The organism is Mesorhizobium huakuii (genome assembly GCF_030160235.1).
Lineage (GTDB): Bacteria > Pseudomonadota > Alphaproteobacteria > Rhizobiales > Rhizobiaceae > Mesorhizobium > Mesorhizobium huakuii.
Genome location: NZ_BSNY01000019.1, coordinates 1 through 101,505 on the forward strand (window position 1 = coordinate 1; position 101,505 = coordinate 101,505).

Annotated in this window: 99 protein-coding genes; 41 read left to right on the plus strand and 58 right to left on the minus strand. The window is 63.0% G+C overall.

Annotated elements, in window-relative coordinates:
- The 7 genes from QQK95_RS09685 to QQK95_RS09715 form a co-directional block, all read right to left on the minus strand.
- Positions 1–635, minus strand: a 635-nt coding sequence (locus tag QQK95_RS09685; protein WP_284271481.1) for a biotin/lipoyl-containing protein, incomplete at its 3' end; no start/stop codon positions are given.
- A gap of 3 nt (positions 636–638) precedes the next feature.
- Positions 639–1,637: an alpha-ketoacid dehydrogenase subunit beta gene (locus tag QQK95_RS09690; RefSeq protein WP_284271482.1), complete on the minus strand. Its 999-nt coding sequence runs from the start codon at positions 1,635–1,637 to the stop codon at positions 639–641.
- Positions 1,637–2,665, minus strand: a complete 1,029-nt coding sequence (locus tag QQK95_RS09695) for a thiamine pyrophosphate-dependent dehydrogenase E1 component subunit alpha (RefSeq protein ID WP_284271483.1) — start codon at positions 2,663–2,665, stop codon at positions 1,637–1,639. The genes QQK95_RS09690 and QQK95_RS09695 overlap by 1 nt, the downstream gene beginning before the upstream one ends.
- A 2-nt stretch (positions 2,666–2,667) precedes the next feature.
- Positions 2,668–3,996 (minus strand): NAD(P)H-dependent oxidoreductase, encoded by a 1,329-nt coding sequence (locus QQK95_RS09700; protein WP_284271484.1) that lies wholly within the window; start codon positions 3,994–3,996, stop codon positions 2,668–2,670.
- A gap of 329 nt (positions 3,997–4,325) precedes the next feature.
- Positions 4,326–6,857, minus strand: a complete 2,532-nt coding sequence (locus tag QQK95_RS09705) for a patatin-like phospholipase family protein (RefSeq protein WP_284271486.1) — start codon at positions 6,855–6,857, stop codon at positions 4,326–4,328.
- Positions 6,858–6,970: 113 nt separating this feature from the next.
- Positions 6,971–7,729 carry a phosphodiesterase gene (locus QQK95_RS09710; protein ID WP_284271488.1) on the minus strand — a complete coding sequence of 253 codons (759 nt, stop codon included), beginning with the start codon at positions 7,727–7,729 and terminating at the stop codon, positions 6,971–6,973.
- Positions 7,730–7,799: 70 nt separating this feature from the next.
- Complete coding sequence (locus QQK95_RS09715) at positions 7,800–8,588, minus strand: 3-hydroxybutyrate dehydrogenase (protein WP_284271490.1); 789 nt, start codon at positions 8,586–8,588, stop codon at positions 7,800–7,802.
- 246 nt (positions 8,589–8,834) lie between these two features.
- Between QQK95_RS09715 and QQK95_RS09720 the strand changes: the two genes are divergently transcribed.
- Together QQK95_RS09720 and QQK95_RS09725 are read left to right on the plus strand one after the other, a co-directional pair.
- Positions 8,835–9,623, plus strand: a complete 789-nt coding sequence (locus QQK95_RS09720) for an acetoacetate decarboxylase (RefSeq protein ID WP_284271492.1) — start codon at positions 8,835–8,837, stop codon at positions 9,621–9,623.
- On the plus strand, positions 9,616–10,776 hold the full coding sequence (locus QQK95_RS09725) for a patatin-like phospholipase family protein (RefSeq protein ID WP_284271493.1): 1,161 nt from the start codon (positions 9,616–9,618) through the stop codon (positions 10,774–10,776). The genes QQK95_RS09720 and QQK95_RS09725 overlap by 8 nt, the downstream gene beginning before the upstream one ends.
- 104 nt (positions 10,777–10,880) lie before the next feature.
- Here the strand turns inward: QQK95_RS09725 and QQK95_RS09730 are convergent, their stop codons facing one another.
- Together QQK95_RS09730 and QQK95_RS09735 are read right to left on the minus strand one after the other, a co-directional pair.
- On the minus strand, positions 10,881–12,491 hold the full coding sequence (locus QQK95_RS09730) for an inorganic phosphate transporter (protein WP_284271495.1): 1,611 nt from the start codon (positions 12,489–12,491) through the stop codon (positions 10,881–10,883).
- A gap of 101 nt (positions 12,492–12,592) precedes the next feature.
- Positions 12,593–13,807 (minus strand): ROK family transcriptional regulator, encoded by a 1,215-nt coding sequence (locus tag QQK95_RS09735; RefSeq protein ID WP_284271497.1) that lies wholly within the window; start codon positions 13,805–13,807, stop codon positions 12,593–12,595.
- Positions 13,808–14,028: 221 nt separating this feature from the next.
- Here QQK95_RS09735 and QQK95_RS09740 point away from each other — a divergent pair, with 221 nt between their 5' ends.
- The 6 genes from QQK95_RS09740 to QQK95_RS09765 all read left to right on the plus strand — a co-directional run bounded on the left by QQK95_RS09740 (position 14,029) and on the right by QQK95_RS09765 (position 20,094).
- Positions 14,029–15,267: an extracellular solute-binding protein gene (locus tag QQK95_RS09740; RefSeq protein WP_284271500.1), complete on the plus strand. Its 1,239-nt coding sequence runs from the start codon at positions 14,029–14,031 to the stop codon at positions 15,265–15,267.
- An 80-nt stretch (positions 15,268–15,347) separates the two neighbouring features.
- Entirely contained in the window at positions 15,348–16,232 is an 885-nt protein-coding gene (locus QQK95_RS09745; protein WP_010911840.1) for a carbohydrate ABC transporter permease, read from the plus strand.
- Complete coding sequence (locus tag QQK95_RS09750; protein ID WP_284271504.1) at positions 16,232–17,077, plus strand: carbohydrate ABC transporter permease; 846 nt, start codon at positions 16,232–16,234, stop codon at positions 17,075–17,077. The genes QQK95_RS09745 and QQK95_RS09750 overlap by 1 nt, the downstream gene beginning before the upstream one ends.
- 2 nt (positions 17,078–17,079) lie before the next feature.
- On the plus strand, positions 17,080–18,096 hold the full coding sequence (locus tag QQK95_RS09755) for an SIS domain-containing protein (protein WP_284271506.1): 1,017 nt from the start codon (positions 17,080–17,082) through the stop codon (positions 18,094–18,096).
- Positions 18,096–19,034: a PfkB family carbohydrate kinase gene (locus QQK95_RS09760; RefSeq protein ID WP_284271508.1), complete on the plus strand. Its 939-nt coding sequence runs from the start codon at positions 18,096–18,098 to the stop codon at positions 19,032–19,034. The genes QQK95_RS09755 and QQK95_RS09760 overlap by 1 nt, the downstream gene beginning before the upstream one ends.
- Positions 19,021–20,094 (plus strand): ABC transporter ATP-binding protein, encoded by a 1,074-nt coding sequence (locus QQK95_RS09765; protein ID WP_284271510.1) that lies wholly within the window; start codon positions 19,021–19,023, stop codon positions 20,092–20,094. Before QQK95_RS09760 ends, QQK95_RS09765 begins: the two co-directional genes overlap by 14 nt.
- A gap of 38 nt (positions 20,095–20,132) precedes the next feature.
- Here QQK95_RS09765 and QQK95_RS09770 read toward each other — a convergent pair whose 3' ends face one another.
- Positions 20,133–20,702 (minus strand): TetR/AcrR family transcriptional regulator, encoded by a 570-nt coding sequence (locus QQK95_RS09770; RefSeq protein WP_284271513.1) that lies wholly within the window; start codon positions 20,700–20,702, stop codon positions 20,133–20,135.
- A 145-nt stretch (positions 20,703–20,847) separates the two neighbouring features.
- On the opposite strand from QQK95_RS09770, the gene QQK95_RS09775 reads away from it, so the two are divergent.
- Both QQK95_RS09775 and QQK95_RS09780 read left to right on the plus strand, forming a co-directional pair.
- Complete coding sequence (locus tag QQK95_RS09775; protein WP_284271515.1) at positions 20,848–22,176, plus strand: efflux RND transporter periplasmic adaptor subunit; 1,329 nt, start codon at positions 20,848–20,850, stop codon at positions 22,174–22,176.
- Positions 22,173–25,256, plus strand: coding sequence for an efflux RND transporter permease subunit (locus tag QQK95_RS09780; protein WP_284271517.1), 3,084 nt, complete (start codon positions 22,173–22,175; stop codon positions 25,254–25,256). Before QQK95_RS09775 ends, QQK95_RS09780 begins: the two co-directional genes overlap by 4 nt.
- A gap of 129 nt (positions 25,257–25,385) precedes the next feature.
- Here the strand turns inward: QQK95_RS09780 and QQK95_RS09785 are convergent, their stop codons facing one another.
- Both QQK95_RS09785 and QQK95_RS09790 read right to left on the minus strand, forming a co-directional pair.
- Positions 25,386–25,841, minus strand: coding sequence for a L,D-transpeptidase (locus tag QQK95_RS09785; protein ID WP_284271519.1), 456 nt, complete (start codon positions 25,839–25,841; stop codon positions 25,386–25,388).
- Positions 25,842–25,864: 23 nt separating this feature from the next.
- Positions 25,865–26,371 carry a hypothetical protein gene (locus QQK95_RS09790; RefSeq protein WP_284271520.1) on the minus strand — a complete coding sequence of 169 codons (507 nt, stop codon included), beginning with the start codon at positions 26,369–26,371 and terminating at the stop codon, positions 25,865–25,867.
- A 201-nt stretch (positions 26,372–26,572) separates the two neighbouring features.
- On the opposite strand from QQK95_RS09790, the gene QQK95_RS09795 reads away from it, so the two are divergent.
- Positions 26,573–26,740: a hypothetical protein gene (locus QQK95_RS09795; RefSeq protein ID WP_010911851.1), complete on the plus strand. Its 168-nt coding sequence runs from the start codon at positions 26,573–26,575 to the stop codon at positions 26,738–26,740.
- A gap of 67 nt (positions 26,741–26,807) precedes the next feature.
- Here QQK95_RS09795 and QQK95_RS09800 read toward each other — a convergent pair whose 3' ends face one another.
- Complete coding sequence (locus QQK95_RS09800; protein ID WP_284271524.1) at positions 26,808–27,509, minus strand: response regulator transcription factor; 702 nt, start codon at positions 27,507–27,509, stop codon at positions 26,808–26,810.
- A 45-nt stretch (positions 27,510–27,554) separates the two neighbouring features.
- On the opposite strand from QQK95_RS09800, the gene QQK95_RS09805 reads away from it, so the two are divergent.
- Together QQK95_RS09805 and QQK95_RS09810 are read left to right on the plus strand one after the other, a co-directional pair.
- The gene (locus tag QQK95_RS09805; RefSeq protein ID WP_284271823.1) at positions 27,555–28,328 is read left to right on the plus strand and encodes a response regulator; all 774 of its coding nucleotides are present in this window, start codon (positions 27,555–27,557) and stop codon (positions 28,326–28,328) included.
- Positions 28,329–28,473: 145 nt separating this feature from the next.
- Positions 28,474–30,507 carry a PAS domain S-box protein gene (locus QQK95_RS09810; protein WP_409371671.1) on the plus strand — a complete coding sequence of 678 codons (2,034 nt, stop codon included), beginning with the start codon at positions 28,474–28,476 and terminating at the stop codon, positions 30,505–30,507.
- 242 nt (positions 30,508–30,749) lie between these two features.
- On the opposite strand, the gene QQK95_RS09815 is transcribed toward QQK95_RS09810, so the two are convergent.
- Positions 30,750–31,160, minus strand: coding sequence for a hypothetical protein (locus QQK95_RS09815; RefSeq protein WP_284271527.1), 411 nt, complete (start codon positions 31,158–31,160; stop codon positions 30,750–30,752).
- A gap of 496 nt (positions 31,161–31,656) precedes the next feature.
- Here QQK95_RS09815 and QQK95_RS09820 point away from each other — a divergent pair, with 496 nt between their 5' ends.
- Complete coding sequence (locus QQK95_RS09820) at positions 31,657–32,859, plus strand: aromatic ring-hydroxylating oxygenase subunit alpha (RefSeq protein WP_284271529.1); 1,203 nt, start codon at positions 31,657–31,659, stop codon at positions 32,857–32,859.
- 75 nt (positions 32,860–32,934) lie between these two features.
- Here the strand turns inward: QQK95_RS09820 and QQK95_RS09825 are convergent, their stop codons facing one another.
- Positions 32,935–34,353 carry an aminotransferase gene (locus QQK95_RS09825; RefSeq protein ID WP_284271531.1) on the minus strand — a complete coding sequence of 473 codons (1,419 nt, stop codon included), beginning with the start codon at positions 34,351–34,353 and terminating at the stop codon, positions 32,935–32,937.
- A 349-nt stretch (positions 34,354–34,702) separates the two neighbouring features.
- On the opposite strand from QQK95_RS09825, the gene QQK95_RS09830 reads away from it, so the two are divergent.
- From QQK95_RS09830 to QQK95_RS09840, 3 genes are all read left to right on the plus strand, one after another.
- Positions 34,703–35,620, plus strand: a complete 918-nt coding sequence (locus tag QQK95_RS09830) for an ABC transporter permease (protein ID WP_284271534.1) — start codon at positions 34,703–34,705, stop codon at positions 35,618–35,620.
- The gene (locus tag QQK95_RS09835) at positions 35,617–36,438 is read left to right on the plus strand and encodes an ABC transporter permease (RefSeq protein ID WP_284271536.1); all 822 of its coding nucleotides are present in this window, start codon (positions 35,617–35,619) and stop codon (positions 36,436–36,438) included. The genes QQK95_RS09830 and QQK95_RS09835 overlap by 4 nt, the downstream gene beginning before the upstream one ends.
- 67 nt (positions 36,439–36,505) lie before the next feature.
- Complete coding sequence (locus QQK95_RS09840; RefSeq protein ID WP_019861565.1) at positions 36,506–37,579, plus strand: ABC transporter ATP-binding protein; 1,074 nt, start codon at positions 36,506–36,508, stop codon at positions 37,577–37,579.
- Here the strand turns inward: QQK95_RS09840 and QQK95_RS09845 are convergent.
- From QQK95_RS09845 to QQK95_RS09865, 5 genes are all read right to left on the minus strand, one after another.
- A complete protein-coding gene (locus QQK95_RS09845) occupies positions 37,543–38,853 on the minus strand; it encodes a flavin monoamine oxidase family protein (RefSeq protein ID WP_284271543.1) in 1,311 nt (436 codons plus the stop codon). The genes QQK95_RS09840 and QQK95_RS09845 overlap by 37 nt on opposite strands.
- Complete coding sequence (locus tag QQK95_RS09850) at positions 38,850–39,926, minus strand: extracellular solute-binding protein (RefSeq protein ID WP_284271545.1); 1,077 nt, start codon at positions 39,924–39,926, stop codon at positions 38,850–38,852. The genes QQK95_RS09845 and QQK95_RS09850 overlap by 4 nt, the downstream gene beginning before the upstream one ends.
- A gap of 111 nt (positions 39,927–40,037) precedes the next feature.
- Positions 40,038–41,120, minus strand: coding sequence for an ABC transporter substrate-binding protein (locus tag QQK95_RS09855; RefSeq protein ID WP_284271546.1), 1,083 nt, complete (start codon positions 41,118–41,120; stop codon positions 40,038–40,040).
- A 48-nt stretch (positions 41,121–41,168) separates the two neighbouring features.
- Complete coding sequence (betI, locus tag QQK95_RS09860; protein WP_409371672.1) at positions 41,169–41,855, minus strand: transcriptional regulator BetI; 687 nt, start codon at positions 41,853–41,855, stop codon at positions 41,169–41,171.
- Positions 41,856–41,861: 6 nt separating this feature from the next.
- Positions 41,862–42,656 (minus strand): methyltransferase domain-containing protein, encoded by a 795-nt coding sequence (locus QQK95_RS09865; protein WP_284271550.1) that lies wholly within the window; start codon positions 42,654–42,656, stop codon positions 41,862–41,864.
- A 254-nt stretch (positions 42,657–42,910) separates the two neighbouring features.
- On the opposite strand from QQK95_RS09865, the gene QQK95_RS09870 reads away from it, so the two are divergent.
- Genes QQK95_RS09870 through QQK95_RS09885 form a run of 4 tightly spaced genes read left to right on the plus strand, consistent with a single transcriptional unit; the run spans position 42,911 to position 47,593 of the window.
- Positions 42,911–44,530 (plus strand): phytoene desaturase family protein, encoded by a 1,620-nt coding sequence (locus tag QQK95_RS09870; RefSeq protein WP_284271552.1) that lies wholly within the window; start codon positions 42,911–42,913, stop codon positions 44,528–44,530.
- Positions 44,517–46,082, plus strand: coding sequence for a phytoene desaturase family protein (locus tag QQK95_RS09875; RefSeq protein ID WP_284271555.1), 1,566 nt, complete (start codon positions 44,517–44,519; stop codon positions 46,080–46,082). Before QQK95_RS09870 ends, QQK95_RS09875 begins: the two co-directional genes overlap by 14 nt.
- 3 nt (positions 46,083–46,085) lie before the next feature.
- The gene (locus QQK95_RS09880; protein ID WP_284271558.1) at positions 46,086–47,345 is read left to right on the plus strand and encodes an aminomethyltransferase family protein; all 1,260 of its coding nucleotides are present in this window, start codon (positions 46,086–46,088) and stop codon (positions 47,343–47,345) included.
- A gap of 2 nt (positions 47,346–47,347) precedes the next feature.
- A complete protein-coding gene (locus tag QQK95_RS09885) occupies positions 47,348–47,593 on the plus strand; it encodes a hypothetical protein (protein WP_284271559.1) in 246 nt (81 codons plus the stop codon).
- 10 nt (positions 47,594–47,603) lie between these two features.
- Here the strand turns inward: QQK95_RS09885 and QQK95_RS09890 are convergent, their stop codons facing one another.
- The 4 genes from QQK95_RS09890 to QQK95_RS09905 all read right to left on the minus strand — a co-directional run bounded on the left by QQK95_RS09890 (position 47,604) and on the right by QQK95_RS09905 (position 50,791).
- Positions 47,604–48,662: a dipeptidase gene (locus tag QQK95_RS09890; protein WP_284271561.1), complete on the minus strand. Its 1,059-nt coding sequence runs from the start codon at positions 48,660–48,662 to the stop codon at positions 47,604–47,606.
- Positions 48,663–48,931: 269 nt separating this feature from the next.
- The gene (locus QQK95_RS09895) at positions 48,932–49,231 is read right to left on the minus strand and encodes a GNAT family N-acetyltransferase (RefSeq protein ID WP_010911871.1); all 300 of its coding nucleotides are present in this window, start codon (positions 49,229–49,231) and stop codon (positions 48,932–48,934) included.
- Between the two features lie 2 nt (positions 49,232–49,233).
- On the minus strand, positions 49,234–49,854 hold the full coding sequence (locus QQK95_RS09900; protein ID WP_284271566.1) for an alpha/beta hydrolase: 621 nt from the start codon (positions 49,852–49,854) through the stop codon (positions 49,234–49,236).
- A gap of 4 nt (positions 49,855–49,858) precedes the next feature.
- On the minus strand, positions 49,859–50,791 hold the full coding sequence (locus QQK95_RS09905; protein ID WP_284271569.1) for a VOC family protein: 933 nt from the start codon (positions 50,789–50,791) through the stop codon (positions 49,859–49,861).
- 226 nt (positions 50,792–51,017) lie between these two features.
- On the opposite strand from QQK95_RS09905, the gene QQK95_RS09910 reads away from it, so the two are divergent.
- A complete protein-coding gene (locus QQK95_RS09910) occupies positions 51,018–52,586 on the plus strand; it encodes an alkaline phosphatase family protein (protein WP_284271572.1) in 1,569 nt (522 codons plus the stop codon).
- A gap of 36 nt (positions 52,587–52,622) precedes the next feature.
- Here QQK95_RS09910 and QQK95_RS09915 read toward each other — a convergent pair whose 3' ends face one another.
- Positions 52,623–53,933, minus strand: a complete 1,311-nt coding sequence (locus QQK95_RS09915) for a PRC-barrel domain-containing protein (protein WP_284271574.1) — start codon at positions 53,931–53,933, stop codon at positions 52,623–52,625.
- A gap of 287 nt (positions 53,934–54,220) precedes the next feature.
- Between QQK95_RS09915 and QQK95_RS09920 the strand changes: the two genes are divergently transcribed.
- Positions 54,221–55,141 carry a diacylglycerol/lipid kinase family protein gene (locus tag QQK95_RS09920; RefSeq protein ID WP_284271576.1) on the plus strand — a complete coding sequence of 307 codons (921 nt, stop codon included), beginning with the start codon at positions 54,221–54,223 and terminating at the stop codon, positions 55,139–55,141.
- Positions 55,142–55,170: 29 nt separating this feature from the next.
- On the opposite strand, the gene QQK95_RS09925 is transcribed toward QQK95_RS09920, so the two are convergent.
- The gene (locus QQK95_RS09925) at positions 55,171–55,344 is read right to left on the minus strand and encodes a hypothetical protein (protein WP_284271578.1); all 174 of its coding nucleotides are present in this window, start codon (positions 55,342–55,344) and stop codon (positions 55,171–55,173) included.
- 154 nt (positions 55,345–55,498) lie between these two features.
- Here QQK95_RS09925 and QQK95_RS09930 point away from each other — a divergent pair, with 154 nt between their 5' ends.
- Positions 55,499–57,031, plus strand: a complete 1,533-nt coding sequence (locus QQK95_RS09930; protein ID WP_284271580.1) for a sensor histidine kinase — start codon at positions 55,499–55,501, stop codon at positions 57,029–57,031.
- 33 nt (positions 57,032–57,064) lie between these two features.
- Here QQK95_RS09930 and QQK95_RS09935 read toward each other — a convergent pair whose 3' ends face one another.
- From QQK95_RS09935 to QQK95_RS09945, 3 genes are all read right to left on the minus strand, one after another.
- Positions 57,065–57,523, minus strand: coding sequence for a hypothetical protein (locus QQK95_RS09935; RefSeq protein WP_284271582.1), 459 nt, complete (start codon positions 57,521–57,523; stop codon positions 57,065–57,067).
- A gap of 8 nt (positions 57,524–57,531) precedes the next feature.
- Entirely contained in the window at positions 57,532–57,858 is a 327-nt protein-coding gene (locus tag QQK95_RS09940; protein ID WP_284271584.1) for a DUF883 family protein, read from the minus strand.
- Positions 57,859–57,983: 125 nt separating this feature from the next.
- Positions 57,984–58,745, minus strand: a complete 762-nt coding sequence (locus QQK95_RS09945; protein WP_284271586.1) for a Crp/Fnr family transcriptional regulator — start codon at positions 58,743–58,745, stop codon at positions 57,984–57,986.
- A gap of 80 nt (positions 58,746–58,825) precedes the next feature.
- On the opposite strand from QQK95_RS09945, the gene QQK95_RS09950 reads away from it, so the two are divergent.
- Positions 58,826–59,275 carry a response regulator gene (locus QQK95_RS09950; RefSeq protein ID WP_407660567.1) on the plus strand — a complete coding sequence of 150 codons (450 nt, stop codon included), beginning with the start codon at positions 58,826–58,828 and terminating at the stop codon, positions 59,273–59,275.
- 32 nt (positions 59,276–59,307) lie between these two features.
- Here QQK95_RS09950 and QQK95_RS09955 read toward each other — a convergent pair whose 3' ends face one another.
- The gene (locus tag QQK95_RS09955; protein ID WP_010911883.1) at positions 59,308–59,859 is read right to left on the minus strand and encodes an RNA polymerase sigma factor; all 552 of its coding nucleotides are present in this window, start codon (positions 59,857–59,859) and stop codon (positions 59,308–59,310) included.
- A gap of 3 nt (positions 59,860–59,862) precedes the next feature.
- Positions 59,863–60,066: a NepR family anti-sigma factor gene (locus QQK95_RS09960; RefSeq protein WP_010911884.1), complete on the minus strand. Its 204-nt coding sequence runs from the start codon at positions 60,064–60,066 to the stop codon at positions 59,863–59,865.
- 223 nt (positions 60,067–60,289) lie between these two features.
- Here QQK95_RS09960 and QQK95_RS09965 point away from each other — a divergent pair, with 223 nt between their 5' ends.
- From QQK95_RS09965 to QQK95_RS09990, 6 genes are all read left to right on the plus strand, one after another.
- Positions 60,290–61,084: a response regulator gene (locus QQK95_RS09965; protein ID WP_284271610.1), complete on the plus strand. Its 795-nt coding sequence runs from the start codon at positions 60,290–60,292 to the stop codon at positions 61,082–61,084.
- 205 nt (positions 61,085–61,289) lie between these two features.
- Entirely contained in the window at positions 61,290–61,454 is a 165-nt protein-coding gene (locus QQK95_RS09970; RefSeq protein ID WP_010911886.1) for a DUF1328 domain-containing protein, read from the plus strand.
- Between the two features lie 188 nt (positions 61,455–61,642).
- On the plus strand, positions 61,643–62,677 hold the full coding sequence (locus QQK95_RS09975; RefSeq protein WP_284271614.1) for a sensor histidine kinase: 1,035 nt from the start codon (positions 61,643–61,645) through the stop codon (positions 62,675–62,677).
- A 130-nt stretch (positions 62,678–62,807) separates the two neighbouring features.
- Entirely contained in the window at positions 62,808–62,984 is a 177-nt protein-coding gene (locus QQK95_RS09980) for a hypothetical protein (RefSeq protein ID WP_284271616.1), read from the plus strand.
- Between the two features lie 96 nt (positions 62,985–63,080).
- Entirely contained in the window at positions 63,081–63,407 is a 327-nt protein-coding gene (locus tag QQK95_RS09985; RefSeq protein WP_284271618.1) for a hypothetical protein, read from the plus strand.
- An 83-nt stretch (positions 63,408–63,490) separates the two neighbouring features.
- Positions 63,491–63,736, plus strand: coding sequence for a YMGG-like glycine zipper-containing protein (locus QQK95_RS09990; protein WP_019861598.1), 246 nt, complete (start codon positions 63,491–63,493; stop codon positions 63,734–63,736).
- Between the two features lie 99 nt (positions 63,737–63,835).
- On the opposite strand, the gene QQK95_RS09995 is transcribed toward QQK95_RS09990, so the two are convergent.
- The 4 genes from QQK95_RS09995 to xylF form a co-directional block, all read right to left on the minus strand.
- Positions 63,836–65,476: a CHASE domain-containing protein gene (locus QQK95_RS09995; RefSeq protein WP_284271622.1), complete on the minus strand. Its 1,641-nt coding sequence runs from the start codon at positions 65,474–65,476 to the stop codon at positions 63,836–63,838.
- Between the two features lie 152 nt (positions 65,477–65,628).
- Positions 65,629–66,441 carry an ATP-binding cassette domain-containing protein gene (locus QQK95_RS10000; RefSeq protein ID WP_284271624.1) on the minus strand — a complete coding sequence of 271 codons (813 nt, stop codon included), beginning with the start codon at positions 66,439–66,441 and terminating at the stop codon, positions 65,629–65,631.
- 13 nt (positions 66,442–66,454) lie between these two features.
- Complete coding sequence (locus QQK95_RS10005; protein WP_284271625.1) at positions 66,455–67,786, minus strand: sugar ABC transporter permease; 1,332 nt, start codon at positions 67,784–67,786, stop codon at positions 66,455–66,457.
- A 143-nt stretch (positions 67,787–67,929) separates the two neighbouring features.
- Positions 67,930–68,970, minus strand: coding sequence for a D-xylose ABC transporter substrate-binding protein (gene xylF, locus QQK95_RS10010; protein ID WP_199651710.1), 1,041 nt, complete (start codon positions 68,968–68,970; stop codon positions 67,930–67,932).
- Positions 68,971–69,245: 275 nt separating this feature from the next.
- Between xylF and QQK95_RS10015 the strand changes: the two genes are divergently transcribed.
- The gene (locus QQK95_RS10015; RefSeq protein WP_284271629.1) at positions 69,246–70,496 is read left to right on the plus strand and encodes an ROK family protein; all 1,251 of its coding nucleotides are present in this window, start codon (positions 69,246–69,248) and stop codon (positions 70,494–70,496) included.
- Between the two features lie 12 nt (positions 70,497–70,508).
- On the opposite strand, the gene phoB is transcribed toward QQK95_RS10015, so the two are convergent.
- The 7 genes from phoB to QQK95_RS10050 form a co-directional block, all read right to left on the minus strand.
- A complete protein-coding gene (gene phoB / locus QQK95_RS10020) occupies positions 70,509–71,198 on the minus strand; it encodes a phosphate regulon transcriptional regulator PhoB (protein ID WP_010911896.1) in 690 nt (229 codons plus the stop codon).
- Between the two features lie 19 nt (positions 71,199–71,217).
- On the minus strand, positions 71,218–71,925 hold the full coding sequence (gene phoU, locus QQK95_RS10025) for a phosphate signaling complex protein PhoU (protein WP_010911897.1): 708 nt from the start codon (positions 71,923–71,925) through the stop codon (positions 71,218–71,220).
- Positions 71,926–71,950: 25 nt separating this feature from the next.
- Entirely contained in the window at positions 71,951–72,754 is an 804-nt protein-coding gene (gene pstB, locus QQK95_RS10030) for a phosphate ABC transporter ATP-binding protein PstB (protein WP_020629059.1), read from the minus strand.
- Positions 72,751–73,602, minus strand: a complete 852-nt coding sequence (gene pstA / locus QQK95_RS10035) for a phosphate ABC transporter permease PstA (RefSeq protein WP_284271763.1) — start codon at positions 73,600–73,602, stop codon at positions 72,751–72,753. The genes pstB and pstA overlap by 4 nt, the downstream gene beginning before the upstream one ends.
- A 3-nt stretch (positions 73,603–73,605) precedes the next feature.
- Entirely contained in the window at positions 73,606–74,589 is a 984-nt protein-coding gene (pstC, locus tag QQK95_RS10040; RefSeq protein WP_202357558.1) for a phosphate ABC transporter permease subunit PstC, read from the minus strand.
- Positions 74,590–74,657: 68 nt separating this feature from the next.
- Entirely contained in the window at positions 74,658–75,713 is a 1,056-nt protein-coding gene (gene pstS / locus QQK95_RS10045; protein ID WP_083246445.1) for a phosphate ABC transporter substrate-binding protein PstS, read from the minus strand.
- A 523-nt stretch (positions 75,714–76,236) separates the two neighbouring features.
- Entirely contained in the window at positions 76,237–80,409 is a 4,173-nt protein-coding gene (locus tag QQK95_RS10050) for a PAS domain-containing protein (protein WP_284271772.1), read from the minus strand.
- 216 nt (positions 80,410–80,625) lie between these two features.
- Between QQK95_RS10050 and QQK95_RS10055 the strand changes: the two genes are divergently transcribed.
- Positions 80,626–80,943, plus strand: coding sequence for a hypothetical protein (locus QQK95_RS10055; RefSeq protein WP_284271825.1), 318 nt, complete (start codon positions 80,626–80,628; stop codon positions 80,941–80,943).
- 29 nt (positions 80,944–80,972) lie between these two features.
- Here the strand turns inward: QQK95_RS10055 and QQK95_RS10060 are convergent, their stop codons facing one another.
- Both QQK95_RS10060 and QQK95_RS10065 read right to left on the minus strand, forming a co-directional pair.
- Positions 80,973–81,209, minus strand: a complete 237-nt coding sequence (locus tag QQK95_RS10060; RefSeq protein WP_010911904.1) for a hypothetical protein — start codon at positions 81,207–81,209, stop codon at positions 80,973–80,975.
- 129 nt (positions 81,210–81,338) lie between these two features.
- The gene (locus QQK95_RS10065) at positions 81,339–82,259 is read right to left on the minus strand and encodes a DUF2865 domain-containing protein (protein ID WP_284271776.1); all 921 of its coding nucleotides are present in this window, start codon (positions 82,257–82,259) and stop codon (positions 81,339–81,341) included.
- Between the two features lie 325 nt (positions 82,260–82,584).
- Here QQK95_RS10065 and QQK95_RS10070 point away from each other — a divergent pair, with 325 nt between their 5' ends.
- A complete protein-coding gene (locus QQK95_RS10070; RefSeq protein ID WP_284271779.1) occupies positions 82,585–82,800 on the plus strand; it encodes a hypothetical protein in 216 nt (71 codons plus the stop codon).
- Between the two features lie 57 nt (positions 82,801–82,857).
- Here the strand turns inward: QQK95_RS10070 and QQK95_RS10075 are convergent, their stop codons facing one another.
- The 4 genes from QQK95_RS10075 to QQK95_RS10090 all read right to left on the minus strand — a co-directional run bounded on the left by QQK95_RS10075 (position 82,858) and on the right by QQK95_RS10090 (position 86,272).
- On the minus strand, positions 82,858–83,223 hold the full coding sequence (locus tag QQK95_RS10075; protein ID WP_284271782.1) for a hypothetical protein: 366 nt from the start codon (positions 83,221–83,223) through the stop codon (positions 82,858–82,860).
- Between the two features lie 268 nt (positions 83,224–83,491).
- The gene (locus tag QQK95_RS10080) at positions 83,492–84,364 is read right to left on the minus strand and encodes a glutathione S-transferase family protein (protein WP_284271785.1); all 873 of its coding nucleotides are present in this window, start codon (positions 84,362–84,364) and stop codon (positions 83,492–83,494) included.
- A 28-nt stretch (positions 84,365–84,392) separates the two neighbouring features.
- Entirely contained in the window at positions 84,393–84,974 is a 582-nt protein-coding gene (locus tag QQK95_RS10085; RefSeq protein ID WP_284271787.1) for a VOC family protein, read from the minus strand.
- Positions 84,975–85,876: 902 nt separating this feature from the next.
- Positions 85,877–86,272 carry a hypothetical protein gene (locus QQK95_RS10090; protein ID WP_284271791.1) on the minus strand — a complete coding sequence of 132 codons (396 nt, stop codon included), beginning with the start codon at positions 86,270–86,272 and terminating at the stop codon, positions 85,877–85,879.
- A 400-nt stretch (positions 86,273–86,672) separates the two neighbouring features.
- Between QQK95_RS10090 and QQK95_RS10095 the strand changes: the two genes are divergently transcribed.
- Positions 86,673–87,914: a tyrosine-type recombinase/integrase gene (locus QQK95_RS10095; protein WP_284271794.1), complete on the plus strand. Its 1,242-nt coding sequence runs from the start codon at positions 86,673–86,675 to the stop codon at positions 87,912–87,914.
- Between the two features lie 993 nt (positions 87,915–88,907).
- On the opposite strand, the gene QQK95_RS10100 is transcribed toward QQK95_RS10095, so the two are convergent.
- The 5 genes from QQK95_RS10100 to QQK95_RS10120 form a co-directional block, all read right to left on the minus strand.
- The gene (locus QQK95_RS10100; RefSeq protein WP_284271797.1) at positions 88,908–89,570 is read right to left on the minus strand and encodes a thermonuclease family protein; all 663 of its coding nucleotides are present in this window, start codon (positions 89,568–89,570) and stop codon (positions 88,908–88,910) included.
- A 172-nt stretch (positions 89,571–89,742) separates the two neighbouring features.
- Positions 89,743–90,033: a hypothetical protein gene (locus QQK95_RS10105; protein ID WP_284271799.1), complete on the minus strand. Its 291-nt coding sequence runs from the start codon at positions 90,031–90,033 to the stop codon at positions 89,743–89,745.
- 119 nt (positions 90,034–90,152) lie between these two features.
- Positions 90,153–90,455, minus strand: coding sequence for a hypothetical protein (locus QQK95_RS10110; RefSeq protein ID WP_284271800.1), 303 nt, complete (start codon positions 90,453–90,455; stop codon positions 90,153–90,155).
- Positions 90,452–90,787: a hypothetical protein gene (locus tag QQK95_RS10115; RefSeq protein WP_284271803.1), complete on the minus strand. Its 336-nt coding sequence runs from the start codon at positions 90,785–90,787 to the stop codon at positions 90,452–90,454. Before QQK95_RS10115 ends, QQK95_RS10110 begins: the two co-directional genes overlap by 4 nt.
- Before the next feature lie 231 nt (positions 90,788–91,018).
- Positions 91,019–91,276: a hypothetical protein gene (locus QQK95_RS10120; RefSeq protein WP_284271806.1), complete on the minus strand. Its 258-nt coding sequence runs from the start codon at positions 91,274–91,276 to the stop codon at positions 91,019–91,021.
- A 42-nt stretch (positions 91,277–91,318) separates the two neighbouring features.
- Between QQK95_RS10120 and QQK95_RS10125 the strand changes: the two genes are divergently transcribed.
- Entirely contained in the window at positions 91,319–92,191 is an 873-nt protein-coding gene (locus QQK95_RS10125; RefSeq protein ID WP_284271808.1) for an ATP-dependent DNA ligase, read from the plus strand.
- A 54-nt stretch (positions 92,192–92,245) separates the two neighbouring features.
- Here the strand turns inward: QQK95_RS10125 and QQK95_RS10130 are convergent, their stop codons facing one another.
- Positions 92,246–92,896, minus strand: coding sequence for an outer membrane protein (locus QQK95_RS10130; protein ID WP_284271810.1), 651 nt, complete (start codon positions 92,894–92,896; stop codon positions 92,246–92,248).
- Between the two features lie 298 nt (positions 92,897–93,194).
- Here QQK95_RS10130 and QQK95_RS10135 point away from each other — a divergent pair, with 298 nt between their 5' ends.
- The 3 genes from QQK95_RS10135 to QQK95_RS10145 all read left to right on the plus strand — a co-directional run bounded on the left by QQK95_RS10135 (position 93,195) and on the right by QQK95_RS10145 (position 94,339).
- The gene (locus QQK95_RS10135) at positions 93,195–93,383 is read left to right on the plus strand and encodes a DUF768 domain-containing protein (protein WP_284271812.1); all 189 of its coding nucleotides are present in this window, start codon (positions 93,195–93,197) and stop codon (positions 93,381–93,383) included.
- Between the two features lie 101 nt (positions 93,384–93,484).
- Complete coding sequence (locus tag QQK95_RS10140; RefSeq protein ID WP_284271813.1) at positions 93,485–93,799, plus strand: hypothetical protein; 315 nt, start codon at positions 93,485–93,487, stop codon at positions 93,797–93,799.
- Between the two features lie 375 nt (positions 93,800–94,174).
- Complete coding sequence (locus QQK95_RS10145; protein ID WP_284271814.1) at positions 94,175–94,339, plus strand: hypothetical protein; 165 nt, start codon at positions 94,175–94,177, stop codon at positions 94,337–94,339.
- A gap of 154 nt (positions 94,340–94,493) precedes the next feature.
- Here QQK95_RS10145 and QQK95_RS10150 read toward each other — a convergent pair whose 3' ends face one another.
- Complete coding sequence (locus QQK95_RS10150) at positions 94,494–94,754, minus strand: hypothetical protein (RefSeq protein WP_284271815.1); 261 nt, start codon at positions 94,752–94,754, stop codon at positions 94,494–94,496.
- 146 nt (positions 94,755–94,900) lie between these two features.
- Positions 94,901–96,919 (minus strand): hypothetical protein, encoded by a 2,019-nt coding sequence (locus QQK95_RS10155; RefSeq protein WP_284271816.1) that lies wholly within the window; start codon positions 96,917–96,919, stop codon positions 94,901–94,903.
- A gap of 260 nt (positions 96,920–97,179) precedes the next feature.
- Between QQK95_RS10155 and darT the strand changes: the two genes are divergently transcribed.
- Both darT and darG read left to right on the plus strand, forming a co-directional pair.
- Positions 97,180–97,911, plus strand: coding sequence for a type II toxin-antitoxin system toxin DNA ADP-ribosyl transferase DarT (gene darT / locus QQK95_RS10160; RefSeq protein WP_284271817.1), 732 nt, complete (start codon positions 97,180–97,182; stop codon positions 97,909–97,911).
- 9 nt (positions 97,912–97,920) lie between these two features.
- Complete coding sequence (gene darG / locus QQK95_RS10165) at positions 97,921–99,006, plus strand: type II toxin-antitoxin system antitoxin DNA ADP-ribosyl glycohydrolase DarG (RefSeq protein WP_284271818.1); 1,086 nt, start codon at positions 97,921–97,923, stop codon at positions 99,004–99,006.
- A 50-nt stretch (positions 99,007–99,056) separates the two neighbouring features.
- Here the strand turns inward: darG and QQK95_RS10170 are convergent, their stop codons facing one another.
- Positions 99,057–99,185 carry a hypothetical protein gene (locus QQK95_RS10170; protein WP_284271819.1) on the minus strand — a complete coding sequence of 43 codons (129 nt, stop codon included), beginning with the start codon at positions 99,183–99,185 and terminating at the stop codon, positions 99,057–99,059.
- Positions 99,185–101,505, minus strand: a 2,321-nt coding sequence (locus QQK95_RS10175; protein WP_284271820.1) for a hypothetical protein, incomplete at its 5' end; no start/stop codon positions are given. The genes QQK95_RS10170 and QQK95_RS10175, both read right to left, overlap by 1 nt.

The following is a 101,505-nucleotide window of genomic DNA, read 5'->3' on the forward strand; positions in this document are numbered from 1 at the left end:
CCCTGCTCGAACAGCTTCAGCACCTGGTCGTCCGACATCGGCTTCACAGCAGGAGCGGGAGCCTCAGGAGCCACCGCTGGGACTTCCTTGGCTCCGCCCTTGGCAACCGCCGCGTCAATATCAGCCTTGACCACACGGCCATAAGGGCCGGTGCCGATGATGCTGGCAAGGGCAAGACCTGCCTCACGGGCCAAACGTCGGGCAAGCGGTGTCGCGCGTGCTCGACCTTCACCCTCCCCCTTGTGGGGAGGGTCGGCCGGCCTTCCGGCCGAGGTGGGGGGCAGCGCGGTGGGTTCACCCCCACCCGCCCCTGCGGCGCGACCTCCCCCATCGAAGGCGGAGATGGGAGATTCGACCTTCACCGGCTCAGCACTTACACCAGTCCCATAAACCTCATCGTCGGCATAAATCCACGCAACCGGCGCGCCGACGGGAATGTCGACGCCTTCCTTGCCGGTGACGTCGCGCAGCACGCCGCTGGCCGGCGCATCGATCTCCATCGCCGCCTTGTCGGTCTCGATCTCGAACAGCACATCGCCCTTCTTGACCCGGGCGCCTTCCTCGGCGAACCAGCGCGAAATCTGTCCGGTCGCCATGTCCATGTCGACCTTGGGAAGAATGACTTCGGTCGGCATGTCTCAGCGAACCCCTTTCACGAGGTCGCGCGCGGCGCTGATGATGTCGGGAACCTGCGGCACCGTGGCTTTTTCGAGCTCCGGATTGTAGGGGATCGGCGTCTCGGCGCCGCCCAGCCGCACGATCGGCGCATCGAGATAGTCGAACGCCTCGCTCTCGGCGATCATCGCGCTAACCTCGGCGCCGATGCCCAGCGTCTTGACCGCTTCGTAGACGCACATCAGCCGCGAGGTCTTCTTGACGCTGTCGATGACGGTCTGCTTGTCCATTGGCCGGATGGTCCGGAGGTCGACGACTTCGACGTCGATACTTTCGGCTTCCAGCGCGGCGGCGGCGTCGAGCGCCTTCTGCACCATGATCGAGGTGGCGACGATGGTGAGGTCGCGGCCCTCGCGGCGGATGTCGGCCTTGCCGATCGGCACCGTGTAATAGCCTTCAGGCACCGGACCCTTCATCTTGTAGAGCAGCTTGTGCTCGAAGATCATCACCGGATCGGGATCGGCGACCGCCGCCAGGAGCATGCCCTTGGCATCATAGGGCGTCGCCGGCTGGATGACCTTCAGCCCTGGCACATGGCCAAGCCAGGCTTCCAGGCTCTGGCTGTGCTGGGCCGCCGCACCCGTGCCCGAGCCGGCGGGAAAACGCATCACCACGGGAACCGAAACCTCGCCGCCCAGCATGAAGCGCATCTTGGCCGCCTGGTTGACGATCTGCTCCATGGCGAGCGTGGCGAAATCGGAAAACTGGAACTCGAAGATCGGCCGCATGCCGGTGAGCGCGGCGCCAACGGCGACGCCCGCCCCACCCAGCTCCGAAATCGGCGTGTCGATCACCCGCTCGGTACCATAACGCTCGACCAGATCGCCGGTGACCTGGAACGCGCCGCCATAGACGCCGATATCCTCGCCCATCAGGAAGACGCGTTCGTCCATGTCCATGGCGATCGCCATGGCTTCCTGGATCGCCTGGGCGTAGCTCAGTTCACGCACCATCGCGTCCATTACGCCTGCTCCGTATACACGTAATTTCCGGTCTCGCTGACGTCAGGCGACGGGCTCGCCTTGGCGAACTCGATGCCGTCGGCGATCTCCTGCGCCACCCCATTGCGAATGGCCTCGATGCCCTTGTCGTCGATGAAGCCGAATTCGCTCAGCTCGTTCTCGAACAACGTGATCGGGTCGCGGTTCGACATCCAGTCCTCGATCTCTTCCTTGGTGCGATAGCGGTTGCGGTCGCTCTTGGAATGGCCGCGATGGCGGTAGGTCTTGGACTCGATCAGCGTCGGCCCTTCGCCGGCGCGGGCGCGCTCGACGGCCTTGTAGGATGCCTCGGCGACCTCCGAAAAGATGTTGCCGTTGACGATGACGCCCGGCATCGAATAGGCGGCGGCGCGGTCGGCGATGTTCTTGACCGCGGTCGAACGGGCTGTCGAGGTCGACATGCCGTAACCGTTGTTTTCGCAGACGAAAATGACCGGCAGCTTCCAGACCGCCGCCATGTTGAGCGCCTCGTGGAAGGCACCTTCATTGTTGGCGCCGTCGCCGAAGAAGGAGACGACGACCTTGCCGGTCTTCATCATCTTGGAGGAGAGTGCCGCGCCGACGGCGATCGGAATGCCGCCGCCGACAATGCCGTTGGCGCCGAGATTGCCCTTGGCGACATCGGCAATGTGCATCGAGCCACCACGGCCCTTGCAGTAGCCCGTGGTCTTGCCGAAGAACTCGGCGAACATGCGCTTGACCTCGGCGCCCTTGGCGATGCAGTGGCCATGGCCGCGATGGGTCGAGGTTATCTGGTCATCCTCGCCAAGCGGCATGCAGATGCCCATGGCGCTGGCTTCCTGGCCTATCGACAAATGCATGGTGCCGTGGATGAGGCCGCGCATGTAGCTCTCTTCCGCGCCCTCTTCGAAGCGGCGGATGAGGTACATCTTGTAGAGCACCTGCTTGAGCTGCTCGGCGCTGTACTGGCGATAGACGAAAGGCAGGTTGGCGCGACTGTCCGCGACGGCTTTGCTGGCTCCGGCCATGATCAGGCTCCCACGGTTCCGTAGACGAGCTTGTCCTGGCGGGCGCGCAGTTCGGCGATCTTGGAGCCCGGGGCAGGCGCCGCATTGGCATAGGTGATGAGTTCGCCCTTCTTGATCGGCGCGGTCACCGACCCGCCCTGCAGCAAACCGCAGGGAATGGCCTTGGCGGCATGCGCTTCCGGCGCCGTCATGATCCAGGCGCGGTAGCAATATTCGCCGATCGCATCGAGTTTTTCGCCCGGCTGCATGTCCTTCTTGGCCACGGCGGCGACTTCGGCCACGGGCTTGGCCAGCGGCACCATGTCGGCCTTGCCGTAGAGCACGACGCGGGCGCAGGTTAGCGGCACTTCGAGCGAGGTCAGGTGATAGGGGCGGTGGAAGGTGAAATACGGACCCTTGCCCATCTTCAGATCTTCCATGCGCTCCGAAATGCGCGGATGCGACATGTCGGCGACGACGAAGACGCCGGGCGCCACGCCCTTGCCGATAGAATAGTCGACGACGCCGACCCTGGACAGCACGCCGCCATCCTTTTCAGGCACCAGCACTTTCGAGAGCTCCTCTAGCGTCGCCGCCGGGCCGTGCATGCCGGCCTTGTCAGGCACCAGCCCGGTGGCATTGGCGATCGCCGCCATCTCGACCATGGTCTTCGAGCCGTCGACGAATTCGACCAGCATGCGCACATTCATGTGCCGGCGCCTGGCCTCTTCCTCATAAGCGGGCGGCGTGGCGTCGATGTTGAGCGGGTTGTTCTTGCCCTTGCCGGCGGCGACGATCGGATGGCCCATGGCCGAGACGAATTCGATCAGCTCCATACAGGAGGACGGCTCGTCGCCGGCGCCGAGCGAATAGGTGACGCCGAGCCGGTCGGCCTCGCTCTTCAGATAGGCGCCGATGGTGACGTCGGCCTCGACATTCATCATCACCAGGTGCTTGCCGTGTTCCATGGCGCGCAGGCCGATCTCGGCGCCGACGGCGGGAACGCCGGTCGCGTCGATGACCACGTCGATCAGCTCATTGTTGATGACCAGGCTGGCGTCGTTGGTGACCGCCACCTTGCCGGCCTCCATGGCGGCCGTCATCGCCGAGGCGTTCGACACCTCGCGCGCATGGCCGGTTTCCTGGAAGGCGATGTCCACCGCCCTGCTGGCGGCCGGCAGATTCAGTTCCGAGATCGCCCCGATCTCGATGCCGGACATATGGGCGACGCGGGTGACGATGTCGGTTCCCATCTCGCCGGAGCCGATCAGGCCGATGCGGATGGGCTTGCCCGACTTGCCGCGCTCATCGAGATCGCGGGCAAGGCCCGTCAACGAAATATTGGAAGCCATACCGCTCATTCCTCCCACATTGCAGGCTTGTTCATTCGCTTGACGGGTATTGAACATCTGTATTTCTGTCAAGACTAATGTCCAATTCCGCACGCTTTTGGAGAACTTTCCAGCACCTCCTTCCGGAGCCCTTTCCGGCGGAGAACCGGACCAGGACCGGTCGCCTCCGCACAACTCCGTGCTTTCAGGGGATCAGGCGGCCGGCGATGCGGCAGGGCCCTCGATCGACGAGGTTCACGGGGTTCTCGGCTGAGCAATGGAACGCGCGAGGATCGTCATGCGGCGACACCGCGCTCATCGCCGGGCCGATCACCCATGGCCGGGCGGCGCTATATCATCGCATCCTGCTGGCGCTGCACGATCTGCGCCACAGCATCGCCAGGCACATTGAGCTCGGTCAGCGCCTTCCCCACAACGCCCGGCCAGTCCGGAACCGGGCAGTTCTTCAAGCTGGCGAAATGATCCTTGCCCGTGAAAAAATTGCGGGTCGCGTGGAAGCCGAGTGCGCGATAGACCTCGAACTGTTCCTCGTTGAAGAACTGATCCAGGGTGGTTTGGTGCGGGAACTGCGGATACCGTCTTCGATAATCGCGGATCATGTCGCTCTCGTCGCCGCTCATGCAGGACTTGATGTAGATCAGGACACCGTGCTCGTTTCCGCCATAGTCGATACGACCGATCGCCACGTGCGGCCCTTGGAACCGCGCCTCGTCGGTCGAGGCGTTGCCAAGGCTGTCTTCGGTCGCCAGGGCATTGGAGCGACGCAGTTCGGACCATGGCAGATCTATGAGGATGCCGAGATCAATTCGCGCATAGCGCTCGACCCGGATGAGCGAGTTGAAGTCGAGCGTCGGGTCCGCTTCCGCGTCAGCAACCACGATGACCTTGCAGCGCCGTTTCAGCAGTTCATACAGGCCCAGATTGTCGAAATGGCCGCCATCTGTCAGGTAGACGTTGCTCGTCAGTTCATCGACCCTGCCAATCGCCTCCTTGGCAAAGTACCAAGGCGCGACATTGGCCAGCAATCGCCGCAGGCCGATGCGACCGCGAAGAAATCGCGGATTTGGAAGCCAGTACCCCAGGCGAACATTCAGTACGGCCAGGCTGAACGTCAGGACCCGGATCGTATTTGCGCCCATATTGGCCGACGCCGCCGCGCCGGAAATGGCCATTGCCGTGCCGAGATTGAGATTGCAGTCAGCACGCTCGAGCGAGCTCGTCGTGGCATAGCCAGTTGCCTGGCTGCCGGTGTAGATGGGACTGAAGACGAAGGAATCGGCGCTGCGGCCACGGCGACCGAGATAGGGCGATCCCTCCAGATTGACTGCGGTGTTGATGAGCAGGTACGGCGAAAACCAGACGGAATCGGCCCAGTTTCCCGGAGATCCGGGCTTGAGCGAAGTCAATTTGAACTGATCGACATCGGTCGACCGTTTTCGGGCCTGCCTGTCTTTCAGCCGTTTTCTCAAATCGGCAAGGATGTGGCTCTTTTCGGCAAGCTCGTTCCTGGCACTCTCTTTCAGCTTGTCCAGGCGCCAGAGAAACGCTCTGCTCAAGCGGTCCCGATAGTATCCGTGAAGGGAATTCGCGTTCGGCGTCACCAGCAGCGACAGGAAGATGAGCACGCCGGCCAGAACCGCATAGCTCGTCCTGGTGCCTCCAATGACTGTATCTCCAGCGCCGATCCCCGCGTAGGAAAGCCCCAGATAGATGCACCACAGCAATATCGGCACGACCATAGCCAGACAGTAGAGCAGTATCTTTGAGGCGAGATGCCTGGCCGTTCCGGTCCACGAATCGTCGCCCTTCGAGGCCGCCGCTACGGCAATCAGCTTGTTGCCAAAGGCAGCAAGGGCCGCCGACATGCCGGCAAGCGTGGCCCAGAGCCCTTTGAGAGACGTTGGGGCGTGGATCAGGATGCAGCCGACCCAGTTGATCTCGGAACAATCTTTTGGCGCCTTGGCCGCATCGAAGAAGCCCGCCAGGACATAGGCCTGAAACTCGAAGAAGGCGATAAGCAGGCAGACGAGGAAGAAGAGCGCAAAGATCCTGCTGGCCATTTCTCGCTCGACAAGCGTCGTCACGCGGTCGGTCCGGCTGGAAGGCCGAAAGGCAAATATCGAATAGCCGATCTGGACGAGTCCCAGGACCACTGCCATCAGGATCGACCAATAAAACACGTTCCCTGAATTCTGGGTCAGCCTGTGAAGAATGGGGAGCCGCAGCGACGTTTCGGTCGGATTGATCAGGATGGTCAACCAGGCGAGCGTCAATAGCGCGGCCAGGAAGATCATCGCGTTGATCAGCAGCCCACGCATCACCACCACGAGGCCGACGACGACGTCGATCGTTCCCTTCGGCGCCAGATAGTTGGAATAGTCCCGGATGTGCTGCGTCTCGAGGGTTTCAGGACCGCCGAGCGTGCTTGTGAACGGAAACTCGCCATTGGTCTGCATCAGCCCGGCGACCAGCGACGTGCCAATGTAGCCGCCTCCGGAAACCGTCGACATGTAGTCGATATTCTCGAACACATTCGGCCGGTCCTTTTCCGTGATGGACTCCAGCGCCTGCAGCACCCCCATGCAAAATGCCGCTGAACGAATGCCACCGCCCGAGCACGCCAGACCAGTCAGGTCGCGGTCCGTCTTGACCACGGGATAGAGGTTGCCGCGTTCGTCTTCTTTGTCCGCCCCTGCCACATTGACTTGGGCGGAGGGCTTGGCGGCTGGCCCCTTCACGGTCTCAATGTCCGGCGCGCGTCTGGCCGCAACCAGTTCCCGGCGCCGTGTGACAACCGAGGCCTCGGCGGTCATAACCTCATAGAACGAGATGGGCGAAGCTTCCTCGGTATCGCGGGGCATGGCACTCTCGGCGCGCAGGATTGCGCTACGGTTGCACAAGATGCTCCTAAAACACGACGAATGACATGGCGCGATGGCGCTATCGCGTCCTTGCCCCCTCTGTTGGCGGCATACTATCCGGCGACGGGAAAATCGTGGAAATGCACGGTCACCCCCTCCGCGTCGATGAAGATCACGGCATAGGCGGGCGGCTCGTGACCCAGGCTCCAGCTCCGCGAAAAATCGAGCGCGGTCTGATGGTTGGTGCTGCGCAGCGTGCTGACGGGAATCCCGCGCCAGCTGCCGGCGATCGGCCGATGGACGTGGCCGGCGAAGATGTGACGGACATTGCCGTGTCGCGACAGGACGTCATGGAACGCATCGGCGTCGGCAAGCCTGACCTCGTCGAGGTCAGGCATGTGTATCCGAAACGGCGGGTGGTGCATGAACAGGAAGACCGGCCGGGCCCCCGCCTCTTGCAGCCGTTCATCGAGCCAGTCGAGCCGCGCGGCGCACAGCCTGCCCTCGACATGGCCGCTGTCCAGCGTGTCGAGCAGGATCAGCCGGCCCTCGCTGCCATCGAACACGCTCTGCACGAACCCTTGGTCGGCCGGAGCGTCGGGAAACATTTCAAGGAAGAGCGCCCGGTCGTCATGATTGCCGAGCATCAGCCGGCAGGGCGGCGAAAACTGCGCCAGCCTGTCGCGCAACGCCACATAGGCCGCCCGCTCGCCATCATTGGTCAGGTCGCCTGAGATCACCACCAGTTCGGCATCGGCGTGGTTCTTGCCGATGTCGGCAAGGCAGGCCTCCAGCCTTGCCAGCGGATCGGAGCCGTAGAGGCGGCCACCCGGCGTCATCAGATGCGGATCGGAGAGCTGGATGATTTTCATGGACCTGACCGTACCCTTCCCGCCGGCGCGCTTGGCGCCAGCCAGAAAACGCAACGCCTCGATTGCACCTCTACTGTGCCGTCCAGCCACCGTCCATCGGCAAGGTCGTGCCGGTGATCTGCCTGGCCGCATCCGAGCACAGGAACAGCGTCAGCGCGGCAAGTTCCTCGACGGTGACGAATTCCTTCGTCGGCTGCGCGGCCAGAAGCACGTCATGCTTGACCTGTTCCTCGGTCATGCCGCGCGCCTTCATCGTGTCGGGGATCTGCTTCTCCACCAGCGGCGTCCAGACGTAGCCGGGCGCGATGGCGTTGACGGTGATGCCGTCCTGCGCCACTTCCAGCGCCACCGTCTTGGTCAACCCTGCAATGCCGTGCTTGGCCGAGACATAGGCCGACTTGAACGGCGAGGCGACCAGCGCGTGCGCCGACGCCGTGTTGATGATGCGGCCCCATTTGCGCGCCTTCATGCCCGGCACCGCCGCCTTGATGGCATAGAAGGCCGCCAGAAGATTGATGCGGATGATGGCTTCCCATTTGTCGTCGGGAAATTCCTCGATCGGCGCGACATGCTGGATGCCGGCATTGTTGACCAGGATGTCGAGGCTGCCGAACGCCGCTTCGGCGTCATGCACCATGGCGCTCACCGCCGCACCATCCATCATGTTGGCGTCGGAGTAGCGGCACCTGACGCCGTAATCCCTCTCGATGCCCGCGCGCTCCTGCTCGATGGCCGCGGGATCGCCAAGACCATTGATGGTGACGTTGGCGCCATCGGCGGCGAAGGCGCGGGCGATGGCCAGGCCGATACCGCTGGTCGAGCCGGTGACGAGGGCATTCTTCGAAGACAGGGAACCCATGGTGATCTCACGAGAGGAGGGAGGGGAATGAGAGCATATAATTGTGCGTCGCAACATGACAATGACAGAGCCATGTGTCGGTGCGATTACAGGCTGACGACAGCGCCGGCACGGCCTCGCCCGCTGCGAAAACCACGGTCGTTTGGCTGACACGGCAATGTCATGGTGCCGTGCAACATAATCGGTTGCGCATTCGCGCGGTCATTCCTGAACCAAATTCATCCGACTAAACCTTGGGGGTGCAGCTTGGAAATCGCCGATGTCGTGAAGCGCGCCTATGCGATGCCGCTGACCAACCCGTCCTTCCCGCCCGGTCCCTACCGTTTCTTCGATCGCGAATACATCATCATCACCTATCGCACCACGCGCGAGGCGCTGGAGGCCGTCGTGCCGGCGCCGCTGGAGATCGACGAGCCGCTGGTCAAGTACGAATTCATCCGCATGCCCGACTCGACCGGCTTCGGCGACTACACCGAGACCGGCCAGATCATCCCGGTGAAGTACAAGGGCCAGCATGGCGGCTACGTCCATTCCATGTATCTCGACGACGACGCCCCTATCGCCGGCGGCCGCGAATTGTGGGGCTTTCCGAAGAAACTGGCCAATCCCAAGATCGTCCATGAAGGCGAGGTGATCGTCGGCACGCTGCATTATGGCAGCGTCCTGTGCGCCACCGGCACGATGGGTTACAAGCACCGGGAAGCCGATCACGATTCCGTGCTCGCCGCGCTCGCCGCGCCCAATTTCCTGATCAAGATCATCCCGCATGTCGACGGCGGCCCGCGCATCTGCGAGCTGGTGCGCTACTACCTCACCGACATCACGCTGAAGGAAGCCTGGACGGCGCCCGCGGCACTCGACCTGCGGCCCCATGTCATGGCCGACGTGGCGAAGCTGCCGGTGCTCGACATCGTATCCGCCGTCCATTTCAAGGCCGATTTGACGCTTGGGTTGGGCGAGGTCGTCCACGACTATCTCGCCGATCACAGCCGGCTCGCAACCAGCACAACCCAGCCGGAGAAAATTCGTGCTTGAACGCCATCGAAACAAGGAAGCCGCCGCCACGATCGCGGAAATATCGGCGCAGTATGACCGCATCGCTTTGGTGTTCCAGGGCGGCGGCGCACTTGGCGCCTACCAGGCCGGCGTCTACCAGGCGCTGGCCGATGCCGGCTGCGAGCCGAGCTGGCTGTCGGGCGTGTCGATCGGCGCCATCAACGCCTCGATCATCGCCGGCAACGAGTCCAGCCGCCGCCTGCAGCGGCTCGAACAGTTCTGGCAGACCATCTCGGGCCGCAAGGTCTGGGCCTATACGCCCGAAGGCGACATCTACCGCGACATCCGCAACCGTACCTCGTCGTGGATGACCATGGCCATGGGCCAGCCCGGCTTCTTCAAGCCGCGCAATCCCAACCCCTGGTTCGAGCAGCCGGGCGCCGAGGGCGCCACCAGCTTCTACGATACTGCCGAATTGAAGAACACGCTGGAGAGCCTGATCGACTTCGACATCCTCAACGACGGCAAGAAGCGGCTGAGCGTCGGCGCGGTCAACGTCCGCACCGGCAACTTCGTCTATTTCGACACCGAGAAGGTTCGCATCGGGCCGGAGCACATCATGGCCAGCGGTGCGCTGCCGCCGGCCTTTCCGTCGGTCCGCATCGAAGGCGAGTACTATTGGGACGGCGGCATCGTCTCCAACACGCCGCTGCAATATCTGCTCGACCAGGAAGAGGACCGTTCGTCGCTGGTGTTCCAGGTCGACCTGTTCAGCGCCCGCGGCGTGCTGCCGCGCAGCATGCCGGACGTGCTGTCGCGCCACAAGGACATCATGTATTCCAGCCGCACGCGCCAGAACACCGACAATTTCAAGCGCATCCATGGCCTGAAGATGCGCCTGCTCGATGCGCTGAAGCGCGTCCCCAAGGAACAGCTGACGCCGGCGGAAGAAGCGCTGATCGCCGATTATTCGGATGCCGGCCTGGTCAACATCGTCCACCTGATCTACCAGCACAAGGGCTATGAAGGTCACGCCAAGGACTACGAATTCTCCGGCACCTCGATGCGCGAGCATTGGGAGACCGGCCTGGAAGACACGCAACGCACCTTGCGCCATCGCAAATGGCTGACCATGCCGACCAATGCCGACGGCGTCACCATCCACGATCTGCACCGCGAAGACCCGACCTGAAATCGATGGGCTGGCGTAGGCCGCGACACGTTCTCGATCCCTGAGACCCAAAAAGAAAACGGCGCCGCAAGCGGCGCCGTTTTTGCGTGGTGGACTGCGCCCGCTCAGAACAGCTGGCGGAAGATGATGAACAGCGTGAAGGCCAGCGCGATCGAGCAGGGCAGGGTCAATACCCAGGCGAGCAGCAGGTTGCGCACCGTCGACCATTGCAGGCCCGAGCCGTTGGCGGCCATCGTCCCGGCGACGCCCGACGACAGCACATGCGTTGTCGACACAGGCAGGCCGAGCCGGTCCGCCATGCCGATGGTCACCATCGCCACGAGTTCGGCCGCGGCACCCTGGCCATAGGTCAGGTGGCTTTTGCCGATCTTCTCGCCGACGGTGACGACGATGCGTTTCCAGCCGACCATGGTGCCGAGACCCAGCGCCAGCGCCACCGCGATCTTCACCCAGAGCGGGATGAACTTCGTCGCATTGTCGACGGCCTTGTGGTAGTCGGTCACCGCCTTGAGATCGGCGGCCTGCATCGGCAGCAGCTGCTTCTTGTCGATCAGCTTGAGCGCCTCGCCGATCAGATAGATGTCGTTGCGGGCGTTGCTGACGAGATCGGTCGGCACGTTGTCGACCGAGGCATAGGGCTGCAGTCCAGCCGTCGTGTCGTGGATATAGGTCTGCAGCGCGACCGTTGTCTTGTCGCTCCAGCTCCGGGTGCGCACGGCATCCTGGACGGCTGCCTTGGCATCCTTGGCATCCGTGACTGTGACGCCGGGCTTCGCATATTTGCCAAGCGCCGTTTCGACATTGGCCGAAGCCGACTTGTAGGCTTCGAGATAGTTGATGTCGGGCGTGCGGTTCAGCGCATAGGCGGTCGGCATCACGCCGATCAGGATCAGCATGATCAGGCCCATGCCCTTCTGCCCGTCATTGGAACCGTGCGCGAAGCTGACGCCGGTGCAGGTGAAGATCAGCAGGGCGCGGATCCACCAGGGCGGCGGGGCATTACCCTTCGGTGCCTCGTAGAGCGCCGGATTGCGCACCAGAAGCTTCATGGCATAGAGCAAGATGGCGGCAGCGAAGAAGCCGATGATCGGCGACACCAGCAAGGTCACGCCAACATTGGTCGCCTGCGACCAGTCGACGCCGCTAGTGGCGCTGCCGGACGGCGCCATGAACTGGTTGGCGAGGCCTACGCCAATGATCGAGCCGACCATCGTGTGCGAGCTCGAGGCCGGCAGGCCGAGGAACCAGGTCCCGAGGTTCCACAGGATCGCCGCGACCAGCAACGCGAACACCATGGCAAAGCCGGAGGAGGAGCCGACCTGCAGGATCAGCTCGACCGGCAGCAGCGACAGGATGCCGAAGGCGACCGCGCCGCTGGAGGTGAGGACGCCGAGGAAGTTGAAGACGCCCGACCACATGACGGCGAATTCGGCCGGCAGGGAGCGCGTGTAGATGACGGTCGCCACCGCATTGGCGGTATCGTGAAAGCCGTTGACGAATTCAAAGCCGAGCGCGATCAGCAAGGCGATGCCGAGCAGGATCCACGGCACTGTCTTGGCAACCGCCAGATCCTGGCTGAGCGCGTAGCCGACATAGACCACGCCGACCAGCACCAGCACGCCAAAGGCCGGCAGAAACCACCTCGCGCCGCCCGAACCGTGCAGCGGATGATCGGGTCTCGGAATGCCCGCCTCACTGGAAACTATGTCCACCATGTCCCACTCCTATTGCATCGCAGCAAAGAACTGGGAACGACGCTATGTCCGCACGATGAACCCTGTGTGACGCCGAGACGGGGCTTGCGCCTTGAGATCTCCTATGCTGGAGCGGAGCGCGTCTTCAGGATCGCCGAGAACAGCGGATCGAAGGCGCGGCTGATCGGCGCCGCTGCGGCACCCAGCGCGATCGACCAGGGGTCGGTAGTGCCAAGCTGAAGGCGAGGCAGCATTCTTGCGGGCCGGTCGGCGATCGACGGCAGCAGCGGATGCATCGCCTCCACAAGCCGGCGCGCCAGCGCTTCCGGCGCGCCGCTGGTCAGGATGACGGTCTGCGGGTCGAAGATCGTCTCGATGAGGTGCACGCTCCAGCGCAGGTCATGCGCGGCCCCGTCGATCCAGGCCATCATCTTCGCGTCCTCGGCCAGCACCAGGGCGTTCATCTGTTCGTAGATATCGCTGTCCGCCGGGTTGAGGCCGAGATGCTGGTAGAGCGAGGCAAGCGAGGCGCGGTGCTCGAGCGGCGTCGAGCCCGGGCCGGCCGGCGCCAGCAGCGCCATGCCGATTTCGCCGGCATTGCCATGGCCGCCGCTGTAGAGCTCGCCATTGAGGATCAGCCCGGCGCCGATGCCGTAGCCGACATAGAGGCAGACCGCGTGGTCGACCCCGTGCGCCGCGCCCACGATGCGCTCCGCCGTGGCGCAGGCAGCGGCGTCATTCTGCAGGCCGACATTCAGCCCCGTGCCTTTGGCCAGCGTCTCCAGCAGCGGAAATTTCTGCCAGGCCGGCATCATCCATTTGTCGTCCGAGTCCTTCAGTCCGAAAGGACCGGGCATGGCAACGCCGAGACCAACCAGCCGTTTTTCCGACTGGGACGAAATGCCGGCCAGGTCGCGGCGCACACCGGCGATCAGCTCCAGGATGATCTCGACGCCCTTCGACGGCTCATCGAAAGGCAGGTTCGCCTCGGCACGCGCCAGCACGCTGCCCATCAGGTCGACGGCCACCGCGCGCGTCAGATGACGGTCGATATGCAGGCCGATGGCGAAGGCGCCTTCGGGCACCAGCCTGTAGGGGGTCGACGGTTGCCCCCTGCCCTTGCGCACCGCGTCGAGCGCCACGACCAGGCCGTCGCTTTCGAGATCCTCGATGATGTTGGAGACCGCCTGCTTGGTGAGCTGCGTCGCGCGCGCCAGGTCGGCCCGCGACAGCGCGCCATTGAGACGCAGCGCCTCGATCATGACCCGGCGGTTGTGTGCGCTGGTGCCTTCCTGGTTGGTGCCGCTTTTGGCGCGGATCGGGCTGATGTCATCCACCGGCTTTTCCCCTCTTGACTCCATTAGAATATTGATCGAGTAATTAAGTCAAGCGAGTTGACTTAATGCAAACCGAATGTCCCAAAACAAGATGGCCGAAGGCTCCCAGCCTGTCGCCACCGGTCAGCCGGGTAAGCATCAGGTCACGCGACATGGATCCGGGAAGACGATGCGACATGCCCGCATCGCCGGCCCGTCAACGCCGGAAATGGGAGAAGAAGATGCTTAAGACAATCACCAAGACACTGGTCGGCGCGGTCTTCGCCGGAGGACTGCTCGTCCCTCACGCTTTCGCCGAAACGACGCTCAACGCGCTGTTCATGGCACAGGCCGCCTACAGCGAGGCCGATGTACGCGCCATGACGGACGCCTTCACCAAGGCCAATCCGGACGTCAAGGTCAATCTCGAATTCGTTCCTTACGAAGGCCTGCACGACAAGACCGTGCTGGCCCAGGGTTCGGGCGGCGGCTACGACGTGGTGCTGTTCGACGTCATCTGGCCGGCCGAATACGCCACCAACAAGGTGCTGGTCGACGTCTCGTCGAAGATCACCGACGACATGAAGAAGGGCGTGCTGCCCGGCGCCTGGACCACGGTCCAGTATGACGGCAAATACTATGGCATGCCGTGGATCCTCGACACCAAATATCTGTTCTACAACAAGGACATTCTGGAAAAGGCCGGCATCAAGGCGCCGCCGAAGACCTGGGAAGAGCTTGGCGCACAGGCCAAGATCATCCAGGACAAGGGCCTGCTGAAGACGCCGATCGCCTGGAGCTGGTCGCAGGCCGAGGCCGCGATCTGCGACTACACCACGCTGGTCAGCGCCTATGGCGGCGACTTCCTCAAGGACGGCAAGCCGGACTTCCAGAATGGCGGCGGCCTCTCGGCGCTGAAATACATGGTCGACAGCTACAAGTCCGGCCTCACCAACCCGAATTCCAAGGAATTCCTGGAAGAGGACGTGCGCAAGGTCTTCGAAAACGGCGACGCCGCCTTCGCGCTCAACTGGACCTACATGTACAACATGGCCAACGATCCGAAGGACTCCAAGGTCGCGGGCAAGGTCGGCGTCGTGCCGGCGCCGGGCGTCACCGGCATCAGCGAGGTGTCGGCCGTCAACGGCTCGATGGGCCTCGGCGTCACCGCGGTCTCGAAGCATCCGGACGAGGCCTGGAAATACATCGAGTACATGACCTCGCAGGCGACGCAGAACCAGTATGCCAAGCTGTCGCTGCCGATCTGGGCCTCGTCCTATGACGACCCGGCCGTCACCAAGGGTCAGGAACAACTGATCGCCGCCGCCAAGCTCGGCCTGGCCGCCATGTATCCGCGTCCGACCACGCCGAAATACCAGGAGCTGTCGACCGCGCTGCAGCAGGCGATCCAGGAATCGCTGCTCGGCCAGTCCTCGCCTGAGGATGCCTTGAACACGGCCGCCAAGAACAGCGGCCTCTAAGCACTTTTCTCCAGTTGCGGGCGGCCTCGTGCCGCCCGTGCTATGTCTGAAACCAAGATCGTTAGGGAGAGGCTGCTCCGATGTCGAGCACCTGGATGACGACCCGTGCCTGGTTGCTGATGCTGCCCCTGCTCGTGGTCATGGTCGCCGTCATCGGCTGGCCGCTGGTCGATACGGTTGGTCTTTCCTTCACCGACGCCAAGCTGGTCGGCACCGGCGGCAACTACGTCGGCTTCGACAATTACACCAACATGCTGTCGAGCTCGAATTTTTCGCGCACGCTGGTCACCACGACGCTATTCGCCGTCATTTCGGTTGCCGCCGAAATGGTGATCGGCGTTCTCGCCGCCTTGCTCCTCAATCAGCAGTTCCACGGCCGCGCCATCCTGCGCGCCTTGATGATCCTGCCCTGGGCATTGCCGACGGTGGTCAACGCCACGCTGTGGCGGCTGATCTACAATCCCGAATACGGCGCGCTGAACGCCGCCCTGACGCAGCTCAATCTCATCGACGCCTACCGCTCCTGGCTGGGTGAGCCGGGAACGGCGCTGACGGCGCTCATCGTCGCCGACTGCTGGAAGAACTTTCCGCTGGTGGCGCTGATCGCGCTTGCCGCTTTGCAGGCGGTGCCGCGCGACATCACCGCCGCCTCGCTCGTCGATGGCGCGGGACCGTTCAACCGCTTCCGTTTCGTCATCCTGCCCTATCTCGCCGGCCCGCTGATGGTGGCGCTGGTGCTGCGCACCATCGAGGCCTTCAAGGTCTTCGACATCATCTGGGTGATGACCCGCGGCGGCCCGGCCAACAGCACGCGCACGCTGTCGATCCTCGTCTACCAGGAGGCCTTCTCCTTCCAGCGCGCCGGCTCCGGCGCGTCGCTGGCGCTGATCGTCACCTTGCTCGTCACCGTGCTGGCCGTCGCCTATGCAGCACTGGTCAGGAAGACCGCCGGGAGTGCCGCCTGATGGAACGCAGAAGTCCTGCCTTCACCATCTTCATCTACGGCTGCGCGCTGCTGCTCGCCGCCATCATCCTGGCGCCGATCGCCTGGCTGTTCATCATGAGCATTTCGCCGGCCGCAGATCTCGCCGCCAAGCCGCTGCGCTGGTGGCCGCAGGCCGCCGACTTCTCCCGCTACCAGACATTGCTGTCGACCGCCGAAAACAGCGCCGGCGCCGCCTTCACCTCGTCGCTGCGCAACAGCCTGGAAATATCAGGCATGGCGACGCTGGCGGCACTCGCTCTGGCCATCCCCGCCGGCTGGGCGGTGTCGCGCACGCCGGCGATCGGCTGGTCGTTGTCGATGGTCATCGCCACCTACATGCTGCCACCGGTGGCGCTCGCCGTTCCGCTCTATATGGGCCTGTCGCATCTCGGCCTGCTCAACAATGTCTTTGGCCTGGCGCTGGTCTATTTGACCATATTGGCGCCCTTCACCACCTGGCTGATGAAATCCGGTTTTGACTCGATTCCGCGCGAGATCGAGGCGGCGGCGATGATCGACGGCGCCGGCCTGTTCCAGACGCTGCGCATCATCACGCTGCCGCTGGCGGCGCCAGTAATGGCGACATCGGCGCTGTTTGCCGTGCTGCTCGCCTGGGACGAATTCTTCTACGCGCTGCTGTTCACCTCCGACCAGCGCGCCAAGACCTTGACCGTCGCCATCGCCGATTTGGCCGGCGGACGTGTTTCCGACTACGGGCTGATCGCCACCGCCGGCGTGCTGGCCGCTTTGCCGCCGGTGCTGATTGGCCTCGTCATGCAGCGCGCGCTGATTTCGGGCCTGACCAGCGGCGGTGTGAAAGGATGACGATGACTGCAGCAAGATCTCGGCCGGCCGGACTGGTCGCCATCGATCGCGAAATGGCGCGCCAGCATGCCGATGCGCGCGCTTCGTTCGAGAACAACGCGGTCATGGCGGCCGGCGTCGCCGCCTCGATCAGGAAGACCGGGCGTCTGCTGCTGCTCGGCATGGGCGGCTCGCATGCCGTCGGGCGCGCCGTCGAGCCGCTCTATCGCGCACTCGGCATCGATGCGCTGGCGCTACCGCTCTCGGAACAGCTCGGTCAGCCGGTGCCGCTGGACGGCAGGACGGTGCTCGTCACCTCTCAGTCCGGCGAGAGCGCGGAGGTCGTCAGGTGGTTTGCGGAAGCCGGAAGCGCGGCCGATGTTTTCGGCCTGACGCTCGAAGGCGGCTCCTTTCTCGCCCGCACCGCGCCTTGCCTGGTCGGCGCCGGCGGCACCGAACTGGCCTTCGCCGCCACCCGCAGCCTGACCGTGACCTTCGCCTTGCATCTGTCCATCCTGGCAGCGTTGGGCGAAGACCCAGGTGCCGCACTTGGCGCGCTGGATCAGAAACAGGACAACGACATAACGCAAGCGCTCGCAGCATTGGCCGAGGTGACGACCATCGTCACCTCGGGCCGCCGGCTGCAAGGCGTGGCCGAGGCGCTGGCGCTCGGCCTCACCGAACTGTCGCGGCTGCCCTGCTTTTCGCTCGAAGGCGGCCAGTTGAGGCACGGACCGATGGAGATGCTCGGGCCGAACGTCGGCGTCATCCTGTTTCGCGGCGAGGACCCGACGGCGGAACTGGTGACGGCGATGGCGCTTTCCGTGGTCGAGGCCGGCGCACCGCTGGTGATCTTCGACGCCTCCGGACAATCGCCGGTCGCGGGCGCCGTCACGCTCTCGTTCAAGCCGGCTTCGGGTCTCGCCGCGATATTCGCCATGCTGCCGGTGGCGCAGCGCCTGATGATCGCCTTCGCCGACAGCCGCGTCGACAATGCCGGCACGCCCGTGCGCTCCACCAAGATCACCAGGAGCGAGTGATGCGTCCGCTGGCGGTGATCGGCAATGTCAATGTCGACCTGATTGTCGGCCCGGTCGCGCCATGGCCGAAGGCAGGCACGGAAACCGTCGTCGACCATGACGATCTTCGCGTTGGCGGACAGGCCGGCAATACCGGGCTCGCCTGGCAGGCGTTGGGCATCGATTTCGAGATCGCCGCCAATGTCGGCGACGACCAGTTCGGCCGCTGGCTGCGCGAGGCGTTTGGTGCCCGCGCCGACAAATGGCCGGTGCGACCGGAGAGCACGACGCTTTCGGTCGGCATGACCCATCCCGACGGCGAAAGGACGTTCTTCACCACGCGTGGCCACCTGCCCCGCTTCAGCCTTCCCGACGTGCTTTCGGTGCTCGACGGCAAACGGCTGACCGGCGGCTATGCGTTGCTGTGCGGCTCCTTCCTCACCGACGATCTCACTCGCGACTACGAGGCGTTCTTCGACTGGGCGAACGGGCACGACATAGTCGTGGCGCTGGACACCGGTTGGCCGGTGGAGGGCTGGACCCCGGCGAACTGCAAGGCGGCCCGCACCTGGCTCGCGCGTTGCGACCTTGCCTTGTTCAACGAGGTGGAGACCGTGACCCTGGCTGGCCTGGCCGATCCGGTCGAGGCCGCGCGGCAGATCCAGTCCAGCATGAAGAAGGGCGCGACCGCCGTCGTGAAGCGCGGCCCCGAAGGGGCGATCGCCATTGGCCCGGGCGGAGCACTGGTCACGGCAACCGCGCCCGACGTCGAGGTCATCGACACGATCGGCGCCGGCGATGTCTTCAATGCGGCCTTCCTGGCCGCACTGGCGCAGGACCAGACACTGACCGTCTCGCTTGCAGCCGCGACGCAGGTGGCGTCGCGCGCCATATCAACCTTGCCCCGTAACTACGGCGAACCGATGCATCCAAGGGAAGCCACGCATGAGCGCGCTTGAAATCCGCAACGTCCGCAAGAATTACGGCAGCGTCGAAACGCTGAAAGGCATCGACATCGCGCTGCAGAGCGGCGAATTCCTCGTGCTGCTCGGCTCGTCGGGTTGCGGGAAGTCGACGCTTCTCAACATCATCGCGGGCCTCGCCGAAGCGACGAGCGGCGACGTGCTGATCGGCGGCCGCTCGATCCTGGGCGTGCACCCCAAGAACCGCGACATCGCCATGGTCTTCCAGTCCTACGCGCTCTATCCGAACCTCACCGTGCGCCGCAACATCGGCTTCGGGCTGGAGATGCGCGGCGTCGCGGCCGATGAGCGCGAAAAGGCGGTGGCCGAGGCGGCAAGACTGCTGCAGATCGAGGCCCTGCTCGACCGCAAACCGAGCCAGCTTTCCGGCGGCCAGCGACAGCGCGTCGCCATCGGCAGGGCGCTGGTGCGCAAGCCGCAGGTCTTCCTGTTCGACGAGCCGCTGTCCAACCTCGACGCCAAGCTGCGCCTGGAAATGCGCACCGAACTGAAGCGCCTGCACCAGATGCTGCAGACCACCGTCGTCTACGTCACCCACGACCAGATCGAGGCGATGACGCTGGCGAGCCGCATCGCGGTCATGCGCGACGGCAGGATCGAGCAGCTCGGCACGCCCGAGGAGATCTACAACGAGCCGGCTACGCTCTATGTCGCGGGCTTTGTCGGCGCGCCGTCGATGAACATGCTGCAGGCGACGGTTCAAGGCACAATGCTGGCCATCGATGGCGCCGAGGCGAGCCTGCCCTTGCCCGCCCGTTTCCGCGGCGCGGTGCGGGACGGAGCGCGGGTCGTGGTCGGTATCAGGCCCGAAGCACTGCGGGTCGCGGCGGATGCGGCCGCGCCGTCACTGCCGGTGGAAATAGAAGTCGTCGAGTTGACCGGTCCCGAACTGGTCACCACCGCGCGGATCGGCTCTCAGCGGCTGACGGCCTGCCTGCCGCCGGCGTCCCGCGTCGCGAAGGGCCAGGCAAGCAGCTTCGCTTTCAGCGAGGACGCGCTGCGGCTGTTCGACCCTGACACCGGCAAGGCTTTTTGAGTCTGAGCCGGAAACCGGTGCCTACCGGCTGAAAGCCTTCAGGATTGCGTCGCCGAGGCTTGCTCGGCATCGGACGAACCGGCGATCTCGAGCAGGGACGCCACCAGCAGTTCCCGCTCGTCCTTCGACAGCACGTCGGAATCGAAAAGGTTCATGCTGCGCAGCCCCTCGATGGCGAGGTAACAGACCAGTAGGGATTTGAGGTCTGACGTCTCGCCTTTCAGCCGTTCGAACAGCTGCCGCCTGAATGTCTTTATCGGCGTCATGAAATCGGGATCCTCGGCGATCGCCGAAAAGATCCACGAGGCCGAAGGTCGCTTTTCCTCGCAATCATCGGCCGACAGCCTGATGTACACCGCGAGCGGATTCTTGTCATTGTCGTTGCTGCTGGCGGTCTCCAGCGCCTGCTCGAAATCGCGCAGGTAGCCTTCGACCAGCCCCTGCATCAATTTGGCCTTGGTCGGGAAATTGTAGAGCAACCCGCCCTTCGACACGCCGGCGCGGCTGGCGACGGCATCCAGCGACAGGCTGCCGGGCCCGGATTCCCGGGCAACATCAGCCGCCGCCGCGAGTATCTTCTCGCGCGAGTTCGGTCGTTGGGCTCTCATGGCGCCTCCCTTCGCAAGCTTAGGCCCAATTGACAAGACCGTCCAGACGGTACAGTAAAGCCGCCACTATTTGAAATCGGGACCCGCAGTCGATATGTGTCCCGATGTCCGCGCTTCGCGCCGGATTTCGACTGAGGGGACTTCCTTGTTCAAGCGCATACTCCGTTTCTTCGTCATCATTCTCGTCCTGGCCGTGCTGGTCGTTGTGGTCGGCGGCATCGTCGGCTTCAACTTCCTGCGCGACAACGGCATCAAGCAGTATTTCGCCACGATGAAGCCGCCGGCGGCGACCGTGTCGACGACCATCGCCAAGCCGTCGAGCTGGACGCCGGGCGTCGAGGCGATCGGTACGGTGCGAGCCGTGCGTGGTGTCGACCTGACCGTCGAGACCACCGGCATCGTCAAGGACATCCTTTTCCATGCCAACCAGAAAGTGGCGGCCAATGCGGTGCTGTTGCAGCTCGACGATGCCGTCGAGCGCGCCGATCTCGACGCACAGAAGGCGCAGGCCGCGCTAGATCAGACGTCGCTGACCCGCGCCATCGAACTGACCAGGCGGGGCGTCGGCTCCGACTCGACGCTGGATACCGCACGGGCGGCGGCTTCGGCTTCGGCGTCCCAGGTCACCAAGCTGCAGGCCGTGCTCGACCAGAAGCAGCTGACGGCGCCTTTCGGCGGCACGGTCGGTATTCCGAAGATCGATATCGGCCAGTATTTGGCGCCCGGCACCGCCGTGGTGACGCTGCAGGATCTCGACACGATGCGGGTCGATTTCTCGGTCCCCGAACAGCAGCTGCCGCTGCTCAAGATCGGCCAGACGGTTCGGCTTGGCCTGAGCGGCGCGGACATGCCGTTTGCCGGCGAAATCCGGGGCATCGACCCCAAGATCGACCCGTCCAGCCGGCTGGTGAACATCCGGGCGGAAGTCGCCAATCCCGACGGCAAGCTGACCCCTGGCCAGTTCGTGCAGGTGCGTGTCGAACTGCCCGAGGAGCAGAACGTGCTGACGCTGCCGCAGACGGCGCTGACCACCAGCCTCTATGGCGACTATATCTTCGTGGTGCAGCCGGCCAAGCCCGCCGGCACCGCGCCGGCGCAGCCCGCCAAGCCGGAAGAAAAGCCGGCCGCGGCGGCCACCGACAAGCCAGCGGATGCGAAGCCGGCGACTGATGCCATGAAGCCGGCCGCCGACGCTGCAAAGCCGGCGGACAAAGCCGCTTCCGATGCCACCAAGCCGGCTGCCGACCCGGCCAAGCCGGCGGCGGAAGGCGACAAGCCCGCGCTGGTGCTGTCCCAGGTCTTCGTCAAGCCCGGCCGCCGCAATCAGGGCATGGTCGAGATCGTCGAAGGGCTGAAGGCCGGCGACGAAGTCGTCACGGCAGGTCAGAACCGGCTCTTCAACGGCATGTCCGTCAATGTCGACAACACCATCGACCCGACCAAATCGGCGAACAAGCAGGCCGACCAGCAATGAGCTTTTCCGATCTCTTCATTCGCCGGCCCGTCCTGTCGACGGTCCTTGCCTGCATGATCCTGCTCTTGGGTTTCCAGGGCATCTTCAACCTGTCGATCCGCCAGTATCCGAAGGTTGACGAAACCGCGATCACCATCACGACGGCCTATCCGGGCGCCAGCGCCGACCTGATCCAGGGCTTCATTTCCGCCCCGATCGCGCGCGCCGTCGCCTCGACCGAGAACATCGACTACGTCACCTCGTCCAGCCGCCCGTCCTCCAGCACCGTGACGGTGCAGATGAAGCTCGGCTCCAATCCCGACGTGGCGCTGACCGAAGTGTTGTCCAAGGTCCAGGGCGTGCGCGGCACCTTGCCGGACGCCTCCAAGGATCCGGTCATCGTCAAGGGCACCGGCCAGCAGTTCGCGATGATGTACATCTCGATGCAGAATCCGAACATGACGAAGGAGCAGCTGACGGAGTATATCGAGCGCGTCATCCGGCCCCGCATGTCGACGGTCGAAGGCGTCGCCGACGTCCAGATCTTCGGCGCCCAGCAATATTCGATGCGCGTCTGGATCGACCCTGTCCGGCTTGCCGCGCGCGGTGTGACGGCGGCGGAAGTGCTGACGGCGATCAACAATTCCAACTTCCTGTCGGCGCCCGGCAACACCCAGAACGAATATGTCGTTTCGTCGATCACCGTGCGCTCGACGCTGCAGACGCCGGAAGCCTTCGCCGAACTGCCCCTGCGCTCGACCGATGGCAATGTGGTGCGGCTGCGCGACGTCGCCCGCGTCGAACTCGGCGCGGAAAATACCGACACCAGGGTGTCCTTCAACGGCAAGCCCGGCACCTTCCTCGCCATCTTCCCGACCCCGGCGGCCAACCCGCTGACCACCGCGGCAGCGCTCACCAAGCTCGTGCCGCAGATCCAGGAAACGTTGCCGAAAGGCATGACGATCGAGGTCGTCTACGACGCGACCGGGCAGATCAGCGCTTCGATCGAGGAGGTGTTCAAGACCATCGGCGAGGCTGTTGCCATCGTCGTCGTGGTCATCCTTCTGTTCCTTGGCTCGTTCCGTTCTGTGATGATGCCGATCATCACCATTCCGTTGTCGCTGATCGGCGTCTGCTTCCTGTTGTTTGCGGTGGGCTATTCGATCAACCTTCTGTCGCTGCTGGCCATGGTGCTGGCGATCGGTCTTGTGGTCGATGACGCCATCGTGGTGGTGGAGAACATCCACCGCCACATGGAAGAAGACCACATGACGCCGATGCAGGCCGCGTTCAGCGGCATGCGCGAAATCGCCTCGGCCATCGTCGCCATGACCATGACGCTGGCCGCCGTGTTCGCGCCGCTGGCCTTCACCGGCGGCCTGACCGGCGCGCTCTTCCGCGAATTCGCTGTGACGCTCGCCGGCTCGGTGGTGCTGTCGGGCGTCATCGCCGTCACCATCACCCCGATGATGTCGGCGCGCCTCCTGAAGGCCGGCACGCCCGGCCGTTTCCAGCGCATTGTGGACGGCATTTTCGCGCGGGTCGAGCACGTCTATGAGCGTGCCGTCACCGGTTCCCTGAACTACCGTCCTTTGACGCTGATCATCGTGCTGGCGCTCGTCGGCGTGACCGGTTTCATGTTCACCAAGACCTCGAGCGAGCTGGCGCCGGAAGAGGATCAGGGCTTCCTGCTCTCGCTCGTGACCGCGCCGGCCTATGCGACATCGGATTACACCGAAACCTATGTCAACCAGATGCTCGGCCTGGTCAGGGATATTCCGGAAACGCGGGCGCAGTTCTCGGCGGTCGCCTTCGGCGGCACCACAAACAGCGCCTTCGTCGGCTTTGCCTTCAAGGATTGGGCTGAGCGCAAGCGCAATTCCAAGGAATTGCAGGCCGACATCACGGCCCGCATCGCCAAGGTGGCGGGCGTGCAGGCCTTCGTCTTCGCGCCGCCGACGCTGCCGGGCTCCGGTGGCGGCCTCCCGATCGCCCTTGTGGTGCGCTCGACGGGCGATTCCGCGGAAGTGTACAAGGCGGCCGAGCAGATCAAGAACAAGGCGCAGGCCTCCGGCCGTTTCATCGTCGTGCAGAACTCGATGTCTTATGATTCGCCGCAGGTGACTGTGACCATCGACCGCGACCGCGCGGCTGCGCTGAACCTGCCGATCGCCGATATCGGCCGCACGCTGACGCTGCTGGTGGGCGGCGCCGAAGTGGCGCAGTTCGACCGCGACTCCAACAGCTATGACATCATCCCCCAAGTGCCGCAGCAATTCCGCGACAACCCCGAAAAGCTCGGCGAATACTTCGTGCGCAGCGTGACGGGCGAGATGGTGCCGCTGTCGGCCGTGGTCAAGATTTCGAACAATGCCTCGCCGGCGGCGATCGAGCAGTTCAACCAGCTGAATTCGTCGACCATCTCGGCACTGCCGCTGCCCGGCGTCACCACGGGCGACGGGTTGAAGGTCCTCGAGGATATTGCCAGGGAGAGCCTGCCCGACACCTTCTTCATCGACTATTCCGGCCAGTCCCGGCAGGAGAAGGAACAGGGCAACACCATCCTGATCGCTTTCGCAGCGGCCGTTATCGTCATCTACCTGGTGCTGGCGGCGCAGTTTGAAAGCTTCCGCGACCCGTTGATCATCATGATGGCGGTGCCGCTGTCGATCTTCGGCGCGATCGTGCCGCTCAATCTCGGCCTCGGCACGCTCAACATCTACACGCAGGTGGGCCTGATCACGCTGATCGGCCTGATCACCAAGCACGGCATCCTGCTGGTCGAATTCGCCAACCAGCAGCGCGAGGCGCATGGCATGCGGCGGCGCGACGCCATCATCGCCTCGGCCAAGGTGCGCCTGCGGCCGATCCTGATGACGACGGCGGCGATGGCGCTGGGCGTCGTGCCGCTGATCACGTCGAGCGGCGCCGGTGCGGCGGCCCGCTACTCGATGGGCCTGGTCATCTTCACCGGCATTCTGGTCGGCACCATGTTCACGCTCTTCGTCGTGCCCATGTTCTACACCTTCATCGCCAGCAAGGACCTGCCGCATCTTGCGGAAAAGCCGGATCCGAGGCTGATGCCGGCATTGCCGGACTGACAGAAGCCGAAGAACAAAAAAGAGGCCGGGAAATCCCGGCCTCTTTTTTTGGCTGCGCTCGATACCGCCGGGATGTTCCGGAGGGAGTCCTGAACAGGCGCGGCAACCCGCCGGCCAGCCCGCAGCCTGCTACTTGACGATGACGATGCTGGTGTTGGCGGGCCCGAAGGTCTCGACAAGCTGGTAGAAATCGGCGGCATTGTCCGGGTGCAGCCGCACGCAGCCATGCGAGGCCGGCTGGCCGAGGCGCTTGATGGCATAGGTGGCGTGCACCGCGTAGCCGCCGCTGAAGAACACCGAGTGCGGCATCGGCGCATTGTCGTACTTCTTCGAATACCACATCTCATGCATGCGCGTCGGCTTGAACGAGCCGGTCGGCGTCACATGTGCCCTGTCGCCGGTGGAAACCTTCCAGGCGAAGGTCGGCCGGCCATCGACCGAGACCTCCATGATCTGCTGCGAAAGCGAGACCCGCGCCACGATCTTGTTGGCGGCATGGGCTGCGTTGGCGCCGAACAGAAGCGCAGTGCCCGTGAGCGCGGCGGCGGTGATGTTGATGAGCTTGGCGGCAATGGTGGTGTGCATGATGTCCCCTCTCTCTCTGCCGGTCAGGCCGGCTCCAATTCGATGAGCGGCTTATCGTCGTGGCATGTTTCGGGGAGATTTCGCGAAATGCTCGTTTGTGTTTCGAATCTGTTTCCTCTGGTTAACAGGTCAAGGCACCACGGCGACGATGATCGCACCCGCAAACGTCGGCGAGATGCGGCACATAGGTATCGCCTGCAAAACGAAAGTTCGAATTGCTTCTTTTTGAAAGAGCAAGGGGCAATCTCGAAACCAATCTGCAACAAAGCGCGGCTTCGGGCGGCATGATCCGGATACGGGCCGCCCGCAAGGTTGACGTAACGAAAGCAGACGGCAACGACCATGGGAACGAAAACGAACACGCGGTCCTGGCTCTTCAGGATCAGCATCGCGGCAGCAGTCACTGGCGGTGTCGGCACGGTTGCCGGCGGCCCCGTGGCAAGGCTGGCGGCGATGAGTACGAGCGAGATCTCTACCCTGCACGTCGCCCTGTTTTCCGCCTCGGTCTGGATTGTTTCCAGCCTGCGCATCACCCGGCTCAAGGCCCTCTGGCGGGTTGGCCTTCGGTTGCTGGCATTGCGCGGCCCCTCCGGCAACTTGCTGCCGAGAGGACCGAAGGCCCGCGCCGCTGCGGGGGGCTCCGTGAGCGGCGCGGGCACTTCGGGAGTTTCCTGAAGCGACCCGCGACATACTCATTTTTGAAGAACTGGCATTTCTGGGGAGTTGGAACGATGAAGACGAAATTCGCCGCCTCTGTGCTTTCCGCACTGCTCTATGCGCAGGGCCTGCTTGGCTTTGCCGCCCTGGCCACCGTGCTCCTCAAGGAGCGTGCCCACGCAAACGAACTCGTCGTGAGCAGCGACATGCCATCGGGTCCGTCGCTGCTGGTGGTGCGCTGAGCCGCGGGAGCATCGGCAGGAGGAAAATCCGATGCTCAGCCAGAAAGACAGCCCGGGCAGCCTGCCGTCAGTCGGTGAATTGCTGCGGCGGATCAAACCGGTAGCCCGCGCCACGTATGGTGGTGATGGTCTCTGTGTCGAGCTTGCGGCGCAGCCGCACGATGCGCGAATCGATCGAGCGATCGAAGGCGTCGGCATTCTCGGCCGGTGCCGCGGCGATGATGTCGTCACGCGTCAGCACCTTGCGGGGGCTCGCCAGGAACAACCTGAGCAACGCCACCTGACCGGGCGAAAGCTGCTCCTCCGTACCGGACCGGTGCATGACGATGGCCGATCTCAGATCGACGGTCGCGTTCTCCAGCACGATCAGTTCCTGCGTGCCCCTGCCACGGCGCGACAGCAGGCCACCGACACGGGCGGCGAGTTCCCTGACATTGAGCGGGCTTTCGACGACGTCGGCCGCACCCAGTTCGAGCGCCAGCACCTTGTCGACGAGATCGGCCGGCCGGCAGATCAGGATGAAATCAGGCCCATTCCGGCCGCCCTCGCCCTGGCCGCCATAGCGCCGGAGCAGATCCCGCCCTTCCGCCTGGCTGAGACTGTCACCGACGACAACGACATCGATGCCCCCGCCCGCCAGCAGCGATTCCCCCTCCCAGGGCTGTCGCGCCTGGCGCACGTCATGGCCACGCCGCTCGAGATGGTCGGCAAGTTCGGTCGCGACCACTTCGGCGACGGAAACAAGCGCAATGACGGCTCGTGCAGCCATGTTTTCCAACCGTTCCCTTGCAACCGGATATGAGTGCTGGACATGATGTTTATACCCAATCTACTTTCCACTGAAAGTGGGAGCGAGAGCATCGTGCGGGCAAGAATAGTGATCGTCGAGGACGAGCCCGACCTGAGGGACGCGGTTGCCGAATATCTCGGCGCCGCTGGCTATGATGTGGCGACCGCTGAAACCGCCTCCGCCGCGCGCAGCCTGATCGAGACCCAGGCCTTCCATCTGGCCATTCTCGACATCGCCATGCCCGGCGAGGACGGGCTGTCGCTGGGCCGCTGGCTGCGCTCGAGAATGCCGATCGGCATCATCTACGCGACCGCCGCCGGCACGGCGCTCGACCGCATCGTCGGGCTGGAGCTCGGCGCCGACGACTATATCGTCAAGCCATACGAACTGCGCGAGGTGCTGGCGAGGGTGCGCAGCGTGCTGCGCCGCGTGCCGCAGCCGACGGAGCTGCTTGACAGGAAAGCCAGGACAGACCGCCGTTCCGTCTCCTTCGGCCCGTTCCAGGCCGATCTCGACGGCAGGCTGGTCACCGGCGCCAACGGCACCGTGATCGACATGGCCAAGAGCGAATTCGACGTGCTGGAGGTTTTCCTGACCCGCGCCAACCGGCTGCTGACCCGCGCCGCGATCTCGGAGGCGATCGGCTTCACCGAGGATCCGGAATCATCGCGCGCCGTCGACATCCGCATCATGCGCCTGCGCAAGAAGATCGAGGCGGATCCGGCCAACCCGAAATTCCTGCGCACGGTGCGCGGCGAAGGCTATATCTTCTCGCTGCCGACCGGCGACAGCAACTGAGCGCCAGGACCACAGGGTCTCAGGTTCAGGCCGTTGCTCGCCGATCGAATGGGGCCGATCGGATGGGCATACTTTGGAATAGCGGCTGAAAATGACGGGCGAAGCAACTAGCAGGGATATGCAGGGTTTCAGGCAGGGTGCCGCGATGGCGGCCGTGCGCGTCGTTCGCCGGCTGCGAGAGGCCGGCGACTGGCAGCGCGAGATGGACGGCATACTGGAAACCCTGTGCCGGGCCATCGAATGCCAGCGCGGCATCCTGTTTCGCCTGCGCGAACTGCCGGGCCAGGGTTTTGCCCAGTCGGTTGCCGCCTACTGGATCGACCCCGACTTTGGCGGCGAACTGGCCTCGCCGACCGTCATCATGCAGTCGATCGTCAATTCGGACCCGCTGCTGGAGCGCGTCGCCGAGGACGAACGGCAGGGCAAGATCTTTGCCGGGCATACGCGCAATCTCGAAGGGTTCCTGAGAACCGATTTCGAAAAGCAGAACATCAAGTCGTTCCTGTCGGTGTCGGTCTTCGCCCATGGCCACCTGTGGGGCACCCTCGCCGTCAATGATTGCGTCGACGAGCGCGAGTGGACCGACGAGGAAGAGGCGACGCTGCACATCATCGCGCTCGCCATCGGCGACGCCATCGAACACTCGCCCTCCGATGCCCATGCCAGCGAAGTGATCCGCCGCACCATGCTGCAGGCTTCGCTCGACGCCATCATCGTCATCGACGAGGCCGGCTCGATCATCGAATTCAATCCTGCCGCCGAAAAGATGTTCGGCTTCCAGCGCAGCGACATCCTCGGCAAGGACCTGCTCGACACCGTCGTGCCGGAATACTATCGCAAGGGTTACTCCTCTGGCGCCGACTACATGTCGGGCCGCGGCGCGCCGATGGTCGGCCAGCGCCTCGAGACCGTGACGCAGAATGCCGCCGGCGAAGTGTTTCCGATCGAGCTGACGGCGACCGAGATGCGGGTCGCCGACCGCCGCCTGATCTTCGGCTCGATCCGCGACCTGCGCGACAGGCTGCGCGCCGAGGAAGAGATCAACCGGCAGCGCGAGAAGCTGCACCAGAACGAGAAGATGGCGGCGATGGGCTCGCTGCTTGCCGGCGTTTCGCACGAGCTCAACAACCCGCTGGCGGTGGTGGTCGCGCAATCGACGCTGTTGCACGAATTCGCCTCCGACCCGCAGACCAAGGTCCGCGCCGAGAAGGTGCGCGCCGCGGCCGAGCGGTGCGGCCGCATCGTCAAGAGCTTCCTGTCGATGGTCCGGCTTCATCCAGCGGCCCAGGCCGAGACCGATCTCAACCAGGTGATCCGCGCCGCCCTCGAGGTGACCGCCTATGGCGCACGCTCGAGCGGCATCATCATCGACACCGATTTCGCGCCGGGTCCGCTGCTGGCCATGGCGGACGCCGACCACGTGACGCAGGTGGCGGCCAATTTCCTCATCAACAGCCAGCACGCGCTGGCCGGCATTGCCGGCGATCGGCTGATCAAGGTGCGGACCTTCCGCGGCGAGCGCGGCAATCCCGGCTTCTCGGTCGAGGACAACGGGCCTGGCATTCCCGAGGCGATCCGCAACCGCATCTTCGAATCCTATTTCACCACCAAGCCGGTCGGTGTGGGCACCGGCATTGGCCTGTCGATCTCGAAATCGATCATCGAGCGGCACAATGGCAGTGTCTGGTTCGAGGAAGTACAGCCCCGAGGGGCGCGTTTCGTTGTCCAGTTGCCGGCCATTTCGGCGGGCATCGCTGCTGCCGGCGAGAGCCAGCCACGCTCGAGCGGCCTGCGTCATGCCTTGATCATCGACGACGAGCCTGATGTCGCGGGCTCCTTGTCCGACATTCTCGAATTGATGGGCATCAAGTCGCGTATCGCGCCGGTCTGGGAATCGGGCGCCACCACCTTGAGCGGCCACATGCCGCCCGACATCGTCTTTTCGGACCTGCGCATGCCCGGCACATCAGGCATGGCCATCTACCGCGAGCTGCTTGCCGAGCGGCCCGAACTGGCACGGCGCTTCGTGCTGGTCACCGGCGATCTGATCGGCGCCAAGGCGGAAATCGAAGCCTTGCCGGCGCAGCAGCGGCCGCAGATCCTGGAAAAGCCGTTCAGCACGCTGGACGTGCGCAGTGTGCTTTCAACCATTGCCGAGCAGGCCGCGTTGAAAGGCTAGAGCAGGTCACGGTTTCATGGAAACGCCGAACGGCTCCATCTCTTTGTTTTTACGCGATTCCCAAGGGAAAGCGCTACGCGCTTTTCCGGGGTAAAGCGCTCACACTTTCCTGGAATTGCCAAAAAAAGAAGCTCCCGGCCGGCTGTGCGGCGGGAGCTGAATGGAGCGCTGGAGGAGCGCTCGGGGAGGTCAGAGCAGGATCCCGAGAGGGAACGGTTTCGGGATAACGCTTCGACGGAAATCTAAAAAATGTTTGGCGTGTTGGTCAGCGGCGCGGCATTGGCGATCATGCGGATCGCGCGGGCCTTGTGCGTCCCGGACTGTTCGGCGATGGCGCGCAGGCAATCGACGCTCTCGGCGCCCCATGCCTGCCCCTTGCAGGCGAAGTCGAGCGTCGGCATCGGCAGCCGAGCGGTCTTGATTGTCGTCGGCGCCCCGTCGACCACATTGGCCGGCGGATTTAGCGAGGCGAAGGCCGGCCCGACTGTCGGCGTGAGCGCCATGCCGACGACGGCGCAAGCAGCCAGCCCCATGAACATAGCCATGGGGTGGTCGCTGGCGCGTTGGCGTAGCGCCAGTTTCGGGCGGCGGTCAGCGCGCTCTGGAGCCTGGAGGCGGTGTTCGCTGGTGATGATCTCGACTTTCGCATGCATTGCCTTCCCCTTCGCTGCGTTTCTTTTTGATGATGAAACGAACTTAATCGCACTTTGTAACAGCACTAACGTGGCGTCGCTCTGGCTATGTAACGGAATTGAAACAGCGGTATCGGGCAAAACCGGGCAGAATCGGTCATTCCGGCTTACACGTCGCCGAGGCGAGGTAATCCCAGGCCGGCTCCCGCCAGGCAGTCCAACCCAAGCGCCTGCCGAACAGCAGATTGGCCAGAGCGCGGCGAGTGCTTTTTTCCACCGGCGAGGGGTCTTGTTCGTCAGCTTCCGCGCTTTGTGAAATGAAGTGAGAACGGCATTTCGGAACCGGGGCTAACACCCGGATTCTCCGCGATTTTCTCGGGCAGCAGCCGCATCGAAGCCAGCTAGGAACGACGCTCTGACTCTGCCCTGAAATCCCTTAAGTTTTCACAAACCATTGCATTTCAATGGAAAATATGATTTTGTTGAATGATTATTCAACAAAAAGAAGAGACGTTTTATGAACCCGCACCTCCGTGACGTGGCGATCCCCAACGATTGGGACCGGCGGGGACTGCCGGGCTGGAGTTACCATTCCGATGCCCTTCTCGAGCTCGAGAAGGAACACGTTTTCCGCAACCATTGGCAGATCGTCGGTCATGTCAGCGATGTCCCTAAAGCCGGCGATTATCTGACCATGGATGTGGTCGGCGAACGCGCTCTGGTCGTGCGCGGCAAGGACGGCGTCGTGCGCGGCTTCAACAATATGTGCCGCCACCGCGGCAGCCGTGTCGTCGCCGACAGCCAGGGCAATTGCAAGAACGCGCTGGTGTGCCCGTTCCATGGCTGGGTCTACAATCTCGACGGCACGCTGCGCGGCGCCGCGCGCCCGCGCTCCTTCCCCGATCTAGACAAGACCGAGTTCGGCCTGATGCAGCTCGACCTCGAAGTCTGGATGGGTTTCATCTTCATCCGCTTCCGCAATGGCGGGCCGCAGCCTTCGGTCGCCGAGCTGATGAAGCCGATCGAGCCGGAATTCGCGCACTACAAGGCCGCCGACATGGTGCCGTCCTGGGGCATCTGGACCCAGAAGACTCCGGTCAACTGGAAGTCGGTACGCGATGTCGACAATGAGGGTTATCACGTCGCCATGGCGCACCCTGCCCTGCAGGATCTTTATGGCGCGACCTATTTCGATGAGCCCTTCATCAATGGCGTGTCCCGTTCCTTCGCCACCTACAACCCGCATGCCGGCCGCCGCTGGAGCGTCAAGAACTACATCAAGATCGCGCCAGAGCCGACGCACCTGCCGGACTATCTGAAGAAGGCCTGGGTCTATTACGGCATCTTCCCCAATGCGGTCATTTCGGTGATGCCGGAATCCGTGCAGTTCTATCAGGAGTTTCCGCTATCGACGGGCGAGACCCTGCTGCGCGGCGCCATCTACCGCTACCGCGACGAAAGCCGCGAGCAGGCCGCCGCCCGCTACCTCTCCTTCCGCATCGATCGCGACACCATGTCGGAAGATGTCCAGCTGTCGGTGTGGTCGAACGAATCCATGCTGTCCGAAGCCTTCGAGGGTTTTTATCTCTCCGATCTCGAATATGGCGTGCGCACCCACCACGACCATCTGCGCAAGATGCTGCCGGTGCTGGGCCTTGAGACGGCGCCGGAGGAGAAAGACATGTGGAATTTGAACGACGCGCTGAGGTCGCGGTCGTAGCTGCGCCCACGTTGGCAGTTGGCCAAACCCAATGACAGCGCCCCTCTCCCCGTGAAACGGGGAGAGGGAAGACCGTCACCCCCGCCACACGCCTTCTTTCCTGAGATCATCCATCGTCCGCGAAATGCCTTCGCGCAAAATAGCGACCATGTCGTCGATCTGCTCGCGCGTGATGATCAGCGGCGGCGACATCACGCACATGTTGATCAGCGGCCGCACCAGCAGGCCGAGCTCATGGCAGTGGGCGTCGATGCGTTTGCCGACATCCTTGTCGAGCTGCAGCGGATCCTTGCTTTCGCGGTCGGCGACGCATTCGACGCAACCCATCAGCCCGACGCCGCGCACCTCGCCGACCAGCGGCAGCTCTTCCAGCGTCTTAAGCTGCGCCTGGAAATAGGGCGCGACCTCTTGCGTGTGCGCAAGCACGCTCTCTTCCAGCAGGTCCAGGTTTTTCAGCGCTACGGCGCAGCCGACGGGATGGCTGGTGTAGGTCAAGCCATGGCCGAACATCGCGTCTGGATGGTTCGAACGGCGCAACTCTTGCAGCAGCCGCTCCGAGATGATGACGCCGCCGAGCGGGAAATACCCCGAGGTGACGCCCTTGGCGAAGGTGATCATGTCGGGATCGATGCCGAACACGTCACCCGAGGCGAAGACATGGCCAAGCCGGCCGAAGCCCGTCACCACCTCGTCGGAGACATAGAGGATATCGTTGTCGCGGCAGATCTCGCGGATGCGCTTGAGATAGCCGTCCGGCGGTATCACGACGCCTCCCGATGCCTGCACCGGCTCGCCGACGAAAGCACCGATTCTGTCGGCGCCGACACGGGCGACCGTGTCGCGGAACTGATCGACGAGGAAGTCGGTGAAGGCGGCAAGGCTCATGCCTTGCGAACGGCGGAACGGATCGGGCGAGGACAGCTTGATCACCAGCTCGTCGGCGCCGTCCATCCAGTCGCGGTCGCGCGGGCGGCCGTTGAGCGAGGCCGACAGATAGGTCGAGCCGTGATAGGCGCCGCCGCGCGACAGGATCAGCTTCTTTTCCGGCCGGCCACGCACATTGTTGTAGAACTGCATGAAGCGCAGAGCCGTCTCCACGGCCGAGGACCCGCCCGTCGTGTAGAAGACATGGCTGAGGTCGCCTGGCGCATAGCCCGCGATGCGCATGGCAAGTTCGGCCGACGGCGCGTTCATCGTGTACCAGGGCGTGTTGTAGGACAGCGCCATCGCCTGGTCGTACATCACCCTGGCCAGTTCCTCGCGGCGGTGGCCGACATTGACGCACCACATGCCGGCAGGCCCGTCGATCAGCCGCTTGCCGGTGTTGTCGGTGATGTAGATGCCATCGCCTTCGCCGATCAGTGCGCGGGCTTCGGCACCGACGGAGCCGGCATAAGGCCAGGGCTGGATGAGATGGCGCTTGCCCAGTTCAATGGCACCGTCGCCGCCGGACGCCGCCATTTCGGTCGCCTTCAGGTCCCTCACCGCAGCCATTGTCGTCTCCACATCTCTGTCGATTTTTCCCCAGACTTCAAATTCGGCGGCAAAGGCCGGAAATGACGGCTTTCTTCACTTAATTTTGAATGTCCGTTCAATCAATATCTCAGAAATAGCGCTTGATTTCAATCCACGGATGCGCGCATGATGAAAGAAAGCCGGCAAGCTAGGAACGCGACCAGCAAAAGCGGTCACCGGTTTTGTTTTCGATCGCGTTCCAAGGATAAGTGGGAACAACAGCCGGCGTCAGCACAATGGGATGCCGCATGGCGGGACAGTCCAGGCCAGCAACCGAGATCACGCCCGGAGCCTTGCTCCCCAGAGTCTGGCCCCCCGGAGCTTGGCAATGACGGCGGCCGTGGAAGGGTCGCCCCCGTTGCGCATGACGCGCGCCAGACGAAATGCCCTTCTGCAATCCGAACCCGTCCAGGGCTTTGCCCTGATCAGCCCGACCTTTCTCTACGCCCTCCTCCTGCTGGTCCTGCCGATCCTGGTGGTCATCGCCCACTCCTTCTGGACGCAGCACTACCTGACCATCGACCGCACCTTCACGCTGGAAAACTACCGCGTGGCGCTGACCGAGCCGATCTACCGCGATCTGTTATGGCGCTCGCTCTACATCTCGCTGACGGTCAGCCTGTTGACCGTCATCCTCGCCTACCCGATCGCCTATTTCATTTCCTTCCATGGCGGCCGTCACAAGAGCCTGTGGCTGTTCCTCATCACCATCCCGTTTTGGACCAGCTACCTCCTGCGCGTCATGTCGTGGAAAGTCATCCTTGGTTATAATGGCGTGCTCAATTCCGGCCTGATGGGCCTCGGCATCATCGACGAGCCGTCGACTGCTTTGCTCTACAATTCGAGCGCCGTCATCATCACCCTCACCCACGCCTGGGCGGCCTTCGCCATCCTGCCGATCTTCGTTTCGCTGGAAAAGGTCGACCGGACGCTGGTCGAGGCCGCCACCGATCTCGGCGATGGTCCCTTGCACTCATTCCTGCGCGTGACCTTGCCTCTGTCGGCGCCGGGCGTCATCTCGGCGGCGCTGATCGTCATGATCCCGACCGTGGGCGATTACGTCACGCCGAAGCTCGTCGGCGGCAAGGACGGTGTCATGATTGCCAACGCCATCCAGGCGCAGTTCGGCAAGGCGGCCAACTGGCCGCTGGGTGCCGCGCTTTCCGTCACCACCATGCTGATCGTCACCCTGATGGCCGGCGCCACGGTGCTGATCATCCGCGCACTGCAGAGACTGGCACGATGAGGGCGCGGCGCTTCCTGTCGGGCGGCTGGCTGTCCGTCTATGCCTTCCTCTATGTCGTCTTCCTCTATCTGCCCGTCATTTTCCTGCCGATCTTCTCGATCAACACGGCGCCGACGCCGAAATTCCCGCTCACCGGCTTCACCTTGCAATGGTATGCGGACCTGCCGCACACGCCGGCCTTGCTCGACGCCGCCTGGAACAGCCTGAAGGTCGGCGTCTCGGCTTCGGTTCTGGCCACCGTGCTCGGCATCCTCGCCGCCCGTTCGATCACCCGTTATCGCTATCCCGGCCGCCGCACGATCAACGGCCTGATCATGGCACCGCTGGTGCTGCCCGAGGTGATCGTCGCCATCTCGATGCTGCTGGTGATGCTGCAACTGGGCTTGAGCCTCTCGCTGTTCACCGTCGTGCTCGGCCACGTGCTGGTCTGCATTCCCTATTCGATGACGGTGCTGACCTCCGGCTTCGAGGGCTTCGACCGCAGCCTTGAGGAAGCTTCCGCCGATCTCGGCGAAAGCGCCTTCGGCACCTTCCGCCGCGTAACGCTGCCGATGGTGGCGCCGGCCATCATCTCCAGCCTGCTCGTCTGCTTCACCATCTCGCTCGACGAGTTCATCATCGCCTTCTTCCTGACCGGCACTGAAGCGACGCTGCCGATCTACATCTGGGGCCAGTTGCGCTTCGCCTCGAAACTGCCGGGCGTGCTGGCGCTGGGCACGCTGCTTCTGGTTGCCTCCTTCCTGTTGATGACAATCGCCGAAATCCTGCGCCGCCGCGCGGCCAGACGCACCCAGAACGAGGGAGGCCTCTATGCCTGAACAGCCGCCGATCGAGCGCCCCCAATCCGATCGGACCCAATCTGACCGGGCCCAGTCTGATCGGGCAATGATCGAGATCCGCAACGTCACCCGCAGTTATGGATCGTTCAAGGCGCTGGACGATGCGTCTCTGACCATCAGGGAAGGCGAATTCTTCTCGCTGCTTGGCCCTTCCGGCTGCGGCAAGACCACGCTTTTGCGCATGATCGCCGGCTTCGACAATCCGACCAGCGGTTCGATCGCGGTCGGCGGCCAGCCGATGGAAGGCATCCCGGCCAACCGCCGGCCGACCAACATGGTGTTCCAGAGCTATGCGATCTTCCCGCATCTCAATGTCGAGCAGAACGTCGCCTATGGGCTGAAGCGGCTGAAGCTGCAGGGTGGCGAGGAGAAGCGTCGCGTTGAAGAGGCGCTGGCGCAGGTCTCGCTGACTGGCCTCGGCAAGCGCCTGGCCACCGAGCTTTCCGGCGGCCAGCGCCAGCGCGTGGCGCTCGCTCGCGCGCTGGTGATGCGGCCCAAGGTGCTGCTCCTCGACGAGCCGCTGTCGGCGCTCGACAAGAAATTGCGCGAGCAGATGCAGGTCGAATTGCGCCGCCTGCAGCAGGCCGTCGGCATCACCTTCGTGCTGGTCACCCACGACCAGTATGAGGCGCTCGCAATGTCCGATCGCATCGCGGTGATGTTCGGCGGCAGGATCGCGCAGGTCGCCTCGCCCAAGGAAATCTACCAGCGCCCGGTCAACCGGCAGGTCGCCGACTTCCTCGGCGGCATGAACTTCGTCAAGGCCGAGATCGTCGAGGAGAACGGCGCCTCGCTGATCGTCGACACGCTGGGATTTGGCCGTGTGAAAACCGACAAGCCGAAGGCCTTCGTGCGCAATGGCGGCGCCGCAACGCTCGGCATACGGCCCGAGCGCCTGCGCGTGCTGTGGGACAATGCGACGGCGAAATTTGAGGTCGCCGGCAAGGTGGTCGAACGCCACTATTTCGGCGAGATCACTCATCTGATCGTCGAGATACCGGGGCTGGAAAAGCCGCTGTCGGTGACCGAGACCAACGATTTCGGCGCCGACGACATTCCCGTCGGCACCCCGATCCGCCTCGCCTACGATCCCGAGGCGTTGGTGGCGATGGGGGATTGAAGCTGCGCCACGATCTTGCGCGCCGCGATGCGCCCGGCAACGATCGCGCCTTCGACATAGCCGGGGAATGACGGCGACAGTTCCGAAGCGGCGAAATGCACTGGCAGCGCACCCGCCAGAATCGTCCGCTCGGCATCCCTGGCCGTCACGTCGACGATAAGGTCGCTGTAGGCGCCGCCGCTCCAGCGGTCCTCTATCCAGTCGCGCGAGCTGAAGTCGACGGCATCGCCGGCATCCGGACCGAGGGCCCCCTGCAATCGGGTGACCACCTCCGCCCGCAGCCTTGCCACATCGAACGCACGCCAGCACAACGCCAGCGGCCCGCCGACGAAGACGACGAGGGCGGCATGCTGCGCGTCCCTGCTGGCGTCGCAGGCAAACAGCCCCGGCAGGTCGCGCCACATCACCATGCCGCTCAAACCCTGCTCGCGCCAGAACGGCTTGGCATAGCGCACCAGGATCTTGATCACCGCGCCGCTTTCCCAGACGCCAAGCGCCTTCGCGAGTGTCGCCGGCAAGGCCGGCGCGAAAGCGAGCTTCGCGGCCGTCGCCGGCGGCAGCGCGACCAGCAGCTGGCGCGCTTCGATCACGCCATTGCCCGTGACGACACGAACGCCTTGCGGCCCGTGCTCGATGCACGTGACCGCTTCGCCGAGCCGCACCCGGTCGCCAAGATCGCCAGAAAGGTCCTCGGCCAGCGACTGCATGGTCTCGCGCAGGGAGTACTGCAGTTCCGGCACCTCGTTGGTGATGCGCCGGTCATTGTCGATCAGGTGCCAGAGCGGCACTCTGTCCATCGGCAGGCACCACAAGCCTTCGATCATCGATCGGAAAGCCGTCTTGGCATCGATCGGATCATGCTGCTGTTCCAGCCAGGCCGCGACGCTCATGCCGGCAATCGACGGGTCGTCCGGCTCGATGCCGTTCATGCGCTCGCGGATCGCCATCGCGCCGTAATAGGTCTGCTTGGCGTCCTTGGGTGGCATCGATGGATGCGTGATGAAATTACCCTCGACATAGGTTTCGACGAAGGTCTTGCCGCGCGCCTTCGCCAGCGCCATCACTTCCGGCATGTCCTCGCACAGGAACTGGCCGCCGCTGTCGATGCGCTCGCCAAGTCCATTCCGAACGGCTTCCACGCGTCCGCCGACACGATCGCGCGCTTCAAGCAGCACGAACTCGATGCCTGCCTGCCTCAGCTCAAGCGCCGCCGACAGGCCGGTGAAGCCGGCGCCGACGATGACGACGTCGGTTCTTTCGGTTTTGTCGTTCAATAGCCGGCCTTGATCTTCTCGAACTCGTCGACCATGCGTTTCTTCAGCTCGGGCGCGACCGGCTGCTGGAACAGCGTCTTGTCGAGGAACTTATCGATGTCGTCGAAACCGCGCTCGGCCAGCACCTTGTGGTCGATCGCGGCCATGCCGGCGCTGTTGCCATGGCCGTAGCCGAACGTCGTGACCATGTATTTCGAAATATCGGGCGCGTTGACCGCGTTCAGGAAATCATAGGCCTGGTCGAGCTTGCCCGGCGCGTCCTTCATCAGCACGTAGCCGCACACCCAGGTGGACATGCCTTCCCTGGTATCGCGGTTCATGGCGACGGGAACGCCTTGCCCGTTCATCGCGATCAGTGTCTGGCCCCAGCCCCAGGCAAGGTCGACCTCATTACCGGAAAACGCCTGGTCGATGTCGCTCGAGTCGGTCCAGTAGAGACGCACGTTCTTGTGCACCTGACGCAGGAAATCCGATGCCTCCTTGAACTGCGCGTCGGTCATCTTGGTCCAGTCCTTCAGGCCGATGACCAGGCTCGCCAGCGCGTAGGCGTCGTCGACATTGTCGCCGATGGTGACGCGGCCCTTGAATTTCGGATCGGCCAGGATCCGCAGCGACTTCGCCTCTTCCGCCGTCACATTGTCGGTGCGGTAGAGCAGCGCCGTGTTGCCCCAGTCGAACGGCATGAACCATGCCTTGCCGTCGGCCGTGGTGGCGAGGTTCTTCATCGCCATGATGCCGGGATTGAGGTCTTTCCAGCCCGTGATCTTTGTTGTGTCGAGCGGCTGCAGCAGGCCCGCGTCGCGCCATTTTGCCACGCTTTGCGAGCAGGGATGCGCGATATCGGCCTTGAAACCCGCCCGCATCTTCTCGAAGGCTTCGTCCTCGTCGCCGAAGAAGGCGAAGGTCGGCTCGGCGCCATTTTTGGCGGTGTAGGCGGGATGCAACAGCGGGTCCTCGTAACCGGACCAGTCGAACACCACCAGATCGCCGACGCCTTCCGCCCAGGCATAGACCGCGCCGGCGCCGATCGTGCAGGCGGCGGCGAGCGCCAGGCGGCGTAGCATTGGCGTCATGGCGAAACTCCCCCATAGCGAAAAAGCTTCTGCGAAGTTAGGAGAAATCATCCGCTTTGGCGAGGCCCGTCCGCCCGCCATGCCGGCAGCGGACGGGCAGTCGGGAGGAGATCAGTACCCAGCTTTGATCTTCTCGAATTCGGCGATCATCTTCAGCTTGAGGTCGGACGGCAGCGGCGACTGGAACAGCGTCTTGTCGACGAATTTCTGCACGTCGTCATAGCCCTTTTCTTTCAGGATCGCCTGGTCGACGCCGGCCATGCCCTTGGCGTTGGCCTGGCCATAGCCCCAGTCCTTGACCAGCACCTTGGCGGTCTCCGGATCGTTGATGGCGTTCAGGTAGTCATAGGCCTTGTCGACGTTGCCGGGCGCATCCTTGAACAGCACATAGCCGCAGACCCAGGTCGAGATGCCTTCATTGGTATCCTTTACGGATTTGATCGGCACGCCCGCCTTGACGGACTGAACCGTCGCATCGTTCCAGGCCCAGGCGAGGTCGACCTCACCGCCGCTCAACAGCTGGACGATATCGGTGGTATCGGTCCAGTAGGAGCGGACGTTCTTGTGCACCTGGCGCAGGAAGTCGGAAGCCTGCTTGAACTGGTCGTCCGTCATCTTGGTCCAGTCCCTCAGGCCGATGGCGAGGCTCGCCAGCGCATAGGCGTCATCGACATTGTCGCCGATCGACACCCGGCCCTTGAACTTCGGATCGGCGAAAGCCTTCAGCGACTGCACGTCCTTGGCATCGATCTTGGAGGAGTTGTAGGTGAGCTGCGTATTGCCCCAGTCCCACGGCATGAACCACGCCTTGCCGTCTTCGGTGGTGGCGAGGTTCTTCATCGCCATGATGCCGGGATTGAGGTCTTTCCAGCCCGTGATCTTCGACGTGTCGAGCGGCTGCAGCAGGCCTGCCTCGCGCCACTTCGTCACGCTCTGCGAGCAGGGATGGCCGAGATCGGCCTTGAAGCCGGAGCGCACCTTCTCGAACGCCTCGTCCTCGTCGCCGAAGAAGGCGAAGGTCGGTGAATCGCCGTTCTTCTCGACATATTTCGGATGGAAGCTCGGGTCCTCATAGCCGGACCAGTCGAACACGATCAGATCCTTGTCGGCGGCGACGGCGAACGCTGCCGCCGAAGCCGCAAGCGCGCCACCCAGCGCCAATGTCAATGTCAGGCGTCGGCTAAGGTTCTTCATGCTGTTCCGTCCTCTTTTGGTCTTGCCGGTCTTGGCGGCCGGCTGTTGCTAACCGTAATGCTTCGGGAAGGCAGCGGCCAAAAAGGCGTTGGCGGCCTGCAAGGCTGTTTCGCGCGTTGTGTCCTCGGTGCCCATCATCAGCCGCAGCCACAGTCCCTCCAGCATGGCCGACAGCGACAGCGCCATCACCTGCGGCTCATAGGCATAGGAGCCGCTCTGCTTGAGTGTCGCGCAGAGATCGATGAAGACCTGCTGGTAATAAGCATCGCGCGAACTGCTCAGCGCCTGATAGGTCGGCCGCGACTTGGCCTCGCCCCAGAAGGCCAGCCAGGCGGCCAGCTTGCGCTTGTTGCAGATCGAGCGGTCGAAGTCGGCCCACACCAGTTGCTGCAGCTGCCGCGCCGGATCGTCGCCTGCCTTCTGCAGGGCGGCGCGCCAATGCGCCGAATACTCGTCATACATGTGCTGCAGCGTCGCGATCAGCAGCTTTTCCTTGCTCTCGAAATGGAAGTTGACGATGCCGCGCGACAGGCCCGCGCCGTCGGCGACATCGGCCATCGTCGTCTCGGCGTAGCCGCGCTTGGCCAGCGAATCGATCGTCGCCTCGATCAGCTGCAACTGACGGACCTCCTTCGAAGCCTTGCGTCCACGCTTCTCGGTCTCGGCTTTCCCCGCCGGTTCAAGGAGGGCATCCTTGGCGTCTGCCGTTTTCATGGGTGTGATCGCCTCCAGCATCGCCGGCTATCCAATCGCATCCGGCTTCCAACCGCGCAGATGAGTGGGACGGTGCTCGCCACTGTCAAGCACCTTCTGCATGGCCTCCCAGGTTCGGATGTTCTTGTCGACATAGGCGGCGCCGACCACGGCAGCAACCGGCGCATAGAGCGGTCCTTTCAGCCTTTCCAGCTCGCCTCGCGCCACCTCGCGGTACCAGGGATTACGGTCCCTGACGGTGACATCGGCAAAGCCGGCGCGCCGCATCGCTTGCGCATAGCGCGCCGGCGAGGCCATGGCGAAGGACAGCCCCTCGGCGGCGACATAGGCCTTCATCTCGGGCGAAGGTTCGCCGTCATGCCCGATCATCCAGTTGGAGGCGGCAAAGACGCCGCCCGGCTTCAGCACACGGAAGATTTCGGCGAACAGGCCGTCCTTGTCCGGCACATGCAGCAGCGCATCCTTGGAAAAAACCGCATCGAAGGAGCGATCGGCGAAAGGCAGTGGTCCGGGTGGCGCCTGGACGAAGTCAGCGCGGTCCGAAAGTCCTCGCTCGGCGGCTCGCCGTCTGGCCGCCTCTATCACCGGCTGTTCGACATCGAAACCGGTGGCGTGGGCAGCGCCATGGCGCTCGACCAGATGCAGTGTGATGCCGCCGGAGCCACAGCCGATGTCGAGGATCGTCTTGCCCTTGAGCGAAAGCCCTTCGACAACGCGGTCGACCTCTTCAGGTCCGCCCGGCGACAGGTAGCCATCGCCCCACAGCGCCTCGAGGAAGCGGATGGCGGTGTCGTCATACTCGGCATCTGCCGTTTCGATCATCAGCCCTCGATCCCCAACCGATGAATGCCCGTTTCGAACGCCGGCAAAGCGTAGCGCATACGAGGGAAAACGCAACATCATTTGTTGAACATTCATTCAGAATGGCTGGACAGAACGGCCGATGCCGTGCCAAATTCCGCGTATTCGGGAACAGATCACGCAAAAATGAACAGCGGGTCGCACAGGGCAATTCCAGGAGAAGCGCGCAGCGTTTTCCCTTGGAAACTGCTTGGAAACGAAGAGGCCGGGCCACAATGAAAGCTTGGGATGCCATCATCATCGGCGGCGGACACAACGGCCTGGTCAATGCCTGCTACCTGCAGCGCGCCGGGCTCGACGTGCTGGTGGTGGAGAAGAACGACTGGGTCGGCGGTGCGGCCACCAGCCGTGAGCTGACGCCGGGCTTTCTCTATTCCAATTGCTCCTATGTCTGCTCGCTGTTTCGCCCCGAGATCATGCGCGACCTCGAACTGCCGCGCTTCGGCCTGCAGGTCATTTCCTATGAGGGCGGCGCGGTGTTCACCCGCGACGGCGACTATCTGGCCAACTACCGCGACCACGATGCGCACCGGCGCGAATTCGCGCGCTTCTCCAAACGCGACGCCGAAGCCTATGACCGCTACGCCCGCGACGTGACACGGCAGTGCCGCTTCATCCAGCCGCTCTTGATGCGCACCGCGCCCGACCCGACCAGCCTCAAGCCGCGCGACCTTGGCGAGCTGCTCTATCTCGGCAAGAAATTCGCCGGCCTGTCGGCGGAAGAGATGGCGCTGACGCTGCGCTTCTGGACGATGTCGATCTCGGACTTCCTCGATGAGTATTTCGAGACCGATGTCATCAAGGCGAACTTCGCGCTGTCGGGGATCATCGGCACCGCGCTCGGACCGATGTCGCCTGGCACGGCCTACGTGCTCTTGCATCACTATATGGGCGAGGTCGACGGCTCGGTCGGCGCCTGGGGCTATGCGCGTGGCGGCATGGGCGCGGTCACCAAAGCGCTGGCCGCATCGTTCAAGGCCTCGGGCGGTACCATCCGCACCGGCGCCGAGGTCGACCATGTGCTGGTGAGCCGAGGCAAGGCCAAGGGCGTGGTGCTGGCCGGCGGCGAGGAGATCCGCGGCAAGCTCGTCGTCTCCAATGCCGACGTGAAGCGCACCTTCCTGAAGCTCGTCGAGGAGAAGGAACTGCCCGACATTTTCCTGCGCCGGGTCAAGAACTTCAAAATGCGTGGCTCGTCCGGCAAGGTCAACATCGCCCTCGATTCGCTGCCGGAATTCCCGGCGCTGCCGAAGGATTCACCGGTCTATCGCGGCGACATGCATTTCACCGATTCGGTGGAGCGCATGGAGCGCGCCTATGACGACTGGAAGGCCGGGCGCTGGTCGGCGGACCCTTTCCTCGACATGGTCATCCCGACGACGCTCGACCCGACCATGGCGCCGCCGGGCAAGCACTTCATGAGCTGCTTCGTGCAATACGCGCCGCCCAAGGTGAGCGGCCGCGAGTGGACCGACGCCGACCGTGACGGCTTCGCCGAAAGCGTGATTGCACAGATCGCTGAGTACTCACCCGGCTTCCGCGACCGCATCGTCCATATGGAGGTGCGCACGCCGCGCGAAATCGAGGCGGAGGTCGGCCTGACCGAAGGCAATATTTTCCAGGGTGAACTGACCTTCGACCAGCTTCTGTTCAACCGGCCGGTGCCGGGCTACGCGCAATACCGCTCGCCGGTCGGCGGGCTCTATATGTGCGGCTCCTCGACCCACCCGGGTGGCGGTGTCATGGGCGCGCCCGGCCGCAACGCGGCAGCGGAAATCCTGCGCGATCTCGCCAAATCCACCTCGCATATGAGCCCGGCCCATGACGTCATTTGATGCAATCGTCATCGGCGCCGGCCACAACGGCCTTGTCGCCGCCGCCACGCTGGCCAAAGCCGGCCGCAAGGTGCTGGTGCTGGAGGCCGGCAGCGAAGTCGGCGGCGCGGCGCGCACCGAGGAATTCGCGCCAGGCTTTCGCGCCTCGTCGATCGCCCATCTCCTGAATCGCCTGCATCCCGATGTGGTGAAGACCCTGGAGTTGGAGAAGCATGGGCTGCAATTTGCCCGCGCGGACTTCATGCCTTCGGTGGCGCTGTCGAAAGATGGCCCGGCGCTGATGCTGCATGGCGCCTATGGCGAGGTGCTGACCAGCGCCAGCTCCTCCGAGCAATCCGCCTGGAAGGACCTGCGCGCGCAGTTGCTGCGCTATGCCGGTATCCTGAAGCCTTTCCTCTCGCGCCGGCCGCCCGATCTCGCCGGCATGTCGTTGATGGAGACCGCGGGGCTCGGCCAGACCGCGCTCGCGCTGAAGAAACTCGGTAAGGAAGACATGCGCGACTTCCTGCGCGTGCTGTTGATGAACGTTGCCGATCTGCTCGACGAGCAACTTGAAGATATCAGGCTGAAGGGCCTGCTCGCCTTCGACGCGACGCTGGGCAGCCATCTCGGCCCGCGCTCGCCGACCTCGTTGCTCGGGCTCTACTATCGCCTGGCCGGCGAGACCGGCGGAGCGGCCGGTGCGCAGGTCCTGCCGCAAGGCGGCATGGGCGCCGTCGTCGCCGCCATTCGCGCCGCGGCGGAAAAGGCCGGCGTCACCATCCGCACATCGGTTACCGCAGCAAAAATCATCGTCGAGCAAGGCCGTGCCGTCGGCGTAGCGCTCGACACCGGCGAGGAACTGCGCGCCAGGACTGTTGTCTCGGCCATCAATCCGGCGATCACCCTTCTCCACCTTGTCGGGCCGCGCGAGATCGACACCGGCTTCGTGCGCAAGGTCAGGAACATCCGCATGAAAGGCGACGCCGCCAAGCTTCATCTGGCGCTCGACCGGCCGCCGCAATTCACCGGCGCCGATGCCGCCGCGCACAAGGGGCGGCTGGTCATCGCGCCCTCGCCCGACCATGTCGAGCGCGCCTTCAACCCGTGCAAGTATGGCGAATTCTCGCCCGAACCGGTGATGGAAATCACCCTGCCCAGCCTCGCCGATCCATCACTCGCACCGGATGGCGCCTGTGTGCTTTCGGCGGTCGTGCAATACGCGCCCTATGCGTTGAAGGAAGGCTGGGTTGCCGGCAAGCCAAAATTCCTCGAGGCGATCATGGCGCGGCTCGAGGCTTACGCGCCCGGCATCGGCAAGAGCATTGTTCACGCCGAGCTTCTGACGCCGGCCGATATCGAGGCGCGCTACCGCATGCCCGGCGGCCACTGGCACCACGGCGAATTACAGGCCGACCAGATGCTGATCTCACGGCCCGTCTCCGGATGGTCCGGCTACGACACGCCGCTCGAAGGGCTGTTCCTGGCCGGCGCCGGCTCGCATCCCGGTGGCGGCGTCTCCGGCGCTCCCGGCCTCAACGCGGCGCGGCGCATCATTGCGATGAGGGGGTAAGCCATGGCTCAGGCAACCAGGAAGAGGCCCGTTGCAAAGACAGAAGATGCGGCTGTCTCCGCCCGCATCGCCGCGCAATCGCATTTCCGCATACTGCGCCTTGGCACACCGTTCCAGCCCCGCCTCGATGCGCTGGCCAAAACCCAGGACTGGTACAATTGGGCCGGCTACCGCGCGCCGCATTCGCTGTGGGACGAGGAGCTGGAGTATTTCGCCATCCGCAGCCAGGCGGCGTTGTTCGACATCTCGCCGATGACCAAATACCGGATCGAGGGCCCCGACGCCGAAGCCTTCCTCGATCGCGTCACCTTGCGCGACGTCACCAAGCTCAGGCCCGGCCGTGTCCATTACACGGCATGGTGTGACGACGAGGGGTTTGTCCTCGACGACGGCACGCTGTTTCGCCTCTCGCCGACCCGCTTCCGCCTGTGCTCGCAGGAGCGGCATCTGCCCTGGCTGCTCGACAGCGCCATTGGTTTCGACGTCGTCGTCAAGGAAGAGACCGAGGCCGTCGCCGGGCTGGCATTGCAGGGGCCAACCTCCTTCGCCGTGCTGCGCGATGCCGGCTTCGCCGGCGTCGAGAAGCTGAAAATATTCGACCTCGCCGACTTCCCGCATGATGGCGGCACAGTCACCATCTCGCGCACCGGCTTCACCGGCGATCTCGGTTATGAACTGTTCGTGCCGTCCGCCAAGGCGCTGAGCCTATGGGACCGGTTGATGACTGCAGGCGAACTGCGCGGCATCCGCGCCATCGGCTACACCGCGCTCAATCGCGCACGGCTCGAGGCCGGACTGATCGTGGCCAATGGAGACTTCACCACCGCCGAGCACGCCATCCGCGCCGATCGCTTGCGCAGGCCCGACGAGATCGGCCTCGGCTTCATGATCGATCCGGAGAAAGCCCATTTCAACGGCCGCCGCGCCATCCTCCAAGCGCGCGCCAGACGCAAGCTGCGCCATGTGCTGGTCGGGCTGGAGGTCGAAGGCAACATCCCGGCCGAACACGCCATCGTCTACCACAAGAAGCATCAGGAGGTCGGCTTGGTCAGCGCCGCCATGTGGTCGCCGATGGCCAAGCGCAACATCGCCATCGCTTCGCTGGCGCGGCCCTATGGTGATACTGTCGTGGAAGACCTCTGGGTCGAGATCTATGCCATGCGCGAACTGCAGTATCAGAAGCTGATGAAACGGGCCAAGGTGGTGGCGCGGCCCTTCATCAAGCTCGACCGCCGCATCGCCAATCCGCCGGCGGATTTCTGACCATGGCCGACGAAGCAGAGCTGGAGGCAGCCGAACAGTGGGAGCTGGTCAACACGCCGCTCGGCGAGAAATGGTCGGGCCGCACGCGCTATGCCGCCGCCATGTTCTTCTACAAGCGCGGCGAGATGAGCGCCGAGACGCTCGAGGTCTACCGCATCTGCGCGCGGCTCGATTCTGAGAACCCGCTGCCGATCATCCGCGACCGCGGCGTCGGCAAGGACTGGCTCAAAAGGATGGGTTTCGAGTAGCGCCTGCGCGCTACCCAATGGTTCTTTCCAGCATGTTCAGCCAGTTGCGGTAAGCAATCTTCTCGATCAGGGCACGGCCAAAACCACGCGCGGCCAAGGCATCGATCAGCTTCGGCAAGCCGGCGACATCGCCGATGACGGCCGGGATCATCGCGCCGTCGAAATCGGAGCCGAGGCCGACACCGTCCTCACCCAGCGCCTGCAGCAGGGAATCGACATGACGCACCATGATGTCGAGGCTGGTGTCGGCATTCATGCGGCCGTCCTCGCGCAGGAAGCCGGTGGCGAAGTTCAACCCGACCATGCCGCCGGACTCGCGTATGGCGCCAAGCTGCCAATCGGTGAGATTGCGCGAATGGGTGCAGAGCGCATGCACGTTGGAGTGGGTGGCGACCAGTGGCGCGTCGCTGAGATCGGCGACATCGCGAAAACCCTTCTCGTTGAGATGCGAAAGATCGATCATGATCTTCAGTTCGTTGCAGGCCTTGACCAGCGCCTTGCCGGCATCGGTCAGCCCTGGGCCGGTATCCGGCGAGGACGGAAAGCGGAACGGAACGCCGTGGCCGAAAGCATTCGGCCGGCTCCAGACGATGCCGAGCGAGCGCAGGCCGGCGGCATGCAGCACGTCCAGCATGGTCAGATCGGGATCGATCGCTTCGACGCCCTCGATGTGGAACACCGCGGCGATCGTGCCTTTGGCCATGGCGTTGTGGATGTCGCCAGCGGTGCGGCAGACGGCCAGAGCCCCGGCGCGTTCCAGCCTAAACAGGATCGAGGCCATCGCGATCGTCGAGTTGAGCGCATCGGCGCGCGGCACCTCCGGCGGCAGCGGCTCGCTGTCGCTCGGCGCCAAGGGCACGGCGCTGCGCCTGGCTTTCTCGACCGGCGGCGGAAAGATCGCGAACATGCCGCCAGCGAAGCCCCCCGCCTTGGCGCGCGGCAGGTCGATATGGCCGCCCGACTTGCCTTCGACGAAGAGCTTTTCGACGTCCTTGTCCTTCGACTGATACAGCCTGAGCAGCGTATCGTTGTGGCCGTCGAAGACGGGGACGAGGTCGGTTTCGGTCATCGGGGGATCATTCGGTTCGTTTGTCGGCACGGCGAGACATCATATCTAGGCAAGATATCTGGTCGCGGCAAATGACAAAGCCGACCGGCAGCGGGGACTGCCCCCTTATCCCCCCGCTGCCTATCGATGACGTGCCTGCGCTTCCTAGAGCAATTCCAGGAAAAGTGTGAGCGGTTTTCCCGGGAAAAGCGCGTAGCGTTTTCCCTTGGGAATTGCGTCAAAACAAAAAGTTAGAGTGGTTCGCCGTTTCCATGAAACGGTGAAACGGTCTAGTGCTTCAGCACGTCAGCCCATTCCGCGTGGCGGCGGAACTGGGCGTTGGCGAACGGGCAAAGCGGGATGATCTTCTTGCCCGCCGCGCGCGCATCCTCGACGGCGCGGGTGACGAGCCGAAGCCCGGCACCCTGGCCGCGAAACGCGTCCGGCACTTCGGTGTGATCGATGATGATCTGGTGTTCACCGATCTTGGTGAAGGTCATCTCGGCCTCGGCGCCGCCGGGGCCACGCAGCACATAGCGCCCTTTGGAGCCGCGGTCTTCCAGTTCGATTTCAGGCAGTTGGTCGGGCATGTCTAAGCTCCTTGGGCGACACCGGCAAAGAGCCGCCGCGCCGCTTCGATTTCATTTGGCCGCACCTCGTGCCCGCCTTCGTGCCATTCCACTGTGACATCGGCACCGTCGGCACGCAAATAGGCCTCGAGCCGCGTCGTCAGGTTCGGCGGGCAGATCGGATCGCGCTTGCCGGCGGTCAGCAGCATGTGACGGCCGGCGAGGCTGCCCTTGACCTGCGGTTCGAACGGGATCAGCGGATGCATCAGCACCGTGGCGTCGAACAGCTCGGGCTCGGCGAACACCACGGACGCCAGTATGTTGGCGCCGTTGGAATAGCCGAGGCCAAGCACCGCCGAGGGCTTCGCAGCCTCGACATGCGCCTTGACGAAGGCCACCATCTTGTCCGTTGCCCGCGCCAGGTCGCCCATGTCGTAGACGCCCTCGCCGGTGCGACGAAAGAAGCGCGCCGCACCGTATTCGGACACATCGCCGCGCGGCGAGATGATGGTGGCCTGGGGCACGAGATCGCGCCCCGGCGACAGAAGCTGGCTCTCGTCACCGCCGGTACCGTGAAAGACGAAAAGCATGGGGCCGCCCGGCGAACCGGGCAGCACCTTGTGGATGTAGGCGTCCTTGCTCATGGCGTCAGCCTTCCAGCTTCTGCAGATGCTGTTCGAGATAGGGCCGCAAATGCTGGTGCTGCGTCGGCAGCTTCAGCGCTTCGCCCAGATGCGCGGTGTCTTCATCCCTGTCGAAACCCGGCTCGTTGGTGGCGACTTCGAACAGAACGCCGCCCGGCGTGCGGAAATAGATCGCCCAGAAATAGTCGCGGTCGATCACTGGCGTCACGCCATAGCCCGTATCCATCAACGCCTTGCGCACTTCGAGCTGCTTGGCGCGGTTCTCGACGGCAAAGGCGACGTGATGCACCGAGCCGGCGCCAAGGTCGGCGAAGGCCGCGGCCGGCAGCGATTCGATATCGACGACATCGGCGCCGTTGCCGTTCTTCACGGCAAGCCGTCTGACATTGCCTGATCTGTCGACTTCCTCGTAGCCCATGAATTTCAACAGCTCCTCGGTGGCGCCGCCATCCTTCAGCCTGAGCGAAACCGAGTGAAAGCCGCGGATCGCCTCGTCGGTCGCAATGCCGCCCTTGGTCCAAGGCGCTCTGCTGTCGGCCTTGTCCTCGACAAGCGCGAAACCGTCGCCATCGGGGCCGGCGAATCTTAGCCGCTTCTCGCCGAAACTCTCTTCACGGGAAACACCGCTCACGCCTTCGTCGGCGAAGCGCTTTTCCCAATAGGCGAGCGTGCCTTCCGGCACGGAGTAGACCGTGGTGCCGACTTCGCCGACGCCGGGACGGCCCTTGCCGATGTTGGGAAACGGGAAATAGGTCATCACCGAACCGGGCGTGCCAACCTCGTCGCCATAATAAAGGTGGTAGACGTCGGGCGCGTCGAAGTTGACCGTCTTCTTGACCCGGCGCAGGCCGAGCTTGTGGGTGAAGAAATCATTGTTCTGCCGGGCATCCCTGGCCATCGAGGTGACGTGATGGAGGCCCTTGATCTGGTCGAGCATTGTCTTGCTCCTTCCCTTGTTGTTTGTGCGGCCCTCGCCGCTGTCCACGCCAATATGAGGACACGAACGTTCGCGGCAAAGGCGACAAACACAGAATGGACTGTGCTGTAAAAGTGAACGACGGAAAGAATTTTGTTCACCAATCGACTAATGCGGGCGGTCTTGCGCCCTTGCTGGAAATCGGCTCCATGAATGGCATTCGACCATGCAGCGAAAGGTATCGCGAGTGACAGGAAAAGCCAGGCGCCCGAACGTTCTCCTGATCACCTGCGACCAGTGGCGTGGTGATTGCCTGTCGGCTGCCGGCCATCCCGTGGTGAGGACGCCGAATGCCGACGCGCTGGCCGCCGAGGGCGTGCTGTTCAAGCAGCACTATGGCGGTGCGGCCCCTTGCTCGCCAGCACGTGCCTGCCTCTACACCGGCCTCTACCAGATGAACAATCGCGTCTGCCGCAACGGCTCACCGCTGGACGCCCGCCACGGCAACATCGCTGAACACGCGCGCAGCATCGGCTACGATCCGACGCTGTTCGGCTACACCGACGTGGCGCTCGACCCGCGCCTGCTGACTTCAGGTGATCCGAGGCTGAAAACCTATGAAGGCGTGCTGCCCGGATTCACCGTGCGCCAGCTGCTGCCGGAGCATCAGAAGCAGTGGCTCTCCTGGCTGAAGCAGCAGGGCATCGATGCCAGTGCCGGGTCGCCTGGCATCCACCGTCCTGCAGGCGAGGAAGACGGTGACACCGTGACCGAGGCGCCGCCGATCTATTCGAAGGACCATACGCCGACGGCTTTCCTTGCCGGCGAGTTCATCCGCTGGCTCGGCGAGCAGGAACAGGCCACGCCCTGGTTCGCGCATCTCTCCTTCATCAGCCCGCACCCGCCCTTCATCGTCCCGGAGCCCTACAACACATCATACGATCCGGCCGACGGTCCCGCCTTCCACCGCGCCGACAGCTGGCGGGCCGAAGCTCAGAGCCATCCCTATCTCGCCTATGATCTCAGCCGGCGGTATCGCGCGAATTTCCGCTCCGGCGCCGCAGGAAAGGTGCACGACTGGAGCGAGGATGATTTCCGCCGCATCCGGGCGATCTATTACGGCATGATCTCGGAGGTCGACGCGCAGCTTGGCCTGATATGGCAGGCGCTCAAGCTTTCAGGCACGTGGGACGACACCATCATTGTTCTCACCTCGGACCATGCCGAGATGATGGGCGACCATTTCATGCTGGGCAAGGGCGGCTACTTCGACGGCAGCTACCACATCCCGCTGATCATTCGCGATCCGCGCCATCGCAAGGCGGCCGGCAGCACGGTCGACCGCTTCACCGAAGCGGTGGACATCTTGCCCACGCTTATAGACCTGCTTGGCGAGCCGCCCGAACCGCATCTCGACGGATGCTCGCTGAGACCATTCCTGAGCGGCGGAAGCCCCGCCACCTGGCGCGACGCCGCGCACTGGGAGTTCGATTTCCGCTCGATCGCCGACGGCGAGGCCGAAGCGCATTTCGGCATCGGCTCGCGCCAGTGCAACCTGGCGGTCATCCGCACCAAGAAATTCAAATACGTGCATTTTGGCGGCGGTTTGCCGCCTCTGCTTTTCAATGTCGAGGCAGACCCTGGCGAACTGACCAACCTCGCCAACAGCCCCGCGCACCTGTCCACCCGCCTGCAATTCGCCGAGCGGCTTCTTGCCTGGCGGGCCGAACATCTCGACCAGTCGCTGGCGCTGGCGGAGCTGACGGAAAACGGCGTGGTGGGACATGTGAGCAAAGGAATAGGCAGTAGGGAATAGGGCTTGCCTACTGCCTACTGCCTACTGCCTACTGCCCTACTTCACAATCATCCGCTGCTGGTCGCGCTTCTCGGCATAGCTGCCCTTGTCATAGGCAGGCTGCGCCTCGAGCTGTTCCTTGGTGAAGGTCGTGTAGAGATACTTCTTGCCGTCCTTGTCGGTCATGAACTTCAGATTATCCAGGCCGACGGCGATTTCCTTCTCGCCGATGCCAAGGAAGCCGCCGACATTGACGATCACCGCATCCGTCTTCTTGTCGGGTGCCAGCACGACATCGCCGATCTCCCCGACCTTGGCGTCATTGGCGCCATAGACCGTCGCGCCCTTCAGATCTTCGCCTCTGACTTCGCCAATCGGCATCTCGGTCAGCGTCGACTTGTCGATGGCGGCCGTCCGTGTCTGGTCAGGAGCGGTCGTGGCCGCGGGTGCTTCGGCTGTCTTGTCCGTCGGGGCGGCGGCAGGAGCCGTGGTTGCGGCCGGAGCGGTTGCCGCCGGCTCATTCGATGCCGTCGTTGCCGGCGCCGGATCATAGGCCTTGCGGTTGAAATCCGGCTGCGCCTGCAGTTCCTCCTTTGTGGTCTGGGCAACCAGCCAGCGGTCGCCGTTCTTCTCCGCCCACTGGGCCTTGTTGAAGTCATAGGTGACGTTCTTGGCACCGAGGCCAAGGAAGCCGCCTACGCCGATCACCAGGGATTCCGCCTTGCCCTCCTTGGACAGCACGATGTCGTTGACGCTGCCGATATTCTGCGCGTCGTCGCCCGTGCCGTTGTAGACGGTCTCGCCAATGATGTTGGTGGCGAGATTGCCGTCGGCGCGCTTGACCGGTTCGGCCGGAGCGGCGGCAGGAGCTTGTGCGGTATTCGTGGCCGCGGGTGCCGTGGGCGCTGCCGCATCGGTCGAAGCGGCGGGTGCCGATGCAGGCCCATAGGGCTTGCTGTCGAATTCCGGATGCGCCGTCAGCTCATCCTTGCTTGTCTGGGCAACCAGCCAGCGGTCCCCGTTCTTTTCGGCCCACTGCAGCTTGTCATAGTCGAAGGCGACATTCTTCGCCCCGACGCCCAGAAAGCCGCCGACGCCGATGACGACGGATTTGGCCATGCCGTCCTTGTCGAAGACGACATCGGTAACCTTGCCGATGTTCTCGGCATCGTTACCGGTGCCGTTATAGACGGATTCGCCGATGATGTTGGTGACGATGCTGCCTTCAGCGCGCGGCACCGGAGCGGTCGCCGCCGGCTCCTGAACGGCAGGTTTGTCGGCTGGAGCAGGGGTCGTGCTGCTTTGCGCGAGCGCGCCCGTTGCAATCAACGTTGCGAGTGCGGTCGTGGCTAAAAGGGTGCGTATCATGGTAGTCTCTCCTAGTGCGTGATTTCGTGCACGCCGCGCCCGATTGAACCGTCGCTGGGAAGATCGGGCGCGGCATCTCCACGGGTTCACAACGTCGTGACCATGGCGTTGTTCCGACAAAATTGGCGTGGATTTCGCGCCGGGAAAACACGCAGCAGTTGCGCGGGCGCCGATGAACACGCGCTGAACCGCGCCGTTTCCAACGGAACCCTTTCCTGTATCGCCACGTTTCAGCCTGCGGCTGGGTTCGTCCTGGCCCGTTTTGGATTGACATGACGGAGCGGGGCATGAAATTTGCAGCGGTGCTGAACCGGGATGGCGGCACCTTGCGCACCGCAGACCTCGCCGCTTTTTCCGACAGGATGCGCCAGACGCTGGAGGCGGCAGGCCACTCCTTGAGCATTGACGTGGTTGCCAGCAAGGACGTTGTGGAAACCCTCGACAACGCTGCCTCGCGTCGCACCGTCGATGTCGTGCTGGCGGGTGGCGGCGACGGAACCATTTCAGCGGCGGCCGCGAGGCTGATGGGCAAGAAAAAGGCGCTTGCCATCCTGCCGGCCGGCACGATGAACCTGTTCGCGCGCGGCCTCGGCATTCCGCAGTCGCTCGATGCCGCGCTGAAATCCTTCGCCGACGGCGAGATCATCGCCGTCGACATGGCCACCGCCAATGGCCGACCCTTCGTTCATCAATTCTCGATCGGCATGCATGCCAGGATGGTGCAGCTGCGCCAGGGAATGGAATTCGGCTCGCGCCTGGGCAAGATCGGAGCTTCGGCCAAGGCGGCATGGGCGACAATCAAGAACCCGCCGGCGATGAACGTCACGCTCGCTATTGGCAAGGCCGAGATGACGGCGCGCATCTCAGGCATCGGCGTCACCAACAATCTGTTCGGCGAGGGCCATCTGCCCTATGCGGACAACCCCGCGGGCGGCGTGCTCGGCATCTACGTCACGGTGGCGCAGCAGCGCGCCGAACTGATGAAATTCCTCTTCAACGTGGCCCGCGGAAAATGGCGCGACAATGAACATGTCGAAATCCATCAATCCGACCGCACCGTCCTGAAGATCCATTCCGGCAGCAGGAAGTTCTGCGCCGTCCTGGATGGCGAACTGGTCAGGCTCGAGCGTGAGACGACGATCGAAATCCGGCCCGGCGCGCTGAATGTCCTGGTGCCGGCCAGCATCGCCGAGGCAAAGGCCGCCTGATGCAATCTCCAACCATGACGGTCGAACATCTAGCCGCTCGGCGCGCTTCCTTGTTGCGTCGCAGGTGTCTTGGCCATCTCGCCATAGATTTCGGCAATGCCCCAGGCGGCAAAGGCCAGAAGGAGCGCGGCGATCAGGATGCGCAGGCCGTGCCAGCCCCACCGCCCCTGCCGCGCTTTGTCCTCGGGAATGATCTTGGGCATGGCCGGTCCTTGTTTCGTTTTGCGCCTGTTGGCGCACTCGGCAAATCACGGTCGGGTAACGGTTCCTTGCTAGGATGGTTCCGGGAGGCCCGCTTGTGGTGGGCAGGCGGATCGGCAAGACGGCGAAGGCCGGCATGGGCATTTGGGGATTGGGGTGAATAGCAAGGCGGAAATAGGGGCGAGCCTGCCGGCTGAGGTGGCGCTCGCGGTCAATGCCGAGGACCGGCTGGCCGTGCTGCACGGGCTGGGGATGCTGGATACGGCGGCCGACCCGGATTTCGACCGCATCACCAGCCTTGCCGCGGCCGTCATGCAGGCGCCCACCGCTCTCGTCACGCTGGTCGATATCGAGCGGCAATGGTTCAAGTCGTGCTTTGGTCTCGACGAGAGCGAAACCGCGACCGGCATCTCCTTCTGCGCCCATGCCATCGCCGCTGGCGACGAGCCCATGGTGGTGACGGACGCAACGACGGATCCTCGTTTCAGAACCAACCCGCTGGTCACCGGCAAGCATCATGTGCGCTTCTATGCCGGCGCGCCGATGGTGGTGGCAGGCGCCAGGATCGGCACGCTGTGCGTGCTCGACCGCAAACGGCATGCCTATCCCTCCGGCGCCAAGCTCGACCAGTTGAAGACGCTCGCCGGCCTCGCCGCCAGCCTGTTCACCTTGAAGGACGCGACCCGCAGCGGCGCCATTGCCGAGGCAGCTCTGGCGCGCGAGGAAAAGCGACGCGCCATCGCGCTCGACGCGGCCTCGCTCGCCAGCTGGGCCTGGGACATCCGCACCGACATCATCGAATGCGATGTCCGGCTGTCGGAACTGTTCAACCTGCCGCGCTCGACCCGGCTGCGGGCGCGCGACATCCTGACCGCCATCGATCCGCGCGACGTCTACCAGACCGAAACCCGCTTTCGCGACGCCCTGTCCGGCAGCGACGACTATTTCGGCGAATACCGGGTGAAGGGCTTTCATCCGCCGCGCTGGGTGGCCACGCGCGGCCGCGTCATCGAGCGCGACGGCGACGGCAAGCCGACGCTGATCTTCGGCGTCAACTACGACATCTCCGAACGCAAGCTCGGCGACGAACGGCAGCGGCTTCTGCTGCGCGAGCTTAACCACCGCGTCAAGAACACGCTGGCCACCGTCCAGGCGCTGGCGACGCAGACCGTGCGTCACGCCCGCCGCCCCAGCGAATTCCTCGATGCTTTCGGCGCCCGGCTTCAGGCGCTGGGCATTGCCCACAATCTCTTGTCCGACCGCGAATGGCGCGGCATCGGCATCCGCGAACTCGTCCAGATCGAGATCAGGCCCTTTGACACCGCCGACCAGCCGCGCATCGCGATCTCCGGCGCCGATCTCCTGCTGTCGCCGGACCAGGCCGTCGGGCTCGGACTTATCCTGCACGAACTGGCCAGCAACGCGCTGCAACATGGATCGCTGTCGATTGCATCGGGCAAGGTCGATCTCGACTGGAAGACGCAAGGCAGGAAGGGCGGCCGCCGCCTGGTGCTGACCTGGCGCGAGAGCGGCGGCCCTGAAGTCGCCCCACCGGAGCGCCACGGTTTCGGCTCGATCCTCATCCGCCGCAGCCTGGCCAAGGTCATTTCAAGCGAAGTGACCCATGAATTCCGCAGGGAAGGCGTGTTCGCCGAAATATCGATGCCGCTGGAAGATCTGTCCAAGTGACGGATTTTTGATCCCAGGGCCGGGGTGCCGGCGCTATTTCCCCTCGCCGGCATCCGGATCGTCAGGCTTTACATTCTCGCGGTAGATGGCATAGGCGGCGAGCGCCACGACCGGGCCCAGAATGACCCCGAGGCCGCCCTTTCCCTTGAGTAAGGCCGGCAGCACGGCGAGCGCGGCCGTGATGCCGATCGCCTTCATGTCGGCACTGCGCCGCCTTGCCTCGCGGCGGGCACGGGCGCCGGACATCAAGCTATGGATCAGGAGAACGAGGCCGGCGATCACCAGGAAGCCGACACCGAAGCCAAGCGCCGCGGCGAACGATCCATAGCGGGCGGCGGCCCAGATATAGGCAGCCCCGACCAGGAAGCCGAGACCGCAAAATGACGCCAAGGCGGCGAGCGCATAGACGATGGCCGCCGTACGTGCTCGACGTATGGCGGCCACGGTTTCACCCGAGGCGAAACCCGAGAGCAGGGATGCCAACAGTCCCATTTGGGGAACTAGCGACGAGCGAGCAGCGCGAAGAGGAAGCCGACGCCGGCGGCGATCGCCAGCGACGTCACCGGCTTTTCGCGGACATTCGCCAGCAACTGCGCCTCGATGTCCTTGGCACTGCCGCGCAGGCTGTCAAACGCGGCTTCGCCCTGTGCGCGCAATTGCTCGACGCCCTCGGTGGCCGCGCGGCGGGCAGTGCCATAGCCGTGTTCACCGGTCTTGGCCAACTGCTTGGTGAGCTTGTCGATATCGGCCTTCAACTGCTTGATGTCGGCTTCGAGATCCGAATTCGCCCGCGCATCGCTGGCGGTCTTTCCTGCGGCGGTTGCCATTGCTTAACTCCTTGTGATTGCTCGATTTCAAACGCGCCTTGCGCCTCAAGGTTCCGGCATCGGGACAAACTAGCCGAAAACAGGCGCATACGCACCAATCGTCAATCCATGGCAAGAAGCGCGTCTCAGATCAGAGGGCGACGCCCCTCGCCTAGCCCTTCCCAGCCTGCGAGTTGCTTGAGCCCTTCCGCATCGACCACCTCGCAACCACCATCCCGCCACAGGATCAGCTTGCGATCCATCAGCTTGCGGATCGTCTTGTTGGTATGAACCAGCGAAAGGCCAAGCGTGTCGGCAATATGTTGTTGCGTGATCGGAATCTGGATGGATTGCTTGCCGTTCAGCCCCACCACCTTGGCGCGGCTGCCGATGAAGGCAATCAGATAGGCGGCGCGCTCGATCGCACTGCGGCGGCCGACACTGAGCAGGTTCTCGTCGAGCATGCGTTCTTCGCGCGACGCGATCCAGGTGATGTCGTAGGCCAGACCCGGATGGTTGCGGTAGAGTTCATGCAGGCTGTCGCGCTCGAAGACGCAAAGCAGCATTGACGACAGGGCCTCGACGGAATGCTGCATTTCCCCCATGACGCTGCCTTGCAGGCCGATGAGATCGCCGGGCATGAGATAGTTGAGTATCTGTCGGCGACCGTCCGGCAACAGCTTGTAGCGGAACGCCCAGCCGGACAGCACCGTATAGAGATGGGCGCTGTGGCTTCCTTCCACGAGGACAGTGGCGCCCTTGTCGACCGCCAGCTCGCCCTTCTTGAAGGTACTGATGAAGGCCAATTCCTGCTTTTCGAACTCGCGGAAGATCGGCAATGGCCGCAAAGGACAATTCTCGCAAGGGTACTGTCGGCTGGATAAGGCACGCCCGTTCTGGCCTGGCATTTCGACCCCTCTTCGAAAGCCTGCCGGTCAGCAGGTATATCTAAACGTTTTTGCCGGGATCGGAGTTCCGCGATAGGAGCATGTCTTTTTTAAATGACAGCGCGCCGAATTGCGATCATGACTCCCGACGTTTCAAGGAGCGATTACCCGTGCCCCACTTGCTTGACGGATTGCGAATTCTTGTCCTGGAAGATGAATTCCTCATCGCCATGGATGTCGAGCAGCTCTGCCGCGACCATGGGGCCGGCGAGGTGGTGGTTGCCCGCGACCTGGGCGAGATCGATGGCCGAAAGGTCGCAACGCAATTCGACGCGGCCATCGTCGATCTGATGCTGGGCGGCACCTCGACGCTCGAATTCGCCGCCGGCCTGCGTGAGACAGGCGTGCCTTTCGTGTTTGCCTCCGGCTATTCCGATGCGGACGAGATCAAGGCATCCTTTCCGGGGGTGCGGCTGGTCACCAAGCCCTATTCAGGCGAAGATCTCGTCGAAGCGGTGGCGCTGGCCTATGGACGCGGCTCTCCAAGCTGAGATCGATCCGGATCCGGCACCCGGGTCCCACGTCAATGCGCCGCGGTCCCCGTGACCTGGGCCGAGATCGCATCGGGACCATATTCGTCCTCGCCGGAAATCTTGAGAATCTCCTGCAGGCGCGTGCGCGCCCTGCTGACGCGGCTCTTGATCGTCCCGACCGCGCAACCGCAGATTTCCGCAGCCTCTTCATAGGAAAAGCCCGATGCGCCGATGAGAATGATGGCCTCGCGCTGGTCTTCCGGCAACTGCTCGAGAGCGCCGCGAAAATCCTTGAGATCGAGTTGGCCGTGCTGGGCCGGATGCACCGCGAGCCTGGCCGTCATGATGCCGTCGCTGTCCTGCACTTCGCGGCCGCGTTTGCGCATCTGCGAATAGAATTCATTGCGCAGGATGGTGAAGAGCCATGCCTTGAGATTGGTGCCGGGCTGGAAGCTCTCATGCTTGTCCCAGGCCTTGACCAGCGTTTCCTGAACGAGGTCGTCGGCCTTGTCGGCATTCTGTGTCAACGACACGGCAAAGGCCCGCAAGCTCGGGATTGCCCCAAGCAGATCGGTCTTGAAGCCTTGGGAGACCGCTGCCATGCCTCAGTCCTTCTTCTGCGCGGGTTCGGCCTGTTCCAGCTGGCTGAGCAGCTGGGCAAAGCGATCCGGCACATCGTCGGAGACCAGCTCGTCGTAATATTGTTTGAGTTTGCGCCCGATTTCGGAGTTGGGCCCGAGCGGGTCACCGACACCGTTCCGGCGCCTGCCCTCGGCGCCAGCCAAAATATCTTTCGTCATGTCCTTCATTTCGCCCTTATATTCCCAGCACTAGGCCGCCCATACTCAACTCAACACAAGGCAAACGGCACCCTCGTCTGGTTGCCCATCCCGACCCTCAAACGCCTTTCCTGGCTTTTCGTTCCATATCGGCCGGAACTTTTTAAGAGAACCCGCGTTGTATTAGCGGGGCTTGCAATCAGCTTGACCTGCAATCCGGGCAATCGCGTCATACTGAGGGAGACGTCTTATCATGAGTTTATCCGCCACCATCGCACCGCATCTGCCATTCCTGCGCCGCTTCTCGCGCGCCGTCTCGGGATCGCAAGAGAGTGGCGACGCGCTGGTCGCTGCGATGCTTGAGGCCATCATCGCCGATGTCGACATCTTCCCCGATGCATCGAGCGACCGTATCGCCCTCTACAAGGTTTTCGCCAAGCTTTTCACGTCCGTCGCCATCCGCGTGCCGCAGGAGCAGGCCCAATCGGCGTGGGAACAGCGCGCCGCCGCCAATCTCAACGCCATCGCGCCCCTCCCGCGCCAGGCCTTCCTGCTGGTTGCCGTTGAAGGGTTCAGCGAGGACGAGGCGGCCGAGATTCTAGACGTCGGCGACCAGCAATTTTCTGAGCTGCTTGCCCAGGCAAGCAACGAGATTTCCCGACAGGTGGCGACCGATGTGCTCATCATCGAGGACGAACCGCTGATCGCCATGGACATAGAGGAGATGGTCGAGAGCCTCGGTCATCGTGTCGTTGGAACGGCGCGCACGCATGCCGAAGCGGTGATGATGTTCGGCAAGACGCGGCCGAAGATGGTGCTGGCCGACATCCAGCTCGCCGACGGCAGTTCGGGCATCGAGGCGGTCAACGAAATTCTGTCGTCAACCTCTGTGCCGGTGATCTTCATCACTGCCTTTCCCGAACGCCTCCTGACCGGCGAGCGTCCCGAACCCGCCTTCCTGGTGACCAAGCCGTTCAATCCCGACATGGTCAAGGCACTGATCAGCCAGGCCCTGTTCTTTGACCGTCAGGCGAAGGCCGCCGCATAGGGCTGCTGCCTTTCCAGCTAGGAAAGCCGAACCAAAGGCCGTCCGATGCGATGCGTCGGGTGGCCTTTTTGCAACCGGACCCGTCAGTCGCGAATTTTGAGGCGCTTTGCCTCTAACGGTTTGCAAGCATCGCCTTTTTCGGCAAAGGGTGGAACAAACCGCACCCACCCACGTTTTCCCTGCAGCATTCGGAAGGAGATGAACCATGCTTTACTGGGCGCTCGTATTTCTCGTCGTGGCGATCATCGCCGGCGCGCTTGGTTTCGGCGGCATCGCCGGTACGTCCGCCGGCATAGCGCAGATATTGTTCTTCATCTTTCTCGCCTTCCTGGTCATTTCGCTCCTGGCCGGCCTGTTCAGACGGGCGTGAGGGCGAACGCTTCTGCGAGCGAACACTGGAAGCCGCACCCCTCAAACGGTTTCCAGCCACCGCCGGGCGGTGTCCTTCAAAGGGACACCGTCCGGCGGACCGTTTTAGGGGTCGTTCCCCCGAAATTTCATTTGGGAACCCATTCCACAGTGAGCCGTTCAGCCTGAGTTGGGTGGGCCGATTGACCGATGCGTTCCAGGACTACAGATAAGACGGGAGGCGCACGGAGCGACGAAGTCATCGCCCTGCATCCGGCGGAAAGTGGCATGCAGCTTGGCCGGGCTCTTCTCCACGCACTGCACAATGCCGGCATTTCCGTCCTCTATCAGGATCGCGAGATGAAAACCGTCTGGGCCCGCAACATGCGCGCGCCCTGGATTTCCGACAACTCCGACGGCAATGGCATCCTGCCTATGGCGCAGGCCGATCGCATCAGCACCGCCAAGCGCGACGTGGTCGCCACCGGCAATCCAGAGCGCCTTGAGATCAGTGTTCCGGTCGAAAACGGCGTGCGCTGGTTTCAGGTTTGGGTCGACGCCGATCGGGGCGACGCCGGCGACGTGCAAGGCGTCGTCACCACCATGGTCGAGACGACCGAGCAGAAGCGGCGCGAACAGACCCTGACCACGCTGCTGCGCGAGGTCAGCCACCGCTCGAAGAATCTGCTGGCGATCATCCAGAGCATCGCGACGCAGACCGGTCGCTATTCCGACGGCATCGGCGACTTCCTCACGCGTTTTCGCGGCCGGCTGCAGTCGCTCTCCTCCTCCCAGGATCTGGTAACATCCTCCAACTGGCGAGGTGCTGCCCTTCATGAACTGGTGACGAGCCAGGTCGGCCGCTATGGAACGAACACATCGCACAACCTTCGCCTCCGGGGCGCCAACCCCTATCTCAATCCCAATGCCGCGCTGCATATCGGCCTGGCGATGCATGAGCTTGCCGTCAACTCGGTCAGCTATGGCGCCCTGTCCCGGCCGGATGGATTCGTCGAAGTGACGGCCAATCTCAACATCATCGCCCCTGGCGAGGTTACACTCTCGCTGACATGGGCCGAAGCCATAGGAACCGATGGCGGCCGGGGGAGTCAAAAGCGTTTCGGCAGCGTCGCGCTGGAGCGGGTGGTGCCGGCATCCTTGGGCGGAACCGCAAGCCTCGACATCGCGGACGGGCGCCTTGAATACCGTCTTGTCGTCCCGCACAGCAATTTCGAGACGCAGTGAGCGACTCTATCTCTTTGATTCAGAGCTGCAATCATCGATCCTTAACCGGCTGTTCACCATAAGAGCGGATGCTGTTTTACCCAGATACCGCTGCAATCCGCTGGCTTGCGGCACGGTGTGGGAGGAATGCTTGACGGTCACCGACATGAACAGACTGGAACAGGCCGCCCGTGTTTCGATGGGCGAATTCCAGGATCCCGAAGCATCCGCGGAACCGCTCACCTCGCCGCATCACACATTGCTGTGGGGCATCGTCCTGGCGGCGGCCTCGACAATTCTCCTCATCGCCCTGTTCCAGCTGACCTGACCGAAATCCCTGTGCCGGCATTATTCGCATGTCCCCCGGCCGCTCAGGAACTTTTGGCCGATATGGGCCGTTGTTGTGGCGAGAGGACATGTCGCCATGGAACACATCGCCGCATTGTTGCTTGTCATCGGCTGCAGCAATTCGATGACCGATTGTCGTGAGCTGCAGGTGCCGGTGAGCATTTTCGAAACCGCCGACGAATGCACCGCCGAACGGCCCTTTGCCATGGGCGACGTGCAGGGGCAGGCTCAGCACATCGTCGCCAGATGTCTTGCCGTCGATCCCGCACTCGAGGATGACTACGATCAGGTCGTCTGGAATGTGCGTCCCGACGGCAGCCTCGACGCCTCTCTTGCCATTTCCAGCCTTGTCATGGCATCGAATGCGGTGCGCCCAGAAAAAGACTATCTTAGCCAAGAATAAATTCGCGCAGCAAAAGCCGTCATTTCATGCTAAATGACTGCTGGAGCTTACCAAAGTGTGGACACAAAGTGAGGAGTGACTCTATGCGGAAGATGATTATTGCCATGGTTGCGGTGGCTGCTCTCAGCGGCTGCACCTCGACCGAGCAGGACGTGGTTGGCGGCGGCTTGATTGGCGCCGGTATCGGCGGTCTGGTCGGCGGCGGCAAGGGCGCGCTGATCGGTGCGGCTGTCGGTGCCGGTTCCGGCCTGCTGGTGCGCAACCTGCGCAATGGTTATTGCCAGTATCGTGATCATCGCGGCCGGATTTACACGGCGCGCTGCAACTGATTCGGCGATAATTGAAACTTCGATCCGGAGGCCGGTCCGCCGGCCTCCGGATTTTGCACGTAAGGGCGCGGCGTTTGCTGTCCGCCTGACTGCTCGCCGTCAGCCTGTCAGCGGAATTTTGATTTCCACCTTCAGACCATCGGCCTGAAAATCGCGCTTGATCGTGCCGCGCAGTTCGCGCGTGACGTTGAGGTCAATCAGCTTGGTGCCGAATCCGGTCTCGGCCGGCGCCTCGACTTTCTGCTTCCCGGCCTCCCGCCAGTGCAGCGCCAGCGTCCGCTCCCGCCCGCGCTCTTCCATCGACCATTCGACCTTGAGCGCCCAGTCGCTCCTGAGCGAATTGGCGGAATTGCCGGCTTCGCCGTATTTCAGCGCATTGGTCGCCAGCTCATGGAAGGTCAGGCCAAGCGCCTGCGTCGTGGTCTCGTCGAGCAGCACCTCCGGTCCCGACAACAACCCCTCGGGGAGATCCTTGCCGAACACCTGGCCAAGCTCGATGCGCAGGAGGTCGGCGAGATCGGCCTTTTGCCAGCGCGAGCGCGTCAGCATGTCCTGGGAGGCTGCCATCGCCTGCAGCCTGGCAGAAAAAGACGCCGAAAACTCGTTGACGTCCGTCGCCCGCGACGCGGTCTGCCGCGCGATCGCCAGCACCCGGGTGATCGAATTCTTGATGCGATGCTTCATCTCCTGCAGCATCAGGTCCTTTTCGAGCAGGCTCTTTTCGGTCGTCTCGTGCAGGCGCGATGCCGCCTCATAGGCCCGCTCCTGATAGCGCGCCACCAGCGCGATGGCGCCCGCCGCGAGCAGGCCGAACAGCCCCAGCATCACCGGGATGGCGCGCGACGACGGCTGCGAGAAGGCGCTGGTCGGACGGAACAGCACCGTCCACGGGCGACCGGCCACCGTGATCTTGCGGGTGACGAGCAGCCGATCGCCAAAGGCCGACGCAGGCGGCGTCTCCGACCGGAACAAGAGATTGTCGCTGTTCGCCTCGCCGTCATAGATCTCGGTGTTGACCGGCAGCAGCGGCGCGCGGCTGAGCGCGATCTGGAACAGGTCGCGGGCCCGGAAGGCCGCATAGAGAAAGCCGGCGGTCGAGGATCGCGATGCGTTGATGACCTCGGGCGCGGTTTCGACGTTGAGCCGCACGAAGACCAGGAAACCGGGGAAGGTCTGCGTGGCACCCGTGCCCTGGCCCAGTTGCACCAGCCCGCTCGCATGCTGCTGGTCGTCGGCCATCGCCTTTTCGATCGCCGCGCGCCGCACCGGTTCGCTGAACATGTCATAACCGATGCTGGCCTGGTTGGACGGATCCAGCGGCTCGAAGAGCATGATGGGCGCGCGCCAGGGCTGCGTGGTTTCAGGATAGATCGGATGGCTGACGCCAAAATCGTGGAGGATGTCGCGTTCGAGTGCCGCCTCATCACCCGTCTTGACCAGCCCGAGGAAACCGATACCGCGCAAGCCGGCGAAATTGCTGTCGACATCCAGCGCGTTGAAGAACGCCTTGAACTCGCTCTGCGAGATATCCCCGTTGCGAGCGTCGATCAGGGCCTGTGTGGACCGCAGCAGCGACAGATGCAGGTCGATCCGGCTCTCGATCCGGTTAAGGGCGTCGTCGGCCGCCGCTTCGAACTTGATGCGGGAGGCCTCCTGCGTCGCGAAATAGGCGAACCCCGCCATGGTCATGCTGATCAGCGCTACGGCGATGAACGCGACGATTGGAAAAAGTTTTTTCAACGGATGATGCGGTCCATGAGCAATGCCGGACCTTTATGGGCAAGTCATCGGGCCAACACAATGGCAAGGCCAATCCGTAGCGATCACTGGCATATCACGTGAGCGGCAACCGGCCAATGCCGGTCAGACCCATACCGGGCCGCCGGCAAGCCTCAGGCGGCGATCTTCAACGCGCCCGGCCCAGGGATGGCGCCCGGAGGACATTTGCCCAGGATGATCATGCCGAGCACCTCGTCCTGGGTGACATCGGTGGTGCGCGCGGTGCCGACGACCTGGCCGTTCTTCATCACGCAGACCCGGTCGGCCAGTTCGAACACATCGTGGATGTCGTGACTGATCAGGAAGATGCCGATGCCATCGGATTTGAGTTGCCTGACCAGTTCGCCGACCTGCGCCGTTTCCTGCGGACCAAGGGCCGCCGTCGGCTCGTCCATGATCAGGATGCGTGCGTTGAACAGGATCGCGCGTGCGATCGCCACCGACTGACGCTGGCCGCCCGACAGTTTGATCACCGGCTCCTTGAAGCGCTGGAAGCGCGGATTGAGCCGGCCCATCACCTTGCGGGCCTCGGCCTCCATGGCAACATCGTCGAGCGTGCCCCAGCCGGTCATCAGCTCGCGGCCGAGGAACAGATTGGCGGCGGCGTCGACATTGTCGGCCAGGGCGAGCGTCTGGTAGATCGTCTCGATGCCGTATTTCTTGGCGTCACGCGGGTTGGAGATCGAAGCCTCCTCGCCATTGACGAAGATCTGGCCGGCATCGCGCTTGTAGGCGCCGGACAGGATCTTGATCAGCGTCGATTTGCCGGCGCCGTTGTGGCCGAGCAGCGCGACGACCTCGCCGGGGAAGAGATCGATCGAGGCATCGTCGACGGCGCGGATGCCGCCAAAGGCGATCGAGATGTTGCGCATGTCGATCAGCGGCGTGCCCACCGGGGCAGTTGCGGGAGCGATTTTGTCGGACATGATCGTTTCTCCCCTAAACCCGCTTGCGATAGACGGTGTCGAGCCACACGGCGATGACCAGCACGGCGCCGACGACGATGCTCTGCAGCGGCGAGTCGATACCAAGCAGCACCATGCCCGACTGCAATGACTGCATCAGAAGCGCGCCCAGCATGGCGCCCAGCACCGTGCCGGCGCCGCCGGCGAGCGACGTGCCGCCAATGACGGCGGCGGCGATGACCAGAAGCTCGTCCAGCGTGCCCAGCGCATTGGTCGATGCGTTGAGCCGGGCCGACGAGATCGCCGCGCTGATCGCGGCCAGCACGCCCATGATCATGAACACCTTCATGGTCACCCAGCGGGTGTTGATGCCGGCAAGTTCGGCCGCCTCCGGATTGCCGCCAATAGCGAAGACATAGCGGCCGAAACGCGTGCGCTTGGTGATGAAGGTCATGATGATGCCCACGGCCACCGCCATCAGCACCGGTATGGCAATGCCATGCGCGATGTACAGCCCGCCTTCGGGAACGGTAATGCCGTTCTGCTGGGCGTACTGACGCACGATGCCGATCGGCCATGGATAGGAATTGGCGATCCAGACGGCGCCAAGGATAGCGGCGCAGGCAACCACGCCAAGCAAGGTCTCGGCCCAAACGGGGCGCAGCGGAAAGTGGAACCGCTTGCGCTGCGACCTGCCATTGAGCAGCATGAAGGCGACCGCCACGCAGGCGACGGCACCGACGATCCAGCTGGCGGTGGCGCCGATCGAGCCACGTGGTCCGCCGCCCATCAGCTGGAAGGTCGTGTCGAGCGGCGCGACCGTGCGCCCGCTGGTGATCAGCCATGCCATGCCGCGCCAGACCAGCAGGCCGCCCAGCGTCACGATGAAGGCCGGAACCTCCATATAGGCGATGATGAAGCCCTGGAATGCGCCGATCAGGAGACCAAGCGCCACGCCGGCCACCAGCGCGATGATCCACAGCCAGGGATCTCCAAGCTGGAACCCGACGACGCGGATGAGGAATTCGGCCTGCGCCACGCCCATGATCATGCCGATCACGCCTTCGACGGATCCGACCGAGAGGTCGATGTTGCGCATGACGATGACCAGCACCATGCCGGTCGCCATGATCGCGACCGACGAAGTCTGCACCGACAGGTTCCACAGATTGCGCGGTGTCAGGAAAAGCCCGCCCGACAGGATATGGATGCCGACCCAGATGACCAGCAGAGCGCCGACCATGCCGAGCATGCGCGTGTCGAGCTCGGTAGCCTGGAGGAACCGTCCGACGGCGCTGAGTTCGGATGCACGCGCCCTGTCCGCTGCAGTGCTGCCGACCGGTTGATTAGAGGTCGTGTCGGTCATGCTATCCTCCCACCGGTTTACCGTCTGGCGCGGGTACCGAACATGGATGCTATTTGCTTTCCGCGGTCATTTGAAGCGGGAAGCCCCTTGAGAAACGCCGCGGCTTTTGGGCCGCGGCGTCGATATCGAACGGTATGCGCCGTTTACTTGCAGGCGGCGACGCTGCCGGCGGCGACGCCCGCGCAGACTTCGTCCTTCTTGATCCAGCCAGCGTCGATGACGACGTTGAGATTGTCCTTGGTGATGGCGACCGGGGTCAGGAACAGCGACTTGACGGTGTTGCCGCCAGGCGTCGTGAAGTCCTTCACACCGGCGATGTCGGTCATCTTCTTGCCGTCGGCCAGTTGCGAGGCGATCTCGGCGGCGTTCTTGCCGAGTTCGCGCGCGTCCTTCCACACCGACACGGTCTGGGTGCCGAGCGCGATGCGGTTCAGCGCGGCATGGTCGCCGTCCTGACCCGAGACCGGCACGGTGCCGGCAAGGCCCTGCGCCGTCAGCGCCGCGACGACGCCGCCGGCGGTGCCGTCATTGGCCGCCACGACCGCGTCGACCTTGTTGTCGTTGGCGGTCAGGAACTGCTCCATGTTCTTCTGGGCGTTGGCGGGCAGCCAGCCGTCCGTATAGGCCTCGCCGACATTTTTGATCTTGCCGCTGTCGATGGCAGCCTTGAGCACTTCCATCGAGCCCGCGAACAGGAAATCGGCATTCGGATCGGCGCCCGAGCCCTTGATGAAGACATAGTTGCCTTCCGGCTTGGCCTTGAACACCGCGCTGGCCTGCAAGCGACCGACTTCCTTGTTGTCGAAGGTCAGGTAGAAGACGTCCTTGTTCTCGATCAGGCGGTCATAGCCGACGACCGGAATGCCTTCGTCCAGCGCCTTCTGCACGGCCGGGCCGATGGCCGAGGCATCCTGCGCCAGGATGATCAGCGAATTGGCGCCCTGCGAGATCAGGCTCTCGACATCGGTAAGCTGCTTGCCGGGATTGGACTGCGCGTCGGCGGAAATGTACTTGTCGCCGGCGGCCTCGATGGCCTTCTTCATGGCGGCCTCGTCGGTCTTCCAGCGCTCTTCCTGGAAGTTGGACCACGAAACGCCGATGACCTTGTCCTTCGCCTGCGCGACCGACGCAAGCGTCAGCGACATGGCGACCCCCGCCAGGATGGCGGCTGTGAATCTCTTCATGATATTCCTCCCTGCGCCGCGTATGGCGCGACCAAACTGGCCCTAAGGCCGGCACAGAGGCTCTATTTTTTCGAGCCCCGAAAAAACACTGGTCCAACACCGGAACGCTGTCAACAACGATTCTGATGGATTTTGATGTCCCTCTGAATTTTTTTCGAGCCTCGGAATAAATAAATGACAGGACGGGCCGCTTCTGCCAATATTTGACCCGTGTCGCGGGCAGCGTTCGAGGGAGGACCGGAAGAACCGCGGCGACCGGGAGGATGTGAAGAAACATGTCGGTCGGAATCCGCCACGACGATCTGCGCCGGCGCAACCGCGCCATGGTGATCACGGCCGTGCGCCGGGCTGGCCGGCCCTCGCGCACCGAGATCGCCGCGACCACCGGCCTCAGCCATTCGACCATATCGGCGATTTCCTCCGACCTGATCGGCGAAGGTATTCTGGCCGAGGGCAAGCCGAGCGAGGCCGGCGCGCTGAAACGCGGCAGGCCGCAGGTCGGCCTCGGCCTCAATCCGGAGGCCGCGGCTGTAATGACCGTGGTGCTGTCGCTGAATTTCCTCTCCGTCGCGGTCATCGACTATGCCGGCCAGGTGATATCGGAAGAACAGCGCCGGCTGGATACGCTGACCATGTCGCGCGAGGCGCTGATCGGCGAGTGCGTGGCCATCGTGCGGCGGCGCCTCGAGGATCCCGATATCGACGTGCGCAGCGTCGCCCGCATCGCGCTGGCGATCCAGGGCATCACCGACACCGAGGCACGGGCGATGCTGTGGTCGCCGATCACGCCGCAGACCAACATCGCCTTCGCCGACATACTCGAAGCCCAGTTCGGCATCCCCGCCACCATGGAAAACGACTGCAACATGATGGCGGTGGCGCTGCGCTGGCGCGATCCCGAGCGCTACCGCGACGACTTCATAGCCATACTGCTTTCGCACGGCATCGGCATGGGGCTGGTGCTGAAGGGCGAGCTGTTCACCGGCACCCATTCCTCGGGCGGCGAGTTCGGCCACATGATCCATCGACCGGGCGGCGCGCTCTGCCGTTGCGGGCGGCGCGGCTGCGTCGAGGCCTATGCCGGCAACTACGCCATCTGGCGCAACGCCAAGCAGCTCGGCGAGGACACCGAGCCGGTGGCCGATGTCAGCGACGCGCAGATGCGGGCGCTGGCCGCCACGGCACGCGAACGGGACGGGCCCGAGCGCGAAGCCTACCGCAAGGCCGGCGAGGCACTGGGCTACGGCCTCGGCAGCCTGTTCGCGCTAATCGATCCCGCGCCCGTCGCCATGGTCGGCGTCAGTGCCGCCGCCTTCGACCTGATCGAGCCGGCATTGCGCGAGGCCATCGCCCAGACCGCCGGCGGCCAGCACTCGAAATCGATTTCCTTCGACACAGAACCGAACGAACTGCCGCTGATCCGCGAAGGCTGCGCCATGCGCGCGCTGACCTTCGTCGACCAGGAGATTTTCGCGCCGGGCGTGCAAACGAAAGCAGGCCTTGCCGCGAAGAAAAACGTCGCCTGAATCAGGTCGCGCTCAATCCTCGCGGATCGCGTAGCCCGCCCCACGAATGGTGCGGATGACGTCCGGCATGCGGCCATTGTTGACCGCCTTGCGCAGGCGGCCGACATGCACGTCCACGGTGCGCTCGTCGATGTAGATCGTCTCGCCCCAGACATTGTCGAGCAGCTGGCTGCGCGAGAACACGCGGCCGGGATGCCGCATCATGAATTCGAGCAGGCGGAATTCGGTCGGCCCAAGCCGGATCTCGCTCTTCTTGCGATAGACCCGGTGCGATTCACGGTCGAGCACGATATCGCCGACCTTGAGCACGCTGGACAGCACTTCCGGCTTGGCGCGGCGCAGCAGCGCCTTGACGCGAGCCATGAATTCCGGCGTCGAGAACGGCTTGACCAGATAGTCGTCGGCGCCGGTGGACAGCCCACGTACACGGTCGCTTTCCTCGCCCCGCGCGGTCAGCATGATGATCGGCAGCCGCTCGGTCTCGGGCCGCATTCGCAGGCGCCGGCAGAGTTCGATGCCGGACACCGCCGGCACCATCCAGTCGAGCACCAGGAGATCGGGAACGTTCTCCTGCAGGCGGATTTCGGCTTCGTCGCCGCGTGTCACCACCTCGACCTGGTAACCCTCCGATTCCAGATTGTAGCGGAGGAGCACGCCGAGCGGCTCCTCGTCCTCCACCACCATGATGCGTGGTGCGATCATCGATTGGTTACCCCTGCGCTCAGGCCGCCGGCGCCGACATCGCCGTCTCGTCCTGCTTTGGACGGTTGGCGGGCAGTTGCGTGCCGGTCAGGACATAGTACGCATTCTCGGCGATGTTGGTCACATGGTCGCCGATGCGTTCGAGATTCTTGGCGCAGAACAGCAGATGCGTGCAAGCCGTGATGTTGCGCGGATCTTCCATCATATAGGTCAGCAGTTCGCGGAAGACGGAGGTGTATTTGACGTCGATGCGCTCGTCGTCGGCGCGCAGCTTCGCCAGTGCCGCGGCATCGCGCGCCGCATACTCCTCGATCACGCCCTGGACCTGGATCAGCACCAGCTGCGCCATGGCGTCGATGGAATGCGACAGGTCGCGCGGCGTGGCGCTGAGGCCGACAGTGCCGACGCGCTTGGCGATGTTCTTGGCAAGGTCGCCGATGCGTTCGAGATCGCCGGCCATGCGGATCGAGCCGACGACATGACGCAGGTCGTCGGCCATCGGCTGGCGCTTGGCGATCAGCGTGATGGCGCGGTCGTCGAGTTCGCGCTGGCGCGCGTCCATGATGGCGTCGTCGGAGACGACGCGCTGGGCAAGCGCGTTGTCGGAGTTCAGCAACGCCTTGGTGGCGCCGCCGACCATCGAGCCGGCAAGGTCGCCCATGTCGCTGATCAGCCTGCTGATCTGTCCGAGATCCTCGTCGAAGGCTGCGACTGTGTGTTCGGCCATGATCCTGGTCCTCGTATGCGTGCGATCAGCCGAAGCGGCCGGTGATGTAGTCTTGCGTGCGCTTCTCGCGAGGCGACGTGAAGATTTTCTCGGTGCGGTCGAATTCGACCAGTTCGCCCAGATACATGAAGGCCGTCTGCTTCGAGACGCGCGCGGCCTGCTGCATGTTGTGGGTGACGATGACGATCGTGTAGTCGGCCTGCAGCTCGTCGATCAGTTCCTCGATCTTGGCGGTCGACAGCGGATCGAGCGCCGAGGCCGGCTCGTCGAGCAGGATGACCTCCGGCTTCACCGCCACGGTGCGGGCAATGCAAAGCCGCTGCTGCTGGCCGCCCGACAGGCTGAGGCCGCTGGCGTTGAGCTTGTCCTTGACCTCTGTCCACAGTGCGGCGCGCTTCAGTGCCTGCTCGACACGGCCGTCCATCTCGGCCTTGCTGATCTTCTCGTAGAGCCTGACGCCGAAAGCGATGTTCTCGTAGATCGACATCGGGAACGGTGTCGGCTTCTGGAACACCATGCCGATCTTGGTGCGCAGCAGGTTGAGGTCCTGCGAACGGTCGAGGATGTTCTGGCCGTCGAGCAGCACCTGGCCCTCGGCGGTCTGCTTGGGATAGAGCTCGTAGATGCGGTTGAAGACGCGCAGCAGCGTCGACTTTCCGCAACCCGACGGACCGATGAAGGCGGTGACGCTGCGCTCGGGCAGCGACAGCGTGATATCCTTCAGCGCCTTCGACTGGCCGTAGTAGAAGTTGAGGTTCTTGACCTCGATCTTGGCCTTGGTCACCGCCTCGGCGGCGATCGTCATGTCTGGAGACAACATCTGGCTCATTTGTCCTCTCTGCGTCCGGTCAGGCTGCGCGCGAAGATGCTGAGCGCGAGAACCGTCAATGTGATTATGAGTGCGCCGGTCCAGGCCAGTTGCTGCCATTCCTCATAGGGGCTGAGAGCAAACTGGAAGATGGTGACAGGCAGGCTGGCCATCGGCGCGTTGAGATTGCTCGACCAGAACTGGTTGTTCAGCGCCGTGAAAAGAAGCGGTGCGGTCTCGCCGGAAATACGGGCGATGGCCAGCAATATGCCGGTGACTATGCCCGAAAGCGCGGCGCGATAAGCCACCGAGCGGATGACCACCCAGCGCGGCGCGCCGATCGCGGTGCCGGCTTCGCGCAAGGCGTTCGGCACCAGGTTGAGCATGTCCTCGGTGGTGCGCACCACGACGGGGATGACCAGGATGGCAAGTGCCACGGCACCGGCGATCGCCGAGAAATGCCCCATCGGCCGCACCATCAGCTCATAGACGAACAGGCCGATGATGATCGACGGCGCCGACAGCAGGATGTCGTTGATGAAGCGCACCACCGTGGTGAGCTTCGAGAAGCGGCCATATTCGGCCATGTAGGTGCCGGCCAGCACGCCGATCGGCGTGCCGACGATGATGCCGATGATGGTCATCACGATGCTGCCGTAGATGGCGTTGAGCAGGCCACCGGCATCGCCGGGCGGCGGCGTCATTTCCGTGAAGACCGAGAGCGAGACGCCGGCCAGGCCCTTGTAGAGCAAGGCGCCAAGGATCAGCGCCAGCCAGGCAAGGCCGATGCCGGCGGCGATGACGCACAGCGTCATCATCACGCCATTCTTGCGCTTGCGGCTCTGGTGAAGCGATGCGGCTGTCGACATCGGTCAGGCTCCCGTGCGGGCATCGATGCGCATCAGCATGTAGCGGGCGATGGCAAGGATCAGGAAGGTGATAACGAACAGGATCAGGCCGAGCGCGACCAGCGAGGAGGTGTAGAGATCGCCGACGGCTTCGGTGAATTCGTTGGCGATGGTCGCCGAGATGGTCGTTGCCGGCGCAAACAGCGACGTCGAGATGCGGTGCGCGTTGCCGATGACGAAGGTGACCGCCATCGTTTCGCCGAGCGCGCGGCCGAGAGCGAGCATGACGCCGCCCATGATGCCGATGCGGGTGTAAGGAATGACGACGCGCCGCGTGACCTCCCAGGTCGTGCAGCCGATGCCATAGGCCGATTCCTTCAGCACCGACGGCACCGTGTCGAAGACGTCCTTGGTGATCGAGGTGATGAAAGGCAGGATCATGATGGCCAGGATCATCGCCGAGGTCAGCAGGCCGATGCCGTAAGGGGGGCCAGCGAACAGGCCGTTGAGGCCCGGAACGCCGTGGAACACACTGATGATGAAGGGCTGCACCGTCGTCTGCAGGAACGGCGCCAGCACGAACAGGCCCCAGATGCCGTAGATGATCGAAGGGATACCGGCCAGCAATTCAACCGCCATGCCGATCGGGCGCCGCAGCGGGCGCGGGCAGAGCTCGGTGAGGAAGATGGCGATGCCGATGCCGAGCGGCACGGCGATCAGGATGGCGATGGCCGAGGTGATGATGGTGCCGTAGATCGGCGCCAGCGCGCCGAATTTCTCCGTCACCGGGTTCCAGCTTTCGCTGGTCAGGAAGGAAAAGCCGAAGGTCGACAGGGCTTGCCAGGAACCGGCTACCAGCGAGATCGCTACGCCGCCGAGCAGGACCAGCACCAATATGGCAGCGGCGCGGGTCATTCCGTGGAAGATCGAATCGGTCAGCGCGAACCGTCGAACGGTGGCATCGCGCGAACTTCTAACGGCTGGCAAGGCTTCCTGGACAGCGCTCATGTCAAGCTCGGCTCTTTCAGTTTGAAAGGAAAAGGAGCGCCGCGGGCGCGGCGCTCCTTCAGAGGGTGTTACTCGCCAACGTAGACGGGCTTGCCGCCGGCCTGGATGTCGGCCTTCCACGACGCCTTGATCAGGTCGACGACGCTGTCGGGGATCGAGACGTAGTCGAGCGCCTTGGCGGTCTCCTTGCCATCCTTGTAGGCCCAGGCAAAGAACTTCAGGGCTTCGCCGGTGGCAGCGGCATCATCCGGAGCCTTGTGGATCAGGACCCAGGTCGAGGCCGCGATCGGCCAGGTGGTGTCGCCGGGCTCGTTGGTGATGATGACGTTGAAGTTCTTCGCGCCCTTGAAATCGGCATTCGAAGCGGCAGCGCCGAAGGATTCGAGCGACGGCTCGACGACCTTGCCGGCTGCATTCAGCATCTTGGAGTAGGACAGGTTGTTCTGCTTGGCATAGGCGTATTCGACGTAGCCGATGCCGCCATCCGTCTGCTTGACGGTGTTGGCAACGCCTTCGCTGCCCTTGGCGCCGACGCCCGTCGGCCATTCGACGGCGGTGTCCGAGCCGACCTTGTCCTTCCAGTCGGGCGAGAGCTTCACCAGATAGTTGGTGAAGTTGAAGGTGGTGCCCGAGCCGTCCGAACGATGCACGACGGCGATCGCGGTCGACGGCAGGGTGAGGCCGGGGTTCAGCGCCTTGATCGCGGCATCATCCCAGGTGGTGATGGCGCCGAGATAAATCTGGGCGAGCGTCTTGCCGTCGAGGACGAGTTCGCCCGGCTTGACGCCGGTGAGGTTGACGATCGGCACGATGCCGCCCATCACCATCGGGAACTGCACGAGGCCGTTCTTTTCCAGATCGGCATCGGACATCGGCTTGTCGGTGGCGCCGAAGGTCACGGTCTTGGCGATGACCTGCTTGATGCCGCCGCCGGAGCCGATCGACTGGTAGTTGAGGCCGATGCCGGTATCTTTCTTGTAGGTGTCGGCCCACTTGGCGAACACGGGATAGATGAAGGTCGAGCCAGCGCCGGAAAGGTCAGCTGCGATGGCTGCGGAAAGGGTGAAGGTAGACGCTGTGGCCATTGCGATCGCAACGGCCGCCGAGCGGATGAAATGTCTCATGTGGCCTGCTCCTGTTCGGAAGATGGTCTCTCGGCGCCATTGCTAAGCAGCGCCCGCTGAGGCCAATAGCCTTGGATTATAACAGTCGCATGACAGTTTCGTGTCAGCCCGGTAACGCGTCACCAGCACTGGAAAAGGCGGTGGCGTCGGATGGCCTGAACCTGAACCGAGTTTGCGCCCGGAATCAGGGACTTGAGCCATTCACCGGCCGGAGCCGCCGCCGGATTCGACGGGGCATTCTCGGATGAAGAAAATCCGGACGGGAGCGCGTTGCTCAAGGCCAGAGCGTGTCATGGCCGGGCCATCGCCAAAAACAGGTCCGTTGGGGTAGGTTGACGCTGTTTGTTGCCGGCGGTCGCTGCTCCCGCCCGTAACTGCAAGGGCGGAATTCGATTTTGCCATTGTCCCGGCTCGGCGCCGCCTTTGGTATGGTGCGATCGCACCATAGGCATTGCACGCAGGGGTAGCAGCAGAATCCGCGATTGATTCCCTCGGCTCGCCTCTTGGAACCGGTGACGCGCTGCTATCCCGCGTTGCGCTGGACCTGGCGGCCGGCGCCGAGCCAGCGCTCGACCTTCTCCAGCAGGGCCCTGGGGCTGATGGGTTTGGGCAGATAGTCGTCCATGCCCGCCTCCAGGCAGCGTTCGCGGTCGCCCTTGAGCGCATGCGCCGTCACGCCGACGATCGGCACATGCGTGCCGGTTTCCTGCTCCAGCTGGCGGATCGCGGCGGTCGCCTCGAGCCCGCTCATCTCCGGCATCGAGACATCCATCAGGATCATGCAAGGATTGAGCTTGCCGAAAGCCTCGAGCGCCTTGCGGCCATTGCCGACGATCTCGAAACCATAGCCGGTCTCGCCAAGGATCTGGGTGAAGACCATCTGGTTCACCTCATTGTCCTCGGCCACCAGTATATCCAGCCTGTGTCCGTCGCCGCCAGTGGCGGGCAGCCGAGGCCGAACCGCCGGCGGCTGCAGTTGCGCGCGTTGTTCGGACAGCGCCAGCGGCGGCTGGGGCGCATCTGGCCCTCCCGTTTCGAGCGGCTGGATAGCGTGACTGTCCATGGCATGGCGATGGCGCTGGATGGTCGCCACCAGCGTCTCCAGCAGCACCGAGGAGCGCGCCGGCTTGATCAGCTGGGCGTCGATGCCGAGATCGCGGTAGCTGGTGTTGGCGAGCGACTGGTCGACCGAGGTCAGCATGATGATGGGCGTGTCGGCGAGGCCTTCGGTGCTGCGCACGATGCGTGCCATTTCGGCGCCGCTCATCTCGGGCATCTGGTAGTCGAGCACGACGCAATCCACGGGCACGCCGTAGGCGGCGGCCGCGATCAGCACCTTGAGGCCCTCCGCGCCGCTTTCGGCCGCGCAGGAATCGAACGTCCACGAAGTCATCTGCTCGGTCAGGATTGCCCGGTTGACGGCGTTGTCGTCGACGATCAGCACGCGTGCGCCCGTCACGTCCACCGGCATGATGCGCTGTCCGTTCTGCTGTCCGGCCCTGGGCAGCGTCACGGTGAACCAGAAGGTCGAGCCCTTGCCCTCGGCGCTCTCGACACCGATGGTGCCGCCCATCAGTTCGACCAGCCGCGAGGTGATGGCAAGGCCAAGCCCGGTGCCCTCGTGCCGCCGTGTGGACGAGGTGTCGACCTGGCTGAATTTCTCGAACACCAGTTTCAGTTTCTCCTCGGGGATGCCGATCCCGGTGTCGGTGACCGAGATCGTCAGCCTGGTTCCGGTCGGAACCATCTCGCCGGTCACGTCGACCAGCACATGGCCTTCGTCGGTGAACTTCACCGCATTGCCGACCAGGTTGGTGACGATCTGCCGGATGCGGCCGACATCGCCGATGAACAGGCTTTCGAGCCTCGGCTCGACGCGCACGATGAGTTCGAGGTCCTTTTCCTTGGCGCGCGTCGACACCAACGTCGCCACGTCCTCGATCGCCTCGGCAAGGTTGAAGGGCGCCGGATCGAGCACCATCTGGCCGGCATCGATCTTGGAAAAATCCAGGATGTCGTTGATGATGGTCAACAGCGCATTGCCCGACTTGACGATGATGTCGGTGAACGTCTTCTGCTTGGGATCGAGATTGGATTTGGCCAGGAGTTCCGCCATGCCGAGCACACCGTTCATTGGCGTGCGGATTTCATGGCTCATATTGGCGAGGAATTCCGACTTGGCGCGGTCGGCGAGCACGGCGCGCTGGCGCGCCTCGCTGAGCTCGGCCTCGCGCATCTTCAGTTCCGTGATGTCGGTGGTCGATCCGATCAGGTAGAGCGAACCGTCCGACGCGATCATCGCGCCCTTGCGCGCGAACTGATGCCTGACGCTGCCGTCGGCAAGCCGCACGGTTTCCTCGACCTCCTGGGTGTCGCCGGTGCGCAGCACGGCCAGATCGCCGGCCACGAAAGCCTCGCCGTCCTCCCCGAAAATCTCGATGTCGGTCTTGCCGATCGCATCTTCCCTGCTGAGACCAGTCAGGTCGCACCAGCCCTTGTTGACATAGAACTGCCTCAGATCGGAGCGCTTGGCGTAGATCGACACCGGCACATTGTCGATCAGGCTGCGGAACACCTCGTTCTCGCGCATGCTCTCTTCCAGGGCCTTCTCGCGCGCCTTGACATCGGTGATGTCGGTGCTGGAGCCGACCAGATGCACCGATCCGTCCGTCGCCACTAGGCGGCTCTTGCGCGTCATCAACTGCCGCACCGTGCCGTCGCGATGGGTGACGGGCTCCTCGACCTCGAGGCCCTTGCCGGTTACGACGACCTGGGTGTCGTCATGGCTGTAGCTTTCCGCGTCTTGCGTACCAAACAGCTCACGGTCGGTCCGGCCGATGACGTCTTCCTTGGCGATGCCGGTCAGCGCGCACCACGCCTTGTTGACGAATTCGATGCTCAAATCCTGCGCCTTGATGAAGGCGGCCACCGGCAATTCGTCCATGACGTGGCGGAAGAGATCGATCTGGCGCATCGAGTCGCGCAGCGCCGCCTCGCGGCTCTTGATGTCGGTGATGTCGACGCGCACGCCGATGAACGTCCCGTCATCGGTGCGCATGTCGTAGACCTGGTACCAGCGTCCATCGGCATTGAGGCGCTCGTAGGAAGAATTCGGCAAGCGATAGCGCGCCAGCATGCTGTCGAGCCAGCGTTCGGGTTCGACCTCGTAGAGCCTGTCGATCCCGGCATCGCCGCTCGAGCGGAAATAGCCGATCGACTGACCGAATTCCAACGCCTCGCGGAAGCTGCAGCCAGGCTGCCAGAAGGGCTTCAGCGCCGGCAGCGTGTCCTGCAGCTTGCGGTTGGCGAAGACGAACTTGTCGTCGCGGTCGTAGATGATGACGCCGGCCGGCAGCGATTCCAGCACGCTGGCGAGATGCTTGCGCGCGTCCTGTGCCTCGGTCTCACGCCCCTTCATGTCGGTGACGTCGACATAGGAGATGAGCCGCTTGCCGCCGGGCAGCGGCGCCAGCGATGCGACGAGCGTGCGCCCGTCATTGTGCGGCAATTGTCTGGAGCCGGCGACGCCGGCCCTGATTTCGGCTTCGCGCTCGGCGGCATGGCGTTGCCAGGCGGCGTCATCGGCGCCGTAAGGGTCAATGGCGCGGCTGGCTTCCATGAGCTCGCGAAAGGCCGAGCCGATCCCGGCCAGGCCCGGATCGATCCTCCAGAAATCAAAGAAGGCCCGATTGATGACTTCCGCGCGCATATCGGCATCGAGGACGAGAACACCGATCGGCATCTCGTCGACCATGGTGCGCAGATTGACGAAGGTCTCGGCGATCTTGGCGTTGGCGTTTTCGATCTCGGCATCGCGGCGCTTGAGTTCGGTGACCTCATAGTAGGTCAAGAGCCGCTTGCCGCCGGACAGCGCCGTCACCGAAAACATCATCGTCCTGCCGCTGGCATGGACGAATTCGCGGGGCGCGACGGAGCCGGCGCGAATCTCCTCGATACGGCTGGCGAGGTAGCGCTGCCACTGCTGTTCGCCGATATCGCCATAGATGCCATTGCGGCGGTTGAGTTCCATCAACCGGCTGAACGGAGCGCCGATGGTCACAGCGCCGTCCGGAATGCCGGACAGGTCGCGATAGGCCTTGTTGACGATCAGCGTGTCGAGCTTGGCATCGAGCAGCACGACGCCCATGTGCATGGCGTCCAGAGTCCGTTCGAGATCGGCAAGATGCCGGTCGGGATCGCTGCCCGACAACGGGTTTTGCTCCACGGTCTCGAAGGCGCCGGCCAGTGCGGTGACGTTGCGGCCTATGCCGCGGTAGCCGGCAAATTTCCCTTCGCTGTCGACCTTTGGGAAGCCTGACGTCAGCACCCAGCGGCAGGCGGCGCCGCCTCCCTTCAGTTCGTAGACGAAGTCGCGGAACGGCCGGCGTGCCTGCAGATCCTCCAGATGCGCCGCCGCGCTGTGGTTGCCCTTCAGGACCTGGTTGAGGAAATCGAAGCGGAACCGGCCCAGCACATCAGCCGGATCGATGCCGGTCGCCGCCTGGTAGGTGGGTGAAAGCCAGGAGAATCGCAGTTCGGCATCGGTCTCCCAGACCCAGTCAGAGCCCGCCTCGAGCAGTTGGCGAAGCGCGTCGGGCGAATCCATGTCCGCGCATGGCGGCGCGTCGCCGCGATGCGCCGGCTTTTCGGGCCCACGCTTGCCGCGCGCGCCGATTGCTTCGTCCGCTTCCGCCATCCTGTCCCACCCCGAAAATCAAGGCCGAACCCTCCCTCCGCGGTTCGTCGGCGGAATGTGCCCGAGAAGCATTAACGATCCGCTAACCTTAACGGCGCAACCCGCCCGTTCCACCCTGCGTTATTCCGCCCGGTTGTCGGGTGGACCAAGGCCGCGTTATAAGCCCGCGCAGGGGTGTTGCTAATGTATCGACGGATAGGGCCTTTCTTGCTGGGCGTGGCGCTGCTTTTCGGCAGCGGCTGTGCGCGCAGCTATGACGGCACGGTCATCATCCCGCGGCCACTCGACGCCAGGCGCTTCTGGGACCGGCCGCCACCCAACGTCGACTACACGCCGCAGGCCGACAACGGAGCCTTTCCGGTGCCGCCACAGCCGCCCGGACAATTTTCCGAACGCAGGGTTCTGAAACCTGGCGTGCACAGACGGCGTCAGACGCGATATTCGCCGCCGCCCCCGCCGTCGAACCCTGAAAAGCAACTGGCATGCAGGAATGTGAGCGCACCAGGCGAACGCGTTCGCATGGTCTGCGAATAGGCGCGTTTCGGGGAGAGTTCCCCGTAGCCTCACAGCGATGCCGCGCCCTTCTTCGGTTCCTTCGCGCCAAGCTTGTCTAGCGCAAGGCGAACCTGGCGCAAATCGTCCTGCCAGCCGTCATCATCATCCATGGAACTCTCCGACGCGGCCCGTTGCAGGCCGCGCGCTTCGGATTCGATCTCACGCAGTTCGGCGACCTTCTCATCATGGGTCAGGGAGCCGTTTTCAACGATCTCCAGAACCCGCATTTCCCTGAACGTGGCCATGGCGTTTCTCCCGGCTGATGTTGATCACAACGCCGTGAGCGCCCCTCCGTTCCAGACGGGTCCTATGGCCGGCTGCACCATGACGGCGCGCTGCAGCCCGTTATCCCAGGAATGCGGAAAGAGGAGAGGTCATTCAGCCGGGAAGAAGGCCGGGCCGACCACACGCACCGGCCGCGTACCGGCGGCGATCGACTGCAGCTGAGCAGCCCCCGAGGCCTCGGTGCCGGATTGCGGGATTGCCGCGACACTGCCGAAATCCGGCTTTGGCTGCGGCAATGGAATAATGGCATTGGTCATGTTTGTGGGCGTTACCGTCCTTGCCCTCAATTCGGCCACCCGCTGGTGATAGCGCTTGACATCGCAGGCCTTGAAATTGGCATCGTCACGGTAGCGGAAAGCCGACGGCAGTTCGGTATAGGGTTTGCGCGTATCGAGCGCGACCATCTTTTCGGTTTCCAGACTGGCGTCGCTCAGCGTGTAGAGATCGACGGCCGGGTCATCGCAGATATAACGGCACTGATCGGCCATATCCTTGACATCGTCGCTGCCGGCGAATTGCGACTTGGGCGCGGGGAAGAAGTATCCATCCGACAGGCGCACGCAAAACAGCATCGTATTGCCGGCATATGTTGGCCCCGCCGCTGCCTGCGCGGATTGGCTCTTAGGCGCCTGGCGCTGGTCCTTTGCGTCGGACGTGCAGCCAAGCGCCGCGAAGCGTGCCTGCGGGCCCGAAAGGTCCCGGCCGGAATTGGACGCGGCCGCCATCCGGCGCTGCACTTCCGTCCGGTTTCTGGCAAGATCGGAGCAAGCGTTGAAGAACCCGCCCGCGGCACGTTGCGCCGTGCACCTGCGTTGCCTCTCCAGGCCCTGGATCGCCGCAAGCTGACGGCGCAACTGCGCCAGTTCGGGATTCACGCCGCCACCACGGCCGCCAGAAGGCAACTGATTTCTGATCGCGCTGCAGCTATCCGCGTAGGAAGACGTCGTGCCGAGCACAAAGGCGGCCACCGTCACCAGTGCGATCATCATGAGAAGCCAGAAACGCATCATCGGGACGACATGGTCCTTGTTGCTGGTAGCCTGGAATCATATTCTTTCGACTTGAATAACCTTCAACTAAATGAGTTATACCTAATAATTTAAGCTCTCCGGCTTCGGGCAGACTTTCAATTAGTGTAGTATAATGGCTCCTGTAAATTCGATATTACATTTTTATTTCAAGATTGAGACGAACCACAAAACAAAGCGGCCAGGCCGCCGGCTATCGAAATTGCCGGGCCGTGGTCTCCTAGGCGAACGATCAATCCGACGTTACCGAAGCTTGACGCTGAAACCTTTGCCTGACGTCCGCGTTGAAGGCATAGGGAGAACGCAGATGTCGATCCACTTCACGGTATCGGAACTGACAAGAAACCTTTTTCATTCTCTCGGGCTGGATCACGAGCGCGCGCCACGACCGCTCAATCCGGAGGAGAGCTTGTTGCTTGAGTGCTATCTGGCCGGGCAGATTCCGGAATCGGCCTGGAGCGACTATGTCTTCGAGACACCGGACCTGGCACGGCATGCCGAGGCCCGGCGCCTGAGCCACTGAGCAATCGGCTCTGGAAAAGCCAGCCCGCCACGTCTCGCTGAGAGGTCGGCGGGACAGCTATTGCTTCGGGGAAACCAGTTGCAAGGTGAAGACGTTGCCGCCGATGCCTTGCGCCAAAGCCGGTGAAAAACTCAGGGGCGTGCAATTCTTGACGGCGGCGATGGCCGCGTCGATGAACGCTTTTCGCGCCTTGTCATCGCCGGCCACCTTGGCAGCGGTCGGCCGCGGCGGACCAATCAGCGAGCCGTCACGCTTGAAGCTGAAACTGAGGGTTACGGTCGAATTCCCCGCATCCGCCGGCGGCGTCCAGCAGGCCTGAATGGCGGACCCTACGTCATCCATCGTGTTGAGCACTGCTGCGTGTGATGGCGCCTCAACCAGCACTCCACCGGCGATCGTCAGCATTGCCGCCACGTATTTCATCGCAAGCCCTCTATCTCGCCCCAAGCCGGCATTCCAAGCCGAACCCGCTAAAAAGCGATGCTAGAGCCAACGTCGCCGATGACAATCTCCCAACGCGAAAAGTTGATGATGCAGCATCGCCGGATCACCGTCTCGCGATCTCGCATGAGGCCCGAAAAAGCAAAAAGGCCGGCACGGAGCCGACCTTTCCTTCCACCGATAGTGCGCCAGTACATCCGTGGTCGCCGGTGAATTCCTGGCAGTAGACAGGGCTTTGGTTAACGAATCCTTAAGCCGGCGCTTTCGCCTGCGACCTCACATAGGCGATGTACCCTCGCACGTCGCCGGCCGGCTCGGCATAGGCCTTGCCGAGCTTCTTCTCGATTGCCGCCATGTACTCCTGCGCCCATTTGGGCAGCGCATAGTCGATGACCGCCAGGAACTCGAGCGTCGCCGCCAGCCTTATGTCGGCGATCGACGGGTTCTTGCCGCCGATGAACGGCTTGCCGTCCCTGAAGAAGCTGTGGAAGACCTCCAGCGGCTCGGCAATCGCCGCCATCGCTGCCTTCTGCGCTTCCGACTTCTTGTCCGGATTGGCATCGCTGTGGCCGACCTCGCCGGCATATTGCGGAAAACCCAGCGCCGGATAGGTGGCGCGCGCCACATAGGGGTAGAGCGTACCGATCAGGTAGAACATGGCGCTGTCGATCATCGCCCGCTTGGCCGGCGCCTTGGGATAGAATTTCTCCAGCCCGTGCTTGTTGGCGAGATACTGCATGATGGCGCAGCTTTCCCAAAGCACGCCCCTGGGCAGCCCCTTGTCCTCGATCATCGGCGTCAGATGCGCCGGATTGCGCGCCAGATATTCGGGCGAACGCGTGTGGCCCCAGGCATCGGTCTCGGCGGCGTCGAACCCGGCCGCGCGGGCAAACACCCGCACCGTCATGTTGTTGACGCTCGGCTTCAGCATGCTGAGCTTCAACGCCGGCTTTTTCGCCGACTTGGCCTTGGGCGCCGATTTTTGCGCCGCCGGTTTTGCCGCGGCTTTCGCACCCGCCTTCGGCGCGGCCTTTGCGGCTGCCTTCACCGCCGGCTTCGCGGCTGCTTTTGTCTTTGCCTGGGTAGCCGATTTCCCAGCACTCTTGGTCACTGTCTTTGCCATTTTTGTCCTCCCTCTGTTTTGTTGGTCGTCAGTATGGATTCTTCGGCGCCCGGTCGTCCGACAAGGTCGCGCGGGAACTCTCGACAAGCGCCTGGATCGCGTCCGCGAGATGCACCTCGGCGATATTGTAGTCGCCGCGCCCGACGCGCAGCTTGTGCGCCTGCATCAGCACATCGGCATGGGTGAAACCCGCCGGCGGCTCGAAGCGGTAGGAAGCGAGTTCGATCAAGAGGCCGAGCGGGTCCTCGAAATAGATCGAATCCATGAAGCCGCGATCCTTGACGCCGCTGTGCTTGATGCCGCGCTCGTCGAGCCGGGCGACCGCCTGCAGGAAGGTGACCCGCGACACCGCGAACGCGATGTGATGGACGCAGCCCGGATCGGTCGGTGTGCGCCGCTTCAGCGGCGTGCGGCTTTCATCGGTGAAGACGGTGATCAGGCGGCCGTCGCCGGGATCGAAATAGAGGTGGCTCTCGCTGGCCTTGTCGAGGTTGGGCTGCTCGAAGATGAAAGGCATGCCGAGCACGCCTTCCCAGAAATCGATCGAGGTCTGGCGCCCGGCGCCGACCAGCGTGATGTGGTGGACGCCTTGTGCTTGCAGTTTCTGCATTGGCCTTCTCCCCGCGGCATCGATTGCTCGTCAGGATCTGCCTGGCACCCGGCGTTCTGCGCGCCGCCTGAGCCGTGCCTCGAAATCCATGACGTGATGCTAATGCAATCGGCCTCGCCGCGCCAGAAGCGGCAAGTCCCTTCGTGCACGACGGTGAAACCGCTCGTGCCGCAAAGCTGCGGGATCTTTTCTAGTGATGAGGCAGAAGCGCGACGCCAAAGCCGCGCCCGTCGCGCCCTGGCCGAAGCCGCGACTAAGCGACGGCCCGGAACTCGGCTTCCGCAATCATCCCCACACCGCCACACTCGGCGCAAATGAGGGTTTTCCCCGGGCAACTGGTCTGATGCGTCCCTTGCGGGCAGCAATGGCCTCTCGACGCACTCCATCTCGAGCAGTCGAACACCTTGCCGCCGCCATGGCAGCGCGCGCAAATCTTTCCCGACGTCATTCCAACTCTACCCAACCCAAAATCCGCGCTGCCGCGAATGCTATCCCAACACGCCGTAAGTAACAGAGATCGTTGCGCTTTCAAGCGTCGCGGCCTGACTTAAATTGGGGGAATTCGGGCATGCGGACCGCCGGGTTGTCGCGGGCTTCCCACTCCTCCCGACCAACAAAGATCCGCGCGGACGCGCGCCCTAGTATTGTCCAGGCCCTCTCTATTGGCAGAGAAGATGGCCTTGAAACGAGAATAAGGCTGTCTCCTTCATCTATTCGGCCGATGCGGCATCTCATCTTGAGGACTACATTGAAGATGATCCTACGGATCAATGAGTAGTCCGAAGCCAGTCCCCTTTGCGGCTGCTCCAAAGGGCCCCGCTTGACTCCCGGTCGGCGGGGCTTTTCCGTGCAGACGACAGGACGACCTTGCGGCGTGACAGACGATGCTCAAGCCGCCCCGATCAAAGATTGAAGACGTGCGAAGCGGTCAGCCCGGCCAACAGCACGCCCGCAAGCAGCGCGATGATCGAGGCGAGGAACCAGCGCAGCGTGACCTGGTAGACCGGCTCGTCGTCGTCGCGCGGCAGCAGCGAACGCCATAGTGCGACGAGTTGGAGGACAATGGCCAGCGCGAGCAGGAGCGTCGCCAGGATCGAGGCAGTCGTCCATCCGCCATCGGCTTCGAAATTCCAATACCGCAGGAAAAGAAGCGAAAACCCGAGCAATACGGTGATCGCCGAGATCACACCCTGTCGGTAGCCGACCGGCAAGGGAACCCTGCGCGCCTCGATTGCCTGAAAAGCCGGCTCGTCGGTCTCATCGGGATAGCCGTCTTGACGCTTGGGAGAGTCGATCATGAAGGCAACATCTATCTTGGCGGGTCCTTGGACGTCGGCGCTGGTCTTGTTCGATCGTTGCGACCGAGGAAGCCTTGCAGGCCGTCATCATCATCCCTGCGCCTTCTTCGCGCAAGGTGAGCGACTTGACGCGATACTGTCAGAGCCCGGTCAGGCGCATGCCTGGCGGGAGCCGAGCCGAAAAGTTGCCGATACAGCCAGAAGGAAACTTGGTACGCCCAAGGGGAATCGAACCCCTGTTCCCGCCGTGAGAGGGCGAGTTCGTAGACAGTGACGCACAGTCCTGCACAACCCTACACGTTTGATTTCTATACGCTATTTCCGCTACAATGCGCTCATGTGCATTGGTGTGTTGTCCGGTTCGTTGCAACGAATTTGACAACGAAAAGATGGAAACGCAATGGCTCAACGTCGAAGTGTGCTCTCTAGTAAGACCAGCCGGGCGGCCCTCCCCGCTTCCGATGCGCCCGAGTGGGAAGTCATCAGCCCCGGCGTGCGCATCGGCTATCGTCGGGGCCGCGGAAGCTATGGCCGCGGCGGCAACTGGCTGGCAGCCTCTCGGTCGCCCGACAACAAACGAGTGCAAACACGACTGGGCAAAGCCGACGACTTGCTGCCGGCTGACGGCAAAGCCGTGTTGACCCATGAACAGGCGAAGGACGCGGCTCGAGCCTGGGTGAAGGGCTTGAAGGTGGGCACTGACGCTTCGCCATCTCTCACCGTAAACGACGCGCTAGACCGCTATTTTGAGGCCCGGTCGGCCGAAGGAATGAAAGCCATCGATGACGCGAGGTCCCGCGCGGCGCTGCACGTCCGGCCTAAGCTTGGAAACTTGCGAGTCGCCGATCTGACGATCGGAAAGGTGCGCGCCTGGCGGGACGGCATGGTCACTGCCGAAAAGCGGCTTCGAACCGCCAAACGCGCCAAAGAGGCAAACAAGATCATCGTCGACCTTTCCGACCCCGAAGTCATTCGCAGGCGGCGCGACACGGCAAACCGCACTCTCACGATTTTGAAGGCTGCGCTCAATTGGGCCTTCAACAATCATCTAGTGGCCGACGACACAGCGTGGCGCCTGGTCAAGCCCTACAGGAACACCACTTCGGCACGCATCCGATTTCTGTCGCCTGGAGAGCAGCGCGCGTTGGTGGCTGCTAGCAATGGTGTAATCCGCGATCTGATCTCGGCCGCGCTCGTCACCGGCGCCCGGTTCGGCGAGTTGGCAAGGCTGCGCGTCGCCGACTACGACGTCGTGAACAAGTCGGTGTTCATCGCGGAGAGTAAGAGCGGAAAGCCGCGGCACGTCCCGTTGCCGGATGGCGGAGCGGAACTTTTCGCCAGGCTCGCCGCCGATCGCGGATCCGGCGAATTCCTGCTTCGGCAGGAGGGCGGCGCGGCATGGGCGCCGTCGACCTACAATCGTTCGTGGAAGGCCGCTCTGAAGATTGCCAATGTTCAGGCCGTGACGCTGCACGAGCTGCGACACACCTACGCCAGCACGATGGTCCGAAACGGGGCGCCGTTGATCATTGTCGCTCAGGCGCTTGGCCACAGCGACACTCGAATGGCCGAGAAGCACTATGCGCATTTGGCTCCTTCGTACGTTGCCGACACAATCAGGCGCTTGGCGCCAGATATTTGAAGAGGCTTCCGAGGCAGCAACTGAGAGGCACCAGTCTGTTGGCGTCCGGTGTCCCCATTGCCCCGGCGAGTTTCCGAATTCCAGCCGTCGATTGGAATCGGTTATGGTCCCGGAAATATGAGAGCGAGGGCCGCGACGACATCTGCAAATCCAACAAGGAAAATGTGGAGAGCAGGAAAAACAAGAACGATAAAGAATAGAAGTGCTACAGCTATAAGTTGAAATTTTGTGAGTAATTTAATGGCCTTTATGCGCGACTTGTCAACCCTAAACGTCTTTCTTCTACCCATGGATATGTACATAATTCTTCGCATAAGCGAATAGCTGCTAATGTGATACTGCACCCCAAGGTATGCTACAATTGTAAAGAGTTTTGCGTACATTAATAGACACCCAATGTATATTAACCCTGTAATAATCTCAGGGTGCGATAGATTGAATGAGACACCATCAGCGCTGATATTACTTGGTCTCAATCCAAGCGCGTTAACAAATACACCCAGAAGCCAAATTTCGTAGATTCTGCCGAGTAGCTTGTCGCCTCGGGCGTTCAGATCGGCAACAGCTGCGCGATCATAGTGGGACGGAACTGCCATATTCTTTCCCCGCGTTGCGACAGTAATGGATCAAGGCGGCCCAATCGGTCGACCGTCTAGTTAAGCCGCACTAAATCAGCTTCGGGCTATTGGCCACCCACCGAGTCCATAAAGGTGAACGTCTCTCCGCACGCCTTTGGATGGCCTTTGCTCGCCGCGTCCTTGTCGAATTGCCGAAATCCATCAGTCATGTATCGACGGGCTAGAGCCTCCGTCGATGTAGGACAATCCTTCTTCAGTAGGCTGAGAGTCTTTCTGATCGCGTTAGATTCCGGAAAGTTGCAGATCAGCGATGCCCGCATAAACAGCCCGTACATCTTCCAAAGGTTCGGACACTCGCCTTTAGGCGTGCCGGCGAGGCATTGCGTCGAGCCTAAACAAAGCACCAGGACATATTTCAGCATAGGCTCTCGCATGGAATACCGTCCTTATCTCGGTCGAGTTTCCCGCCCCAAGGGCAGTTCTGCAGATACCAGTTAGCTTCCTCACATGAGCCGAGCTGTTTGCACGTCCGCCGCGGCTCGCACGAATAGCCGCTCTGAGCGACCAGCCGCCGGCTGACGATGCCGAGTGGCTGGCTCGACGGTGCCGTGCCGCCCGCATGCTCTGCCCGCCACTCCCAGGGCGCTTGAAACGCACCGACCCACAGACCGACCTTCGCCGCCTCGGCCTTCGCCTGCTGAGCCGCATAGGCGCCGTGGCTGTACTTCGGCCAGTCGAGCGCCTGGCCGTGCTCGACCATCCATGCGGCGACGCTGGTGCCATCGGCCCGCCGGCAGTCGCCGACAAAGCGGCCATAGCGATCCCAGTCGACAAAGACGCATGTGACCGGCCTCGAGGCGGCCAGGAACCCGTCGAGTGCTGCCGCGGCCTTCGCACCGCACTGGTATCGAAAGCCCTTGGCGTCGTCGCACTGCTGCGCGGACTCGGGAGCGTCGATGCCGTTGAAGCGGATGCGCTGCCCATGGATCTCGATCGTGTCGCCGTCGATGACTGAGGCGACGCCGGCAATCGGCGCATGCTTCGGGCCGAACCAATTCGACGTATTGAGCTCTGGCAAGCTAGCGCTGTGCTGAACGACCGTCTGCGCAGCCAGAGCGCCAGCCGCAGCTACTGTCACCAGGATCAGGCGCAGGGGCACGCTCGCCCAACGTCGAGCTCGCGAGCGCCTTGCGCCAGTGCGCTTGCGCCATTGGTCCGATCGGTTGTCGTGGCGGGCCTGGTCCATCGGCTCACTGTTGCTCGTCACTGAAGAAGATCTTGCGGGCCTCTGGCACTTGGGCCACGATGCAATTCAGCGCGTCGTCGAAGTCAGGCAAGCCAACAGCCATGTCCGGCCCCTTCGTCAAACACTGCTTGTAGAGTGCTTCAAAGGCTGGTTGATCGGACAGAGCGAATAAGCCTTGAACCAGGCGAGCTATGGCGACTGACTGGTCACCCCGGCATTTCGTGTAAGCGTCACTTTCGGTGGTTTGATATCGATGCAAACAAAGTTGATCCGCCATTGCGAATAGTTTTGGCATGGGGTTGTCATCGGCTCCGGCAGGCCAGCCTGTCGCAAAGATAACTGCACTGAGCGAAATTAGCGCAGCAACGGCATTTAGCGCCAAAGGCCCCTTTACCTTCATCCCTCGACGGGGCGCTAGCATCCTGAAATTCCCAATTCCCGTGCTGCGGCGCATCTCATCGCGACGCCGGTTCCGTTCATGGAGAACACCCTAAACGTCTCGTCGTTGTTGCACGTCGCGGTGATCGAGCCATCGCCAAGCCGCCGGGCGTCAACAACCAGTGGGCAGGCATCTGATGGAAAGTTGTCTTGAATGATCTGTTGCGCGACCTCGGACGGCTCGCCGTCGGGAGCGCGGCTGAACTGAGCGTAAGCCAGAGACGACGTCATCAACGCAGTTACCGCGATGGTAACAACCCTTGCAGTCCTGGCGTTCACATTGCGCCTCCTGGACGGCTCTCTGCCGAACGGCCGCCGCACCGCGAACCGTCTGCAGCCACACTGCTGTCGGTTGGACAATTGCCGGCGTATCCACCGCCGCCAGGGCCGGATTTGTAGCGCTGGACGACGGCTAAGCTGCGCGCACCGTCACCGTCAATGTGGGTGTTGTTGCTGTTCGGATTGAACGGGTCGACGGTTTGCAAAAGCATATTCGCGTGGGATGAATCGCCAGCGGCCAGCGTGACCGTGTCGTAGTGATTCAAATAATCGGCAGCACACCCCGAGATAAGGAGCGCTGAAATAGCGGCAAAATACGATCGCCAATGCATAAAGGTATCCCCCGACACCGGTGGAGATCATGCACGGTTTGCGCATTGTTGTCGAATCCGCAGACCCAGGAGGCAGATTTGCTTCTGCACCGCTCGAGGCAGCACCGTAAGCAACCAACCTTCCAGTCGACCGTTGACCTAAGCTGGGCTGATCCCTAGCCACCTCTTGGCCCGCCCTGGTCCCCATTTCCGGGCGGGCTCTTTTTGCCTGTGGTCGCCAGCGGCGGCCTGCTACTTCTTTCGAGAAAACTCGAGGATCGTCGCTACGGTTTCGGGCTGTAGCGGCTCGTGCCCTGGCTCTTCATGCCAGAAGACTTGGCGTAGGTCCCGCTGATCGACCTTCTGGCCGCAGTTCGGGCAGTTGTAGAAATGGCCCTCTTCGCGGATGAGGTCGCCGCCGTGCAGCTTGCCGGGAATGAGTGGCCCAAGGTCTGATAGCTTTGTCATGACCGATCGAACCTCGCTTTTCAATAAAAGTTCCGGAACCATTTTAGCACATGCTAATTGAATCGCGGTTTTGCGAGTCTGTGCATGCGTTTGAAGTTCATTCCGCCTTTGATGCCGACCCTTGTCGAGGAGCCTCCCGAAGGGGACGGTTGGATTCACGAGGTGAAGTTCGATGGCTACCGTTCGCAAATGATCATCGACGAGGACGGCACGCGCATCTACACGCGCAATGGCCATGACTGGACGTCGAAATATCGCGACCTGGTGCAGGAGGCGAAGAGCCTCGGCGCCGAAAGCGCCATCATCGATGGCGAGATAATTGTGCTGAACGAACCCGGCCTGTCCGACTTCGGCGAGTTGCGCAAGGCGATCACCCGTCGGCCGCACGATCTCTATTTCGTCGCCTTCGACCTACTGCACCTCAACGGCCATGATTTGCGTGACATGGCTCTCGAGGATCGGCGCGAGATCCTGGCCAGTATGATCGCGCTTGGCGGCCGGATCCAGTTCAGCGAGCCGCTGCCGGGCGAAGCCAAGGCGATCTTTCATCTGCTCGAACAGAGTGGCCTAGAGGGCATGGTATCCAAGCGGCGCGACAGCAAATACCGCAGCGGCCCGTCGACGAACTGGTTGAAGGCGAAATCCTACTCGGTCGACGAGTACGAACTGATTGGCGTCGAGCGTGAAGCCGGCAAGCCTGCCTTCGCCCTTATGGCCGATCGAGCGACAGGCCGATATGTCGGCTCGGCCTTCATCAATTCCAGCCAGGCGATCAGAGAGCGGCTTTGGAAGCGCGTCCAGGAGCACGCCGGGCCGGCGCCGAAGGGGATGAAGCGACCGGCGACGCAATGGGTCAAGCCCGGCATCATCGGCCGCGTGAAGCACTTGCGAGGCGAGGAGGATTTGCGGCACGCTTCGCTGCAGGATTTCCGGGAGGAAGACAATGGCGGTGGCTAAAAAGGAAAAGCCCCGGACGAGCCGGGGCCTTTTTTGTCGTGGTCCGCCGATGGATTAGAACTTGTAGTTCAGACCGACACGAACGGTGTGGAAGGCAATCTTGTCCGTGAGGGTGTTGCCCCCAAGGTTAATAACGTCCGCCTTGCCCAGGTCGGTATAGAGATACTCGGATTTGATCGTCCAGTTGGTGTTGATGGCGTATTCGGCACCAGCGCCGAGGGTCCAGCCAGCCTTGGTCTTCGAACCGCTGAGTGACCCATTGTTGATAGCAGTTTCAAAATGGCCGTAGGCGAGACCGCCCGTGCCATAAATCATGAAGCGGTCAACAGGCGTATAGCCGATGCGCGCACGCAGCGTACCGAACCAATCGACCTTGGTCTCCAAGAGGGTGACAGGAAACGAAAGATCACCCTTGATGTCGGCCGCCTGGAAGTCGGTCTCTACACCATAGACCACCTGGCCAGACTGCCAATTGTAGCCAGCCTGAACACCGCCCTGAAAGCCGCTCGCGCTGACATCAATACTCACGGGGCTGCCGGTGGCCGTGTGTTTGAACGTGCCGAAACCGCCGCCAGCGTTCACGCCGATATAAGCGCCGGTCCAGTCAAACGAGGCAGCAACGGGCGCCTCCTGCAGAACGTCGGCTGCGTGGGCGGCGCCAGCTAGTCCCGCCAATATGGCGGTTGCAAGTAGGATAGATTTCATAGCAAGCCCCTTCAATCAAATGCGTATCAGTAGCTTAGTACCCCCTTATGGAGTGGTCGCCTACTGGGCGCCATGTGACCTCCGGCAAAAAGCACTGCGCGTTGCAGTTGCGCAACACTCTCAGCTCACGACTCATGTTCGGTTTTGAAGAGGCGCTAGAGAACCAGCGGTTGTCAGCAGCAGCTTAACGTTCAGTGGATTTTCGCGAAATGCTCGCCACATCGTCATCCTAAGAGCCGGCTTCGTCGGCCCGGGTTCCTCAAACGGAACCTAATATGCGTGCGCAGCTTATCGCGGCATGAGCACGCGCGGAATCAACTTCTTGCATCGGTGGATTGCCAACAACGTGCCCGAGACCACGAAACCGGACGCTGTTTCTATTTCCGAGATAACCCACAAGCTGTTTCCCGACGCCAAAGCCCTCGGGATCAAGCGTGAGGAAATCGATGAAGAGGTTGAGAGCCTTTACCGCACACTGTTCGATTGAATTGTGCATTTTGACCCTGGCTTGACCGAATAGCCTTGCCACCGAGCCCGAGCCGGGGAATATAATCCTCCTGTTGCGGCGACACTCCAACGGAGATCGCCATGCCTCTCAAGACCCTAGCCGATACCCTAGCAGCGCGCGAAAGCGTGCACGTCAACTGCAGCCATCCCATGTGCTGCAGATCGACCAAACTCGACATCCAGGCGCTGATAGACCGCCTCGGGCCAGGCCACGGCTCAATGCATGACGATCTTGTCGGGCTGTTCGTCTGCTCGCACTGCAAAGCCGACGGCCGAGATCAGCGCCCGGTGTTTTTCACCTGCATTCCTGACTACGAAGGCGTAAACGCGAAGCGCAACCACGACTGGAAGCCGACTTTCGATCGAGGAGCACAGGGGGACTTCAGTCTTAGTTGAGCAATTTCTAATATGCCTATAACTTAGGCATTGCGGGCCAGTACCCCCTAGCTACACCCACCCGCAAATGGCCTGACGTGCGCTTGGGTTCCGCCGACCTTGGTGGCGCACGTCGGGCTGTTTCTATTATTGGACCCAAAAGGTTCGGCCTCCTTGGTAGGGGCGAGATTTCCAAACCTCAAATGCCTGACTTTTGCATCAGGTTGGCAACTCGCATGCCAAGCCTAGCGGTGAATTCGCCATTGTTGGCGGCGAAATCCCAACAGAAGAAGGTCCCCAAGCAAAAAAGCAGAATGGAGAATCGCATTAGCGTATTCTAATATATATGAATTGAATAAGCGTTAAGGCGCGCCGTCTTTAGGCCCTGGGGTAGCGATGACCGACAAGCCGGCTACAACCTACGTCGTCAGCATATTCGAGAAACCGCGTTGGCGCACCGTGCTGACCACCAAGGACAAGCAGAAGGCGCTCGATATGGCCAAGGAGATCGGCGACAAGGTGCGGATCGAGGAGATCACACCTAAGCCGAAGAAGCGCTAATTGAAAGGTGGCCGACGCCTCGTTGGGCGGGGGGCGTTGGGGTAAAAGGCGCCGGCCAGGCGGAAACAGGTCCGCCGCGCCGCACAGATGGCCGATTTATTAGGGGAGCATAATGGCGTGATCGCGGAAGGAGACGCACCCGAACTAGGCTTCCTCATCTTCTTCGCCCCAATGCCGGATCCCACTGTGCGTTCGTGTAGTGGCGGTCGCCGACATAGGCGGCCCGCTCGGCCTCGCGGATACAGACGATGTGTTGGCCGCAAGGCGCTTCGTTCTGCTCGCCGGCGTAGAGAAATACCTTGTTGCTGCGGTCTTTTATCATTCGACAGAAATATTTCACTTTATTGGTGAACGCGCAGGCAGAAAAAGCCTCCGTGACGTGGGTGTTGGCCAAGGAAACGACATGAAATCGCATTGACTGTACTCCGATGATGTGTGCTTGGTGATTGAACCAATTCTATGAGGCGGCCGAGATGAGCGAGTACAACGGTTCAGTCATGTTTCAGAAACGGCTAGACGCCCGCCGTGCCGAGGCGGTAAGGGCGCTATACGACAAGGAGGCTAAGCGTCCTCAATCCGAACCGAAAAATGTGTCGGATCCGTCGCCGTGCCAGCCAAGTTGACGCAGCCAACCTGAATCGTCGTGGGAGTAACTGTGCCGAGATAGGGAACGACTACCACGCCTGACCCCATTGCCGTGACGATAGGGTTGCTGCCTTTGAGGGCGTTTCGCAGCGTGATCGTGTAAAGTCCGGCGCTATTGCGCACCACGCTCTTAACGGCACTTGCCGAGAGAATCGCGCCAGTCGCTCCGACGAACTTGGCGCGGGCGCTGGCCGCCTTTGACCCTTCGACCCACTGGTAGAGCGGATCCCCGAAATACGACCCCGACACGTCCACATCATATTCGCATGCGGGATCGGAGACGAACCGGATGGCGGGTTCGCCGGACGTCGGTGTGTACCCTGAGAAGTGCCGGAACGACGAGCGCGAGACCACAGTGACCTTGCCGGTTCCGGCCGTGTTCTGCTGGACAAGCAGATTGTAAGTGGTCTTGACCGCGCCGCCGCGTTGGATATTGCAGCCGTCCAGAACGATGGTGAGGGGGTCAGCGCCCGAGTGGTTCACCAGGATATCGGCAAACCCGTTGTTACCCTCGATGTGTGTGCCGTACATGGCAAGAGCCATGCCGCCCTCAACGCCGGGGTTTGTCAGGACGATCGCAGCGCGGAATGGCCCTGTGCCGCTCGCGCCGAAATTCTCTACCGACCCGCCGTAGAAGGTGAGCGCAGTTCCGCCTGTTACCGTGAGGCAATTTTCGTTGTGGCCCGCAAACGAGCACCCGTGGAACGAAATGGCATTCGGGCGAGAGAAATCGCTGTACGCGAAGTTGTACCCATTGATGCCGTAAAGACTGATGCACCCGTGGAAGGACGTCGTAAGCACGTCCGTTGCTGAAATGTGCAGCAGCAAGGAGAACGTAGCGACATCGATAAACGTGGCGTAGGCGATGTTATCGAGCTTGAAGCCGGTTCCCAGGCCGGCGACAGCCGTGGTGAGGGCAAAGCCCTGGAAACACTGCTTAACCGTCACGCCGGACGATACGATCTTGCCTTGGAAGTCGAAAGCCGGACCGCTGAAGCCCGAGTGGAGGATTTGGGTGTTGCCCGACCCCTCCCCGATGATGTTGACGGTCTTGTTCTGTTGGCTGATTACCAAAGTGTGTGCCGCGGAGGAAACCGCTACCGTGCTGGCCAGCTTGTAGACGCCGGAAGACAGGCCGATATCCCACCCGAAGGCAACGCAAAGATTGGCGGCGGCCTGAAAAGCCGGCTGGTCATCCGTGGCGCCGTCGTGCGCCGCGCCGGCCCACTCCGGGTAAACCCGAAGATTGGTGCGTTGGCGAACCCAGCAACCGACCGATGACAAGATGCCGTTGGCCTTGATGTAGATGGCTTCCGCGGTATCGGCCGCCACAAAGGCGGAAAAATCCCCGGTTCGCCAATGGAAAACACCCCACCGAAGCCCTTCCGAGAGCGTCGCGACCGTATTCGATGCCGTGTCCAACGCCTTGAGCGTCGTGCGCGATACGGTGGTCGGGCCGGGGCCGGCCGGCCCGGTCGGACCGGTCGGGCCGGTCAGCCCCGTTACGCCGGTTGCTCCGGTCAAACCAGTAACGCCAGTTGCGCCGGCAGGACCGGTCGGGCCGATGACGCCTGTCGCACCCACCGGGCCGGTTGCCCCGGTCAGTCCGGTCACACCCGTCGGCCCTGTGGCGCCCGTGAGCCCGGTAGCGCCCGGCAAGCCCGTTGGGCCTGTCGCACCGACGCCGGCCGGTCCTGTCGGCCCCGCGGGGCCTGTCGGGCCATCGCCGCGCAGCAGCGCCAGCACGGCCGGCGACAGGCTGTCGGTAGTCACCTTGCCGTTCGGCAGTGCGCCGTCGCTGCGGCGCACGTCGGCGAGAGCGTCGATCGCGTCGCCTATTCCGCGCTCGAGCGTGGCCAGGTCGTTGTCAAGCTGCGACCCGTAAGGCAGGTATTGATAGCTGAAATCGATAACGGGCTTTGACGGGGAGGACATATGGCATCACTCGCAACACGGCTTCCCGATCGGTGCCGTCCGCTTTGGGACGACAATTTCTCAACATGATGAGAGCGATTTGGAAGCTGGTTGATCGAAGCCTTGGTTGACCAAGGCGGGTGATGCGAATGCCCGAGTTTCGCGCGGTTCCGGCGGCCCTCAGAATATCATAAGTGCCGCCTGGAGCGAACTCAATTCTGCCCGCAACAGAGTGCCTATTTGTGCCGAACAGGCAGTGCGTCGAAGGCGGCGAACGACGATTGATCGGACGGCTCGCTTCGCATAGGACTAAAATCGAGCGAATTCGAGAGTGTCACGCCACGAACAAATTGTCAGAACCGATGCCCCTCCCCGCAGCTGATCAGAAAATCTACCACATCGTCAACGTTGACAAGCTGCCTTCCATCATCACTGAGGGTCGCATCTATTGCGACGCAGAGATGGCAAAAAAATCTGCGCTCGGCGGCACCACGATAGGTATGAATGCGATCAAGAACCGTCGCTTCAGCTTGCCCGTGTCTTGCTATTCCGACGCCAGGGTGAGCGACTTCACGCCATTCTATTATTGCCCGAGATCAGTGATGCTCTACGTGATCCACTGTGCCAATAATCCCGAGCTGACGTATCGAGGCGGGCAAGACCCAATTGTTCATTTGGAAGCCGACCTCGGAAAGGTTATCGACTGGGCGGACGAGCGAGGACACAGTTGGACAATCGCTGGTTCCAATGCCGGTGCGGCCTACACTAAGTTTTGGAGATCCAAGGCTGATTTGGGCAACCTGAATTGGGCTCACATAGCCGCCAGACAATGGGCTGCTTCGGAAATAAAAGAGGCGAAACAGGCGGAATTCCTGTTCTATCACCACTTTCCGTGGCATCTTGTGGAACGTATCGGAGTGAATACGCTTGCAACATTCCACGCTGCGACCGCCGCAGTGAAGAACGCCACGCACAAGCCCGCAGTGCAACAAATGCCGGCTTGGTACTACTGAGGAATGGCGATGATAAAGTCCACCACCGGCAACATTTTGGAGGCCAACGCCGAGGCGCTGGTAAACACCGTGAACTGCGTAGGCATCATGGGCCGGGGCATCGCTTTGCAGTTTAAGAATGCGTTTCCGTCGAATTTCAAAATTTATGCCGCGGCGTGTGCTCGCAATGAGGTCCGTCCTGGGCAGATGTTTGTCGTCGAAACTGGCGAATTGTCGCCTCGCTATATCATCAACTTTCCGACCAAACGGCATTGGAAAGGCAAAAGCCGAATGGAAGACATCGATGCGGGGCTTCAGGCGCTCGTAAAAGTCATAAAGGATCGAGGTATCAAGTCTATCGCCATTCCGCCACTGGGCTCGGGCCTGGGTGGGTTGGATTGGGCTGATGTGCGTCCACGCATCGTGGAAGCCATGGATTCCGTTGACGCCGAGGTTGTTATCTACGAACCCTCAGGCGCGCCGGACGCAGCCGCTTTAGCCCGCAATCGCCGAACGCCCAACATGACCCCTGGCCGTGCGGCCCTAGTCGTCCTTCTGCAACGCTATCTGAACGGTTTGATGGATCCGTTCGTGACGCTTCTGGAAGCTCACAAATTGATGTTTTTCATGCAGGAGGCTGGTCAGGGCCTTCGTCTTCAATACGCAAAAGCCAACTATGGGCCTTACGCCCAAAACCTGAAGCACGTGTTCAACAGCATCGAAGGAGCCCTCGTATCGGGGTATTCTGACGGGGGTGATGATCCAACGAAGCAAATACGTCTGGTTCCCGGAGCCTATGAAGACGCTGACCGTTACCTCGCAGATGACGCCGAAACGAGGCGCCGGTTCGATCGGGTGGCGGAACTCGTTGTGGGCTTTGAAACACCCTACGGGCTTGAATTGCTATCGACGGTTTATTGGGTCGTGAAGAACGAAGGCGCTAGGACGCTCGACGACGTCGAGAGAGCGATTCATTCTTGGAGCGAACGTAAGAAGCAGTTTAGTCGCGATCAAATCGCAGTCGCCATGCGTGCCCTTGTGAAAAACAAGTGGCTGGAGTTGGAAGTTAGGTCTTCCGACAACAAGGCAGCAAACCCTCCGTCAGCTAGCATGTAAGGAGGGCGGGCACTGAACTCGCTGCCAGGGGGAAGAAGATGGACATTGTGCTAACCGTCGTCGGCGTTCTGATTTGCGTCGGCATTGCCAACATCGTCTTCTCGATGTTCGGAGACGCGCGAGAAGATGCCCGGAGCCGTCGGCGCTTGAAGCGCATCGAAACGCGAAACGCGCAGCATCAGCGTGCGCCTCGCGGATCCTGAAGCGTCTGTCCACTCTCAAATAGCGTCCGCAACCCGGCCTCCGGGTAGCTGACAGCCGGCCGGCGATCGGCCGCGGCTCGCGTCCGCTGGACGGCTTCCGGCCCGGTCAAGATATCGCCCAAGTCCGCAAGATTGCCTCGCAACTGTGCACGCTTCGCCGCATCACCAGCTTGGGTGATAAAGCTGGTGCCGAGGGACTTCGTGAGATCGATCAGCGTGCCCAGGGGCGACCTGGCGCCTAGATCGCCATGTACCAACTGATTGGCGGCCGTGGTGCTGCCTGGTGCGTCGCGCCGCATTGTCGCCTGCAGGACGTGGAGCAATTCCGGCATCGACGTAGCGGCCCGCCCGCCGGGTAGGTTGCGCAACACCGCGTCCAACACTTCCTGCCGTGCGTCGTTTCCGGCGACACTACGATGGAATTTGGCGCCCGCCGATTCGCGGCTACCGCCTTGGGTCTCAGTCTGCGCCGTAGCGTAGCGGTCAGCGAGGTTCTGGCGCACGAGCGCCGCCGTCGTTTCCGGATCTTGGCGGGTAAGACGCTGCACGGCGTCAGCAGCCTCCGGCGCGGACCCGGCGAGTGGGTTCTGCGGAAGAATGGCGTTGCCGGCGCCAGCAGTGTCCTTTGCCGCGGCGACGCGACCGACCGGCCCTTGCTCAAGCGGGTTCAGTTGCGTGCGCCGAAGATGCTCCTGTTCGGCGAGCGCCTGGGCGTATTCCGGCGACTGCTGCGTCGCAATGTTCCGCGCGGTCGCGGCGCCGGCACGCTGGCGACCGGCCAGTTCTGGCCCGTAAAGCGGATTGGCCGAATTAGACAGGGCTTCGCCGCGCGCCGCCATGTCCTTCGTCACCGCGTCAACGACGGCGATCGAATTGTCCGGCATCCCGGCATAGTCGGGCGCCAGTTCCGCGTTCCCGCGAAGGCGCGCCAGCGCCGCGGTGAAGCGCGGGTCAGCCGCGATCGGCGCGAACTCCGCTTGCGGAATCGTCTGTGGCCGCACCGGCCCTGCCGGACCGACAGCGCCGGTCGCGTCGTAGAGTGGCCGCGTCTGCGCGTTGATGCCCTGACGCGTCTGGTCGAGCACGTTCGTTGCCGCTTCCGCCGCGGCGGGGCCGAGCGTGGACGGCTGCGGGTGCTGCGGGGCGATCTGGTCGAGCACGCCCCCGACAGCAGAGTCGACCTGGGCCGGACGGGCGGCGAAGAAAGGCGCGGTGATATTGCCGCCTGTCGTGGACCCTTCGACCACGCGCAAGATGTCACGCAGTTTGCTGGCACCGCCACGGGCCTGGGCTAGCGACTCGGGGCTCGAGAGATCGATACCGTGACCGTTGTCCTGGAGCCGCTGCGCGGCCTGCCATTCGGCGTCGGTCGTGCCATTGGTCGCGCGTCGGATCACCGCGTCAGGCGCGTTGTGGGCGCGCGTAGCCGCGGCGCCGACGTTGCCGAACAGCGCGCCGAGAAAACGCATCATGCCCTCGTAGGGCGTGCCCTCCGTCGCTTGGCCAGCCGCTTCGGACGCAACTGCCGGAGCGACGACGTTGCCAAGCGCTTCTTCGGCGTAACGGCCCACTTTTGCGAGGCCGGGCGCCGCCCGAGCGGCCCTGCTCGGCAGTCCGCCCGGAGCGGCGAATTCGCCAATCGTTCCTGCCCATTTGCCGGGCGTGGTCTGCGGCTTGTGCAGCACGGCGTCCATGACGTCTCGCGTCTTGTCCTGGGCGTCGTAAACGCCGGTTCGGACGTCGGCGTTGTCGTTGCCGGAAATCGTGCGCAGGGCGTAATTCACCGCGCCGGTCAGCGGATTGATCACCGCGTCCTTGAAGTGGTCGTGCTCGGGACCGGGCGTGGCCGGATCCAGACCGAGCATGGAACGCACCGGACCTTCGGCCTTGTCGAACAGCCAACCGCCGGCGTCGCCCGCCACGCGGTTCAGCGTGATCGGCGACATGGCGCTTTCGACCACGCCGCGCGGCACGCCGGAAGCGATGGATTCGCCGACGTCCTTGGCGGTCGAGATCGGCGCCTGGCCGCCAAACGTCTCGCGCATGGCTTTCGTCATCACGTCGTCCGAGGTTCCCGCCGGAAACTGAACGGTCGAACCGTCGGGGGCCTTGACGCTGATCGGTGTTGCGGCACCGGCCGGAGCCGGAGCGCCGTATTTCGTCCAGGGGCCTTGCTTTGTTGGCGTTGATTCGGCGGGCGCCGCTGAGGGCTGCACGACCTTGAAACCAGGCGTCATACCCAACTTGAACAGTTGGACGTGAACGGATAGCGAACACTGTCCGTTAAGCCATTGAA

What these genes read in the sequence shown, in the direction of transcription:
- QQK95_RS10075 (WP_284271782.1), bottom strand. Translation starts at nt 83,223, where the DNA reads ATGAAATACGTGGCGGCAATGCTGACGATCGCCGGTGGAGTGCTGGTT.
- QQK95_RS10085 (WP_284271787.1), bottom strand. Translation starts at nt 84,974, where the DNA reads ATGCAGAAACTGCAAGCACAAGGCGTCCACCACATCACGCTGGTCGGC.
- QQK95_RS09825 (WP_284271531.1), bottom strand. Translation starts at nt 34,353, where the DNA reads ATGGCTGCGGTGAGGGACCTGAAGGCGACCGAAATGGCGGCGTCCGGC.
- QQK95_RS09870 (WP_284271552.1), top strand. Translation starts at nt 42,911, where the DNA reads ATGAAAGCTTGGGATGCCATCATCATCGGCGGCGGACACAACGGCCTG.
- QQK95_RS09990 (WP_019861598.1), top strand. Translation starts at nt 63,491, where the DNA reads ATGCGGAAGATGATTATTGCCATGGTTGCGGTGGCTGCTCTCAGCGGC.
- QQK95_RS09955 (WP_010911883.1), bottom strand. Translation starts at nt 59,859, where the DNA reads ATGGCAGCGGTCTCCCAAGGCTTCAAGACCGATCTGCTTGGGGCAATC.
- QQK95_RS10005 (WP_284271625.1), bottom strand. Translation starts at nt 67,786, where the DNA reads ATGACCGACACGACCTCTAATCAACCGGTCGGCAGCACTGCAGCGGAC.
- QQK95_RS09730 (WP_284271495.1), bottom strand. Translation starts at nt 12,491, where the DNA reads ATGGTGGACATAGTTTCCAGTGAGGCGGGCATTCCGAGACCCGATCAT.
- QQK95_RS09895 (WP_010911871.1), bottom strand. Translation starts at nt 49,231, where the DNA reads ATGCCCGACCAACTGCCTGAAATCGAACTGGAAGACCGCGGCTCCAAA.
- QQK95_RS09705 (WP_284271486.1), bottom strand. Translation starts at nt 6,857, where the DNA reads ATGCCCCGCGATACCGAGGAAGCTTCGCCCATCTCGTTCTATGAGGTT.
- QQK95_RS09770 (WP_284271513.1), bottom strand. Translation starts at nt 20,702, where the DNA reads ATGAGAGCCCAACGACCGAACTCGCGCGAGAAGATACTCGCGGCGGCG.
- pstS (WP_083246445.1), bottom strand. Translation starts at nt 75,713, where the DNA reads ATGAGACATTTCATCCGCTCGGCGGCCGTTGCGATCGCAATGGCCACA.
- QQK95_RS09765 (WP_284271510.1), top strand. Translation starts at nt 19,021, where the DNA reads ATGAGCGCGCTTGAAATCCGCAACGTCCGCAAGAATTACGGCAGCGTC.
- QQK95_RS10060 (WP_010911904.1), bottom strand. Translation starts at nt 81,209, where the DNA reads ATGGCCACGTTCAGGGAAATGCGGGTTCTGGAGATCGTTGAAAACGGC.
- QQK95_RS09785 (WP_284271519.1), bottom strand. Translation starts at nt 25,841, where the DNA reads ATGCACACCACCATTGCCGCCAAGCTCATCAACATCACCGCCGCCGCG.
- QQK95_RS09850 (WP_284271545.1), bottom strand. Translation starts at nt 39,926, where the DNA reads ATGACGCCAATGCTACGCCGCCTGGCGCTCGCCGCCGCCTGCACGATC.
- QQK95_RS09945 (WP_284271586.1), bottom strand. Translation starts at nt 58,745, where the DNA reads ATGCCAGGCCAGAACGGGCGTGCCTTATCCAGCCGACAGTACCCTTGC.
- QQK95_RS09865 (WP_284271550.1), bottom strand. Translation starts at nt 42,656, where the DNA reads ATGATCGAAACGGCAGATGCCGAGTATGACGACACCGCCATCCGCTTC.
- QQK95_RS10155 (WP_284271816.1), bottom strand. Translation starts at nt 96,919, where the DNA reads ATGTCCTCCCCGTCAAAGCCCGTTATCGATTTCAGCTATCAATACCTG.
- QQK95_RS09830 (WP_284271534.1), top strand. Translation starts at nt 34,703, where the DNA reads ATGACGGCGGCCGTGGAAGGGTCGCCCCCGTTGCGCATGACGCGCGCC.
- QQK95_RS10130 (WP_284271810.1), bottom strand. Translation starts at nt 92,896, where the DNA reads ATGAAATCTATCCTACTTGCAACCGCCATATTGGCGGGACTAGCTGGC.
- QQK95_RS09890 (WP_284271561.1), bottom strand. Translation starts at nt 48,662, where the DNA reads ATGACCGAAACCGACCTCGTCCCCGTCTTCGACGGCCACAACGATACG.
- QQK95_RS09760 (WP_284271508.1), top strand. Translation starts at nt 18,096, where the DNA reads ATGCGTCCGCTGGCGGTGATCGGCAATGTCAATGTCGACCTGATTGTC.
- QQK95_RS09790 (WP_284271520.1), bottom strand. Translation starts at nt 26,371, where the DNA reads ATGCGCAGGCTGGAAACAATCCAGACCGAGGCGGAAAACAGGGCGACG.
- QQK95_RS09840 (WP_019861565.1), top strand. Translation starts at nt 36,506, where the DNA reads ATGATCGAGATCCGCAACGTCACCCGCAGTTATGGATCGTTCAAGGCG.
- QQK95_RS09805 (WP_284271823.1), top strand. Translation starts at nt 27,555, where the DNA reads ATGTTTATACCCAATCTACTTTCCACTGAAAGTGGGAGCGAGAGCATC.
- pstC (WP_202357558.1), bottom strand. Translation starts at nt 74,589, where the DNA reads ATGAGCGCTGTCCAGGAAGCCTTGCCAGCCGTTAGAAGTTCGCGCGAT.
- QQK95_RS10145 (WP_284271814.1), top strand. Translation starts at nt 94,175, where the DNA reads ATGACCGACAAGCCGGCTACAACCTACGTCGTCAGCATATTCGAGAAA.
- phoU (WP_010911897.1), bottom strand. Translation starts at nt 71,925, where the DNA reads ATGGCCGAACACACAGTCGCAGCCTTCGACGAGGATCTCGGACAGATC.
- QQK95_RS09800 (WP_284271524.1), bottom strand. Translation starts at nt 27,509, where the DNA reads ATGGCTGCACGAGCCGTCATTGCGCTTGTTTCCGTCGCCGAAGTGGTC.
- pstB (WP_020629059.1), bottom strand. Translation starts at nt 72,754, where the DNA reads ATGAGCCAGATGTTGTCTCCAGACATGACGATCGCCGCCGAGGCGGTG.
- QQK95_RS09780 (WP_284271517.1), top strand. Translation starts at nt 22,173, where the DNA reads ATGAGCTTTTCCGATCTCTTCATTCGCCGGCCCGTCCTGTCGACGGTC.
- pstA (WP_284271763.1), bottom strand. Translation starts at nt 73,602, where the DNA reads ATGTCGACAGCCGCATCGCTTCACCAGAGCCGCAAGCGCAAGAATGGC.
- QQK95_RS10150 (WP_284271815.1), bottom strand. Translation starts at nt 94,754, where the DNA reads ATGCGATTTCATGTCGTTTCCTTGGCCAACACCCACGTCACGGAGGCT.
- QQK95_RS09855 (WP_284271546.1), bottom strand. Translation starts at nt 41,120, where the DNA reads ATGAAGAACCTTAGCCGACGCCTGACATTGACATTGGCGCTGGGTGGC.
- QQK95_RS09750 (WP_284271504.1), top strand. Translation starts at nt 16,232, where the DNA reads ATGGAACGCAGAAGTCCTGCCTTCACCATCTTCATCTACGGCTGCGCG.
- QQK95_RS09935 (WP_284271582.1), bottom strand. Translation starts at nt 57,523, where the DNA reads ATGGGACTGTTGGCATCCCTGCTCTCGGGTTTCGCCTCGGGTGAAACC.
- QQK95_RS10135 (WP_284271812.1), top strand. Translation starts at nt 93,195, where the DNA reads ATGAGCACGCGCGGAATCAACTTCTTGCATCGGTGGATTGCCAACAAC.
- QQK95_RS10000 (WP_284271624.1), bottom strand. Translation starts at nt 66,441, where the DNA reads ATGTCCGACAAAATCGCTCCCGCAACTGCCCCGGTGGGCACGCCGCTG.
- QQK95_RS09875 (WP_284271555.1), top strand. Translation starts at nt 44,517, where the DNA reads ATGACGTCATTTGATGCAATCGTCATCGGCGCCGGCCACAACGGCCTT.
- QQK95_RS09940 (WP_284271584.1), bottom strand. Translation starts at nt 57,858, where the DNA reads ATGGCAACCGCCGCAGGAAAGACCGCCAGCGATGCGCGGGCGAATTCG.
- QQK95_RS09695 (WP_284271483.1), bottom strand. Translation starts at nt 2,665, where the DNA reads ATGGCCGGAGCCAGCAAAGCCGTCGCGGACAGTCGCGCCAACCTGCCT.
- QQK95_RS09970 (WP_010911886.1), top strand. Translation starts at nt 61,290, where the DNA reads ATGCTTTACTGGGCGCTCGTATTTCTCGTCGTGGCGATCATCGCCGGC.
- QQK95_RS10125 (WP_284271808.1), top strand. Translation starts at nt 91,319, where the DNA reads ATGCGTTTGAAGTTCATTCCGCCTTTGATGCCGACCCTTGTCGAGGAG.
- QQK95_RS09925 (WP_284271578.1), bottom strand. Translation starts at nt 55,344, where the DNA reads ATGCCCAAGATCATTCCCGAGGACAAAGCGCGGCAGGGGCGGTGGGGC.
- QQK95_RS09815 (WP_284271527.1), bottom strand. Translation starts at nt 31,160, where the DNA reads ATGCATGCGAAAGTCGAGATCATCACCAGCGAACACCGCCTCCAGGCT.
- QQK95_RS10120 (WP_284271806.1), bottom strand. Translation starts at nt 91,276, where the DNA reads ATGGTTCCGGAACTTTTATTGAAAAGCGAGGTTCGATCGGTCATGACA.
- QQK95_RS09880 (WP_284271558.1), top strand. Translation starts at nt 46,086, where the DNA reads ATGGCTCAGGCAACCAGGAAGAGGCCCGTTGCAAAGACAGAAGATGCG.
- QQK95_RS09900 (WP_284271566.1), bottom strand. Translation starts at nt 49,854, where the DNA reads ATGAGCAAGGACGCCTACATCCACAAGGTGCTGCCCGGTTCGCCGGGC.
- QQK95_RS09740 (WP_284271500.1), top strand. Translation starts at nt 14,029, where the DNA reads ATGCTTAAGACAATCACCAAGACACTGGTCGGCGCGGTCTTCGCCGGA.
- QQK95_RS09795 (WP_010911851.1), top strand. Translation starts at nt 26,573, where the DNA reads ATGAAGACGAAATTCGCCGCCTCTGTGCTTTCCGCACTGCTCTATGCG.
- QQK95_RS09905 (WP_284271569.1), bottom strand. Translation starts at nt 50,791, where the DNA reads ATGCTCGACCAGATCAAGGGCCTCCATCACGTCACCTCGATGGCCAGG.
- QQK95_RS09690 (WP_284271482.1), bottom strand. Translation starts at nt 1,637, where the DNA reads ATGGACGCGATGGTGCGTGAACTGAGCTACGCCCAGGCGATCCAGGAA.
- QQK95_RS10095 (WP_284271794.1), top strand. Translation starts at nt 86,673, where the DNA reads ATGGCTCAACGTCGAAGTGTGCTCTCTAGTAAGACCAGCCGGGCGGCC.
- QQK95_RS10015 (WP_284271629.1), top strand. Translation starts at nt 69,246, where the DNA reads ATGTCGGTCGGAATCCGCCACGACGATCTGCGCCGGCGCAACCGCGCC.
- QQK95_RS10105 (WP_284271799.1), bottom strand. Translation starts at nt 90,033, where the DNA reads ATGCCAAAACTATTCGCAATGGCGGATCAACTTTGTTTGCATCGATAT.
- QQK95_RS09920 (WP_284271576.1), top strand. Translation starts at nt 54,221, where the DNA reads ATGAAATTTGCAGCGGTGCTGAACCGGGATGGCGGCACCTTGCGCACC.
- xylF (WP_199651710.1), bottom strand. Translation starts at nt 68,970, where the DNA reads ATGAAGAGATTCACAGCCGCCATCCTGGCGGGGGTCGCCATGTCGCTG.
- QQK95_RS09700 (WP_284271484.1), bottom strand. Translation starts at nt 3,996, where the DNA reads ATGGCTTCCAATATTTCGTTGACGGGCCTTGCCCGCGATCTCGATGAG.
- QQK95_RS09715 (WP_284271490.1), bottom strand. Translation starts at nt 8,588, where the DNA reads ATGGGTTCCCTGTCTTCGAAGAATGCCCTCGTCACCGGCTCGACCAGC.
- QQK95_RS09975 (WP_284271614.1), top strand. Translation starts at nt 61,643, where the DNA reads ATGCGTTCCAGGACTACAGATAAGACGGGAGGCGCACGGAGCGACGAA.
- QQK95_RS09950 (WP_407660567.1), top strand. Translation starts at nt 58,826, where the DNA reads ATGTCTTTTTTAAATGACAGCGCGCCGAATTGCGATCATGACTCCCGA.
- QQK95_RS09810 (WP_409371671.1), top strand. Translation starts at nt 28,474, where the DNA reads ATGGCGGCCGTGCGCGTCGTTCGCCGGCTGCGAGAGGCCGGCGACTGG.
- phoB (WP_010911896.1), bottom strand. Translation starts at nt 71,198, where the DNA reads ATGATCGCACCACGCATCATGGTGGTGGAGGACGAGGAGCCGCTCGGC.
- QQK95_RS09965 (WP_284271610.1), top strand. Translation starts at nt 60,290, where the DNA reads ATGAGTTTATCCGCCACCATCGCACCGCATCTGCCATTCCTGCGCCGC.
- QQK95_RS10140 (WP_284271813.1), top strand. Translation starts at nt 93,485, where the DNA reads ATGCCTCTCAAGACCCTAGCCGATACCCTAGCAGCGCGCGAAAGCGTG.
- betI (WP_409371672.1), bottom strand. Translation starts at nt 41,855, where the DNA reads ATGCTGGAGGCGATCACACCCATGAAAACGGCAGACGCCAAGGATGCC.
- QQK95_RS10115 (WP_284271803.1), bottom strand. Translation starts at nt 90,787, where the DNA reads ATGCATTGGCGATCGTATTTTGCCGCTATTTCAGCGCTCCTTATCTCG.
- QQK95_RS10170 (WP_284271819.1), bottom strand. Translation starts at nt 99,185, where the DNA reads ATGCTGCGCGTTTCGCGTTTCGATGCGCTTCAAGCGCCGACGGCTCCG.
- QQK95_RS09710 (WP_284271488.1), bottom strand. Translation starts at nt 7,729, where the DNA reads ATGAAAATCATCCAGCTCTCCGATCCGCATCTGATGACGCCGGGTGGC.
- QQK95_RS09745 (WP_010911840.1), top strand. Translation starts at nt 15,348, where the DNA reads ATGTCGAGCACCTGGATGACGACCCGTGCCTGGTTGCTGATGCTGCCC.
- QQK95_RS10065 (WP_284271776.1), bottom strand. Translation starts at nt 82,259, where the DNA reads ATGATGCGTTTCTGGCTTCTCATGATGATCGCACTGGTGACGGTGGCC.
- QQK95_RS10050 (WP_284271772.1), bottom strand. Translation starts at nt 80,409, where the DNA reads ATGGCGGAAGCGGACGAAGCAATCGGCGCGCGCGGCAAGCGTGGGCCC.
- QQK95_RS10070 (WP_284271779.1), top strand. Translation starts at nt 82,585, where the DNA reads ATGTCGATCCACTTCACGGTATCGGAACTGACAAGAAACCTTTTTCAT.
- QQK95_RS09885 (WP_284271559.1), top strand. Translation starts at nt 47,348, where the DNA reads ATGGCCGACGAAGCAGAGCTGGAGGCAGCCGAACAGTGGGAGCTGGTC.
- QQK95_RS10090 (WP_284271791.1), bottom strand. Translation starts at nt 86,272, where the DNA reads ATGATCGACTCTCCCAAGCGTCAAGACGGCTATCCCGATGAGACCGAC.
- QQK95_RS09820 (WP_284271529.1), top strand. Translation starts at nt 31,657, where the DNA reads ATGAACCCGCACCTCCGTGACGTGGCGATCCCCAACGATTGGGACCGG.
- QQK95_RS09915 (WP_284271574.1), bottom strand. Translation starts at nt 53,933, where the DNA reads ATGATACGCACCCTTTTAGCCACGACCGCACTCGCAACGTTGATTGCA.
- QQK95_RS09835 (WP_284271536.1), top strand. Translation starts at nt 35,617, where the DNA reads ATGAGGGCGCGGCGCTTCCTGTCGGGCGGCTGGCTGTCCGTCTATGCC.
- QQK95_RS10080 (WP_284271785.1), bottom strand. Translation starts at nt 84,364, where the DNA reads ATGGCAAAGACAGTGACCAAGAGTGCTGGGAAATCGGCTACCCAGGCA.
- darG (WP_284271818.1), top strand. Translation starts at nt 97,921, where the DNA reads ATGATAAAGTCCACCACCGGCAACATTTTGGAGGCCAACGCCGAGGCG.
- QQK95_RS09755 (WP_284271506.1), top strand. Translation starts at nt 17,080, where the DNA reads ATGACTGCAGCAAGATCTCGGCCGGCCGGACTGGTCGCCATCGATCGC.
- QQK95_RS09985 (WP_284271618.1), top strand. Translation starts at nt 63,081, where the DNA reads ATGGAACACATCGCCGCATTGTTGCTTGTCATCGGCTGCAGCAATTCG.
- QQK95_RS09960 (WP_010911884.1), bottom strand. Translation starts at nt 60,066, where the DNA reads ATGAAGGACATGACGAAAGATATTTTGGCTGGCGCCGAGGGCAGGCGC.